The 115343-nt window shown below is 31.8% G+C and carries 116 protein-coding genes (2 of these 116 running past the window's edge); 72 read left to right on the top strand and 44 right to left on the bottom strand.

The annotated features are described in order from the left end of the window. The 3 genes from bamJ to ABD715_RS10345 form a co-directional block, all read left to right on the top strand. On the top strand, positions 1 to 708 hold the 3' portion of the coding sequence (gene bamJ / locus ABD715_RS10355) for a BamJ family beta-barrel-assembly machinery protein (RefSeq protein WP_344788138.1). The gene continues 15 nt to the left of window position 1, outside the view; only the last 708 of its 723 coding nucleotides appear in the window; its start codon lies beyond the left edge, outside the window; it ends in the stop codon at positions 706 to 708. 134 nt (positions 709 to 842) lie between these two features. Further along, positions 843 to 1727 (top strand): GTPase Era, encoded by an 885-nt coding sequence (era, locus tag ABD715_RS10350; RefSeq protein WP_344788137.1) that lies wholly within the window; start codon positions 843 to 845, stop codon positions 1725 to 1727. 83 nt (positions 1728 to 1810) lie between these two features. Then, the gene (locus tag ABD715_RS10345; RefSeq protein WP_344788136.1) at positions 1811 to 3379 is read left to right on the top strand and encodes a choice-of-anchor I family protein; all 1569 of its coding nucleotides are present in this window, start codon (positions 1811 to 1813) and stop codon (positions 3377 to 3379) included. A 146-nt stretch (positions 3380 to 3525) separates the two neighbouring features. Here the strand turns inward: ABD715_RS10345 and ABD715_RS10340 are convergent, their stop codons facing one another. Next, a complete protein-coding gene (locus ABD715_RS10340) occupies positions 3526 to 4023 on the bottom strand; it encodes a GTP-binding protein (RefSeq protein ID WP_344788134.1) in 498 nt (165 codons plus the stop codon). 173 nt (positions 4024 to 4196) lie between these two features. Between ABD715_RS10340 and der the strand changes: the two genes are divergently transcribed. The 3 genes from der (at position 4197) to ABD715_RS10325 (ending at position 9722) form a co-directional block, all read left to right on the top strand. Beyond that, complete coding sequence (gene der, locus ABD715_RS10335; RefSeq protein ID WP_344788133.1) at positions 4197 to 5507, top strand: ribosome biogenesis GTPase Der; 1311 nt, start codon at positions 4197 to 4199, stop codon at positions 5505 to 5507. A 3-nt stretch (positions 5508 to 5510) separates the two neighbouring features. Beyond that, positions 5511 to 6725, top strand: a complete 1215-nt coding sequence (locus tag ABD715_RS10330; RefSeq protein ID WP_344788132.1) for a DUF6786 family protein — start codon at positions 5511 to 5513, stop codon at positions 6723 to 6725. Positions 6726 to 6929: 204 nt separating this feature from the next. Then, complete coding sequence (locus ABD715_RS10325; protein WP_344788131.1) at positions 6930 to 9722, top strand: outer membrane beta-barrel protein; 2793 nt, start codon at positions 6930 to 6932, stop codon at positions 9720 to 9722. Positions 9723 to 10131: 409 nt separating this feature from the next. Here ABD715_RS10325 and ABD715_RS10320 read toward each other — a convergent pair whose 3' ends face one another. The 5 genes from ABD715_RS10320 to ABD715_RS10300 all read right to left on the bottom strand — a co-directional run bounded on the left by ABD715_RS10320 (position 10132) and on the right by ABD715_RS10300 (position 13397). Further along, positions 10132 to 10974, bottom strand: coding sequence for a TPM domain-containing protein (locus tag ABD715_RS10320; RefSeq protein ID WP_344788130.1), 843 nt, complete (start codon positions 10972 to 10974; stop codon positions 10132 to 10134). 10 nt (positions 10975 to 10984) lie between these two features. Further along, the gene (locus ABD715_RS10315; RefSeq protein ID WP_344788128.1) at positions 10985 to 11422 is read right to left on the bottom strand and encodes a TPM domain-containing protein; all 438 of its coding nucleotides are present in this window, start codon (positions 11420 to 11422) and stop codon (positions 10985 to 10987) included. Continuing rightward, a complete protein-coding gene (locus ABD715_RS10310) occupies positions 11422 to 12000 on the bottom strand; it encodes a LemA family protein (RefSeq protein WP_344788127.1) in 579 nt (192 codons plus the stop codon). Before ABD715_RS10310 ends, ABD715_RS10315 begins: the two co-directional genes overlap by 1 nt. Positions 12001 to 12093: 93 nt before the next feature. After that, complete coding sequence (locus ABD715_RS10305) at positions 12094 to 12423, bottom strand: MerR family transcriptional regulator (protein ID WP_344788126.1); 330 nt, start codon at positions 12421 to 12423, stop codon at positions 12094 to 12096. Between the two features lie 2 nt (positions 12424 to 12425). Continuing rightward, entirely contained in the window at positions 12426 to 13397 is a 972-nt protein-coding gene (locus ABD715_RS10300; RefSeq protein WP_344788125.1) for a M23 family metallopeptidase, read from the bottom strand. Between the two features lie 222 nt (positions 13398 to 13619). On the opposite strand from ABD715_RS10300, the gene alaS reads away from it, so the two are divergent. The 8 genes from alaS (at position 13620) to ABD715_RS10260 (ending at position 23463) form a co-directional block, all read left to right on the top strand. Next, positions 13620 to 16232 carry an alanine--tRNA ligase gene (gene alaS / locus ABD715_RS10295; RefSeq protein WP_344788123.1) on the top strand — a complete coding sequence of 871 codons (2613 nt, stop codon included), beginning with the start codon at positions 13620 to 13622 and terminating at the stop codon, positions 16230 to 16232. A 73-nt stretch (positions 16233 to 16305) separates the two neighbouring features. Further along, positions 16306 to 17271 carry a GSCFA domain-containing protein gene (locus ABD715_RS10290; RefSeq protein WP_344788122.1) on the top strand — a complete coding sequence of 322 codons (966 nt, stop codon included), beginning with the start codon at positions 16306 to 16308 and terminating at the stop codon, positions 17269 to 17271. A 147-nt stretch (positions 17272 to 17418) separates the two neighbouring features. Beyond that, complete coding sequence (locus ABD715_RS10285; RefSeq protein ID WP_344788121.1) at positions 17419 to 17931, top strand: DUF6252 domain-containing protein; 513 nt, start codon at positions 17419 to 17421, stop codon at positions 17929 to 17931. 24 nt (positions 17932 to 17955) lie between these two features. Beyond that, a complete protein-coding gene (locus ABD715_RS10280; protein ID WP_344788120.1) occupies positions 17956 to 19008 on the top strand; it encodes a hypothetical protein in 1053 nt (350 codons plus the stop codon). A 340-nt stretch (positions 19009 to 19348) separates the two neighbouring features. Continuing rightward, a complete protein-coding gene (locus tag ABD715_RS10275) occupies positions 19349 to 21187 on the top strand; it encodes a sensor histidine kinase (protein WP_344788119.1) in 1839 nt (612 codons plus the stop codon). Between the two features lie 69 nt (positions 21188 to 21256). Next, on the top strand, positions 21257 to 21907 hold the full coding sequence (locus ABD715_RS10270) for a response regulator (RefSeq protein ID WP_344788118.1): 651 nt from the start codon (positions 21257 to 21259) through the stop codon (positions 21905 to 21907). Between the two features lie 142 nt (positions 21908 to 22049). Beyond that, positions 22050 to 22664 (top strand): DUF4230 domain-containing protein, encoded by a 615-nt coding sequence (locus tag ABD715_RS10265; RefSeq protein WP_344788117.1) that lies wholly within the window; start codon positions 22050 to 22052, stop codon positions 22662 to 22664. Between the two features lie 46 nt (positions 22665 to 22710). After that, positions 22711 to 23463: an enoyl-CoA hydratase/isomerase family protein gene (locus ABD715_RS10260; protein WP_344788116.1), complete on the top strand. Its 753-nt coding sequence runs from the start codon at positions 22711 to 22713 to the stop codon at positions 23461 to 23463. Positions 23464 to 23697: 234 nt separating this feature from the next. On the opposite strand, the gene ABD715_RS10255 is transcribed toward ABD715_RS10260, so the two are convergent. The 4 genes from ABD715_RS10255 to ABD715_RS10240 all read right to left on the bottom strand — a co-directional run bounded on the left by ABD715_RS10255 (position 23698) and on the right by ABD715_RS10240 (position 27172). Then, positions 23698 to 24333, bottom strand: coding sequence for a SanA/YdcF family protein (locus tag ABD715_RS10255; protein WP_344788115.1), 636 nt, complete (start codon positions 24331 to 24333; stop codon positions 23698 to 23700). A 34-nt stretch (positions 24334 to 24367) separates the two neighbouring features. Then, positions 24368 to 26128: an aromatic amino acid hydroxylase gene (locus tag ABD715_RS10250; protein WP_344788114.1), complete on the bottom strand. Its 1761-nt coding sequence runs from the start codon at positions 26126 to 26128 to the stop codon at positions 24368 to 24370. Positions 26129 to 26322: 194 nt separating this feature from the next. Continuing rightward, positions 26323 to 26871 (bottom strand): DUF4136 domain-containing protein, encoded by a 549-nt coding sequence (locus ABD715_RS10245; protein WP_344788113.1) that lies wholly within the window; start codon positions 26869 to 26871, stop codon positions 26323 to 26325. A 136-nt stretch (positions 26872 to 27007) separates the two neighbouring features. Further along, the gene (locus tag ABD715_RS10240; RefSeq protein ID WP_344788112.1) at positions 27008 to 27172 is read right to left on the bottom strand and encodes a C1orf53 family protein; all 165 of its coding nucleotides are present in this window, start codon (positions 27170 to 27172) and stop codon (positions 27008 to 27010) included. Positions 27173 to 27221: 49 nt separating this feature from the next. Between ABD715_RS10240 and ABD715_RS10235 the strand changes: the two genes are divergently transcribed. Genes ABD715_RS10235 through hemL form a run of 4 tightly spaced genes read left to right on the top strand, consistent with a single transcriptional unit; the run spans position 27222 to position 30560 of the window. Then, positions 27222 to 27590: a hypothetical protein gene (locus ABD715_RS10235; protein WP_344788110.1), complete on the top strand. Its 369-nt coding sequence runs from the start codon at positions 27222 to 27224 to the stop codon at positions 27588 to 27590. After that, positions 27550 to 28473, top strand: a complete 924-nt coding sequence (locus ABD715_RS10230) for a 1-aminocyclopropane-1-carboxylate deaminase/D-cysteine desulfhydrase (protein WP_344788109.1) — start codon at positions 27550 to 27552, stop codon at positions 28471 to 28473. Before ABD715_RS10235 ends, ABD715_RS10230 begins: the two co-directional genes overlap by 41 nt. Next, positions 28466 to 29266, top strand: a complete 801-nt coding sequence (locus ABD715_RS10225; RefSeq protein WP_344788108.1) for a glucosaminidase domain-containing protein — start codon at positions 28466 to 28468, stop codon at positions 29264 to 29266. The genes ABD715_RS10230 and ABD715_RS10225 overlap by 8 nt, the downstream gene beginning before the upstream one ends. 7 nt (positions 29267 to 29273) lie before the next feature. Next, positions 29274 to 30560: a glutamate-1-semialdehyde 2,1-aminomutase gene (hemL, locus tag ABD715_RS10220; RefSeq protein ID WP_344788107.1), complete on the top strand. Its 1287-nt coding sequence runs from the start codon at positions 29274 to 29276 to the stop codon at positions 30558 to 30560. A gap of 101 nt (positions 30561 to 30661) precedes the next feature. Here hemL and ABD715_RS10215 read toward each other — a convergent pair whose 3' ends face one another. The 3 genes from ABD715_RS10215 to ABD715_RS10205 form a co-directional block, all read right to left on the bottom strand. Beyond that, positions 30662 to 31111, bottom strand: a complete 450-nt coding sequence (locus ABD715_RS10215) for a hypothetical protein (protein WP_344788106.1) — start codon at positions 31109 to 31111, stop codon at positions 30662 to 30664. A 117-nt stretch (positions 31112 to 31228) separates the two neighbouring features. Continuing rightward, positions 31229 to 32455 carry a hypothetical protein gene (locus tag ABD715_RS10210; RefSeq protein ID WP_344788105.1) on the bottom strand — a complete coding sequence of 409 codons (1227 nt, stop codon included), beginning with the start codon at positions 32453 to 32455 and terminating at the stop codon, positions 31229 to 31231. Between the two features lie 20 nt (positions 32456 to 32475). Further along, positions 32476 to 33987, bottom strand: a complete 1512-nt coding sequence (locus tag ABD715_RS10205) for a hypothetical protein (RefSeq protein ID WP_344788104.1) — start codon at positions 33985 to 33987, stop codon at positions 32476 to 32478. A gap of 150 nt (positions 33988 to 34137) precedes the next feature. On the opposite strand from ABD715_RS10205, the gene yiaA reads away from it, so the two are divergent. From yiaA to ABD715_RS10185, 4 genes are all read left to right on the top strand, one after another. Beyond that, entirely contained in the window at positions 34138 to 34620 is a 483-nt protein-coding gene (gene yiaA / locus ABD715_RS10200) for an inner membrane protein YiaA (protein WP_344788103.1), read from the top strand. A 107-nt stretch (positions 34621 to 34727) separates the two neighbouring features. Continuing rightward, positions 34728 to 35489, top strand: a complete 762-nt coding sequence (locus tag ABD715_RS10195) for a ceramidase domain-containing protein (protein WP_344788102.1) — start codon at positions 34728 to 34730, stop codon at positions 35487 to 35489. A gap of 13 nt (positions 35490 to 35502) precedes the next feature. After that, on the top strand, positions 35503 to 36792 hold the full coding sequence (locus ABD715_RS10190; protein WP_344788101.1) for a DUF2157 domain-containing protein: 1290 nt from the start codon (positions 35503 to 35505) through the stop codon (positions 36790 to 36792). Positions 36793 to 36806: 14 nt separating this feature from the next. Further along, positions 36807 to 37376: a GDYXXLXY domain-containing protein gene (locus ABD715_RS10185; RefSeq protein ID WP_344788099.1), complete on the top strand. Its 570-nt coding sequence runs from the start codon at positions 36807 to 36809 to the stop codon at positions 37374 to 37376. Between the two features lie 362 nt (positions 37377 to 37738). On the opposite strand, the gene lysS is transcribed toward ABD715_RS10185, so the two are convergent. After that, positions 37739 to 39430: a lysine--tRNA ligase gene (gene lysS / locus ABD715_RS10180; protein WP_344788098.1), complete on the bottom strand. Its 1692-nt coding sequence runs from the start codon at positions 39428 to 39430 to the stop codon at positions 37739 to 37741. A 244-nt stretch (positions 39431 to 39674) separates the two neighbouring features. On the opposite strand from lysS, the gene ABD715_RS10175 reads away from it, so the two are divergent. The 3 genes from ABD715_RS10175 to lipB are packed head-to-tail and all read left to right on the top strand — an operon-like array spanning position 39675 to position 41354. After that, complete coding sequence (locus tag ABD715_RS10175) at positions 39675 to 39833, top strand: YqaE/Pmp3 family membrane protein (protein ID WP_344788097.1); 159 nt, start codon at positions 39675 to 39677, stop codon at positions 39831 to 39833. A gap of 35 nt (positions 39834 to 39868) precedes the next feature. Beyond that, positions 39869 to 40663 carry a hypothetical protein gene (locus ABD715_RS10170; protein WP_344788096.1) on the top strand — a complete coding sequence of 265 codons (795 nt, stop codon included), beginning with the start codon at positions 39869 to 39871 and terminating at the stop codon, positions 40661 to 40663. Further along, positions 40656 to 41354 carry a lipoyl(octanoyl) transferase LipB gene (lipB, locus tag ABD715_RS10165; RefSeq protein ID WP_344788095.1) on the top strand — a complete coding sequence of 233 codons (699 nt, stop codon included), beginning with the start codon at positions 40656 to 40658 and terminating at the stop codon, positions 41352 to 41354. The genes ABD715_RS10170 and lipB overlap by 8 nt, the downstream gene beginning before the upstream one ends. An 86-nt stretch (positions 41355 to 41440) precedes the next feature. Here lipB and ABD715_RS10160 read toward each other — a convergent pair whose 3' ends face one another. The 5 genes from ABD715_RS10160 to ABD715_RS10140 form a co-directional block, all read right to left on the bottom strand. Further along, entirely contained in the window at positions 41441 to 41974 is a 534-nt protein-coding gene (locus tag ABD715_RS10160) for a lipid-binding protein (RefSeq protein WP_344788094.1), read from the bottom strand. 18 nt (positions 41975 to 41992) lie between these two features. Next, positions 41993 to 42745: a hypothetical protein gene (locus ABD715_RS10155; RefSeq protein ID WP_344788092.1), complete on the bottom strand. Its 753-nt coding sequence runs from the start codon at positions 42743 to 42745 to the stop codon at positions 41993 to 41995. A gap of 12 nt (positions 42746 to 42757) precedes the next feature. Beyond that, complete coding sequence (locus ABD715_RS10150; RefSeq protein ID WP_344788091.1) at positions 42758 to 44218, bottom strand: SusD/RagB family nutrient-binding outer membrane lipoprotein; 1461 nt, start codon at positions 44216 to 44218, stop codon at positions 42758 to 42760. Positions 44219 to 44233: 15 nt separating this feature from the next. Then, positions 44234 to 47458, bottom strand: a complete 3225-nt coding sequence (locus ABD715_RS10145) for a SusC/RagA family TonB-linked outer membrane protein (protein WP_344788090.1) — start codon at positions 47456 to 47458, stop codon at positions 44234 to 44236. A 310-nt stretch (positions 47459 to 47768) separates the two neighbouring features. Beyond that, entirely contained in the window at positions 47769 to 49283 is a 1515-nt protein-coding gene (locus tag ABD715_RS10140; RefSeq protein WP_344788089.1) for a POTRA domain-containing protein, read from the bottom strand. A gap of 357 nt (positions 49284 to 49640) precedes the next feature. On the opposite strand from ABD715_RS10140, the gene rpsL reads away from it, so the two are divergent. The 37 genes from rpsL (at position 49641) to ctlX (ending at position 74367) form a co-directional block, all read left to right on the top strand. After that, a complete protein-coding gene (gene rpsL, locus ABD715_RS10135) occupies positions 49641 to 50015 on the top strand; it encodes a 30S ribosomal protein S12 (RefSeq protein ID WP_034043278.1) in 375 nt (124 codons plus the stop codon). 21 nt (positions 50016 to 50036) lie between these two features. Next, positions 50037 to 50513, top strand: coding sequence for a 30S ribosomal protein S7 (gene rpsG, locus ABD715_RS10130; protein WP_344788088.1), 477 nt, complete (start codon positions 50037 to 50039; stop codon positions 50511 to 50513). 6 nt (positions 50514 to 50519) lie between these two features. Beyond that, positions 50520 to 52646 carry an elongation factor G gene (fusA, locus tag ABD715_RS10125; RefSeq protein WP_344788087.1) on the top strand — a complete coding sequence of 709 codons (2127 nt, stop codon included), beginning with the start codon at positions 50520 to 50522 and terminating at the stop codon, positions 52644 to 52646. Positions 52647 to 52657: 11 nt separating this feature from the next. Further along, positions 52658 to 52963 carry a 30S ribosomal protein S10 gene (rpsJ, locus tag ABD715_RS10120; RefSeq protein WP_007650482.1) on the top strand — a complete coding sequence of 102 codons (306 nt, stop codon included), beginning with the start codon at positions 52658 to 52660 and terminating at the stop codon, positions 52961 to 52963. A gap of 773 nt (positions 52964 to 53736) precedes the next feature. Continuing rightward, on the top strand, positions 53737 to 54354 hold the full coding sequence (gene rplC, locus ABD715_RS10115; RefSeq protein WP_344788086.1) for a 50S ribosomal protein L3: 618 nt from the start codon (positions 53737 to 53739) through the stop codon (positions 54352 to 54354). Further along, positions 54354 to 54983 (top strand): 50S ribosomal protein L4, encoded by a 630-nt coding sequence (gene rplD / locus ABD715_RS10110; RefSeq protein ID WP_344788085.1) that lies wholly within the window; start codon positions 54354 to 54356, stop codon positions 54981 to 54983. Before rplC ends, rplD begins: the two co-directional genes overlap by 1 nt. 5 nt (positions 54984 to 54988) lie before the next feature. Then, positions 54989 to 55279: a 50S ribosomal protein L23 gene (gene rplW / locus ABD715_RS10105; RefSeq protein WP_303305315.1), complete on the top strand. Its 291-nt coding sequence runs from the start codon at positions 54989 to 54991 to the stop codon at positions 55277 to 55279. 10 nt (positions 55280 to 55289) lie between these two features. Next, a complete protein-coding gene (rplB, locus tag ABD715_RS10100) occupies positions 55290 to 56117 on the top strand; it encodes a 50S ribosomal protein L2 (RefSeq protein WP_344788082.1) in 828 nt (275 codons plus the stop codon). 3 nt (positions 56118 to 56120) lie between these two features. Further along, positions 56121 to 56399, top strand: coding sequence for a 30S ribosomal protein S19 (gene rpsS, locus ABD715_RS10095; protein WP_042499126.1), 279 nt, complete (start codon positions 56121 to 56123; stop codon positions 56397 to 56399). A 6-nt stretch (positions 56400 to 56405) separates the two neighbouring features. Further along, on the top strand, positions 56406 to 56813 hold the full coding sequence (gene rplV, locus ABD715_RS10090) for a 50S ribosomal protein L22 (RefSeq protein ID WP_344788081.1): 408 nt from the start codon (positions 56406 to 56408) through the stop codon (positions 56811 to 56813). Between the two features lie 8 nt (positions 56814 to 56821). Further along, positions 56822 to 57544: a 30S ribosomal protein S3 gene (rpsC, locus tag ABD715_RS10085; RefSeq protein ID WP_034043304.1), complete on the top strand. Its 723-nt coding sequence runs from the start codon at positions 56822 to 56824 to the stop codon at positions 57542 to 57544. 21 nt (positions 57545 to 57565) lie between these two features. Beyond that, positions 57566 to 57985, top strand: a complete 420-nt coding sequence (gene rplP, locus ABD715_RS10080) for a 50S ribosomal protein L16 (RefSeq protein ID WP_344788080.1) — start codon at positions 57566 to 57568, stop codon at positions 57983 to 57985. A 13-nt stretch (positions 57986 to 57998) separates the two neighbouring features. After that, positions 57999 to 58190, top strand: a complete 192-nt coding sequence (gene rpmC, locus ABD715_RS10075) for a 50S ribosomal protein L29 (protein ID WP_298532135.1) — start codon at positions 57999 to 58001, stop codon at positions 58188 to 58190. A 12-nt stretch (positions 58191 to 58202) separates the two neighbouring features. After that, positions 58203 to 58460: a 30S ribosomal protein S17 gene (gene rpsQ, locus ABD715_RS10070; protein ID WP_344788079.1), complete on the top strand. Its 258-nt coding sequence runs from the start codon at positions 58203 to 58205 to the stop codon at positions 58458 to 58460. Positions 58461 to 58462: 2 nt separating this feature from the next. Then, positions 58463 to 58831 (top strand): 50S ribosomal protein L14, encoded by a 369-nt coding sequence (gene rplN, locus ABD715_RS10065; RefSeq protein WP_344788078.1) that lies wholly within the window; start codon positions 58463 to 58465, stop codon positions 58829 to 58831. 16 nt (positions 58832 to 58847) lie between these two features. Continuing rightward, entirely contained in the window at positions 58848 to 59159 is a 312-nt protein-coding gene (gene rplX / locus ABD715_RS10060; RefSeq protein WP_344788077.1) for a 50S ribosomal protein L24, read from the top strand. Between the two features lie 2 nt (positions 59160 to 59161). Continuing rightward, positions 59162 to 59713 (top strand): 50S ribosomal protein L5, encoded by a 552-nt coding sequence (gene rplE, locus ABD715_RS10055; protein WP_344788075.1) that lies wholly within the window; start codon positions 59162 to 59164, stop codon positions 59711 to 59713. A gap of 3 nt (positions 59714 to 59716) precedes the next feature. Beyond that, on the top strand, positions 59717 to 59986 hold the full coding sequence (gene rpsN, locus ABD715_RS10050; protein WP_344788074.1) for a 30S ribosomal protein S14: 270 nt from the start codon (positions 59717 to 59719) through the stop codon (positions 59984 to 59986). A 73-nt stretch (positions 59987 to 60059) separates the two neighbouring features. Continuing rightward, positions 60060 to 60458: a 30S ribosomal protein S8 gene (gene rpsH / locus ABD715_RS10045; protein WP_344788073.1), complete on the top strand. Its 399-nt coding sequence runs from the start codon at positions 60060 to 60062 to the stop codon at positions 60456 to 60458. Between the two features lie 18 nt (positions 60459 to 60476). Then, entirely contained in the window at positions 60477 to 61019 is a 543-nt protein-coding gene (rplF, locus tag ABD715_RS10040; RefSeq protein ID WP_344788072.1) for a 50S ribosomal protein L6, read from the top strand. 10 nt (positions 61020 to 61029) lie between these two features. Then, a complete protein-coding gene (gene rplR / locus ABD715_RS10035; RefSeq protein WP_344788071.1) occupies positions 61030 to 61386 on the top strand; it encodes a 50S ribosomal protein L18 in 357 nt (118 codons plus the stop codon). Positions 61387 to 61392: 6 nt separating this feature from the next. Beyond that, entirely contained in the window at positions 61393 to 61917 is a 525-nt protein-coding gene (gene rpsE / locus ABD715_RS10030) for a 30S ribosomal protein S5 (RefSeq protein ID WP_344788070.1), read from the top strand. Positions 61918 to 61928: 11 nt separating this feature from the next. After that, complete coding sequence (gene rpmD / locus ABD715_RS10025) at positions 61929 to 62108, top strand: 50S ribosomal protein L30 (protein ID WP_069831945.1); 180 nt, start codon at positions 61929 to 61931, stop codon at positions 62106 to 62108. A 14-nt stretch (positions 62109 to 62122) separates the two neighbouring features. Further along, complete coding sequence (rplO, locus tag ABD715_RS10020) at positions 62123 to 62575, top strand: 50S ribosomal protein L15 (RefSeq protein WP_344788069.1); 453 nt, start codon at positions 62123 to 62125, stop codon at positions 62573 to 62575. Between the two features lie 16 nt (positions 62576 to 62591). Next, on the top strand, positions 62592 to 63947 hold the full coding sequence (gene secY / locus ABD715_RS10015; RefSeq protein WP_344788068.1) for a preprotein translocase subunit SecY: 1356 nt from the start codon (positions 62592 to 62594) through the stop codon (positions 63945 to 63947). A gap of 10 nt (positions 63948 to 63957) precedes the next feature. Continuing rightward, positions 63958 to 64173, top strand: coding sequence for a translation initiation factor IF-1 (infA, locus tag ABD715_RS10010; RefSeq protein ID WP_028289261.1), 216 nt, complete (start codon positions 63958 to 63960; stop codon positions 64171 to 64173). A 4-nt stretch (positions 64174 to 64177) separates the two neighbouring features. After that, the gene (ykgO, locus tag ABD715_RS10005; RefSeq protein WP_013305171.1) at positions 64178 to 64294 is read left to right on the top strand and encodes a type B 50S ribosomal protein L36; all 117 of its coding nucleotides are present in this window, start codon (positions 64178 to 64180) and stop codon (positions 64292 to 64294) included. Between the two features lie 3 nt (positions 64295 to 64297). After that, complete coding sequence (gene rpsM, locus ABD715_RS10000; protein ID WP_344788066.1) at positions 64298 to 64672, top strand: 30S ribosomal protein S13; 375 nt, start codon at positions 64298 to 64300, stop codon at positions 64670 to 64672. 98 nt (positions 64673 to 64770) lie between these two features. After that, positions 64771 to 65154 (top strand): 30S ribosomal protein S11, encoded by a 384-nt coding sequence (gene rpsK, locus ABD715_RS09995; RefSeq protein WP_298495317.1) that lies wholly within the window; start codon positions 64771 to 64773, stop codon positions 65152 to 65154. Between the two features lie 189 nt (positions 65155 to 65343). Beyond that, positions 65344 to 65949 carry a 30S ribosomal protein S4 gene (gene rpsD, locus ABD715_RS09990; RefSeq protein ID WP_344788065.1) on the top strand — a complete coding sequence of 202 codons (606 nt, stop codon included), beginning with the start codon at positions 65344 to 65346 and terminating at the stop codon, positions 65947 to 65949. A gap of 96 nt (positions 65950 to 66045) precedes the next feature. After that, on the top strand, positions 66046 to 67038 hold the full coding sequence (locus ABD715_RS09985) for a DNA-directed RNA polymerase subunit alpha (protein ID WP_344788064.1): 993 nt from the start codon (positions 66046 to 66048) through the stop codon (positions 67036 to 67038). A 59-nt stretch (positions 67039 to 67097) separates the two neighbouring features. Then, positions 67098 to 67571: a 50S ribosomal protein L17 gene (gene rplQ / locus ABD715_RS09980; protein WP_344788063.1), complete on the top strand. Its 474-nt coding sequence runs from the start codon at positions 67098 to 67100 to the stop codon at positions 67569 to 67571. Between the two features lie 136 nt (positions 67572 to 67707). Then, entirely contained in the window at positions 67708 to 68811 is a 1104-nt protein-coding gene (gene carA, locus ABD715_RS09975; protein WP_344788425.1) for a glutamine-hydrolyzing carbamoyl-phosphate synthase small subunit, read from the top strand. A 154-nt stretch (positions 68812 to 68965) separates the two neighbouring features. Next, positions 68966 to 70258 carry a phosphopyruvate hydratase gene (gene eno / locus ABD715_RS09970; protein WP_344788062.1) on the top strand — a complete coding sequence of 431 codons (1293 nt, stop codon included), beginning with the start codon at positions 68966 to 68968 and terminating at the stop codon, positions 70256 to 70258. Between the two features lie 172 nt (positions 70259 to 70430). Continuing rightward, positions 70431 to 71717 carry a citrate synthase gene (locus tag ABD715_RS09965; protein WP_344788061.1) on the top strand — a complete coding sequence of 429 codons (1287 nt, stop codon included), beginning with the start codon at positions 70431 to 70433 and terminating at the stop codon, positions 71715 to 71717. Positions 71718 to 71909: 192 nt separating this feature from the next. Further along, complete coding sequence (locus ABD715_RS09960; RefSeq protein ID WP_344788060.1) at positions 71910 to 72824, top strand: dimethylarginine dimethylaminohydrolase family protein; 915 nt, start codon at positions 71910 to 71912, stop codon at positions 72822 to 72824. Between the two features lie 607 nt (positions 72825 to 73431). Beyond that, positions 73432 to 74367 (top strand): citrulline utilization hydrolase CtlX, encoded by a 936-nt coding sequence (gene ctlX, locus ABD715_RS09955; RefSeq protein ID WP_344788059.1) that lies wholly within the window; start codon positions 73432 to 73434, stop codon positions 74365 to 74367. Positions 74368 to 74408: 41 nt separating this feature from the next. Here ctlX and ABD715_RS09950 read toward each other — a convergent pair whose 3' ends face one another. Then, on the bottom strand, positions 74409 to 76493 hold the full coding sequence (locus ABD715_RS09950; RefSeq protein ID WP_344788057.1) for a tetratricopeptide repeat-containing sensor histidine kinase: 2085 nt from the start codon (positions 76491 to 76493) through the stop codon (positions 74409 to 74411). Between the two features lie 425 nt (positions 76494 to 76918). Here ABD715_RS09950 and argS point away from each other — a divergent pair, with 425 nt between their 5' ends. Continuing rightward, the gene (argS, locus tag ABD715_RS09945; protein WP_344788056.1) at positions 76919 to 78703 is read left to right on the top strand and encodes an arginine--tRNA ligase; all 1785 of its coding nucleotides are present in this window, start codon (positions 76919 to 76921) and stop codon (positions 78701 to 78703) included. 75 nt (positions 78704 to 78778) lie between these two features. Here argS and ABD715_RS09940 read toward each other — a convergent pair whose 3' ends face one another. From ABD715_RS09940 to ABD715_RS09920, 5 genes are all read right to left on the bottom strand, one after another. Beyond that, on the bottom strand, positions 78779 to 80404 hold the full coding sequence (locus ABD715_RS09940) for a DUF1501 domain-containing protein (RefSeq protein WP_344788055.1): 1626 nt from the start codon (positions 80402 to 80404) through the stop codon (positions 78779 to 78781). Between the two features lie 11 nt (positions 80405 to 80415). Continuing rightward, positions 80416 to 82074 carry a DUF1800 domain-containing protein gene (locus ABD715_RS09935; protein WP_344788054.1) on the bottom strand — a complete coding sequence of 553 codons (1659 nt, stop codon included), beginning with the start codon at positions 82072 to 82074 and terminating at the stop codon, positions 80416 to 80418. Positions 82075 to 82173: 99 nt separating this feature from the next. After that, entirely contained in the window at positions 82174 to 84498 is a 2325-nt protein-coding gene (locus ABD715_RS09930; RefSeq protein WP_344788053.1) for a TonB-dependent receptor plug domain-containing protein, read from the bottom strand. Then, the gene (locus tag ABD715_RS09925) at positions 84491 to 85387 is read right to left on the bottom strand and encodes a FecR family protein (RefSeq protein WP_344788052.1); all 897 of its coding nucleotides are present in this window, start codon (positions 85385 to 85387) and stop codon (positions 84491 to 84493) included. The genes ABD715_RS09930 and ABD715_RS09925 overlap by 8 nt, the downstream gene beginning before the upstream one ends. Before the next feature lie 63 nt (positions 85388 to 85450). After that, a complete protein-coding gene (locus ABD715_RS09920; protein WP_344788051.1) occupies positions 85451 to 85966 on the bottom strand; it encodes an RNA polymerase sigma factor in 516 nt (171 codons plus the stop codon). A 150-nt stretch (positions 85967 to 86116) separates the two neighbouring features. Here ABD715_RS09920 and ABD715_RS09915 point away from each other — a divergent pair, with 150 nt between their 5' ends. The 3 genes from ABD715_RS09915 (at position 86117) to folD (ending at position 90364) form a co-directional block, all read left to right on the top strand. Continuing rightward, a complete protein-coding gene (locus tag ABD715_RS09915; RefSeq protein ID WP_344788050.1) occupies positions 86117 to 87901 on the top strand; it encodes a hypothetical protein in 1785 nt (594 codons plus the stop codon). A gap of 190 nt (positions 87902 to 88091) precedes the next feature. Continuing rightward, complete coding sequence (gene ffh, locus ABD715_RS09910; RefSeq protein WP_344788048.1) at positions 88092 to 89420, top strand: signal recognition particle protein; 1329 nt, start codon at positions 88092 to 88094, stop codon at positions 89418 to 89420. A 62-nt stretch (positions 89421 to 89482) separates the two neighbouring features. Then, the gene (gene folD, locus ABD715_RS09905) at positions 89483 to 90364 is read left to right on the top strand and encodes a bifunctional methylenetetrahydrofolate dehydrogenase/methenyltetrahydrofolate cyclohydrolase FolD (RefSeq protein ID WP_344788047.1); all 882 of its coding nucleotides are present in this window, start codon (positions 89483 to 89485) and stop codon (positions 90362 to 90364) included. Positions 90365 to 90432: 68 nt separating this feature from the next. Here the strand turns inward: folD and ABD715_RS09900 are convergent, their stop codons facing one another. From ABD715_RS09900 to ABD715_RS09870, 7 genes are all read right to left on the bottom strand, one after another. Further along, entirely contained in the window at positions 90433 to 91821 is a 1389-nt protein-coding gene (locus tag ABD715_RS09900; protein WP_344788046.1) for a glycoside hydrolase family 99 protein, read from the bottom strand. Positions 91822 to 92006: 185 nt separating this feature from the next. Further along, positions 92007 to 92780: a 23S rRNA pseudouridine(2604) synthase RluF gene (rluF, locus tag ABD715_RS09895; RefSeq protein ID WP_344788044.1), complete on the bottom strand. Its 774-nt coding sequence runs from the start codon at positions 92778 to 92780 to the stop codon at positions 92007 to 92009. A gap of 18 nt (positions 92781 to 92798) precedes the next feature. Continuing rightward, positions 92799 to 93626, bottom strand: coding sequence for an alpha/beta fold hydrolase (locus tag ABD715_RS09890; protein WP_344788043.1), 828 nt, complete (start codon positions 93624 to 93626; stop codon positions 92799 to 92801). A 2-nt stretch (positions 93627 to 93628) separates the two neighbouring features. Next, positions 93629 to 93997 carry a cupin domain-containing protein gene (locus ABD715_RS09885; RefSeq protein WP_344788042.1) on the bottom strand — a complete coding sequence of 123 codons (369 nt, stop codon included), beginning with the start codon at positions 93995 to 93997 and terminating at the stop codon, positions 93629 to 93631. A gap of 8 nt (positions 93998 to 94005) precedes the next feature. After that, positions 94006 to 94989, bottom strand: a complete 984-nt coding sequence (locus ABD715_RS09880; RefSeq protein WP_344788041.1) for a YitT family protein — start codon at positions 94987 to 94989, stop codon at positions 94006 to 94008. 2 nt (positions 94990 to 94991) lie between these two features. Further along, entirely contained in the window at positions 94992 to 95552 is a 561-nt protein-coding gene (locus tag ABD715_RS09875) for a hypothetical protein (RefSeq protein WP_344788040.1), read from the bottom strand. A 25-nt stretch (positions 95553 to 95577) separates the two neighbouring features. After that, complete coding sequence (locus ABD715_RS09870; protein ID WP_344788039.1) at positions 95578 to 97134, bottom strand: helicase HerA-like domain-containing protein; 1557 nt, start codon at positions 97132 to 97134, stop codon at positions 95578 to 95580. A gap of 104 nt (positions 97135 to 97238) precedes the next feature. On the opposite strand from ABD715_RS09870, the gene ABD715_RS09865 reads away from it, so the two are divergent. Then, entirely contained in the window at positions 97239 to 97868 is a 630-nt protein-coding gene (locus tag ABD715_RS09865; RefSeq protein WP_344788038.1) for a 7-carboxy-7-deazaguanine synthase QueE, read from the top strand. Positions 97869 to 97945: 77 nt separating this feature from the next. Here ABD715_RS09865 and ABD715_RS09860 read toward each other — a convergent pair whose 3' ends face one another. After that, positions 97946 to 98491 carry a DUF2911 domain-containing protein gene (locus ABD715_RS09860; protein ID WP_344788037.1) on the bottom strand — a complete coding sequence of 182 codons (546 nt, stop codon included), beginning with the start codon at positions 98489 to 98491 and terminating at the stop codon, positions 97946 to 97948. A 182-nt stretch (positions 98492 to 98673) separates the two neighbouring features. On the opposite strand from ABD715_RS09860, the gene ABD715_RS09855 reads away from it, so the two are divergent. Then, entirely contained in the window at positions 98674 to 98985 is a 312-nt protein-coding gene (locus ABD715_RS09855) for a DUF202 domain-containing protein (protein WP_344788036.1), read from the top strand. A gap of 149 nt (positions 98986 to 99134) precedes the next feature. Here ABD715_RS09855 and arsB read toward each other — a convergent pair whose 3' ends face one another. From arsB to ABD715_RS09800, 11 genes are all read right to left on the bottom strand, one after another. Continuing rightward, positions 99135 to 100181 carry an ACR3 family arsenite efflux transporter gene (gene arsB / locus ABD715_RS09850; protein ID WP_344788035.1) on the bottom strand — a complete coding sequence of 349 codons (1047 nt, stop codon included), beginning with the start codon at positions 100179 to 100181 and terminating at the stop codon, positions 99135 to 99137. A gap of 4 nt (positions 100182 to 100185) precedes the next feature. Next, positions 100186 to 100815, bottom strand: a complete 630-nt coding sequence (locus ABD715_RS09845) for an arsenate-mycothiol transferase ArsC (protein WP_344788034.1) — start codon at positions 100813 to 100815, stop codon at positions 100186 to 100188. Positions 100816 to 100844: 29 nt separating this feature from the next. Beyond that, the gene (locus ABD715_RS09840; protein ID WP_344788033.1) at positions 100845 to 101315 is read right to left on the bottom strand and encodes a DUF6428 family protein; all 471 of its coding nucleotides are present in this window, start codon (positions 101313 to 101315) and stop codon (positions 100845 to 100847) included. A gap of 47 nt (positions 101316 to 101362) precedes the next feature. After that, entirely contained in the window at positions 101363 to 101695 is a 333-nt protein-coding gene (locus ABD715_RS09835) for an ArsR/SmtB family transcription factor (protein ID WP_344788031.1), read from the bottom strand. A gap of 97 nt (positions 101696 to 101792) precedes the next feature. After that, a complete protein-coding gene (locus ABD715_RS09830; RefSeq protein WP_344788030.1) occupies positions 101793 to 102485 on the bottom strand; it encodes a hypothetical protein in 693 nt (230 codons plus the stop codon). Between the two features lie 18 nt (positions 102486 to 102503). Then, a complete protein-coding gene (locus ABD715_RS09825; RefSeq protein WP_344788028.1) occupies positions 102504 to 102896 on the bottom strand; it encodes a hypothetical protein in 393 nt (130 codons plus the stop codon). Positions 102897 to 103262: 366 nt separating this feature from the next. Continuing rightward, positions 103263 to 106619: a preprotein translocase subunit SecA gene (gene secA / locus ABD715_RS09820; RefSeq protein ID WP_344788027.1), complete on the bottom strand. Its 3357-nt coding sequence runs from the start codon at positions 106617 to 106619 to the stop codon at positions 103263 to 103265. 168 nt (positions 106620 to 106787) lie between these two features. Next, the gene (locus tag ABD715_RS09815) at positions 106788 to 107009 is read right to left on the bottom strand and encodes a DUF2795 domain-containing protein (protein WP_019387375.1); all 222 of its coding nucleotides are present in this window, start codon (positions 107007 to 107009) and stop codon (positions 106788 to 106790) included. Positions 107010 to 107344: 335 nt separating this feature from the next. Continuing rightward, positions 107345 to 107917 carry a cob(I)yrinic acid a,c-diamide adenosyltransferase gene (locus ABD715_RS09810; protein WP_344788025.1) on the bottom strand — a complete coding sequence of 191 codons (573 nt, stop codon included), beginning with the start codon at positions 107915 to 107917 and terminating at the stop codon, positions 107345 to 107347. Positions 107918 to 107981: 64 nt separating this feature from the next. Next, a complete protein-coding gene (locus tag ABD715_RS09805; protein ID WP_344788024.1) occupies positions 107982 to 108695 on the bottom strand; it encodes an O-methyltransferase in 714 nt (237 codons plus the stop codon). A gap of 65 nt (positions 108696 to 108760) precedes the next feature. Then, a complete protein-coding gene (locus ABD715_RS09800; RefSeq protein ID WP_344788023.1) occupies positions 108761 to 110623 on the bottom strand; it encodes an ABC-F family ATP-binding cassette domain-containing protein in 1863 nt (620 codons plus the stop codon). 104 nt (positions 110624 to 110727) lie between these two features. Here ABD715_RS09800 and ABD715_RS09795 point away from each other — a divergent pair, with 104 nt between their 5' ends. The 4 genes in view from ABD715_RS09795 to ABD715_RS09780 are tightly spaced (at most 36 nt apart) and all read left to right on the top strand, a layout consistent with a single transcriptional unit that may run on beyond the window. Continuing rightward, on the top strand, positions 110728 to 111528 hold the full coding sequence (locus ABD715_RS09795) for a polysaccharide biosynthesis/export family protein (protein ID WP_344788022.1): 801 nt from the start codon (positions 110728 to 110730) through the stop codon (positions 111526 to 111528). 4 nt (positions 111529 to 111532) lie between these two features. After that, on the top strand, positions 111533 to 113983 hold the full coding sequence (locus ABD715_RS09790) for an exopolysaccharide transport family protein (protein ID WP_344788021.1): 2451 nt from the start codon (positions 111533 to 111535) through the stop codon (positions 113981 to 113983). A gap of 36 nt (positions 113984 to 114019) precedes the next feature. After that, positions 114020 to 114898 (top strand): ABC transporter permease, encoded by an 879-nt coding sequence (locus ABD715_RS09785; protein WP_344788020.1) that lies wholly within the window; start codon positions 114020 to 114022, stop codon positions 114896 to 114898. Between the two features lies 1 nt (position 114899). Beyond that, positions 114900 to 115343, top strand: the 5' portion of a protein-coding gene (locus ABD715_RS09780) for an ABC transporter ATP-binding protein (protein ID WP_344788019.1). It continues 804 nt past the right edge of the window; the window shows 444 of its 1248 coding nt (coding positions 1-444); the start codon lies at positions 114900 to 114902; the stop codon falls past the right edge of the window.

The following is a 115343-nucleotide window of genomic DNA, read 5'->3' as shown; positions in this document are numbered from 1 at the left end:
GTTTTAGGAGCAGTTGTATTGTCTTCAGTAGTATTTTCTTGTGGAAAGCAAGGCGTTTCAAATAAGCCATTAACTACAGAAATAGATTCTGTTAGTTATGCAATAGGTGTAGATGTAGCAAATAGCGTTGGTACTAATTTTGATGATATTGACAATGAGTTATTTATTCAAGGTTATATGAATACTCTTGATTCTTCTAATGTAAAATTAGATAGAGCTACAGCTCAAAAAGTAGTGCAAGGATATTTTCAAAAAAATCAAGCAAAAATACAAGCTAAGCAACAAGCAGCAGCAGCAAAAGCAGCTGAGGCACAGTATGCAGAAGGTAAAGCAGCTAGCGAAAAGTTTTTAGAAGAAAACAAAACTAAAGAAGGCGTACAAGTTACAGATAGCGGTTTACAATATATTGTACTTAAAGAAGGTACTGGCGAAAAACCAACAGCAGCTTCTACGGTAAAAGTACACTACCACGGAACTTTGATTGACGGAACAGTTTTTGATAGCTCTGTAGATAGAGGTACACCTGCAGAATTTGGCGTTGGTCAAGTTATAAAAGGATGGACAGAAGGATTACAATTAATGAGTGTAGGTTCTAAATACAAATTCTTTATTCCTCAAGAATTAGGATACGGAGCAACACCAAGAGGAGGTGCTATTAAGCCTTTTGATGCTTTAGTATTCGAGGTAGAATTATTGGAGGTAAAATAGTCGCTTTTAAAATATAACTCTGCTTTTGCAGACATTTAAAAACAGGAAGTTATGCTTCCTGTTTTTTTGTTTAAAATTTTGTTGAACGATCTATTAATAAAGGTTGTAACTTTGCAACAATAAAAAAAGAGAAAATGAAGCATAAAGCAGGATTTGTTAATATTATTGGTAACCCAAATGTGGGTAAGTCTACATTAATGAATGCTTTTATAGGTGAAAAATTATCTATAATTACATCTAAAGCACAAACAACACGACATAGAATTTTGGGTATTGTAAACGGAGACGATTTTCAAATCGTGTTAAGTGACACTCCAGGAATAATAAAACCAGCATACGAGTTGCAAGAATCTATGATGAGTTTTGTAAAATCTGCCTTCGAAGATGCCGATATATTAGTTTATATGGTAGAAATAGGAGAGCAAGAATTAAAAGATGAAGCTTTTTTTAAAAAAATAACAAGTTCTAAAATACCGGTTTTGTTGCTTTTAAATAAAATTGATAAATCAGACCAAGGGCAGTTAGAAACACAAGTACAACTTTGGGCTAGCAAAGTACCAAATGCCGAAATTATACCTATATCTGCTCTAGAAGGCTTTCAAGTAAAAGAAGTTTTAGACCGCATTATAGAATTACTACCAGAATCTCCTGCATTTTATCCTAAAGACCAATTAACAGATAAGCCAGAGCGCTTTTTTATAAACGAAAACATTCGAGAAAAAATCTTGATACATTATAAAAAAGAAATTCCTTACGCAGTAGAGGTCGATACCGAAGAGTTTTTTGAAGAAGAAAAAATTATAAGAATCCGTTCTGTTATTATGGTAGAGCGCGAAACCCAAAAAGGTATTATAATTGGGCACAAGGGTAGTGCTTTAAAACGTGTAGGTGTAGAAGCTAGAAAAGATTTAGAGGCATTTTTTGGCAAACAAATTCACTTAGAGCTGTATGTTAAAGTGAATAAAAATTGGAGAAGTAATCAAAATATGCTGAAACGTTTTGGTTACAATCAGAAGTAATAACTAACGGTATCTTTTTATTTCCATAACATTAAAGTAAAGTTTGGGTTTCATTTTTGCTAATTAATTTAGCAATTAACAATATGAAACTTAAACAATTATTTAAAGTATTTTGCCTTGTACTTATAGGCGCTTTTACAGTATTAACTTCTTGTGCCGATGATGGTATAAATGGAACCGACGGTCTTGATGGTACTAACGGACAAGATGGTGCAGACGGAGCAGATGGTGCCAATGGCGAAAACGGAAAAGATGTTACTTATTTCTCTACAATAGCCATGGTTGCTCTAGGCGATGGTGTAGCAGAGATTTCTGCTTACGATGCTGTTACTAAAACAGTTTTTTCTACCAATGCCGAAGCTAAAGAAGTAGAGGTTATAGACATTTCTACCGTAAGTACTCCAGAAATTAAAGCAGCTATAGATGTTACCGCTTATGGAGGAAACGTAAATAGTGTAGCTTCTAAAAATGGTTTTTTAGCTATAGCTATTGAAGCAGATGTAAAACAAGATAATGGTAAAGTTGTCGTTTTTAAAACAGATAATTTAACAACGCCTTATGCTAATATTACTGCTGGTGCTTTGCCAGATATGGTAACTTTTACTCCAGATGGTAAGTATATTTTATGTGCTAACGAAGGCGAACCTAATGATGATTACGACGTAGACCCTAAAGGCTCTATTACTGTAATTAATGTAGAAACTAAAGTTGCTACCCAAATTTATTTTGATAGCTTTAATTCTAAAGAAGCAGAATTAGAAGAAAAAGGATTTAGAGTATTTGGTCCAGGAGCAGATTTAAGTAAAGATGTAGAGCCAGAATATATCACGGTTTCTTCAGATTCTAAAACAGCATTTATTGCATTACAAGAAAATAACGGTATAGCAAAATTAGATATAGAGACCAAAACTATAACAGATATTTATCCTTTAGGAACTAAGGATTATTCTCAGGTGTCTTTCGATTTAAGCGATAAAGATGATTGGGCAGGTAACTTAATGACATGGCCTGTAAAAAGTTTTTATCAGCCAGATGCCATAGATTATTTTGAAATAGGTGGTGCAGGCTATATTATTACAGCTAACGAAGGAGACGCTAGAGATTACGATGGATATTCTGAAGAAGATAGAGTAGGGGATTTAGTATTAGATGCTACTGCTTATCCAGATGCAGATGAGCTGCAAGAAAAAGAAAACTTAGGAAGGTTAAAAATAACAACTGCAAATGGAGATACAGATGGCGATGGAGATATCGATCAAATTTACGGTTATGGAGCGCGTTCTTTTTCTATTTGGAATACATCTGGAGTGTTAATGTATGATTCTGGTAACGAGTTAAGCTTGAAATCACTTTACGATTTTGGATCTTACCCAGAAAGCAGATCTGATGATAAAGGTGTAGAGCCTGAAGCTGTAACAACTTATACAGATGGAATGAATACCTATGCAATAATTGGATTAGAGAGAAGCGGAGACGTTTTAGTTTATAATATTACAGATATTTACAATCCTATCTTTGTTCAAAGACTAAGAAATACATCGCCAGAAGGCTTATTAGTAATTAATGCAAACGAAAGCCCAAATGGGAAAACATTATTAGTGGTATCTAATGAGTTTCCAGAGGATGCTAATCTAAATATTTATTCAAAATAAAAATAAATACTAATGCTAACTTCTTGTTTAGGTAACATTTAAATAAAGTATAAATATAATATTTGTCTCAGAATTCAATCAAGTAGTTAGTTTGGTTAAGTTTGAGTTAGTTAGTTTTAAAAAAAGCTTTGATTGGTCTTCTGCAATTAAAGCTTTTTCTTTTTTAAAACAGCATCTATAAACTCCTTTAGTTTTATCATCTCAGTTTTACTTGACGCTTTGCCAAGACGTGCTGCAAAGTAAAGACATATCCAAACTATTATCATAAAGAGTATTAAACTTACTTGTAAAGCATAGCTAACTTTTAAAGCCCAATTTGTATACGCCCAAATAGAAAAGGCAATAAATAAACTAGCTACTATAAAGTGAAAAAACATAAACATGGTCCAAACTGTAGGGTTGGGGCCATAAAGCCCGTGAAGTAAACACGAATTTTTAGTTATCTCGTTAATTTCTAAATGCAGTTGTGGTGACCAAAAATGTTGATCTTTTTTGGGTAGTTTAATAAACACATGGTCGTCTAGTCTATTTACTATAAATTTAGTTTGAGTTTTTTTTGTTTCATCAAAAGCTAATAAAAGATCTAGCTTATTCTTGTTCAGTTTTACTTTAAATCGCGGTCTTAAAACAATATCATTACTCATATGTATTAGTAAATATATTAGGCTTAGTAAAATACTATTTTTTATCCGATTTTTAAACTTTATCAATCTTTGACAAAAAAAGATTGCGCGTTGAGTATATTTCCTATTTTTGCAAAATATTTCGGATAGAAATAAAAGGCATCAGATAAGGTGTAACATATAAAATAAAGATTATGAGTAATATAGTAGCCATTGTAGGAAGACCAAATGTTGGAAAATCAACGTTTTTTAATCGCTTAATTCAACGTAGAGAAGCTATTGTTGATGCTGTTAGTGGCGTAACAAGAGACCGCCATTATGGTAAAAGTGATTGGAATGGTAAAGAGTTTTCTTTAATAGATACAGGAGGTTACGTATTAGGAAGTGACGATATTTTTGAAGCAGAAATAGATAAACAAGTTGAGTTAGCTATTGATGAAGCAGATGCTATTATTTTTATGGTAGATGTAGAAACTGGAGTAACAGGCATGGACGAAGATGTTGCAAAGCTTTTACGAAAAGTAAACAAACCTGTTTTTTTAGTTGTTAATAAAGTAGATAATGGTAAACGTGCCGAAGATGCTGTAGAGTTTTATTCTTTAGGTTTAGGCGAATATTATACCATTGCTAGTATTAACGGTAGTGGTACAGGAGAGTTGCTTGATGCTTTAGTAGATAAATTACCAGAAATAGAAGAAGTCGAGAAAGAGGTAGAAGCCTTACCGCGTTTTGCTGTTGTTGGAAGACCTAATGCAGGTAAATCATCTTTTATAAATGCATTAATAGGAGAAGATAGGTATATTGTAACAGATATTGCAGGAACTACTAGAGACTCTATCGATACAAAGTATAACCGCTTTGGTTTCGAATTTAATTTAGTTGATACAGCGGGAATTAGAAGAAAATCTAAAGTAAAAGAAGATTTAGAATTCTATTCTGTAATGCGAAGTGTACGTGCCATAGAGCATTGCGATGTATGTTTACTTGTTTTAGATGCTACACGTGGTTTTGATGGGCAAGTTCAAAATATATTTTGGTTAGCAGAGCGTAACCGAAAAGGTATAGTTGTTTTAGTAAACAAGTGGGATTTGGTAGAGAAAGACCATAAGTCTGTTAAAGAGTTTGAAAAAGCTATAAAATTACAAATGGAACCTTTTACAGATGTGCCAGTAGTTTTTATTTCTGTTTTAACAAAACAACGTATTTTTAAAGCCATAGAAACAGCTGTAGAGGTTTATAAAAACCGATCTAAAAAAATTAAAACAAGCGAACTAAACGAGGTTTTATTACCAATAATAGAAAACTATCCTCCGCCAGCATACAAAGCCAAATTTGTAAAAATAAAATACATTATGCAGTTGCCAACACCGCAACCACAGTTTGCATTTTTTTGTAATTTGCCACAGTATGTAAAAGAACCTTATAAGCGTTTTCTAGAAAATAAATTAAGACAACGTTTTGGTTTTAATGGTGTCCCTATTAGTGTTTATATGCGTAAAAAATAAAAAATGAAATTTATTCCAGTAATAAAGCAAAGTGCTAACAAATTAATAGGTTTGTTTGGTTGTATAGCCTTATTACTTGGATGCAATAAAAGTATAGAGCGACCAACTTTTGCAAAAGATTTAGAGTTTTTAAGTAAAACAATACAACCTATTATTTTAAAAGATTCTGATGCTAGGCAAATAATTGTATCTGCCGAGTTTCAAGGAAAAATTATGACTAGCACATCTAACGGATTAGATGGTGCTAGTTACGGTTGGTTTAATAAGGGAATTATTGCGAGCGATACCGTTTTTAAAAACAGAAGCAAGGTAGGTAGTGCTGGTCGTATTTGGTTTGGTCCAGATCAAGGACCTAATACTGTTTTCTTTAAAAGAAATAAAGTAACTAACAAGGTCGAGCATGCTACACCTAAAGACCTAGATACTTTGCCATTTAAAGTGTACGAGCAAACAAAATCTTCGGTTATTTTAGGAAATACGTTACACCTTGAAAATTTAAAAGGATTTCATTTTTATATCAATGTTAAAAGAAGTATTGAGATTTTATCAAAAGAACATATAGAGCGTAGTTTAAATTTAAACATAGATAAAACTATTGGTTTTGTTGGGTTTAAATCGATAACTTCAATGAAGAATATTGGAGAAACGAATTGGTCAAAAAATACAGGTTTATTATCCTTATGGGATTTAGGGTGTTTTTATCCTACTCCAAAAACTACGGTAGTAATTCCGCTAAAAGGTAATAAAGAAAAAGCAACAGTGTATTTTACACCTATAGATAGTACACGTTTAAAAATAAAAGAGAATATTCTTTTTTATAAAGCCGATGCCAATTATTTAAATAAAATAGGCACTTTGCCAGAGCATACAATACCTTATTTTGGTAGCTATTCGCCAGAATTTAATTTATTAACTATTATAAAATTTAGTTTTCAAGGCGGCTTAGATTATGTAAATGCGCATCCAGAACATGTTAGCGAGCAGTACAGAGGCGATGTTATTAATGTTTTTAACGACGGAAAACTTGGAGATATAGGTCCATTTGGTCCGTTTTACGAATTAGAAACCTCTTCTGCTGCAAAAGCGCTTAAAGTAGGAGAAAGTATATATCATACTCACGAAACATACCATTTCGAAGGGTCTAAGCAAGACTTAAATGCTATTTCTAAAAGCTTATTAAACGTAGGTCTAGATACTGTTAATAAGGCTTTGCACTAATACTTGATAAAATAAAGTTGTAGTTTACTTTTACATTTTAAAGCATTATTTTATTTATTATAAATAATGCTGTATAGTATTTGTATAAACTAAAAAGTAAAGATTATGATCATATAGCGTGGTTTATAGTACTCCTGAGTATAATTTTTTAATGGAATGGTATAATATTTGTGCCTTAGAAACCTTTCTAACTAAACCATTAAAATGAATAAATTTTGTTTTTACCTCGCGGTATTTTGTATTACAATAACTTTTTCAAAAGCCTTTTCTCAATCTAAATCTTTTCAAATATCAGGAACTATTATTGCTCAAGATGATAATAATCCGTTAGAATCTGCAACAGTATATTTACAACAAATAGCAGATAGTACGCTGGTAACTTACGATATATCTGATGATCATGGAGAGTTTTATTTAGAAGGTAAAACAAATCAAAAGCAATTAAACCTTTTTATTTCTTATGTGGGTTTTAAGAAGCATGCACAAATAATAAAGATAGACACAGAGAAAATAGATTTACATGCTATAATTTTAGAGCCAGATAATAATGTTTTAGATGCGGTAGTAGTTAAGTCTTCTGCGCCAGTAATGATAAAAAAAGATACTCTAGAGTTTAACGTAAGATCTTTTAAAACAAAGCGAGATGCTAATGTAGAAGATTTACTAAAAGAATTACCAGGTGTAGAGGTTGACGAGGATGGAAAGCTTATAATAAACGGTAAGGAGGTTGATAAAATTCTTGTAAACGGTAAACCTTTTTTTGCAGGAGATCCTACTATAACCACAAGAAACTTAACTAAAGATTTGATAAAGAAAATTCAAATCATGGATACAAGAACTAAAGCAGAGGCTTTTGCAGGCGAGCAAGGCGATAAAACACATAAAACTTTAAATTTAGTAATAGACGAAAAGAAGAATAGAGGTGTTTTTGGAAGACTTTCTGCTGGTTTAGGTACAGACAAGCATTACGAATATGCAGGTATGTTTAATTATTTTGATAACGATCAACGTTTAAGCGTGTTATCTGGAGGAAACGATATTAATTCGCCTGGGTTTAGTTTTGGCGAAATTAGAAAAATGTTTGGAGGCGGTAATGGCATTTCTATAAAAAACGGATCGTTAGGAGGTAGCCAAGGTTATGGAGCAGGAAAAGGTTTAGTAGAGTCAGAAAATATAGGAGCAAATTATGCAGACGAATTAGGTAGTTTGGTAGATATGACTGCAAATTATTTTTATTCTGGAAGTGAATCTGATGATAAGTCTGAAACCCAAAGAGAAAATATTTTAGCAGACGGTACACGTTACTACACAAACTCAAAATCGACATCTTTTAATAATAGTACTAACCATAGCTCTAATCTAGATTTTGATATAGAGATAGATTCTACGTTTTTAATAAATATATCGCCTTCGTTTAAATATGCAAAAAACGAGCAGATTTCTAGAAGCTCTAGTGATGCAAGAAATGCAGATAACGAATTAACTAATCAGTCTCAATCAGAGTCAATTATAGATAATACTACTCAGAGATTGCGAAATAAATTATACGCAACAAAACGCATTGGTAATAAAGGAGCCTTTGTAAAGTTATATATGACGTCGGATATGAATAATTCTAAAACAGATAATTTATTAAATTCTGAAACTAATTTCTTTGAGGAAAATAGCACTTCTGAAGATATTCTTAGAGACCAAACTATTGACTCAGACGATAAAACAGGAAATACATTTATATTTTCATCTTATAGGTTACCAATTTTAGCTAACGAATTATTTTTAGATTTTAGATATAGTTATAGGCGCATTAAAAGAGAAAATACAAAAAGTACTTTCGATTTTGATGACGTAACGGGAGGTTATACAAGTTTTAACGCCGATTTAAGTAAAAATTATGAGCATATAACAGCAACAAGCTCACCATCACTTAGGTTAGAATATAGAAAGAAAAATTGGTCTACAAGTATACAGTCTACATATCTTTCTAGAAATTTGGAAAACAAAGATGCATTAAGGCCTGTTACTAACCTAAAACGCAAACTAGAGGCTTTAGAGGTGCGTTATAGATTTAATTATAGGTTTAGTTCTAAATCGTCAGTTGGGTTTAATTATACTTTGGATAACGAAGCTCCTCAAATTGGTAGATTACAAAATTTTAGAGACGAAACCAATCCATTACATGTCTATACAGGTAATCCAGATTTAAAGGCATCAAACAGTCATAAAATTAATTTGCACTATAAAGTGTTTAACTTTCAGAAAGATACAGATTTCTATACCTATTTTAATGCGAGTATAGACAGAGATAGTCCTATTTCTAAAACAATTATAGATGATAATTTGGCAAGAGAAACAACATATACTAACGTTAATGGTGGTTATAATGTTAATGGACGAATTTCGTTTAGTAAACAAGTAAAAATAGACAGTGTAAAAACAGTTAAGTTTTATGTTGGTGTACGCCCAAGTGTTAGGAAATCTATAAACTTTAATAATGGCGTGCAATATGCTAGTACCGTAAAATCTGTAGGGCCAAGTTTGGGTTTAAGGTTAAGATGGAGAGATGTGTTAGAGTTTAGTCCAAGATATAGATTGTCTTTCACTAAAAACTCTTACGATATAGATAGTTTTAACGATCAAGAGTTTTTGTATCATTCTTTAAATTTAAGGTCTGCAACCTTTTTGCCAAAAGATTTTGAGTGGCGTAATAATGTGTCTTTTAGTTACAACCCAAATATAGCAGCAGGATTTCAAAAAAGTGCTTGGTTCTGGAACTCTACTTTGGCTTATTCTGTGTTAAAAGATCAAGGTACCATGACGTTAAAAGTCTACGACTTGCTTAATCAGAATACAAATGCGCGCAGAATAGCAACTCAAAACTACATACAAGACTCGCAAAGTACCGTATTACAGCAGTATTTTATGCTAAGTTTTAGTTGGAAGTTTAATAGCCTAGGTAAGGCAGGTATTATTAATAAGGGTAAATATTCTAGAGGATAAATAATAATAAATGTAAAGTGAGCACCTCAAGACTTATCTTTAAACCACTAATGTGGCTTCATATTTTCTGAAAAAAAATCACATGGTTTTGGAACTCGACTATTACGTATTCTATGTTTCAAAATAGAGGTGTTTTAGCTTTAATGGGTAGAATTTTAGTTTTGTAAAACTATTTTAATAAAAAACGATTTTGTTTTTAAGTTTATTAGAGAGAAATTATACAAATATGTTTTGGTTGTGTTTTAAATATTAACTGGCAACCCCATATATGTTTATTACTGTATTTTATTATAGGCAAAACTTTAGTTGCCAATTAAGGTTTTAGATTAGATAGTATTTTTAGTGGTGTTAAAATAAAAAAATGAATTTATTGTAGTTAGGGTTACAAAGTTTAATAGGTTTTAACGGGTTACCAACCACCAGAAGCACCACCGCCACCGCCAGAACCACCACCAAAGCCTCCTCCAAAACCGCCACCACCAAAGCTACCGCCTCCAGATGACCACCCGCCACCAAAACCACCAGAATTTCTTCTGTAGCTTCCTCGGCCAGAGTTACTTAATATAATGGCTTCTAAAATGTCCATAGAAGTTGATCGATGGCCTCCGCCATTTCTGCCACCACCACGCTTATTTTTAGAAATGGATATAAGAATAACAATAAATATAAAAATAAGAAAAAAGGCAGCTTCAATAGGAAATCCATTGTTATTAGGTCTACTACCTTGGTATTCTCCTTTTAAAACATCAAAAATAGCATCGGTACCATTATTTAGTCCACCGTAAAAATTACCTTGTTTAAAGTAAGGAATAATATCGCGTTCTATAATACGTTTAGACATGGCATCGGTTAAAAGGTGCTCTACGCCATAGCCTGTATTTATTGCTATCTTTTTATCGTTTTTAGCTAAAATAATAAGTATGCCATTGTCTATTTTAGCTTGTCCAATTCCCCATTTTTTTATCCACTCGGCACCCAAGTAATTTATGTTTTCGCCATTGGTAGAGTTTATTATGGCAAGTACTATTTGGGTAGATGTTGTGTCGGAATATTTTACAAGTTTTTGTTCTAAATATTTTTTTTCCTGACTAGATAAAACAGAGCCTGTATAATCGTAAACACTTGTTTGTAATTTAGGTATTTCTGGTATATCAAATTGCGCAAAAGATAGGCTTACAAATAGCAAAGTAAGCATAAAAGATAGTAGTCTAGATTTTGTTTTTTGAGGTATACTGAAGATTGAAAATTGCATACTTGTGTAACTAGCCTTTAGAAATTTCGTTAGTAAGTTCGTTTTCGTCATCATCTGTATATGGAAAAAAATGTTTTAGTTGTTCTCCAGATTTTATAATGCCATCTACAAGTCCTTGTTTAAAATTACCAGATTTAAAATGCTTTTGAATAACATTTTTTGTGCTTTCCCAAAAATCATGAGCAACAACATTGTTAATGCCTTTATCGCCATAAATAACAAACGTTTTATCATCTATAGCCACATAAATTAATACAGCATTTTGCAGTTTGGTGTTGTCCATTTTTAAAGTGTGAAAAACTTCTAAAGCGCGCATATTAGCATCGTTTTTAGAAGTTTTTTCTATATGGACACGTATCTCTCCAGATGTATTTAACTCTGCAAGTCTTATAGCTTCAACAATTTCTTGTTCTTCGCTTGCTTTAAGGAAAGCTTCTATGTTAGACATTAAAATTCTATTTTAGGCGCTTTTTCGCTTCCTGTTTCAGATTCGAAGTAAGCCTTTTTCTCAAAACCAAACATACCAGCAAATAAGTTGTTTGGAAATGTTCTAATATGATTATTATATGGTTTTACAGTACCGTTAAAACGATCTCTAGCTACGTTAATTCTGTTTTCTGTACCTTCTAATTGAGATTGAAGCTCTAAAAAGTTTTGATTTGCTTTTAAATCTGGATAACGCTCTACGGTTAATAATAATTTAGATAATGCACCGCTTAAACCTTGTTGTGCTTGCTGAAATTGCGCCATTTTTTCTGGAGTTAAATCGCCAGCATTTATCGTGGTTTTTGTAGCCTCAGATCGAGCTCTAATTACACCTTCTAAAGTTTCTTTTTCGTGCGCAGCATAACCTTTTACTGTGGCTACTAAGTTTGGTATTAAATCTGCTCTTCGTTGGTAAGCACTTTCTACCTTAGCCCAAGATTCTTCAACATTTTCTTCTAAGCCAATTGTAGAGTTATATCCATTAACTCCAAATATTGCTAATAAAGCTACTATAACAATTGGTACAATCCATTTTTTCATAATTTAATATTTTGTGTGGTTTTGGTTATTATTAGTTTAGACTCGTAAAGGCCTTAAAAGTTACATGTTTTAAAGCTTTTTTTAGTTAAAAGGTTATAACTGGTCTTTAATTTTAGATAGTTGGTTTTTAATGTCTTCTAATTTACTAATAATTTGAAAATTACTGAGTGTGTCTTTTTTTTCTTCTTTTAAATGCGTCTTTGCTCCTTCTAAAGTAAAACCACGTTCTTTTACAAGATGAAATATAAGTTTTAAATTTTTAATGTCTTCTGGTGTAAATTTCCTGTTTCCTTTGGCGTTTTTTTTGGGTTTAAGTACAGTAAATTCTTTTTCCCAAAAGCGAATTAAAGAAGTGTTAACTCCAAAGGCTTTGGCTACTTCGCCAATGGCATAATATCTTTTTTCGGGTAAGTCTATATACATGTTTAATCGAGAGATTGGTTTTCTAAAGATGCGCGCTCTAAGAGTTTATTAAATTCTTCGGCGGTTAAACTGCCATAATAAAAGTTAATAGGGTTAATTCTCGTACCGTCTTTAAAAATTTCGTAGTGTAAGTGTGGTGCCTCAGATCGTCCTGTACTGCCTACAAAGCCAATTAAATCGCCTCTTTTTACCTTCTGGTTTTTTCTAACGTTATATTTATATAAATGCGCATATAAACTAGTATAACCAAAACCATGGTCTATACGTATGTGTCTGCCATAACCACTAGAGCCAGAGTCTGCACGCTTTACAACACCATCGCCAGTTGCATAAACAGGTGTGCCTCTGGGAGCTGTAAAATCCATGCCCCAATGCATTTTTCTAGCTTTTGTAAACGGATCCGATCTCATACCGTAACCCGAAGCCATTCTTGTTAAATCTTCGTTGCTAACCGGTTGTATAGCGGGAATAGCTACTAGTAATTTTTCTTTTTCTTTAGCAAGATTAGCAATTTCATCAAGCGATTTAGATTGTATAACAATTTGTTTTTGTAAAATATCGATACGCTTATTACTTTCTATAATTAATTTAGAATTATCAAAACCTTCTAAACTTTTATATCTGTTTACACCGCCAAATCCAGCTTTTCGTTGTTCGTCTGGTATAGGGTTAGCTTCAAAAAATACGCGATAAATATTATTATCTCTATCTGCAACGTTTTCTAAAACAGCTTCAGCTTCATCCATTTTTTTATTTAGCAATTCAAATTGCAGTTGTACATTTTGTAGTTCTCTTTTTAATGCCTTTTCCTTAGGCGATTCTAAGTAATGTCCAGCAATAAAAACAAATAAAAAACCAAATAAACCAGATGCTAGAATAAACATTAATGCATATGTAAATGTTGTTCTTTTTTTACGCTCTATTTTGCGGTAAGAAAGCGATTCTGGATCGTAATAATATTTAACCTTACTCATGTCTTAAAATATACTATTTTTGCAACTTAAATTTAGTAGTGTAGCATTGTGTATTGTAAGTATAAAAACAAACGTACAAAAAAAATATTGTATGTTTTGTAATAATAATTGAATACATAGCTTTATGTACTGCTAAAATTAAAATAAATTTGCAGTATAAAATATAAGTTAATTGCTACTAAAAGATAATTTTTAAGGCATTAAGATTTACAAAATAAGTACATGAAATCACAAGATATCCGATCGAAGTTTTTGAGTTTTTTTGAAGAGAAAAAGCATAGTATTGTGCCATCTGCACCAATGGTTTTAAAAGATGACCCAACGTTAATGTTCGTTAACTCGGGTATGGCGCCATTTAAAGAGTATTTTTTGGGTAATGCAGATCCTAAAAACAAGCGTATAACAGATTCTCAAAAGTGTTTACGTGTTTCTGGTAAGCATAACGACTTAGAAGAAGTGGGTTACGATACTTACCACCATACATTATTTGAAATGTTAGGAAATTGGAGTTTTGGCGATTACTTTAAAAAAGAAGCGATTGCTTGGGCATGGGAGCTTTTAGTGGATGTTTATGGTGTAGACAAAGATATTCTTTATGTAACTATTTTTGAAGGTAGCCAAGAAGATGGTATTGGTATGGATACCGAAGCTTACGATATTTGGAAAGAATTTATAGCTGAAGATAGAATTTTAAAAGGCAATAAAAAGGATAACTTCTGGGAAATGGGAGAGCAAGGTCCTTGCGGACCATGTAGCGAAATACATGTAGATATTCGTTCTGCCGAAGAGAAAGCTAAAGTAAATGGTAAAGATTTAGTAAATATGGACCATCCGCAGGTTGTAGAAATCTGGAATTTGGTATTTATGCAATACAACCGTAAAGCAAACGGTGCTTTAGAAACCTTGCCTAATAAACACATAGATACAGGAATGGGGTTTGAGCGTTTATGTATGGTTTTACAAGGCGTACAATCTAATTACGATACCGATGTCTTTACACCAATTATTCGCGAAATAGAAGCAATAACAAGTAAAGTTTACGGTAAAGACGAAAAAACAGATATAGCTATTCGCGTTATATCTGACCACGTTCGTGCTGTTGCATTTTCTATAGCAGATGGGCAATTGCCTAGTAATACAGGTGCAGGTTACGTAATTAGAAGAATTTTGCGTAGAGCTGTACGTTACGGATTTACATTTTTAGATAAAAAAGAACCTTTTATTTATAGGTTGGTAGATGTTTTGAGCAAAAAAATGGGAGATGCCTTTCCAGAAATGAAAGCTCAAAAACAGCTTGTAGAAAATGTTATTAAAGAAGAAGAGCAATCTTTTTTAAGAACTTTAGATCAAGGTTTAATATTGTTAAATAGAATTGTAGAAGAAACAAAAGGCGATATTGTTTCTGGGGCGAAAGCTTTCGAATTGTATGATACCTATGGGTTTCCTATAGATTTAACCGCATTAATTCTTTCTGAAAAAGGATTGAAGTTAGACGAAAAAGGCTTTACAGAAGAGCTAGAGAAACAAAAGAAACGCTCTAGAGCTGCAAGTGAAATGTCGACTGACGATTGGACTATTTTAAATGATGATGCCAATGAAGAATTTGTTGGTTACGATACGCTTGAAGCTAATGTAAAACTAACTCGTTACAGAAAAGTGGTTTCTAAAAAAGATGGAGAAATGTATCAAATGGTGTTTAATTTAACACCTTTTTATCCAGAAGGAGGTGGGCAAGTAGGCGATAAAGGCTATTTGGAAGATGTACATGGCGATGTTGTTTATATATTAGATACCAAAAAAGAAAACAACGTTATTATTCACTTTACTAAAAATTTACCAAAGCATATTAACGAGAGTTTTAAAGCTGTTGTAGATGCTAAACAAAGACATAGAACAGAGTGTAACCATACTGCAACACACTTGTTACATCAAGCACTAAGAGAAATTTTAGGCGAGCATGTAGAGCAAAAAGGATCTTCGGTACATTCTAAATATTTACGTTTCGATTTTTCTCATTTTTCTAAATTGACATTGGACGAATTACGAGATGTAGAGACGTTTGTAAATAACAGAATAGAAGGGAAGTTACCTTTAATAGAAAAACGTAATGTACCCAAAGAAGAAGCTATTGCCGATGGCGCTATGAGTTTGTTTGGCGAAAAGTATGGCGATACCGTTCGTGCTATTCGTTTTGGGCAGTCTATAGAACTTTGTGGTGGCACGCATGTAGATAATACTGCAGATATTTGGCATTTTAAAATCGTATCAGAAGGAGCAGTTGCAGCTGGTATTCGTCGTATAGAAGCTATTACAAATGATGCTGTAAAAGATTTTTATTCTGAAAATAACAAAGCTTATTTCGAAATGAAAGATTTGCTTAATAATGCAAAAGAGCCTGTTAAAGCTTTGCAAAACTTGCAAGACGAAAACACTAATCTTAAAAAACAAATTGAAGCTTTATTAAAAGATAAGGCTAAAAATATAAAAGGCGAGCTTAAAAGTGAGCTCACAGATGTTAATGGTATTCAGTTTTTAGCTAAGAAATTAGATTTAGATGCAGGCGGAATTAAAGATGTAGCTTTCGAGCTTGGTAGCCAATTTGATAATCTATTTTTATTATTTGCAACAGAGCAAAAAGGTAAAGCACTATTGTCTTGCTATATCTCTAAAGAATTAGTGGCTAGTAAAGGATTAAATGCTGGTCAAGTGGTTAGAGAGTTAGGTAAATACATTCAAGGTGGTGGCGGTGGCCAACCATTCTTTGCTACTGCTGGAGGTAAAAACCCAGAGGGTATTAAAGAGGCTTTAGCTCAGGCTAAGCGCTTTTTAGAGTAGATATTACATTCAATAACACGCAGTATATTATAACATAATGTGCTGTGTGTCTTTGCGAAAATTATATTTAAAAATGAACCTTCAAACCAAAATACCATTAAAAAAAGCGTCTGGTCCTGTAATAGATTATAGTGCTAATGTGTTTTTGTTGGGGTCTTGTTTTTCTGAAAACATTGGTGGTAAATTAGATTATTTTAAGTTTAAGAATACTCAAAATCCATTTGGTATTTTATTTCACCCTAAAGCTATTGAGACTTTAATATTTAGAGCGGTAAATAGTAAATTATATTTAGACGAAGATGTTTTTTTTAATAACGAGCAATGGCATTGTTTTGATGCACACTCCAAGTTAAGTAATGCCTCTAAGTCTAGTTTGCTAACAGGTTTAAACAAGCAAATTAGTTTAACAAATACTCAAATTAGGCAGGCATCACATATTATTATTACTTTTGGTACTGCATGGGTTTATCGTTTTAATAGCTCTAAAAATGTGGTAGCTAATTGCCATAAAATAACTCAAAGTCATTTTAAAAAAGAATTATTATCTGTAGATACTATAACGCAATCGCTACATAATATTGTTAATTTAATTAGCACTGTAAACCCTCATGCTTCAGTAATATTTACGGTATCTCCAGTGCGCCATATAAAAGATGGTTTTATAGAAAATACAAGAAGTAAATCGCATTTAATAGCTGCCATTCATCAACTGTTAAATAAAGAATTTAAAACCATCAATAAATCATCTTCTTATTTTCCGTCTTATGAAATTATGATGGACGAGCTTAGAGATTATCGTTTTTATAATGAAGACATGATTCATCCAAATGCAACAGCCATAAAATATATCTGGGAGCGCTTTATAAGTGTTTGGGTATCCCAGGATGCTTTAAAAACAATGGAAGAAGTTGATGCTATTCAAAAAGGACTTTTACATAAACCTTTTAATTCAAAATCTGAAGCACATCAAAAATTTCTTAAAAAACTAGAAGATAAAAAAGCGCAACTTCAAATTAAACATGCACACTTAACGTTTTAGTAAAATCACCTCTTATATTACTTCAAATCATTATTTAGTTTTTTTATAATACAAGCTTGCGTATTAAAATATACGTCATTCGTCGTATTGATTTCATTCTCATTTAAATGCAATTTTGTGATGCTATTAATCATAAAATAATTTAAGATGAGAAAATTAAAACAATTTGCATTATTACTAACAACATTGTGTCTAGTAACTTTTAATTCATGTTCTTCAAGCGATGATGGACCAAACAAAAATTCTGGAGAAGAATATTTAACAGCAAAAATTGAAAACTCTGGCTTCGAGGCTGCACAGAGTCCTGTTGTTATAGTTGGAGCACAGTTGGCAAACGGTATTTTAGCTGTTCAAGGTGGCGACAATAACGGAAATACTTTTAGTTTAGCCATACAAAATTATGCAGGCGTGGGCGTATACAAAACAGGAGATAATTTAACTAACGGTAATTTAGCGCAGTATCTCCAAATTAATCCGTTAGAAACTTGGGCATCTAATTTAGCAACTGCAGCTGTAGGCACTTTAACAGCGGGTACCATAGAAATTACTTTAGACGATGGAGAAATGGTAGAAGGTACTTTTTCTTTTGAAGGTTATAATGCTACAACAAAATCTACAAAAAACATTACAGAAGGTAAGTTTAAGGCGCTTTTCGATTAATATAAACTAAAACAAAAATCAACAATGAGAAAATTACAATTATTACTTAGTACGGTATTAGCTTTTTTATTAATCGGAGCTGTTTATGCCCAAGATATAGCAGAATTTAAACCAAGTCTGCAAAAATATGGATTAGGAAAATTAAAAAAAGGACCTAAAAAAATATATATTGCTAGTTTCAATATTAATTTCGAGACCTACAAAGAAGCCATATCTTATAAAGCAGCAGGAGGTTTTAGAAACTCAGCTAGAGGTGAAGCAACAGCACAAGCAGCAATAGGTATTAACGGTTTACAAGAAGCAGATATTCAAGAAAAAACAAACAAGCTTTATAATGATTTTGTAGCCGATTTAAAAGCGAAAGGATTCGAAATTATAACTCCAGATGTAGCTGCTAAAACAAAAACATACGCAGGTTGGGAAAAATCTTCAGGTCCTTATGTTATAGAGTCTGGTTTACCAGGAGTTATGACATCTGTACCTAATGGATATTCCTTTTTTTATAAAAAAGAGACAAAAGAAGGTAAGAAAAAGAAAGGTTTTTTAAGTGGGGCTTTAGTGCCACAAAAATTATCTAACGAGCTGGATGATGCTGTAATAGCAAACATAAATTTATATTTTATGTACTCTGAAGCGGGTAACGATTTTTTTAAGAATGCTGGCGGAGCAAAAGTAAAAATGTTTACTAATTATAGGTTAATAGGCGATTACACTGTTGCTGCACCAAAAACAAAAGGCTTTGTGAGGTTAAAAGGCGCGCAAACATTAGATAGAATTACTAGTAATGTGTCTTTTGCAAAAGGAAAAGTAGGTTTGGGAGCAGAAACCCAATATGATGGTGGATTAAAAAAAGATTTAGAAATTAATGGTGTTATTAAAAAGGATAAAGTTGTAGCATACTCTAAGCAAAATACAGAAACAGCAACCTCGTTTAAGCCAATAGTTATTGTTGGGCCTAGCTACAGTAAACTTACCAAGTGGATTGAGGTAGATTCTAAAAAGTATACAGCAGGTATGTTTAATGCAGGAAATAAGTTCTTGTCTTACCATGTTAAAACATTTTTAAGCAACTATTAGAATGATAAAAGGTGAACGTGTTAAAAAATAAATCTTGTTGTTGAGATTTGTTTGATTGGGCGCGATATTTATTTTATTGCGCTTAATCTTTTTTAATTACGTTTAATCGATAAATTGTCTGGTTTTTAATATATTAGCTTAAATTTAGTATGCTATTAATCAGTTCACAGAGAAGACATCAATTGCGTATATTGTTAAATCAATTGCCAGTTGATGTTTTTTTATAGCTGCTTTTTGTAATTAAAAGCATTATATCTACCATAAATATAGGCACATCGATTATTCTTTTAGAATAATCATTTTTTTATATCTTCATCGAGCTATTAACTAAAACCTAAATATGAAATTTTTTATTTTTTCATGTTTTTTGTTGTGCCTTACTTTTTCCTATGCTCAAAGGGCAACAGATATAAATATACTTGAACCAAATTTTAAGGAAGCCACGCTTACAAAGCAGTATATTTATAGTGATGCCCATGTAGCAAAGGGAATAGAAGCTGTTTTAAAAAACGATACTTTGTTTCACTATGAAGAAAAAAAGTTTTTAAACTCTGGAGTATTTACACATTACAATTGGGTAAAAATTAAAATTAAAAATAAATCTGAGGTAACTAAATTTGTTTTCGAAGTCAATCAAACATATTTAGATTCGCTTCAATTTTATGTGGTTAAAGGAGCAGGTAAAGTACATTCATATCCTAAAAAAGGACTTCATTTTAAAGATCCGGACGATACTAACTTTTTAAGTAATAAGTATGCTTATGTCTATCCAATTACTATAGCGCAAAACGAAGCTTTAACAGTATATATGCGAGCCATAGTTAACGATGGTGCTTTTAGGGTAACTAATAAAATATGGACAGAGAAGCATTACGAAACTAGAAAGCTAGATATAAAAATAAGAACAAGTTATCTTATCTTTTTTGGAGGTTTTACAGTGCTTGTGGTGCTTATTTCTATAGCAATGTTCATTTTTTCTAAAAAGAGAATCTATTTATATTATACTTTTTTTGTAGCAGTTGTTTTTATTAATTTACTAGGCTTACGTCACTTTGTATCTCCTTTATATATTGAGAAATATTTGTTCTTTGGTAATAGCTTTACAGAAATGTTTGCCTTGTTACAAGTTACCTTTATTCTTTTATATTTAAATAAGTTTTTGCCTATAAAGGTTTATTATCCAAAAGTTTATATTGTTTTAAAATATACAGCAATATTTACATTTGTATTTTTTATTAGTGGTTTGTTTTTAAGGCGGTTCGATTGGTTTTATGGCTTTTCATTTTACTTTACAAAAGCTATTTTACTAGTGGTAACTGTTTTTATGTATGCTATTGCTTTAAAATTAGCCTTTAAAAAAGAACTAATGGCGTACTACTTTCTATTGGCTTATTTTCCGTTAATGTCTTTTGTGGCTTATTATATTTTAACTGCTTTTAAGCTAACAAATGGGTTTAACCCATTACAATGGGAAATTGTTATTTTTGTAGAGATTTTTGTGTTAACTATTGCCATGTCTCACAAGTATTATTTGCTTATTCAAGAAAACAGAGTTTACGAAAGAAAAATATACGAGCAACGATTAAAAATATCGAGAGATTTACACGATAATATAGGGGCACAACTTACGTTTATAATTTCGTCTATAGATAATTTGCAATATGGATTTAATATTAAAAATGATAAGTTAACTGGTAAATTAAATAGTATAAGTGCTTTTACAAAAGATACTATTTACGAACTTAGAGATACCATTTGGGCTATGAATAAAGACGGTATTTCTCTTGAAGATTTACAAGTTAGAATTTCAAATTTTATAGATAAAGCGCACCTAGCTTCAAGATCAACTCAATTTAGTTTTAACATCGATAAATTATTAGCTTCTAGCTTAGAGTTTACTTCTGTGCAAGGCATGAATATGTATCGCATTATCCAGGAAGCTGTTAATAACGCAATAAAATACGCAGGAGCAACCCATGTAAATGTTGATATAAAAAAAGAGAATAATTCCATTTTGTTCTCAATAATAGATAACGGTAAAGGGTTTAATGCACAAACGATAATAAGAGGTAATGGGCTAAATAACATAAAAAAAAGAGCCAGCGATATTAATGCTTCTTTAAAAATAGAGTCAAAAATAGATAAAGGGACTCAAATAACCTTTAGTGTTAAGGTGTAAAATATACGTTGTTTTGCGTATACCAAAATGGTTAAGATAATTGTAACTTTTAAGTCTAAATAAATAAAAATGAATATTAAAATAGCTATAGCAGACGATAATTCTTTTTTAATAAAAATGGTAGAAGAAAAAATATCGTTTTTCGAAGATTTAAAAGTAAGTTTTAAAGCTTTAAATGGCGAAGAGTTATTAAATAAACTAGAGCTTAATTGTAACCTAGATATTATTTTAATGGATATAGAAATGCCTGTTTTAAATGGCATACAAACAACCGAAATAGTAAAGCAAAAATACCCACATATTAAAATAATAATGTTAACTGTTTTTGATAATGACGAGAATATTTTTAATGCCATAAAAGCAGGTGCAGATGGGTATTTACTAAAAGAAGTAAATCCAAAAGATTTATATGCAGGTATAAAAGAAACATTAAATGGAGGTGCTGCCATGAATCCTTCTATAGCATTAAAAACCCTTAAGTTATTAAGAAACCCTATAGCTATAAATAACTTAGGAGCCCAAGAAAATATTAAACTAACAAAAAGGGAAACAGAGGTTTTAGAGCATTTAAGTAAGGGGTTAAGCTATAATTTAATAGCAAATAACTTAATACTTTCTAAGGGTACAGTAAGAAAACATATAGAAAATATTTATAAAAAACTACAAGTACATAATAAGCTAGAGGCAGTACAAAAAGCAAAAAAAAATAATTTAATATAAAGTTTTATTGTAACGTTTGTTTAACCTTGAGATAATGTTTTTACTTTAAAAAGCTTATATCTTTGTAGTGCTATTAATGGATGGCTTACATTAGTTTGGACCTTATATGTCGAGGGAAACTAATGTTTTTTTATTTTAGCATATGCGTAAAATTCTACTAGGTGTATTTATCACCCTTATTATTCTGTTTGCATTTAAATACTGTGAGCAAAAAAGAGCAGACAATATAGTACTTCAAGAAAGTTCTACCTTGATTCAAAAACAAATTAATAACGTTGGTAAATTAATTGTAACAGAAGGGCATTTTAGCGAAGTGTTCAACTATAAAAATTCAAAAGAAATATTAGGAAATTACTTAACATCTAATAAAAAAGCATTAGTTGTGGTTAATGCAGATGTTACAATTGCATACGATTTAAGTAAAATTGAATTTGATGTAAATAAGGCAACCAAAACACTTACAATTATAAATATTCCTGAGGAAGAAATTAAAATTCATCCAGATTTGGAGTACTACGATATGCAATCAGATTTTTTTAATCCATTTGAAGCCAAAGATTATAACGAAATTAAAAAAGCAGTTACCCTTTCTCTAAATAAAAAGATTGGAGATTCAAATTTAAAACATAATGCTAAAAATAGATTAATTAGCGAACTCTCTAAGTTTTTTATATTAACAAATTCTTTAGGGTGGACTTTACAATATAATAATACCGTAATAAGTAAAAACGACCAATTTCAGAATATTAAATTGTAGTTTTTACGTATCTTGAAACCTGAATTTAAAAGAATCAATTTAGCACATGGATAGTCCCTACGTTAATTTAAACATAGAAAATAAAGTTGGATATATTGAGTTTTTTCATCCCAACAGAAATTCAATGCCAAGCGAAGTTTTAAAAAAAATAGAAAAAACTATTATCGATGCTGGCACAAACAAAGCAATAAAGGTTATTGTTTTAAAAAGTGGAGGAGATAGAACGTTTTGTGCAGGCGCAAGTTTTAACGAAGTCATTTCTATAGAAAACGAAGAAGCTGGTTTACAGTTTTTTTCTGGTTTTGCTAATGTTATTAATGCCATGCGTAAATGTCCTAAATTAATTATAGGTAGGGTTCAAGGTAAAACAGTAGGAGGCGGTGTAGGTATAGTAGCTGCAACAGATTATTGTTTGGCCACTAAATATGCGTCTATAAAGTTAAGCGAATTAAGTATTGGTATTGGACCTTTTGTAATAGAGCCGGCTGTATCTAGAAGAATAGGTAAAACAGCCATGTCGCAAATGACTATTGATGCAGAAACTTTTTTTTCTTCGGAATTTGCAAAAGATAAAGGACTTTATGCAGAGGTATTCGAAACACAGGAAGAGCTGGATGAAGCAGTTAAAATATTAGCAGAAAAGTTAACGACTTACAACCCTGAAGCTTTAACCGAAATGAAAAAAGTTTTTTGGGAAAATACTGCACATTGGGACGCATTACTTATAGAGCGTGCTAAAATTAGCGGAGAATTAGTGTTAAGTAAATTTACTAAGAAAACTTTAAAACGATTTAGATAAGTTTTAAAGAATATAAATATGCAAGAACAAACTATAAAACTTTCTGTTGATGCAGTTGTATTTGGTTATGAACAAGGTGATATATTTGTCTTAACTTATTAAGCGAAAGTAGAATTAAAAGAAACAATTAATCATGTTTACTGCACCAATAGTTATCGAGATATAGAAGATGAATTTGTAACTTAATTTAAAGTGATTTAAATAAAAAACACTCCAATAGTTTAGGATAATTTTTTATTTAATCTCAACCTGTTTACCTAAAAACTTGGGTTTAACCCCTAGTAAAATATCTATAAAAACTTTTGTTCTAGCTAAATACTCTCTGGCTCTAACTTTAAAGCCAGAGCTAGCAGAAACATCTTTTGCATTAAAACCTATGGCGTTTATATTGTGGTGTTTGGCAAGGTAAATGGCTCTTTGGTTATGAAATTGTTGAGATATAATAGTAATATTTTCTTGACCAAATATTTTTTTAGCTCTAACAATAGAATCCAATGTCCTAAAGCCTGCATAATCTAAAAATATTTTTTCTTCAGGAATCCCTTTGCTTATAAGCTCTTCTTTAAAATCTGTAGGTTCATCGTAAGTCTTGTTACCATTATCTCCACTTATTAAAATAAAATCTATTTTTTTGCTTTTATATAATTTTAACGTGGCGTCAATACGATATTTAAAATATAAATTTATAGAGCCATTATTTAATAACTTAGAGGTTCCTAATACCAAACCTACTTTGTTTTTTTTTATTTCTGTAGTGCTAAAAAAAGTTAGTTTTTCGGTTTGCTTTTCTATTATGTAATTAGAAATAACAACTAGCAATAATGGGAAAACTATGCAAACTACTATAAGTGGTTTTATTTTCTTTTTCATGAATTAAATATCGTGTATTTCTCTTAGAAACACGTTATTTAATAACCGTTTTTTGTTTAATAATTTCTAATCCATCATCAATTAACCTGCCAACTTTTGGTCTATTTTGTTTAATGGTTTCCAAATGATTTAAAATATTTTCGCAAAGCTCTTTTTCTTCACTTTTAAAAGCCAGTTCATATAATTCTACAGCAAGTAGCCAATCGTTATTATGTTTTTCTATAAGTTGCTCAAGTACTTTGCTTCTAGAAATGGTTTGGTTTTTATTTTCTCTATAGTCTCTTACTTGTTGATAAAGGGATTCTAGCTCTATTTTTTCGGTAGATTTTTTTGTTTTAATAGTTTCAGAAGACGTTTTGTGTGTTATTAAATTAAAACTTTGTAAATCTGCAGAACCAGAAAAAGCAGATACTACAGATTTGCCAACTGCCATATCGTAATTGCCCCATTCGGGTTTAAAGAGAATAGTGTCGTTATGTGTAACTGTACAGTTTTTAAAGCTTATTAGTATAATTTTACCTTGAAGGTTTCGTTTTCCAGTAATAATTTCTCCAGATACGGTTATGTTGCCTTCAAATTCAAGGGTTACTACTTGTTCTTCAAAAATAGCATAAGCTCTTAAATCTCGCGGACTCATGTCTTCTATAGCTAAATTAATACCTTTTAGTTTCCCTACAGGAGATCCAAAACCTTTGCTATGTGTTGCTGTACCATGGCCAACCAATTCTTTTTCTCGGTAAGCTAAAGCCGATTTTCCTGTAGTTTGGATGTAAATTGGGTTGTTTTTATGCGTTATTACGTTTGTAAATACACCAGAAACCTGGATACCTGTACTTAATTCTATTGTGCCTAAAGCTTTAGATTCTATTAGCTTGTTTATTCCTGATAATCCACCTGTTCGTAGGGCCATAGTATTGGCAAATTCTTCTAAAACAAGACTTAAATGCGCAAAATTTGGAGTAACAAAAAGTTGAGGTTGCGGTTTTGTTATATCAAAGTTTTTGTAAGTGGTCTCTATGTTGTATGGTAGCTTTTCAACTTCGTTGGTCATACACCAAGCGCTTTCTCCTATAGATGATAATAAGCCTGCACCATATATTTTTGGGTTGTCAATAGAGCCAATTAAACCATATTCTACAGTCCACCAATGCAAATTTCTTATAAGGGCCATTTCGCTAGGCTCCCCCATTTCTAGTTGTAAATCTTCTACCTTTTTTTCTGCAGAAGCGATATCATTTATATTAGAATTAGGAGCTTCTTTTATAATAGATAAATGCCTTATCGCTTCGTAAAGTTCGTAATCTTTAGCAGATGAAATAGCTTTGCTTCCTATTTCTCCAAATCGGCGTAAGTATTCTGCATACTCCGGATTTGCAATAATAGGTGCATGTCCAGCACCTTCGTGAATAATATCTGGAGCAGGTGTATATTCAATATGGTCTAATTGCCTAATATCGCTAGCAATTACGAGTATGTTGTAAGCTTGAAATTCCATAAAAGCATTTGGCGGAATAAAACCATCTACAGCTACTGCTGCCCAGCCAATATCTTTTAAAATTCGGTTCATACCGTACATGTTAGGTATATTATCTATAGAAATACCTGTTTGTTTTAAACCATCTAAATATGATTTATGAGCCACTTTGCTTAAAAAATCAACGTTTTTACGCATAACATAACGCCAAACAGCTTGGTCTATAGCAGAATAATTATTGTAATTCTGTGGTTTTATAAACTGTTTAAGGTGTTTAGGTAAACGACTTAATATAGCATTTTGTTCGATTGCGGTATTCATTGAAATCTCGTTATTTTAGAGTTTAAAAATACGAAATATTCATTTAATTGCGTCTTTTTGTTGTTATTTTATAATTTTTAGTGGTGTTTTATTTAAAGAAGAAGAAGTGTTTAGCGTTTTCTATTTAGAAATAAGTAAAGCTTAATTATATTAATAAAAAAAGCGACCAAATTGGTCGCTTTTAAATTTTTAGTTTATTGTATTGCTGGTGGATATTTCATCATGATTTCAGAAACGAACTCCTTGATTCTTTCTTCTTTTTTCTCCATATTTCTAGTTAAGTAACCGGTTCCCATGCCTTGCCAAACCAATTCTTTCTTTTTAGCATCTATTAGGTCTACAAACAAAACACCTTCGGTACTAGTAGACACTGCTGGTTGTTGGTTCCATCCCCAACCCCAGCCAGGCCCGAAACCACCCCAACCCCAGTTGTTATAGCCCCAAGAGTTATTGTAAACATCCACTCGTTGGTTAGATTTTGTAAAAAGACTAACTAGTACATCTGGTTTTTCCGATTTTGTAAAGCCTTTTGCTAATAATTCAGCTTCAATCGCTCTTAAAATTCTTCGTTTATCAAGGTCGCTAATTTCAGCTTTATCAATGCCATTTTTAAAAAAGGCAAAGGTTTTATACTCACCAAAGTTGGCATTTTTGTCATAATCTGCAGCTACTTTAACAGACGAGCACGATGTAACCACAAATAGTATTGCTAGAAGCGGTAACGTTTTTAATACATTTTTCATAAGCATTTTTCTTTTTTTAGTTCTTATAAGATAACAATTTTTACAATATAAAATTGAATAAAGAAGCTTTCAATTTATATATAAGTATCAATAATCGTACCATACACTTGCTGTTAAAGCCTTGAAAGTATTGGTATTATCTAGATATGGAGTTGGTTTTTTTATTATATCCATAAGGGCAATGTCTACATCCACTTTCGCAACAGTAACCTCTTTTTAAATGATATTGCTCTGTAAAACAGCGATAACCTTCTGGCGTTAAATAAAAATCGCCTTCTTCAATTGGAATAATTTTTTTCATATATAGCAAAGGTAATATAAAATGGTTTGATTTTTGAAGTTGGTTTGATATGATAATAGTTTCAAAATACTTAGTGCCTAGAGGTTATTTGGGCTTAACTATTTTTCCTTTTGTGTTTTTAAAGCGAAAAGCATTAAGGCATAATGCTGTTTTAATAAACCACGAACGTATTCATTTAAAACAGCAATTAGAACTTTTTATATTGCCTTTTTATGTGTTTTATAGCGTTGAGTTTTTTGTAAAGTTTATGGTGTATAGGCATTGGCATTTGGCTTATAAAAATATTTCTTTTGAACGCGAAGCTTATGCAAACGAATCTAACTTTCATTATTTAAAACAAAGACGATTTTGGAATTTTTTAAAGTATATTCGCATTAATGATTTTTCAGTTAAACAAGAGCATAAACGAACGCATTAAATTACCGCAAAAGTATAACGTAGAATTATATTTAAAGCGAGAAGATTGTATCCATAATTTTGTTTCGGGTAATAAGTATAGAAAGCTAAAGTATAATTTGGAAGAGGCTAAATACAATGGCTTTAAAACGCTTTTAACCTTTGGAGGTGCTTACTCAAACCATATTGCTGCAGTTGCTTTTGCAGGTAAAACATTTGGTTTTAATACTATTGGTGTAATTCGAGGAGAGGAATTAGAAGGTAAGATTGATACTAACCCAACATTGCAATTTGCTAAGGCGTGTGGTATGCAGTTTAAATTTATAACTAGAGATGCTTTTAGACTTAAAAATACAAACCGCTTTCTTAATGTTTTAAAAAAAGAATTTGGTGGCTTTTATTTAATTCCAGAAGGCGGAACAAATACACTAGCAGTAAAAGGTTGTCAAGAAATTTTAAATAATACCGATGCCGATTTTAATTTTATTTGTGTATCTGTAGGAACAGGAGGTACTATTTCTGGGCTTATTAATAGCTCTGAAGCTAATCAGGAAATTTTGGGTTTTCCTGCTCTAAAAGGTTCTTTTTTACAAGAAGATATTATTAAATTTGTAACCAAGAAAAATTGGAGTTTAACTACCAATTATCATTTTGGAGGTTATGCCAAAATAAATGCCGATTTAGTACATTTTATAAATCAATTTAAAGAAAATCAAAATATTCAATTAGATCCTATATACACAGGTAAAATGATGTTTGGAATTTTCGATTTAATTAAAAAAGGATATTTTCCAGAAGGCTCAAAAATATTAGCTATTCATACAGGAGGAATTCAAGGTATAAAAGGAATGAATGGCATATTAAAAAAGAAAAAATTACCATTAATTGCGTATGAAAATGAATAAAAATATACTGGTCTTAATTATAAGTGTTTTGGTTTTTAGTTGCGGAACTAAAAAAACAGTGATAACTAAAAAGCCTAAAACAAAAACAGTAAGGGTTACTAAAAAAGGAGAAAATAAAGAGGCGAGTACACCAAAAGTACCTGCAAAAATTTATGCAAGTGCCACAGAGCAATATATAGATACCTATAAAGAAATAGCGCAAGAAGAAATGCGGTTGTATAACATACCAGCAAGTATAACTATTGCTCAGGGTATTTTAGAGTCTGGATCTGGTAAAGGAAGATTATCTATAGAAGCCAATAACCATTTTGGAATTAAATGCCATAATTGGTCTGGAGCAAAAATATACCACGACGATGATGAGGCGCAAGAATGTTTCAGGAAATACAATAACGCGAAGTATTCGTTTAGAGATCATTCGTTGTTTTTAACAGGTAGAAAACGCTACGAAGGCTTGTTTAAACTTAAACAAACCAATTATAAAGGTTGGGCAAAAGGTTTAAGAGCTGCTGGTTATGCTACAGATAAAAGGTATCCAGAAAAATTAATTAGTTTAATAGAACGTTATCGCCTTTACGAACTTGATGGTGGTAAAAAGCTAAAAACAGATATCGATATTGTAAAAAGTTCTAGAGTTATCCCTAAAAAAATTACTCATATTGTGGTAAAAGGCGATACGCTATATTACATTTCTAAAATGCATAATTTAACGGTAGAAGAGCTTAAAGAAATTAATAATTTGAAAAATAATAATATTTCAATAGGTCAAGAATTACAAGTAAATAAAAATTAAAATATTAATGATTTACAAAAGAAGTAGCGCATTATTTGCCGAAGCAGAAAAAGTTATTCCAGGAGGTGTAAACTCTCCTGTTCGTGCTTTTAAAGGGGTTGGAGGAACACCCATTTTTGTTAAAGAAGCTAAAGGACCTTATTTGTTTGATGAGGATGGTAACCGTTTAATAGATTATATTAATTCTTGGGGACCAATGATTTTAGGTCATGCTTTTGAGCCAGTTGTAAATGCTGTTATAGAAAAGGCAAAAAAAGGAACATCGTTTGGAATGCCAACAGAAATTGAAACAGAAATTGCAGAATTAGCGGTTTCTATGGTGCCCAATATCGATAAAATTAGATTTGTAAACTCTGGAACAGAAGCTTGTATGAGCGCAGTTAGACTTGCTAGAGGTTTTACAGGTAAAGACAAAATTATAAAGTTTGCAGGTTGCTATCATGGACATTCTGATTCTTTTTTAATTCAAGCAGGAAGTGGTGCAAGTACATTTGGTACACCTAACAGTCCGGGTGTAACTACAGGTACAGCAAAAGATACCTTGTTGGCTCGTTATAATGACTTAGCTAATGTTGAAGCGTTAATTGAGGCTAATAAAGGAGAAATAGCTTGTATTATTATTGAGCCAGTTGCTGGTAACATGGGGTGCATTCCTCCAAAGGAAGGGTTTTTACAAGGGTTAAGAGTTCTATGTGATGCCAATAATATTTTGTTGATTTTTGATGAGGTAATGACAGGTTTTAGATTAGCAAAAGGGGGAGCGCAGCAATTATTTAATATTAAAGCAGATATTGTTTGTTTTGGTAAAGTAATTGGAGGCGGATTGCCGGTTGGTGCTTTTGCAGCAAGAAATGAAATTATGAATTATTTAGCACCACTAGGTCCTGTTTATCAAGCAGGAACTTTAAGTGGAAACCCATTAGCTATGGCTGCAGGTTTGGCTATGTTAACTGAATTGAATAGTGATAAAGACGTTTTTAATCGTTTAGCAGAAAAAACTGCTTATTTACATAAAGGTATTGCTAAGGTTTTAGATGAAAATAATGTAGAATATACTATAAACAGGCAAGGATCTATGATATCTGTTCATTTTGCAAAAGATGAGGTTGTAGATTTTGACTCGTCTGCAAAAGGAAATAACGAAACCTTTAAAACCTTTTTTCATGGTATGCTAAATGCTGGAGTTTACATTGCGCCAAGTGCTTTCGAAACTTGGTTTATAACCGATGCTTTATCTTATCAAGATTTAGATTTTACAATAGAGGCTGTAAATACGGTTGCCAAAACGTTATAAAATAGATTTAATAAAAAAAGCATTTCCAAGATTGGAAATGCTTTTTTTCTAACTAAATAAAATTTACCAACTAAATAAATTTTGCTTTTAAGGTTTTTATTTTAACCTCTCTTTTTTTTATGCTTTCCTTTAGGTCCCATTTTGGCATGCATTTTTTGCCATTTTTCGTATTGGTCCGAGTTAAGTATTTTTTTCATTTCTGCTTTTGTAGCAATTTTTTTGTCTAGCATTTTATTTTGCATATCAAAACGCTCTTCAGCAGTTGGCTTTTGCATTGTTCCTGCTTCTTTTTTAGCTTTACGTTCTGCCATATGTGCTTTACGCTCTGCTGCATTTTTTAAATTTATTTTCTGAATGTCTTTTTGTTGAGATTCGTTTAAATCTAAAATTAGAGTCATTTTTTTAGTTTGAAGAGTAGCTATTTCGTTGGCACTTAATTCTGCCATAGCCATTCTTTTATGATGCTCTCCTTTTTTATGAGATTTTTTGTGTTCTTGAGCTGTTGCTTGTAATGCTACAAATGCTAATGCAATTAATATTAATTTTTTCATAATCTGAGTTTTTAATGTTATTTGTATTTAGGACTCAGAGAAAATAAAAAGGTTTAAAAAGAATTAATATTTAACTGTTTATTAACACATTAGTAGCTAGTTGTCTTAGTGTTTGCGCTATTTTATTTTTTTTGATATAGGAAACATTAAGCTTATACCAGTTTGGAAATCTGGAGCATTAGTAACCTTTAAATCTTCTTTAAAATAAATAGAAACTTTGTATTTGTTATGTGCGTAAGTGTAAATAACATTCCAATCTGTAAGTGTTGCATATAAAGTAGTAACACCATTTTGCCAACCGCCATTTATTTCTTGCCATTTACCAAGCAGCCTAAAGTAGTCTGTTTCTTTTAACTTGTTATAACGTGTTTGTAGGCGATAGTTAATGCCAAAAGCATGATAGTGTTTCTTTTTGGTATATTTAGTATACTCTATGTGGCCTTCAAAAGTGCCTAGATACGGGTTGTTTCCTAAATCTATAACATCTTTAAAGTTTATTACGTTTTTTCTTAAAGCACTAATTCCTGCTCCAAAATTAAATTCATTTTTATTTTTTAATATAATTTTTTTAACAGCATTTAGCGATAAACCTAAATCTATAGATTTATTATATTTTGAAGTGTTAACGCCAACATGACTGCCAAAATTAAAATATATATGCTTTGCTTTATTAGTTAAAAAAGACGGATAGTAAAAATGATTAAACTCTAAACCTCCAACAAAAAAGTCTCCATTATTTAAAGTTAAGTTATTTCCGTTTCTATCGTTATATTCAAAGTGTACTTGGTTTAATCCGTAGTATCTTCTTCCGTAAGGGTCTTCTCCTCCAGCTATATTACTATGAAACCATTCTATAGTTTCATCACTTGTAAAAACAGAAAAAGGGTATTTTCCTTTGGTAATTAAATAAGTTCTTAGTGTAATACCTAGTTCTTGATTTTTAGATATGGGTATGTTTACATCTGCTCTAAATTCTTTTATAACAGCATCTATAATAATATTAAAATAATCTGCTGGTGTTTGCTCTTGATCTATAAAATTAAATCTTCTATCGTGCCAAATAACCTTACTTAAATCTTCTCTTACTTGTGCATTTTTAGGTAAATGAGTTTCTACAAAAGGATGAAAATTATTACCATTAATATTACTAATGGTTAACATTGTTTTTTGAGGAGGAGCGATTTTAAAATTCTGATTAATTCTAGAGCTAAAAATACCAAAGTGATGGGTAGATATAAGACTAGGTTTGTCTATACCGTTTTTTAGTAGAATACTGTCTTTTTCTTGAGCTGTTATATATACAGACCAAGTTAAAATAAGTAGAATCAGGGTGTTTTTAAACATCGTACAAATATAAAATAATTTTAATTTTGATAGTTGTATTTGTGTATTAACTCTAGAGTAGTTTTAAAAATATGTTGCTTTTCTATTTTACTTTTTAGCCAGGCGTAAAAACTCATTACAAATATGTCTTCTTGGTCTGGGTGTATCCATTCAAACGATGTGTCTACGGTGTTTTTAAAAGTTGGAGTTATTATTTTTTCAGGTTTTTTATAATAAGTTTCTACTAGAGTTAAGAATGTTAATACGCGTTGTTGGTTTATAGCCTTTAAATATTTAGAGAAACTTCGTTTAAAACTTAAAATTCTAGAGTCTACTAAATCTATGTTTTTAAGTTCTATATGTAAAAGTATTTCCATCAGGTTTTTCTTTATTACCCATGCTTTTCCTGCTTTTTCGCTATACCATTTATCGCTATGGTTTAATTGTGAAAGTAATTTAAGAGTATTATTAAAATCATTTTTCTGAAAATAAAACATGCTTAAACTTAAATGTATATCTAAAAGCGATTCTATGTCTACATGTTTCTTGTTTACAATTGGAACTAGTAGCTCTATGGCTTGTTTTTGCTTATTTGTGTAATTTAAATTTAAACCTAGAAGTAAATGGTATTTTAATTTAAAAGTATAAAAGTGCTTTTTTTGTTGATCTTGCATCTGGTTATGCATGAGTTTTAAATACCGCAACGACTCTTCAAATTTCTTATTTCTAAAAAGTGTATTTGCTATTAAATATAGAATTTGAATATGGTAATAGGTTTGAGAATCTGTACTATCATCATGCAATCTTTTTTTGTAAGCGTTTATTAAAAACGATTCAATTTTTAAATAATCTTTAGTTACAAAAGCAGATAGACTAACAATAGCTATTAATTGATACAGAGATTTAAAAGATAAATTTTCTTGAAGTGTAATATTATAATCTTTAAGCGTGTTTTTAAATAGGGTTTCAAAATCTGTAATTTCACTTTTAAAATTTATATTATTAAGTGTTTGTCTAATTTTTGTATAAACAATATTAAGGTTGTCTTCTTGTTGATGAAGTAGTTTGTTTTTTTTGAATTTAAGAATAACATCATTAATATTTATAGATGGGTTTGCGTGTGCATATTGTATTTGCGTACTGTATATTTCGTTTAAATAAGGATATAAATGATGCTCTAAAGCCAATTTTTCTGCTTTAGCTAAAATTTTATAAGCAGCTTTATGGTTTTTTAACTCAAGAAAAGTGCGAGCAGCTAGTAAGTATTTAATAATAGACATGTTTACAGTGTTTTCTTCTTGTAAACTTATGTTGGCTGTAAAATCTATTAAAGCATCGTATAAACGTTTTCTAAGCCCGTGGTAAGCATCTTTTTTATTATTACCATATAGAGTTTTACATATAGAGGTAGAGTTTAACTCGTTTTTTGCTAATAGTTTAAATAGTTGAATGTTTTTGATGTCTTTTCTTTTATTCTTTTTTTCTAAAAATATAACAAAACGTTGTTTGTTTTCTTGAGATAAAGTAGAAATTATATAATTTAAATCATTCATTAAATCGTTAGTAATATATTGTTTTTAACAGTAAATATAGGTAAAAATGATTTTTTAATATGTTTTATATCGTCAGTTTTTTGTTTTATATGTTTTTTCTAAATCTTTAAATTGTCTCAGTTTTGCTTCATAATCATTAAAACAAAAATTATGAATTATCAAACATCAGTTTCTGTAGACGAAACATCAAAAAAAATGGAAAATATAAAAGAGAAAAAACGATTTGATTATAAACCAACAAGTGCTTTTATTGGTGCGTCTTGGTCTGCGTTATTAATAGGTATGGCGTCTTATTGTATTGGCTTATGGAATGCCGATATGTTGCTAAACGAAAAAGGATATTATTTTACCATTTTACTTTTTGGATTATTCTCGGTTATTTCTGTACAAAAAGCAGTACGAGATAAAATGGAAGACATTCCTGTTACCGATATTTATTACAGTATAAGTTGGTTTACAACTGTTGTTTCTATTGTATTACTTGTTATTGGGCTTTGGAATGCCGATTTACTTTTAAGTGAAAAAGGGTTTTATGGTATGTCTTTTTTACTTAGTCTATTTTCTGCAATTGCAGTACAGAAAAACACAAGAGATGTACAATATGTAGAAAACGAAAAGAAACGAGATAAATAAATATTTTAGTGTCAAAACAAAAAAGCATAAAGGGTTGTTTTGATGGTTGGTTAGTAAAACCCTAAACCTCGTAGCTTAAATAGTTGCGAGGTTTAAAAAAAAAGAGAATGAATTTACTTAGAGATATAAAAAACGATAAAACAGGATTTGGAGTTTTAATAGCTCTTGGAGTAGTTGCAATAGTAATAATATTATTAACGCCTTCAATTCCTCAAAATCAATCGTATCATCAGTTTAGCGATACAGCTGTGCTATTTGGTATTCCAAATTTTTGGAATGTATTTTCTAATTTGCCTTTTGCCATAGTTGGCATTTTAGGGTTAGTTAACATTAAGGTTATATCTCAAAATAAAGGGGTGTACCGGGTGTTTTTCTATGGTGTTATATTTGTTTCAATTGGTTCTGGCTATTACCACATTCATCCAAAAGATACTACTCTTATATGGGACCGGTTACCAATGACTATAGTGTTTATGTCGTTTGTTACAATTATTATAACCGAGTTTATAAGTGTTAAAATAGGGCGTTTAATTTTAATACCATTATTGCTTTTAGGTGTAACATCTGTGCTATATTGGGTTGCTTATGGCGAATTGAAACCTTATGTTTTCATACAGTTTTATCCTATGCTTGCTATTCCTGTTGTTTTACTTTTTTTTAAATCAAATTATAACAAAGTTTATGCATATTGGCTTTTACTATTAGCTTATGTAATGGCTAAATTTTTAGAGTGTTTTGATTATCAAATGTTCGAGTATTTAAAAATTATAAGTGGGCATTCTTTAAAACATTTAATAGCTGCTATTGGTTTATTTGTATTACTTTATAGCTATACTAAAAGAGAAAATATTAATAAAAAGACATCTTAATTGCATATAAATTATGAAATCAAAGTTTCAAAATAATATAAATGAGTTGCTTCAAGAACAGATTATTTCTAAAGAAGTAGCGCAAAATATAGAAAATTATTACAATAATAAACCCAATACATCTACCAGTAAATTGTTTACTGTTTTTTCTGTGTTAGGCTCAACATTAATAGGCCTTGGTATTATTTTAATATTAGCGCACAATTGGGATCATTTTGTAAAAGGAATTAAAACAACTTTAGCTTTTTTACCTTTAGTAATAGCTCAGTTTTTTGTAGGATTTTCAATTTTAAAGAAAAAGAGTAAAACTTGGAAGGAAGCTTCTGGTGTTTTTTTGTTCTTTACCGTTGGGTCTAGTATGGCATTAGTAGCTCAAATTTACAATATACCAGGCGATTTAAGTAGCTATTTATTAACGTGGATAGCGCTTTGTTTGCCTTTAATTTATCTACTTAATTCGCATGTATTGGCTATAGTGTCTCTAGTTTTTACTACGTATTATGCATGTGCATATGGTTACTTTTATAATACTTCACATGGTACGCCATGGTTGTATATAGTTTTGCTAGCAGTAATTATTCCTTATTACATAATGCTTATAAAACAGAAAACAAGTGCTAACATAGTATCGGTTTTAAATTGGTTTTTCCCTCTAAGCTTAACAATTGTTTTAGCAAGTTTTGTGCAAAGCAACGAAAGTTTAGGTTATGTAATGTATGTGTGCTTGTTTGGTTGTTTTTATAATTTAGGAAAGCTTCCTCATTTTAATAATATTCAATTAAGGAGAAATGGATATTTGGTATTAGGGTCTTTAGGTACCGTTTTTATGTTACTCTTATCTAGTTTTGAATGGATTTGGAAAGATGTATTAAAAGATAACATACTTGTAAACGGTCAAGAAACTTATGTCTTATTAGTCTTGTTTATAACCTCTTTCGGCTTGTTGTTTTTTAATTATTTAAAAAAAGGGGTACGAAGCCTTAATTTATATCAATTTATCTTTATTATATTTTCTGGTATTTTTTTTACAGGTTTTTATGGTTTAAATTTTCCTGTAGTTTTTATAAATGTACTAATACTGTTATTAGGTATTATGGCTGTAAAAATAGGAGCAGACAAGTATCACTTTGGCGTTTTAAACTACGGACTATTTATTATTGTTATTTTAATTGTCTGTCGTTTTTTCGATACAAATATGAGCTTTGTAATTAGAGGCTTATTGTTTGTAAGTGTAGGTGTAGGCTTTTTTCTAACAAATTATATTATGCTTAATAAAAAGAAATTAAAAGAGGTTAAACGTTAAAAAAAATAATTAAAATGAAAACCATACATATATTTATAATATTTCTTTTAGTGGTTGTGGTACAATTATTTGTTCCTGCTAAAATGATTTTAAATCAAGAATCTGTTATAGAACATGGAGAAGTATTTAAATTTAAAACACAACCAATAGACCCTAGCGATCCGTTTAAGGGCAAGTACATTAATTTAAATTATACTATAAGTAATATAACAACAACAGATTCTTTATGGAAGCGCAGAGCACCTATTTACGTTTACCTAGAAACAGATAGCTTAGGTTATGCAAAAATACAAACGGTGAGTAGAACAATACTAGCAGAAAATAATAACACTTATGTTAAAGCTTCGGTACAGTGGTACGCAAAATATAATAACCAATTAAATATAAACTTTCCGTTTAACCGTTACTATATGAAGGAGACAAAAGCATACGACGCCGAAATTGCAGTGCGTAACAGACAACGAGATTCTCTTTTAGATAACACCTATGCGCTGGTTTACGTAAAGCAAGGTGATGCGGTATTAACCGATGTTCTTATAGATGATATTCCTATTAAAAATTATGTAGAAAAAAAGGAGGAATAACATAAATGTTGTCTGTTTTATATTAGCGAGTTCAAATTCATTTAAAGCGTTTTTTTCATAAAAAAATTAACAATTATTCGTTTTTGTCTTAAATAAACTATAAAACTGTTATTTAATGTGTTAAACATATCTAAATAAGTATAATTAGGTTGTAAATATTCGCTCTATTTGTACCATAGTTAAGAAAAACATTTAGTTTTCATATAATATAAAATTTAGTTAGTTTAGTTGGTTAGTTAGTTAAAAAACCCAGTAATTTAGAGAGATTACTGGGTTTTTTGTTTTTAAAACTAAAAAAGGAACTACATTTCTGCAATTCCTTTAAATATTATTTGTAGCCAAAACAATTAGTGGCGTAAAATTTAGATAATTTCAACAAACAATCCGTCGTCTGTTTTTTCAACCTTAGCTAAGTTATTTTTTGTTAGCTCTTTAATGGTTTTATCCCATTTTTTATTAGATAAACCAGATTGAGTTTTCAAGTCATTAAGATCTAATTTTTCTGCTTTTTTCAGGAGTTCAAAAACAGCTTTAGCTTCATCACTTACAGCCACAGCTTTTTTCTCGGGGCGCATTTGCGGAAAAAATAAAACTTCTTGTATAGATGGGTTGTTTGTTAAAAACATAATTAATCTATCCATACCAATCCCCATACCAGATGTAGGTGGCATACCGTATTCTAAGGCACGTAAAAAGTCATGATCTATAAACTCGGTAGCTTCATCATCACCCTTTGCAGCAAGTTTTAATTGGTGTTCAAAACGCTCACGTTGGTCTATAGGATCGTTCAATTCAGAATAAGCATTAGCTATTTCCTTACCACAAACCATAAGTTCAAAACGCTCTGTTAATTCGGGATTATCTCTATGTTCTTTACATAACGGACTCATTTCTTTAGGGTAGTCTGTAATATAAGTTGGTTGTATATAGTTGCCTTCACATTTTTCTCCAAAAATTTCATCAATAAGTTTTCCTTTTCCCATTGTAGCATCAACTTCAACACCCAAGTCCTTAGCAGCTTGTCTTATCTCGTTTTCGGTTTTTCCAGTAATATCAAACCCTGTAAAATGTTTAATAGAATCTGCCATGGTAACACGAGCATAAGGTGCTTTAAAATCTATTTCGTGCTCACCAAAAGTAACTTTAGTTGTACCGTTAACAGCCATAGCACAATGTTCTAGCAAACGCTCACAGAAATCCATCATCCAGTTGTAATCTTTATAAGCTACATAAATTTCCATGGCAGTAAACTCTGGGTTATGGGTTCTATCCATACCTTCGTTTCTAAAGTTTTTAGAAAACTCGTAAACGCCATCAAAGCCACCAACAATTAAACGTTTTAAGTATAGCTCGTTGGCAATACGCATGTATAAAGGTACATCTAATGCGTTATGGTGGGTAATAAAAGGTCTAGCAGCAGCTCCTCCAGGAATAGGTTGCAATACAGGAGTTTCAACCTCAAAATATCCAGAATCGTTAAAAAACTGGCGCATGGCATTAAACAATTTAGTTCGTTTAACAAATACCTCTTTTACCTTAGGGTTAACAACTAAATCTGCATAACGTTGTCTATAACGTTGTTCCGGATCTGTAAAAGCATCGTAAATAACGCCATCCTTCTCTTTTGGTAAAGGCAGAGGTTTTAAAGCTTTACTTAATAAAGTAAAATCTTTAACACGTACAGACATTTCACCTACTTGAGTTTTAAATAATTCGCCTTCAACACCTACAAAATCTCCAAAATCTAATAACTTTTTAAAAACATCATTATATTTTACTTTATCCTCATCAGGGCAAATAACATCTCTATTAAAATACACTTGTATCTTTCCTTCGGCATCTTGCAATTGTGCAAAACTAGCTTTTCCTTGCTGTTTTATCATCATTAGCCTTCCAGCAATAATAACCTGTTTACCTTCCTCAAACCCATTCTTTATCTGTTTGGAAGTGTGGTTTACAGGGTATAAATCTGCAGGGTACGGGTTAATCCCTAAATTACGTAATTTTACTAATTTCTCTCTTCTTACAAGTTCTTGCTCTGATAATTGCGACATATTCTAAATGCTATGTGAAAATTTTAATGCCGCAAAGATACTATTAATACCCATCTTTTAAAACAAATTTTTGGGCGTTACCACAAGGGTCGGGCTATTCGTTATATCTTTTTTGAAAAAAACAAAAAAGGATGCCACTACTATCCCTAACGCAAAGTGTAACAAATATTAAGTTTTTGCGTCAAATTAGTATAATTAGTAATATATATTGAGTTTTTTATCAGTATAAAATTAAATCAAGTGTATGAGTATCTGGAGAGTTATACTATCTATTATTTGTCCACCTTTAGCAGTTATAGGTAAAGGGTGTGGTTCTATTCTTATCGTTTTTTTATTATGGCTTTGTGGCTGGGTACCAGGAGTTATTGCTGCCTTAGTTATTTTAAATAATCCTAAAAATTAAATTACCTTTGCCTTTCTTTAATTAATTTAAAGTTTATGCTTAGAGTAAGTAAATGCACCTCAATTTTATTTTTCATTTTTTTATTAATTTTTGTCAGTTGTACCGTAAAGGAAACCATAGTTTTTAATAACGATGGTACAGGTAATTATTTAATTAGTTACAATATGGCAAATGCAATGAAACAAATGCAAGGTGTTTTAAGTCAACCCAATACTAAAGGAAACAATAAAGGTAAGGTTGTAGATACTTTAGTTGTTTTTAAAGAAATTATAGAAACATATAAAGATAGCGTTGCTGCATTACCAGAAGAAAAACGTTTAGCCCTAGAAGCAGTTAAAGATATGTATATGAAAATGAATGTGGATGAAGAAAAGGGGATTCTTGATTTAGGTATTGGTCTAAACTTTAATTCAATAGAAGAGTTAAAAGGTATCGAAAAAAAAATAGAAAAAGTTAGAAGTTTAAACTCCCAAAATAATCAGGTTAGCGCCATCAAATCTGCTTCACCTCTAGGCAAATATATGGGCAACGATGATGGTAATGTTTCATATACTCTTTCCAATAAAACTTTTTCTAGAGAAGCAATTTTTGAAAATTTAGAAAGCGCTCAAGAAGTTGCTTTCGATGAAGGAGATAAAGAGTTTGCAACTTATTTTGAAAATGCATTTTATATTATTGAGTATACTTTTCCAAAAAAAATAAAGTCATATTCTAAAGAAGGTGCTCAATTATCTAACGATAGAAGAACTATAAAGTTTCAGTCTAATTGGTTAGACTTTATTAAAAAGCCTAAAACTTTAGACATTGTAATTAAATTTGAAGATGAATAAAAATATTAAAGTTCAAGACTTAGGGCTTCAAGACTATAAGAAAACTTGGAATTACCAAGAAGAATTATTTAAAGTTATTGTAAATACCAAAATTAAAAATAGGAGAGAAGCCACCAATTTACAAACCAAAAATCATTTTATTTTTGTAGAACACCCTCATGTTTACACACTAGGTAAGAGCGGTGATTTATCAAATTTATTATTAAACGAAACACAATTAAAAGAAAAAGGCGCTACATTCTATAAAATTAATAGAGGAGGCGATATAACATATCACGGTCCAGGGCAAATAGTTGGTTACCCTATTTTAGATTTAGAGAACTTTTTTACAGACATTCACAAGTACTTACGTTTATTAGAAGAAACAATTATTTTAACTCTAAAGGATTATGGCATAACAGCAGAAAGAAGCCCAGGCGAAACTGGTGTTTGGTTGGATGTAGGAACGCCATTTGCACGAAAAATATGTGCTATGGGAGTTAGAGCTAGTAGGTGGGTTACTATGCATGGTTTTGCTCTTAATGTTAATGTGGACCTTGGTTATTTCGATAATATTATACCCTGCGGTATAAAAGGAAAGGCAGTAACAAGCTTAAATGTGGAGTTAGGCGTAGATAAGGTTGATGAGGGAGGTGTTAAAGAAAAAATGTTGAGGCATTTTTCTGATTTGTTTGAAGGTACTTTTTTTTAAAACAAAAAACTAATGTTTTAAAAAATAAAAAGCCATCAAAGATAATATCTTTGATGGCTTTTATTTACTATAACAAAGGTTAAGTACTAATTACTGTAGTGAGGATTTTCATCTTCAGGGAAAGCTGTTCTTTTATGACCTTTGAAAAGATAAGTGGTTCCAGGGTCCCAACTAAACTCTGCTTCAAAATTGATTGCGTCTACAGTAGTACCACTACCAGTAGTTGTAAAACTATTTTTAGTTATAACTCCATTACTAATTGTAACGGTGCCTTCAGAATATAATTCTTCTGTATTAGCTTCACTTGAAAACGTAAGAGAAGAAAGATCTATGGTGGCTTTTGATTTTATTTCAAAAAAATCTCCATGATCATCCATCCAAAAATCTGAATTATTCTCAGAGGTATTGTATATGTCAAATTTAACATAATCTCCGTTATAAGCAGGTGTTTCACCATCAGCTTCTAATCCAATTATATACCAACTACCAGTTATATCTTCTATAAGTATAGGGCTAGAATCAGGTTCAGATTCTACTTGGTCACATGATACAAAAAAAGTAATGAACACCAAACCTAATAATAGGTAGCTTAATTTATTTAATATTATTTTATGCTTCATAATTTTTTAATTTAGAAATTAGTAGTAAATATCAGTTTGAGTAAAAACAGTTACGAACTCATAACCAAAACTCCATTCAACTGTAAGTACAAGTGTTTTTGTTGCGGGATCTACCGTTAAGCTTTTGAAAGTATTTACTCCTCCAAATGTATTTGTTGCAACTGTGCCTTCACTAGTAAAATCATTAGCAGATATATCGTTCGCTTTAAGAACCATACCTGGTGTTGCATAAGCTACACCAATAGCTCTACCATACTCATACCATCCACCTTGCGCATCAGATATTGCATATCTATCATCACCTAAATCTTTTATGATAAAAGGACCGTTATCAGAATAACCATCAGGAGTACTTCCGTCTCTTGCTACAGTAGCAGTGTACATTCCAGCAATACTATTTACAAGATCTCCATTACATTCAGGTAATAAAACATTTCTAAATCCTGTAGCTGGAATACCATCTGTATTAAAGGCGCTATAAGAAACAGAATAACTATCTGCACCATCTACTTCAGTGCCACCAAAGTATTTTCCACTTACTTTTGTTATAAGTTCTATTTCAGAACCTCCTGCAGATGCTACTGCTCCTGGATCTGTGTAAGCAGTCTCATCACAATCAAGAACAATATCACCACCTTCTAATTCAATTAAGGGTAAGAAAGTCACTTCAGAGCTATCATTTGCCCCTGGAGATTCTACGCTAGGGTCGCAACTTGTTAATATCAATCCTAAGATTGAAAACGTACATAATATTAATTTATATTTTTTCATTTTTTTTCTTTTTTAGTTATCCCAAAATATGGCATCTGTAATTGTTCTTTGTGGTAATGCATTTGGATTGAAACTTCTTTCAGATTCAGGGTATAACCATGAAGAAGGAAAAGTTCCACTTGCCAAAACAGAGCTTGGAGGTGTTTGGAAAATGCCATCAGTAAATATTCTACTTGCTGGTCTATCAAATCTTCTAGATTCAATCCATCCTTCATCCTCTTGAGTTCCGTTTAAAGATATCCACTTTTGAATACCAATTAAATCAAGTTGATCGTCTAAAGTAGCTGCTCCAGCAAAATCTAAAGAAGTTACGTAAGTAGCAGCATCAGCAACATCCATGTAATCAAAGTTTAATTCAATAGCTGTATTAAAAGCAGTTTCAGCATCATCACTAGTGCTATATCTAGCATCAGCTTCTGCTCTTAAGAACCAAACTTCCCATGGACTCATTAAAATAACAGGTTTTGTTTCAGAGTAGGCATACTCTGATGCCATACTATAATCTGAAGCTGGCGCTGTGAATGGCTCGTCATCAATTGTTCCTTGATCTATTCCTCTTAGAGATCCTTCAAAAGTACCACTAGTGGCTTTTGTATATAGAACTTCTGCTCTAGGATCGCTTAATGATTCAAGTAAATTTAGTGATGCATTACTAGCAAAGTAAAACATTCCTACTCCAGATTCAGCCCTAGCAAACATAGGGTTTTGATCTCCTGAGTTTCCTGAAAAAGGAATAAATGGCATATCATCTTCTGATTCTATAAATGAACCACTATTAATAAGAGCTTGTATAGCAGGTCCTTGAGGGCTAACTTCTGAGGTTCTCATTAAAATTCTTAATTTTAATGAGTTAGCAAACTTAATCCATTTAGATATATCTCCTTTAAAAATAAAGTCATCTGCTCCTACTGTATTAGCGTTTGCAAGACTTAATTCTGCAAGAGCAGTATCTAGTAAACTAACAAGATCTGGATAAATCACTGTTTCTGCAGAATCATAGTTAGGTGTTAAATTAGAACCATCTTCTATAGCTCCAGAAAGAGCTTCTGTATAAGGTACATCTCCAAAATGGTCAACTAACCCTTGAAATAAATAAGCTTTTAATACACTAGCAATACCTTTGTATGCTGCTGAATTACTGTTTTTAGTAATATAATTTAAATCAGTTAGAGAATTAGCATAAGCACGTTGCCAATATCCGTTATAATCTCCTGGTTGAGCTACATAACGCTCTTCATTTCCAATAGATACTCCAATACCCCATGTGTAGTATTGACTCCAAAGGAAAGATTCACTATAGTTTAAATCGGTTTCAACAATATATCCCATAAAGCCAATAGCAGAGCTTAAAACCTGCGGGTCTCCAGCAGAAGGGAAAGTGTTTGGGTCTACATTAACCTCTTCTAAGCTATCATTACATGAAAAACCTAGGGTTAATAATAGAATAAGAAATATGTTTATTTTGTTCTTCATCGTATTATTTTTTTATTAAAATGACAATTGTAGGTTAACTCCTATACTTCTTGAAGAAGGTGTTTGTGTTGTTTCAATACCTTGGCCATTACCTGTTAAACCAGGACCGTTAACTTCAGGGTCTGCATATTTATTTTCATCCGGTAACCAAAATTTAAGGTTTTTACCATATAAAGATAGCCTAGCATTTGTGAAAAAAGTATCTTTTAAAAGATCTTTTGGGAATGTGTAGCTCAATTCTACTTCTCTTAATTTTAGGTAACTAGCGTCAATTAACTGAGTTGAAACCGGAGCATCATAATTAGTGAAATAATCTTGCTCGGTAATTTGAACAGTATTTTCAGAGAATGTACCATCTTGATTTGATACTACAGAATTTGGAAAGATGAATGGTTCTCTATCGTAAATAGTAGTATTAACATTAGTACCATTAAAATTAGTGTTGTATTTAGTTTGAGAAGCAAATAAACCTCCTTTTTTCATATCGAATAAAACTCTAAATCCAAAACCTTTGTATTTAATGTTTGTACCAAAGTTTAATAAGTAATCAGGTTGGTAAGATCCTAAGTATACATCTTCGCTTGTAGGAACTGGGAATCCTGTATCATCAACTATTACTTGTCCATCATCAGTATATGTAAAATCATTACCTTTGAAAGTACCGAATGGTAACCCTTCTTTTGCAACTAAAGATACTGTTGTACCTGCTGCAAAACCGTAAGTACCAACTGATAGTTCGTCAATATCTTCAGTTATTTTAATAACTTCATTATCATTTTTAGAGTAAGAACCAAACAATTCAAAGTCTAATCCATCAACTACTCCATTAAGAGGTTTTAATGTCAAAGTAAGTTCATGACCTTTGTTTTCCATTCTACCAATATTACTTACTGTTTGAGTGTAACCAGTAGATCTTGGAAGACTTATTTCAACAATTTGATCATCATGAATAGAATGATAGTAAGTATATGCTAAACTAACTTTGTTATTAAAGAAGCCTAAATCTGCTCCAACTTCATAAGTCGTTGTTAATTCTGGTTTAAGAGCTGGGTTTCCAATTCTATTTCCAATAGTAAATCCAGGAACACCATTTTTAGGAAGAGTAAGATCATAATCTCCTAATTCTACAATTTGTGGGTTACCTACAAAATAAGAGTCTATTAAATATATACCAGCATCTTTTCCTGATGTACCATAACTTCCTCTAATTTTACCATAATTTAAAACATTGTTTTTGATATCAAATAACTCCGTAAATACTAAAGATCCACCAACAGCTCCGTATAAGAAAGAATTGTTGTCTGCTGGAAGTGTAGACGACCAGTCATTTCTTGCAGAAACTTCTAAAAATGCTGCGTTTTTATACGATAAAGTTGCATTTCCTAAAAGACCATAAATTCTATACTTGCTTCTGTACATAGAAGAAGTTGGGTTCTGTACACTATTAGATAGGTTGTAAACATCTGGTACAACTAAACCTCCTACTGAAGTTCCAGTTAAACGTTCACTAGATCTTTGAAAGAAGTTATATCCAGCAGAAGCTGTTAAAGTTAAATCTTCAGAGAAATCTGTACTGTAATTAGTCATTATAGTCGCATCAAGATTTTCAACTTTAGTATTAGAGTTGATGTATTCTCCCAAAGAACTGTGTCTTGTATCTCTTGTTGCAATTTCTAAATCATCAGTCCAAACTAATTGCTGAGCTGGTGTAAAAGTTGGAGTCCATATGTCAGTTTGAGTATTAACTATATTTCCACCAAATGTACCTGTTATAGATAAGTTGTCTAAAAAGTTGTAAGTCAAAGAAGCGTTAGCTAAAACGTTATCTATACTTCCTTCGTTACCATATTCATTTAATATATAATATGGGTTTACAGAAGAATAAGATCCCCAATATCCATCTATATCGTGGAAAGGACTATTGTAATCTCTTAATTGGCTTAAAGGAATGTTAACAGGCGATTGAACAGCCATTGCATATGCATTGTTACCTTCAAAAGCACGAGAACCTTCTTGAGCAGTATTTTGCTCTACATTAGCGTAACTAACTTTAAAATTAGATTTAAGTCTATCACTTAGTTTTGCAGATGCATTAAAAGTAATATTATTTCTGTTGTAAGATGTGTTATCAAGTGTACCAGTTTGATCTGTGTTACCATAAGAAACATAATACGTGAAAGCATCATTAGATCCAGATATGTTTATGTTATTTGTTATTGTATAACCTGTATTAAAGAAATCTTGTAGTTGATCTTTTACAGCACTATAAGGTCTTGTTAATGCTTCTAAAGAACCATCACCATCAGAATCTATAGGACTTGTCCATGGTCTTACAACACCATCTAAAGCAGGACCCCAAGACCAGTTTTCACCACTGTCAAGATGTAAGTTATCGTAACCTTGCCCAAATTTACTTTGACGCTGAAGATTAATTATAGCAGTTTCCATAGAAGTAGAACCGTTATAGTTAATTTGCATCTTTTTTCCTTTACCAGATTTAGTTTTTATAAGAACAACACCAGATGCACCACGAGATCCATAAAGTGAAGTTGCAGATGGACCTTTTAAGATGGTAACAGACTCTATATCATCAGGGTTAACATCATTAAACCTGTTTCCAAAATCAGAATAACCAGTTGTAGAAACTCCTGCACCACCAGCAGTAGCTGTATTATCAATGGCAACACCATCAATAACAATTAAAGCATTGTTATTTCCTGTTAAAGATCCTTCACCTCTTAATACAATTCTAGTAGATGCTCCTACCGAACCAGAAGCAGTAGATAATCTAACACCAGCAGTTTTACCTCTTAAACCTTCTAAGGCATTTTTACTAGGAGTAGATAATAAATCTTCAGACTTTACAGTTTGATTGGCATAAACAACTTGCTTAGCATTTCTATTGCTACCAAAAGCAGTAACTACTACCTCATTTAAAGATTCTGCATCTTCTTTCATTGTAACATTAATCGAGTTGGACGATCCAACCACAATTTCTTGAGTAGTATAACCTACAAAACTAAATACAAGTGTTGCTCCTTGTTTAGTTGTTATAGAATAATTACCATCAAAATCTGTTGAGGCACCCGAAGATGTGCCTTTTACTAAGACTGTAGTTCCTGGTAAGGGTAAACCTGTTTCATCGGAAACCGTACCTGAAATTGTCTTCTCTTGTGCAAAACTTACTTGCACAACAAACGCTAGTAGTAGCGTTAGAATTCCACTAAACTTTGTTTTCATTTTATAATTATTTGAATTAGTCGAGTCAAAAATCTTAATAATAAGTTAATAAAACAACAATTTCGAGTTAAATTTTTAAAATGATGAAGAATAATTTTATGAAAATCATAACAAATCAAAGAATATACGTTAAAAAATTTAACGTATTTTGTAATTATGTAAGAATCTTTTTAAGGATGTCGATTTGTATTGTTTATGTGTAATAATATTGTTTACAGTTAGTTAAGATATGGGTGGTTTTATCGTGTTGTATGTGAGTGTATTGTGTTTTTGTTGCTTTTTTGAGAGAAGACTTTGTTGTAATTTCAGATTAAAATCTTGTTTTGAGGCTTATGTGTATTTTAGAGTTTGAAAGTTTAAAGTTTTGTTTTTCGGTTTTACCGTTTACATAGTTTAATTTTAAAAGTCCAGATTTTGTTAAAAGCCCAAAGCCAAAACCGTATCCAAATAGTTTTTCTTTAGAGTCGTTTAATTTATTTTCAAAATAAGCAACGTCAGTTACTGAATGAATATATATGGATTTATTTAATTGGTATCTGTATTCAGAATTTATTACTCCATATTTAGAAGCTAAAATGCTGTTTTCTTCAAAGCCTCTAATTGAGTTTATGCCTCCAAAGCGAAGTAATTCGTTTTCAAAGTAAGTATTAGATTGTAAAATGGAGCCATTTACACGTAGGTATAAACTGTTTTTATTGTTTAAATTAATTATTTTAAAACCCTCTAAATTCATTAAATATTGTTTTTCAGAATTTTGGTTGTTTTCTCTTTTTCCAAAATTAGTATCTAAAAACAAGGAGCTATTAAAGGGGAATAGCAAATTGTCGTATTGAGGTTTTAAGTAATAGTATGAAAAAGAATAGTAGTTTGTGCTGTAATTTTTAATATGAGAGCTACTATTGGCTACTAATAGATTATCAGATTTTGTGTTTGAAACACCAGTATATATTTTGTGTTTTGAATTTATTTGATAATGAATTTTTGCAGATTGTGTGGTGTTAGAAAACGTGGTGTCTCGCCTAAAAATATTTAATTGAAGATCTACTCCAATTGGTGTTTTAAACAAATAAGGTAATGTTAAATTTGCTTCAAAGGTTTTTTGGTTATTTTCGTCACCTTTGTAAAGGAGTTTAAATGTTTCGCCATAATTTAAATTATTTGTAAGGTTTAAGTTTAAATAGCCATTAAAGTCTAATTTGTTAGTTTCTTCATTGGTTCCAAAACCTAAAAAACCATCAAAAGTATTGCTTTGAGATTTGTTTATGTATAAATAGAGCGATGTTGAGTCTTTAGAAAATAAAATTTCCGGAGATTTTATTTGATCTGCAAACCGTAAATCGTCAAGTAATTTTGTCTTTTTATTTATGTTTTTTAAATCAAAAACTTGATGTTTTTTTAGTTTAAGAAAATGTTTTAAATATGACTTTGGGAATTTTTTGTAGCCTTTTACTATTATATCGTCTACTGTTCTATTTTTATGTCGTTTAATTATGGTTAAGTTGGCTTGTAATTTAGTAGGGGATGTTTTTTTTATATTATTTAGTTTTAATTTCGAAAAAGGTAAGCCTAATTCTATCATTTTAGAATTAATATATTCTAAACTGTTTTTAACAGAGTTAATAGGGAGTTCGAAATAATTTTCACTATAATTATTGGAAACGTCTTTTAAGATAGATTTAGAAATCTCATTCTGGCTAAAATATATAAGTATAGAAGTAATTCTTGTATTTAGTTTAATTTTAGAATGCCAAAGCGTATCGTTTATTTTAATTGTTTTGATTAAAGTGTTTTCTATATACCCCATTTTGCTTAATTTCAATTGCATGCTGTCAATCTCTAGTTTTATAGAGTTATAATTCTTATGGTTTTTTAGGTATTTAATCGAATCAATTTTCTTTGTTTCAATGTGGTTGTCTCCGTTAATTTTAAGTTTTAACTTTTGAGAAAAACCTTGAGGCAAAAAAAGCACATATATAAGGACTACTAAAAAAAGTTTTTTTTGCACGTTAAATTTGCTTTGTTAAAGTGTAAATCTAACGGAAATACTAGACTTATAATATGTGTGTGTTAATAAAATTTAAATTCTTCTGAAAATTAATGAATTACGGTTTGAATTATAGATTTTAATTTCTACCTTTGCAGCCCTCTTAGAAGAGGATTATTAAATTTATATATAATATATATGCCAACAATTTCACAATTAGTAAGAATAGGAAGAGCCAAAATAACCAAGAAGAGTAAATCGGCTGCTTTAGATTCTTGTCCGCAAAGACGTGGTGTGTGTACTCGTGTTTACACAACGACACCAAAAAAACCTAACTCAGCAATGCGTAAGGTAGCAAGGGTTCGTTTAACAAACGGTAACGAGGTTAATGCATACATCGGTGGAGAAGGACATAATCTACAAGAGCACTCGATAGTATTGGTTAGAGGAGGAAGGGTAAAAGATTTGCCAGGAGTTAGATATCACATCGTTCGTGGTGCTTTAGATACAGCAGGTGTATCTGGAAGAACACAACGTAGATCTAAGTATGGTGCAAAACGCCCTAAAAAGTAATTAAAACTTTAAGAAGAAGACATGAGAAAAAGAGCAGCAAAAAAAAGACCGCTTTTACCGGATCCTCGTTTTAACGACCAGTTAGTAACTCGTTTCGTTAATATGATGATGTGGGATGGTAAAAAGTCTATCGCTTTTAAAGTATTTTATGATGCAATTGACATTGTAGAATCAAAGAAAACAGACGAAGAAAAAACAGCTTTAGAAATTTGGAAAGATGCTTTATCAAACGTTATGCCTCACGTAGAAGTGCGTAGTCGTAGAGTAGGTGGTGCAACATTTCAAATACCAATGCAAATTCGTCCAGACCGTAAGGTTTCAACAGCAATGAAATGGCTAATTAGTTATTCTCGTAAAAGAAACGAAAAGTCTATGGCTTTACGTTTAGCATCAGAAGTTTTAGCAGCAGCTAAAGAAGAAGGAGCAGCTGTTAAGAAAAGAGTAGATACTCACAAAATGGCAGAAGCAAACAAAGCATTCTCTCACTTTAGATTTTAATAAGAAATGGCAAGAGATTTAAAATTTACTAGAAATATTGGTATTGCTGCGCATATTGATGCAGGTAAAACCACTACTACAGAACGTATTCTTTATTACACAGGTGTTTCGCACAAAATTGGAGAAGTACACGATGGTGCTGCTACTATGGACTGGATGGAGCAAGAGCAAGAAAGAGGTATTACAATTACTTCTGCTGCAACAACTTGTGAATGGAAGTTTCCAATAGAAAATGGTGAGCCAACTGCTGATGCTAAAGATTATCATTTTAATATTATTGACACACCGGGTCACGTTGATTTTACTGTAGAGGTAAATCGTTCTTTACGTGTACTTGATGGATTAGTGTTTTTATTTAGTGCTGTTGATGGTGTAGAGCCTCAGTCAGAAACTAACTGGAGACTAGCTGATAACTATAAAGTGCCTAGAATTGGTTTTGTTAATAAAATGGACCGTCAAGGATCTAACTTTTTAGGTGTTTGTCAACAAGTAAAAGACATGTTAAAGTCTAATGCTGTGCCAATTGTTTTAAACATTGGTGATGAAGCTGACTTTAAAGGAATTATCGATTTAGTAAAAAACCGTGCTATTGTATGGCATGACGAAACTCAAGGGTCTACTTTTGATGTTATTGATATTCCAGAAGACATGAAAGAAGAAGCTCGTAAGTATAGAGCTTTATTAATAGAAGAGGTAGCGAGTTACGATGAGAACTTACTAGAGAAGTTTATGGAAGATGAAGATTCTATTACAGAAGATGAAGTGCACGCTGCACTTAGAGCTGCTGTAATGGATATGGCTATCATTCCAATGATTTGTGGTTCTGCATTTAAAAATAAAGGAGTACAATTTTTATTAGATGCTGTATGTCGTTACTTACCATCTCCAACAGACAAGGAAGGTATTGTAGGTACAGATCCAGCTTCTGGTGAAGATATTTTACGTAAACCAGATGTAAAAGAACCTTTTGCAGCTTTAGCTTTTAAAATAGCAACAGATCCTTTTGTAGGTCGTTTAGCATTCTTTAGAGCATATTCTGGACGTTTAGACGCAGGGTCTTATGTGTTGAATAACCGTTCTGGAAAAAAAGAGCGTATTTCTCGTATTTATCAAATGCACGCTAACAAGCAAAATGCAATTGATTTTATCGAGGCAGGAGATATTGGAGCTGCTGTTGGATTTAAATCTATTAAGACAGGAGATACTTTATCATCTCAAGAGCACCCAATTATATTAGAATCTATGGACTTTCCAGATCCAGTTATTGGTATCGCGGTAGAGCCTAAAACTAAAGCTGATGTAGATAAATTAGGTATAGGTTTAGCTAAATTAGCTGAAGAAGATCCTACATTTACTGTGCGTTCTGATGAAGCTTCAGGACAAACAATTATTTCTGGAATGGGTGAGCTTCACTTAGATGTAATTGTTGATCGTTTAAAGCGTGAGTTTAAAGTAGAGGTAAACCAAGGTCAACCTCAAGTAGAGTATAAAGAAGCTATTACGCAATCTGCTGATCATAGAGAAGTTTATAAAAAGCAATCTGGTGGTCGTGGTAAATTCGCAGATATCGTGTTTACTGTAGAGCCAGCAGAGGAAGGTGCTGTAGGACTTCAATTTGAATCTATAATTAAAGGTGGTAATGTTCCTAAAGAATTTATCCCTTCAATTGAAAAAGGATTTAAAATGGCAATGGTTAACGGGCCTTTAGCAGGTTACGAAATCGATGCGATGAAAGTAACTTTAAAGGATGGATCTTATCATGATGTCGATTCTGATCAATTATCTTTCGAATTAGCTGCAAAATTAGGATTCAAAGCTTGTGCAAAAGCAGCAAAAGCAGTAATCATGGAGCCTATAATGAAACTAGAGGTTATTACTCCTGAAGAAAACATGGGTGATATTGTAGGTGATTTAAATAGAAGAAGAGGTCAAGTAAGTGACATGGGAGATAGAGCTGGTGCAAAAACTGTTAAAGCTACTGTACCATTATCAGAAATGTTTGGGTATGTTACAACATTAAGAACATTATCTTCTGGTCGTGCAACATCAACAATGGAATTTTCACACTATGCTGAAACTCCTTCTAATATTTCAGAAGAGGTAATAAAAGCAGCTAAAGGAGTTGAATCGTAAATCTTAAGAAAATGAGTCAAAAAATTAGAATAAAATTAAAATCTTACGATCACAACTTGGTAGATAAGTCTGCTGATAAGATTGTAAAAACAGTAAAAAGTACTGGTGCTGTTGTAACTGGACCAATTCCTTTACCAACACATAAGAAAATTTTCACTGTATTACGTTCTCCACACGTAAACAAGAAATCAAGAGAACAATTTCAATTAAGCTCTTATAAGAGATTATTAGATATTTACTCTTCGTCATCAAAAACTATTGATGCGTTAATGAAACTTGAATTACCAAGTGGAGTTGAAGTAGAGATTAAAGTTTAAGTATATTACAAGTTTTAACTTGTAATATGAAATATAAAAAGCGTCAAAATAATTACTTGTTTTGACGCTTTTTTGTGTTTTTATTTATCTTGGACTTGTTTATAGACTGTTGTAATAATTTTGGAAGCTAAGTGTGGTTTAAATAATATTTTCCTTATCGTACATATAGATTACATAACGGGGCATTTCATTTAGTTTTGTTAAAATAATAAAGGTAGATAAGCTATTTAATAATAGTGCTCGCGTAGCATCATGATAAGTGTATATCTCATTCATTTACATTAAAAGAAAATAAAACCAACTAAAAAGACTATAATTTGTATTGCAAATCAAGAGTCAATCGACGATATAACCCAATTAGTAGGATTGAGACCTTTCATTAAACATTTTTAATGTTTTGTTTTATACAATAGTCAAGAACAAGTATTTCTAACATGTTTATGTGCATTTTAAGCGCAATAATATTATTATTAATTGTTAGATAGGCTATTTTAACTCATATTCTCACTGGTTAAGTGTTAACAGAACGCTCAACAGTTAATTTAGTTTTTAGGCTTTTGAATTTAAAATCAATTAATTAAATAAAAATTGTTTTGTTAAACAGAAATTAAACACTACATTTGCACTCCTAAAATGTGAAGTGTTGCTTCATATTTACATGTCCCACCAATGCGGTTGCGGGAAAAACGGTAAAAATACACTTCAAGGCTGAAACGTATTTTTCAGCCTTAAATGTTTTTAATAAATAGTAAATAATTAATAAATAATTAAATATGTCTGGGTTAATTGGAAAAAAAATCGGTATGACCAGCATCTTCGATGAAAACGGGAAGAATATTCCTTGTACAGTAATCGAAGCTGGACCATGTATCGTTACCCAAGTCAGAACTGAAGAAGTTGATGGTTATAAAGCTGTTCAACTTGGTTTCGATGACGCGACAGAAAAAAGCGCTACTAAAGCAGACTTAGGTCATGCTAAAAAGGCGGGTACTTCTGTAAAACGCAAGGTTGTTGAGTTTAAAGGTTTTGATGAGGAGTACAAATTAGGTGATGCAATCACAGTAGATCATTTCGCCGAAGGTGAATTTGTAGATGTTGCTGGTACATCAAAAGGTAAAGGATTTCAGGGTGTTGTAAAACGTCATGGTTTCGGTGGTGTAGGTCAAGCTACTCACGGTCAGCATAACCGTTTACGTGCTCCTGGTTCTATTGGAGCTGCATCTTATCCTGCTCGTGTTTTTAAAGGCATGAAAATGGCAGGTAGAATGGGTGGAGACACAGTTAAAGTTCAAAATTTAAGAGTTTTAAAAGTAGTTGCTGAAAAGAACTTGCTTGTGGTAAAAGGATGTGTTCCTGGCCATAAAAACGCTTATGTAATTATTAGAAAGTAATGGAAGTATCGGTTTTAGATATAAACGGAAAAGACACAGGTAGAAAGGCAGACCTTTCTAAAGATGTGTTTGCTATTGAGCCTAATAATCACGCTGTATATTTGGATGTTAAACAATATTTAGCAAACCAAAGACAAGGAACTCACAAGTCTAAAGAGAGAGCTGAGATTTCTGGATCTACACGTAAGATTAAAAAGCAAAAAGGTACAGGTACTGCTCGTGCAGGTTCTATTAAGTCTGGAGTTTTTAAAGGTGGTGGACGTATGTTCGGTCCAAGACCAAGAAATTATAGTTTTAAACTTAATAAGAATTTAAAGCGATTAGCACGTAAATCTGCCTTTAGTATCAAAGCAGGAGAACAATCAATTACAGTATTAGAAGACTTTAATTTTGATACTCCAAAAACTAAAAATTTTACAGCAGTTTTAAAAGCTTTAGAGCTTGAAAATAAAAAGACACTTTTCGTGTTAGGTGGTGCAAATAACAATGTGTATTTATCATCACGTAATTTAAAAGGATCTGAAGTTGTAACTAGTGCAGAATTAAGTACGTATAAAATTCTAAATGCGAACCAAGTGGTTCTTTTAGAAGGTGCTTTAGAAGGAATTGTAACAAATTTAAGTAAATAGAAACAATGAGTATCTTAATTAAACCTATAATCACAGAGAAAGCAACAGCAGATAGCGAGTTAAGAAATTGCTATACTTTTGCAGTGAATACAAAGGCGAACAAGGTAGAAATTAAAAAAGCGGTGGAAGCTGCTTATGGTGTTTCTGTTGAAAAAGTTCGTACTATAAATGTCCGTCCAGATAGAAGAACTCGTCACACAAAGACAGGGATTCAAAATGGTAAAACAAATGCTGTTAAAAAAGCAATTGTACAACTGGCGGAAGGTGAAATGATTGATTTATACAGTAACATGTAATTAAAGACAAATGTCAGTAAGAAAATTAAAACCAATCACACCAGGACAGCGATTTAGAGTAGTAAATGGATTTGACGCCATTACTACTGATAAGCCGGAGAAAAGTTTATTAGCTCCGAATAAAAGGTCTGGTGGTAGAAACAGTCAAGGAAAAATGACCATGCGCTATATTGGTGGTGGTCATAAAAGAAAGTATCGTATTGTTGATTTTAAAAGAGAAAAAGTAGGAGTGCCTGCTGAAGTAGCTTCTATTCAATACGATCCAAACAGAACCGCTTTTATCGCTTTATTGAATTATCAAGATGGCGAAAAAAGATACATTATTGCTCAAAATGGTTTACAAGTTGGTCAAAATGTAGTTTCTGGTTTAGAAGGTGTTGCACCAGAAATTGGAAATGCAATGCCATTAAGTGAAATTCCTTTAGGAACTATTATTTCTTGTGTAGAGTTACGTCCAGGACAAGGAGCTGTAATGGCTCGTAGTGCAGGTGCTTTTGCTCAGCTAATGGCGAGAGATGGTAAGTTTGCAACAGTTAAATTACCTTCTGGTGAAACAAGATTAATTCTTGTTAACTGTATGGCAACTATCGGTGTTGTATCTAACTCAGATCACCAATTATTAGTAGGTGGTAAAGCAGGTAGAACAAGATGGTTAGGTAGAAGACCTCGTACTAGACCAGTAGTGATGAATCCAGTTGATCATCCAATGGGTGGTGGTGAAGGTAAGTCTGCAGGTGGACATCCTCGTTCTAGAAACGGTATTCCAGCTAAAGGTTATAGAACCCGTTCTAAGACAAAAGCAAGTAATAAATATATTGTAGAACGTAGAAAGAAATAAGACATGGCAAGATCATTAAAAAAAGGACCTTACGTTCATTATAAATTAGAGAAAAAAGTGGCTGTAAATGTTGAATCTAACAAAAAAACAGTAATCAAAACTTGGTCTAGAGCAAGTATGATTACTCCAGATTTTGTAGGTCAAACAATAGCAGTACACAATGGCCGACAATTTGTTCCTGTATATGTAACAGAAAACATGGTAGGTCATAAATTAGGAGAATTTTCACCAACACGTTCATTCCGTGGACATGCAGGTGCTAAAAATAAAGGTAAAAAGTAGTAAGCTATGGGAAGTCGTAAAAAACAAATGGCAGACGCTATTAAGGAGGGTAAAAAGCAAGTTGCTTTTGCTAAGCTTAATAACTGTCCTACATCACCGAGAAAAATGCGTTTAGTAGCCGATTTAGTAAGAGGTGAAAAAGTAGAAAATGCACTTAATATCTTAAAATTTAACCAAAAGGAAGCTTCTGGTCGTTTAGAGAAATTGTTATTGTCTGCAATTGCAAACTGGCAAGCTAAAAACGAAGATGCAAGCATTGAAGAGGCTGAATTATTTGTTAAAGAAATTAAAGTGGACAGTGGATCTATGTTAAAAAGATTACGTCCTGCACCTCAGGGTCGTGCACACAGAATAAGAAAGCGTTCTAACCACGTAACAATCGTAGTTGGAGCTAAAAATAACACACAAAGCTAAGATAGACAATGGGACAAAAAACAAATCCAATCGGAAATCGCTTAGGTATTATCAGAGGATGGGAATCTAACTGGTATGGAGGTAATGATTATGGAGATAAGCTTGCCGAAGACGATAAAATTAGAAAATACGTTCACGCGCGTTTATCTAAAGCTAGTGTTAGTAGAGTAATAATCGAAAGAACTTTAAAACTTGTAACCGTTACTATCACTACTGCTAGACCTGGTATAATTATCGGAAAAGGTGGTCAAGAGGTAGACAAGTTAAAAGAAGAGCTTAAGAAAATTACAGGAAAGGAAGTTCAGATTAATATCTTTGAAATTAAAAGACCTGAACTTGATGCGTTTTTAGTAGGATCTAGCATCGCTCGTCAAATTGAAAATAGAATTTCATATAGACGTGCAATTAAAATGGCTATTGCTGCTACTATGCGTATGAATGCTGAAGGAATAAAAATCCAAATTAGTGGACGTTTAAACGGTGCTGAAATGGCACGTTCTGAACACTACAAAGAAGGACGTATTCCTTTATCAACTTTTAGAGCCGATATTGATTATGCTTTAGTTGAGGCACATACTACTTATGGTAGATTAGGTGTTAAAGTATGGATCATGAAAGGTGAAGTATATGGTAAAAGAGAACTTTCTCCGCTTGTTGGATTATCTAAGAAGCAAGGAAAAGGTGGAGCCGGAGGACGTGGTGGAAATAAAGGACCTCGTCGTAGAAAGTAATTTTTTATAAAGTAAAGAAAAATGTTACAGCCTAAAAGAACAAAATTTCGTAAACAACAAAAAGGACGTATGAAAGGTCTTTCTCAAAGAGGAAGCCAACTTTCTAACGGTACTTTTGGAATAAAAGTGTTAGACGCAACTTTTTTGACTTCACGTCAAATTGAAGCAGCTCGTATTGCCGCTACTCGTTACATGAAAAGAGAAGGTCAACTTTGGATTAAAGTATTTCCAGATAAGCCTATTACAAAGAAACCTCTTGAAGTACGTATGGGTAAAGGTAAAGGTGGAGTTGAGTACTGGGTTGCAGTATGTAAACCAGGTAGAGTAGTTTTTGAAATAGGAGGAGTACCTCTAGAAGTTGCTAAAGAAGCGTTACGCTTAGCAGCTCAAAAATTACCAGTTAAGACTAAGTTTTTAATCGCTAGAGATTACGAAGCATAATTTATTTGATATTATGAAACAATCAGAAATTAAAGAATTATCTGTAGCTGAGTTACAAGAGAAACTTGGTGAAACTAAAAAGAGTTATTCAGATCTAAAATTAGCACATGCAATATCTCCTTTAGAAAATCCAATTCAACTACGTTCAGTAAGAAGAACAGTAGCTAGAATTGCGACCGAATTAACTAAAAGAGAATTACAATAATTCTGCTGAAAGATGGAAACAAGAAATTTAAGAAAAGAACGTGTAGGAGTTGTTACTAGTAACAAAATGCAAAAATCAATAGTTGTTGCAGAAGTTAAAAAAGTAAAGCACCCTATGTATGGTAAGTTCGTGTTAAAAACAAAAAAATATGTTGCACACGACGAAACAAACGATTGTAATATTGGAGATACAGTAAAGATCATGGAAACAAGGCCTTTAAGTAAATCTAAATGTTGGAGATTAGTAGAAATCATAGAAAGAGCTAAGTAATTATGGTACAACAAGAATCAAGACTTAGAGTGGCAGATAACACTGGAGCAAAGGAAGTTTTAACTATCCGTGTTCTAGGTGGTACTAAAAGAAGATACGCTTCTGTAGGAGACAAAATAGTTGTTTCTGTTAAAGATGCAACTCCTAATGGAAATATTAAAAAAGGAGCTGTTTCTACTGCAGTAGTTGTACGTACAAAGAAGGAAGTAAGAAGACCAGACGGATCTTATATAAGATTTGACGATAATGCTTGTGTTTTATTAAACCCAACGGGTGAAATGAGAGGAACACGTGTTTTTGGTCCTGTTGCAAGAGAGCTTCGTGATAAATCATTCATGAAGATTGTATCATTAGCACCAGAAGTGCTTTAATACAAAAAATATTAAGATGGGAAAGCTTAAAATAAAAACTGGAGATACTGTAAAAGTAATTGCTGGAGATCACAAAGGATCTGAAGGTAAGGTTCAAAAGGTATTGATAGAAAAGAACAAAGCGATTGTTGAGGGTGTAAACATGGTAAAGAAACATACTAAACCAAGTGCACAAAATCCTCAAGGAGGAATCGTAGAGAAAGAAGCTGCTATTCATATTTCTAACTTATCGTTGTTAACTTCAAAAGGAGAAACAACAAGAGTTGGATATAGAATGGAAGGAGATAAAAAAGTAAGATTTTCAACAAAATCTAATGAAGTAATATAGTTATGGCATATTCACCTAGACTTAAAGAAGAGTATAAAAGCAAAGTAATTGCAGCTCTTACAGACGAATTTGGATATAAGAATGTAATGCAAGTTCCAAAACTAGAAAAGATAGTAATATCTAAAGGCGTTGGAGCAGCAGTTGCGGACAAAAAGTTAATCGACCACGCATTGGAGGAGGTTACTACTATATCTGGACAAAAAGCAATAGCTACATTATCTAAGAAAGATGTTGCAACATTTAAATTACGTAAAGGAATGCCTATTGGTGTTAAAGTAACTTTACGTGGTGATAAAATGTTTGAATTTTTAGATCGCTTAGTAACTTCTGCCTTACCTCGTGTAAGGGATTTTAATGGAATTAAAGCGACTGGATTTGATGGAAGAGGTAACTACAATCTAGGTATTGTAGAGCAAATTATCTTTCCAGAGATAAATATTGATAAAGTTAATAAAATCTCAGGAATGGATATTACATTTGTAACTTCTGCAAATACAGATAAAGAAGCAAAATCATTATTAACAGAATTAGGGTTACCTTTTCAAAAGAACTAAGTTATGGCTAAAGAATCAATGAAAGCCCGTGAGGTAAAAAGAGCGAAAACAGTAGCTAAATATGCAGAAAAACGTAAAGCTTTAAAAGCAGCTGGAGATTATGATGCATTACAAAAGTTACCAAAAAATGCTTCTCCTATACGTCAACATAATAGATGTAAACTAACAGGAAGACCTAAAGGGTATATGAGAACTTTTGGAATTTCTCGTGTAACATTCAGAGAAATGGCTAACCAAGGTTTAATACCTGGTGTTAGAAAAGCAAGCTGGTAAAAATAATTATAAATTGGTTTAAGGTTCAAGCGGAATAGTTCCGCTTGAAAACCAAAACCGCAAATTAATACATATGTATACAGATCCAATATCGGATTATCTTACAAGAGTTAGAAACGCGATTCGTGCTAACCACAGAGTGGTAGAGATTCCTGCATCTAACTTAAAGAAAGACATCACTAAAATATTATTCGAACAAGGATATATTTTAAGCTACAAGTTTGATGACTCTTCTGTACAAGGAACAATTAAAATTGCTCTTAAGTACAATAAAGAGACTAAAGAACCTGTAATTAAGAAAATTCAGAGAATGAGTAAACCAGGTTTACGTCTATATTCTGGTTCTAAAGATCTACCTAGAATTCTTAATGGTCTTGGTATTGCTATTGTTTCTACTTCTCACGGAGTAATGACAGGTAAACAAGCACAAAGAGAAAATGTTGGTGGAGAAGTATTATGTTACGTTTACTAATTTAAAAGCCGAAAAGAAATGTCAAGAATAGGAAATAATCCAGTAGCCATTCCAGAAGGTGTAACAGTTAGCGTTAAAGATAACGTTATTACTGTAAAAGGAAAATTAGGAGAACTAGCACAACCTTACGATTCAGTAGAAATTAAAGTTGAAGACGCTAAAGTTTTAGTAACTCGTTCTTCAGATACTAAAGATCAAAAAGCTAAGCATGGTTTATACAGATCTTTAGTAAATAACATGATTGATGGTGTGTCTCAAGGATGGACTAAACAATTAGAGTTAGTAGGTGTAGGATATAGAGCTAGTAACCAAGGTCAAAAACTTGAATTAGCTTTAGGTTTTTCTCATAACATTGTAATGAGCTTAGCGCAAGAGGTTAAAGTTGAAACAATATCAGAAAAAGGGAAAAATCCAATCATTAAGTTAACATCTCACGATAAGCAACTTGTAGGACAAGTAGCAGCGAAAATCCGTGGATTTAGACCACCAGAGCCTTATAAAGGTAAAGGTATTAAGTTTGTTGGTGAGATATTAAGAAGAAAAGCAGGTAAATCAGCTTAATAATTAAGTTATGGCATTGACAAAAGAACAAAGAAGACAAAGAATTAAAAACAGAATTCGCAAGATAGTTTCTGGTACAGAAGCTAAACCTAGGTTAGCTGTTTTTAGAAGTAATAAAGAAATTTATGCTCAGGTTGTAGATGACGTAACTGGTGTGACAATCAGTGCAGCATCTTCAAGAGATAAGGACATTAGTTCTGCAAAAGGTACTAAAAGTGAAGTAGCTACTTTAGTTGGAAAGACCGTTGCTGAAAGAGCTTTAAAAGCTGGTGTAGAAACTATCACTTTTGATAGAGGAGGGTATTTATACCATGGTAGAGTAAAATCATTAGCTGAAGGAGCTAGAGAAGCAGGACTTAAATTCTAAGAAATTATGTTTAAAAAATATAAAAGTGCAGAATTAGTAAAGCCAGGAGGATTAGATCTTAAAGATCGTCTTGTTGGAGTACAAAGAGTTACAAAAGTAACTAAAGGAGGTAGAGCATTTGGTTTTTCAGCAATTGTAGTAGTTGGTGACGAAGCAGGTGTAGTAGGACAAGGATTAGGAAAATCTAAAGATGTAGCAAGTGCAATTGCTAAAGCTGTAGAGGATGCTAAGAAAAACCTAGTAAGAATTCCTATTATTAAAGGAACTTTACCTCACGAACAAAAGGGTAAATTTGGAGGAGCAAGAGTTAACATTATCCCTGCTGCACCTGGTACAGGTGTTATTGCTGGTGGAGCTGTTAGAACTGTTCTTGAGGCTGTAGGTGTACATGATGTATTATCTAAATCTCAAGGGTCTTCAAATCCTCATAACGTTGTAAAAGCAACATTTGATGCTTTATTACAATTAAGAGATGCTAACGCTATTGCAAAAGATAGAGGAATCACTCTTGAACAAGTTTTTAACGCTTAATAACGACAGAAATGGCAAAGATTAAAGTAAAAAAAGTTAAAAGCGCAATCAATCGTACGCTAAGACAAAAAAGAACTTTAGAAGCTCTTGGTCTTAAAAAGATTGGTCAAGTAAAAGAGCACGAAGCTACACCTAATATTTTAGGTATGGTTGCTAAAGTTTCACATTTAGTTTCTGTAGAAGAAGCTTAAAAATATAAACTGAAATGGATTTAAGTAATTTAAAACCTGCACAAGGTTCAGTAAAAAGCCAAGGTAAAAGAATAGGTAGAGGACAAGGTTCTGGAAAAGGAGGTACCGCAACACGTGGTCACAAAGGAGCTAAATCTCGTTCTGGTTATTCTAAGAAATTAGGATTTGAAGGAGGTCAAATGCCTCTTCAAAGACGAGTTCCTAAATTTGGTTTTACTAACATTAATCGTGTAGAATATCAAGGTATAAATCTTGATACCTTACAACAGTTGGTTGATGATAAGAAAATTAAAGATACGGTAGATTTTGAAACTTTGTTTTCTAACCGTTTAGCTGGAAAAAACGATCTAGTTAAAATTTTAGGTAGAGGAGAGTTAAAAGCTAAATTAAAAGTATCTGCACATAAATTTACTGCTTCAGCAAAAGCTGCTATTGAAGCTGCTGGTGGAGAAGCTGTAACGTTATAAGACCCTAATTAGACGTATGAAATTTATAGAATCGTTAAAAAATGTTTGGAAAATAGAGGAACTAAGAAACAGAATTGTTGTTACAATTGGTTTATTATTAGTTTATCGTTTTGGTGCTCAAGTTGTATTACCAGGAGTTGATGCTTCCCAATTGGGAGGTTTAGCAGATAAAACAGGCGATGGTCTGTTAGGATTGCTTAATGCTTTTACTGGTGGTGCATTTGCAAATGCTTCTGTTTTTGCGTTGGGTATTATGCCTTATATTTCTGCTTCTATTGTAGTACAGTTAATGGGTATTGCTATTCCGTATTTACAGAAATTACAGAAAGAAGGTGCTAGTGGGCAAAAGAAAATAACACAAATAACGCGTTGGTTAACAATTGCTATTTGTTTATTACAAGCGCCAGGTTATTTAGCTAGTTTACCTGCTTTAGGTATTCCGCAAAGTGCATTTTTATTAGGTACAGGGCCTTTGTTTTACTTTTCGTCTGTTTCTATCTTAGTTACTGGTTGTATATTTGCTATGTGGTTAGGAGAAAAAATTACAGACAAGGGTATTGGTAACGGTATATCATTATTAATTATGGTAGGTATTATTGCTAGAATGCCTGCTTCATTTGTACAAAACTACGCTTCTAGAATAGAAGGTGGAGGAAACGGTGGTTTAATGATGGTGTTAATAGAGTTAGTAGTTTGGATGGTTATTATTTTAGGTTCTATCATGTTAGTGATGGGAGTTAGAAAAATTGCTGTGCAATACGCAAGACGAACTGCTACTGGTGGTTACGAAAAAAGTGCTGTTGAAGGTTCTAGACAATACATTCCATTAAAGCTTAATGCTTCGGGTGTTATGCCAATTATATTTGCGCAAGCTATTATGTTTGTACCAAGTTGGATTGGAGGTTCTGCACTTTTAAAAGACTCTGCTGCTGGTGCATGGATGCAAACAAATTATGCAGATATGTTCGGGTTGGCTTACAACATTACTTTCGCTTTATTAATTATAATATTTACATATTTTTATACGGCGATTACTGTACCAACAAATAAAATGGCAGACGATTTAAAACGTAGTGGTGGTTTTATTCCTGGGATTCGTCCTGGGTCGGAAACATCTGAATATTTAGACAAAATTATGTCTCAAATAACATTACCTGGTTCTATCTTTTTAGCACTTATAGCTATTTTCCCAGCTTTTATTGTTAAGCTTATGGGAGTTCAACAAGGATGGGCTTTGTTTTTTGGAGGAACATCATTATTAATTATGGTTGGAGTTGCAATAGATACTATGCAACAAGTTAATTCTTACTTGTTAAATAGACATTATGATGGCTTGATGAAAACAGGTAAAAATAGAAAGGCAGTAGCTTAATATATATACTATGGCAAAACAAGCAGCAATAGAACAAGACGGAACAATTATAGAAGCATTATCAAATGCTATGTTTCGTGTTGAGTTGGAAAATGGTCACATTGTGACAGCACATATCTCTGGTAAAATGCGTATGCATTACATTAAATTACTACCAGGAGATAAAGTAAAATTAGAAATGAGTCCGTATGATTTATCTAAGGCTCGAATAACTTATAGATACTAACAAGATGAAAGTAAGAGCATCAGTTAAAAAGAGAAGTGCAGATTGTAAAATCGTACGTAGAAAAGGTAGACTTTACGTAATTAACAAAAAGAATCCTAGATTCAAACAAAGACAAGGATAAGCTATGGCAAGAATTGCAGGTGTAGACATACCAAAAAACAAGAGAGGAGTTATCTCATTAACTTATATCTATGGAGTAGGTAGAAGTAGAGCAAAAGAAATTTTAGCTGCTGCTAAAGTTGATGAAAGTACTAAAGTACAAGATTGGACCGATGACCAAATTAGTGGTATTCGTGAAGCTGTTGGAACTTTTACTATCGAAGGAGAATTACGTTCTGAAACACAATTAAACATTAAACGTTTAATGGATATTGGTTGTTACAGAGGTATCCGTCATAGATCTGGTCTTCCTTTAAGAGGGCAAAGAACTAAGAATAACTCTAGAACTAGAAAAGGTAGAAGAAAAACTGTTGCTAACAAAAAGAAAGCAACTAAATAATTAAAAGTCATTAGTATTTAGTAGTTAGATGGAATCTGTTTGAAATGTAAAAGTCTAGGATTCTACACTAACAACTAACAACTAGAAACTAAAATAATATGGCAAAGACAAGTACAAAAAAACGTAAAGTTATTGTAGATGCTGTTGGAGAAGCTCACGTTACAGCTTCATTTAACAACATCATTATTTCACTTACTAACAAAAAAGGAGATGTTATTTCATGGTCTTCTGCTGGTAAGATGGGATTTAGAGGTTCTAAGAAAAACACACCTTATGCAGCACAATTAGCTGCAGAAGATGCTGCTGGAGTTGCTTCAGAAGCTGGTTTAAAGAAAGTAAAAGTTTACGTTAAAGGACCAGGAAATGGTAGAGAATCTGCTATTCGTTCTATTCATAATGCAGGAATTGAAGTTACAGAAATTATAGATGTAACTCCATTACCTCATAATGGATGTCGTCCTCCAAAAAGAAGAAGAGTTTAATCACGTTGCAATACAACGCTGTTTAAGTAAGCAAGTTAAAAAATTAATATCATCTAAAACAGATGGTATTAATTTTTTTTATGTAAATTTGCAAACTGAAAAATTAATCAAGTATCAACAAGAGATCAACGATTATCGAAGGATAAGATTAAGACCTTAATTCATAATCACTCTTAAAAAACAATTAAAATGGCAAGATATACTGGTCCTAAAACTAAAATAGCTCGTAAATTTGGAGAAGCTATATTTGGAGAAGACAAATCTTTCGAGAAAAGAAATTACCCTCCAGGGCAACACGGAAACGCAAGACGTCGTGGAAAAAAATCTGAATACGCAATTCAGTTAGAAGCTAAACAAAAAGCAAAATATACTTATGGTATATTAGAGCGTCAGTTTAGAGGGTTATTTAAAAAAGCAAGAGCTGCACAAGGTATTACAGGTGAAGTTTTATTACAACTTTGCGAATCTAGATTAGATAATGTTGTTTTTAGAATGGGAATATCTCCTTCTAGAAGTGGAGCTAGACAATTGGTGTCTCATAGACACATTACTGTAAATGGAGAGTTAGTTAACATACCATCTTACCAATTACAAGCAGGAGATGTTGTAGCTGTTAGAGAAAAATCTAAATCTTTAGAAGCTATTAGTAGATCTTTAGCTAATTCAAGTAACGTTTTTGAATGGATTACTTGGAATGATGATACTAAACAAGGTACATATGTTGCTGTTCCTGCTAGAATTCAAATACCAGAAAACATTAACGAGCAGTTAATTGTAGAATTATATTCTAAATAATAAATTAATCATATTGGTATTTAGCCAAAGGGTTTATTAGTCTTCTTCATACCTATAAACCGCGCAACTAAGTAACAATTAAAACGAAGAAAAAACATGGCAGTATTTAATTTTCAAAAGCCCGACAAAGTAATCATGATTGATTCTACTGATTTCGAAGGTAAATTCGAATTCAGACCACTAGAACCAGGTTACGGATTAACAGTAGGAAATGCATTAAGAAGAGTTTTATTATCTTCTTTAGAAGGATTTGCTATAACATCTGTTAGAATAGAAGGGGTAGATCACGAGTTTTCTGCAATAGCAGGGGTGGTAGAAGATGTTACAGAAATTATTTTAAATTTAAAACAAGTACGTTTTAAAAGACAAATAGAAGATATTGATAACGAATCAATTTCTATTTCAATTTCTGGACAAGAACAAATATTAGCTGGAGATTTCCAAAAGTTTATTTCAGGATTTCAAGTTTTAAATTCAGAATTAGTAATCTGTAATTTAGATCCTAAAGTTAACTTTAACATGGAGATTACTATTGAGAAAGGTAGAGGATATGTTCCTGCAGAAGAAAATAAAAAGGCTGCTGCACCAATTGGAACTATTTTTACAGATTCAATTTACACACCAATTAAAAATGTTAAATATAGCATTGAAAATTACCGTGTAGAGCAAAAAACAGATTACGAAAAACTAGTTTTCGAAATCATTACAGATGGTTCTATAACGCCACAAGATGCATTAACAGAGGGAGCGAAAACGTTAATTCACCACTTTATGTTATTCTCTGATGAGCGCATTACATTAGAAGCAGATGAAATTGCACAAACTGAAACATATGATGAAGAATCATTACATATGCGTCAGTTGCTTAAAACAAAGTTAATTGATATGGATTTATCTGTACGTGCACTTAACTGTTTAAAAGCTGCAGAAGTAGATACTTTAGGTGACTTAGTATCTTTTAATAAAAATGACTTAATGAAATTTAGAAACTTTGGTAAAAAGTCTTTAACAGAGCTTGAAGAGCTTGTAAATGTTAAAGGATTAAACTTTGGAATGGATTTAAGTAAATATAAATTAGATAAAGATTAATTAATCATATTTTGCTCCTCCAATAACGAGTATAGTAGCAAGATGATAAAACAAATGTCATGAGACACGGAAAAAAAGTAAACCACTTAGGTAGACAAACTGCTCACAGAAAAGCAATGTTAGCTAATATGGCTTGTTCTTTAATAGAACACAAACGTATTAACACAACAGTTGCAAAAGCAAAAGCTTTAAAACAATTTGTAGAGCCAATGATTACTAAATCAAAAGAAGATACAACTCATAACAGACGTATCGTATTTAGTCGTTTAAGACAAAAAGATGCGGTTACAGAATTATTTAGAGATGTAGCTCCTAAAATTGGTGATAGACCAGGAGGTTATACTAGAATTATTAAACTAGGAAATCGTTTAGGTGATAATGCTGATATGGCGATGATAGAATTAGTTGATTACAACGAAATCTACAATGCTGGTAAGAAAGAGAAGAAAACAACTAGAAGAAGTAGAAGAGGTGGTTCTAAGCCAGCTGCTGCAGCTCCAGTTGAAACTCAAGCATCTAACGAAGAAGAATAAATGTTAATAAGCATTTAAAATATAAGGATAAACTATTTTAGTTTATCCTTTTTTTTGTGCAATTTTGTAAAACTTTTTTTTCTAAGTGATTTCTAAACTCGATTTAGATCATGCAGAAATCTTATTAAAACTAAGGATGAAATATCAAAAAAGACAAAAAGCCATTGTACTTCTAGCAGATGGCACTATTTTTTACGGTAAAGCAGTAGGTAATAAGCAAGGTACTTCTTTTGGAGAAGTTTGTTTTAATACCGGTATGACTGGTTATCAAGAAATTTTTACAGATCCGTCGTACTACGGTCAATTAATGGTAGCTACCAATGCACATATTGGTAACTACGGAGTTAATAATGATGACGTAGAATCTGACTCTATAAAAATTGCTGGACTTATTGTTAAAAATTTTAGTTACGAATTTTCTAGAGATAACTCAGATGGTTCTTTAGAAGATTTTTTAGATAAAAATAATTTGCTAGCCATTTCCGATGTCGATACTAGAGCTTTAGTTAGTTATATTAGAGATCACGGAGCCATGAATGCGGTTATAAGTACTGATGTCGATAATATTGAAGGCTTAAAAAAGCAATTGGCAGAAGTGCCAAAAATGGAAGGTTTAGAGTTAGCATCGAAAGTATCTACAAAAGAGCCTTACTATTATGGAGATGAAAATGCTACTTATAAAGTTTCTGCTTTAGATATTGGTATTAAAACGAATATACTGCGTAATATTGCTAAGAGAGATGTATACATAAAAGTATTTCCTTTTAATTCTAAATTTGAAGATTTAGAAGCCTTTAAACCAGATGGTTACTTTTTATCTAACGGTCCTGGAGATCCAGAACCTTTGGTAGAAGCACAAGCTGTAGCTAAAGAAATAATAAAAAGAAATTTACCTTTATTTGGTATATGCTTAGGCCATCAAGTTATTGCGCTGGCTAATGGTGTATCTACTTATAAAATGCATAATGGGCATAGAGGTATAAACCACCCTGTTAAAAATTTAATTACAGGTAAAGGCGAGGTAACATCTCAAAATCATGGCTTTGCTGTAAATAGAGAAGATGCAGAAGCTCATGACGATTTAGAAATAACGCATCTGCATTTAAATGATAATACCGTTGCTGGGTTAGCAATGAAATCTAAAAATGTATTTTCTGTACAATACCACCCAGAAGCAAGTCCAGGACCACATGATTCATCATATCTTTTTGATCAATTCATAGAAAATATAAAAAAATAAATAACTCTATAACCTCAAAGAAATTCTTTTTTTTTGAGGTTATATTTTACTAAAACGTTATAGATGCAATTTTTAACATTTGTTTAAAAACATCTAAAAAAAGAGAAGATTTAAGCGTAAATTTGAAATATTAAAAGTATAAAACAAACCAATTATGAGTGTAATAATTAATGTCCACGCAAGACAAATTCTAGATTCTAGAGGAAATCCAACTGTAGAAGTTGATGTAGTAACAGAAAATGATGTATTAGGAAGAGCTGCTGTGCCATCTGGTGCTTCAACTGGAGAACACGAAGCTGTAGAGTTACGTGATGGTGGAGATACTTACATGGGTAAAGGTGTTTTAAAAGCAGTAGATAATGTTAATTCTATTATTGCTGACGAATTATTAGGAGTATCTGTTTTCGAACAAAATCTTATAGATAAGATTATGATTGATTTAGATGGAACACCTAATAAATCTAAATTAGGAGCTAATGCTATATTAGGCGTTTCTTTAGCTGTTGCAAAAGCAGCAGCAGGAGAACTTGGTTTACCATTATACCGTTACGTAGGTGGTGTTTCTGCAAACACACTTCCGTTACCAATGATGAATATTATAAATGGAGGATCTCATTCTGATGCTCCAATTGCATTTCAAGAGTTTATGATTATGCCAGTTAAAGCTAAAAACTTTACTCACGCTATGCAAATGGGAACAGAAATTTTCCATAACCTAAAAAAAGTATTACACGACAGAAACTTAAGTACAGCTGTTGGTGATGAAGGTGGTTTTGCTCCAAACCTAGAAGGAGGAACAGAAGATGCTTTAGAAACTATCGCTAAAGCTGTAGAAAATGCAGGTTATAAATTTGGTGATGAAGTTAAAATCGCTTTAGATTGTGCTTCTGCAGAGTTCTACGAAAATGGACAGTATGACTATGCTAAATTTGAAGGTGCTTCTGGAAAAGTAAGAACTAGTAAAGAACAAGCTGAATACTTAGCAGAATTAGTTGCTAAATACCCTATCATTTCTATCGAAGATGGTATGGACGAAAACGATTGGGAAGGTTGGAGTTATTTAACAGAGCTTGTTGGAGATAAAGTGCAGTTAGTAGGAGACGATTTATTTGTTACCAATGTAGAGCGTTTATCTAGAGGTATTAAAGAAGGTATAGCAAACTCTATTTTAATTAAAGTTAACCAAATTGGTACATTAACAGAGACTATCGCTGCTGTAAATATGGCTCATAATGCAGGTTATACATCTGTAATGTCTCACCGTTCTGGCGAAACAGAAGATAATACAATTGCAGACTTAGCAGTTGCATTAAACACTGGACAAATTAAAACAGGTTCTGCTTCTCGTAGTGATCGTATGGCTAAATACAACCAATTATTACGTATAGAAGAAGAATTAGGTGAAGTAGCATATTTTCCTCAAGAAAATGCATTCAAAATAAAATAGGAAATTATTTAATTATAAAAAAAGCGATTATTATTCTTTAATAATCGCTTTTTTTTATACCATCATTTTTACTAATACAATTATTGTTAAATCCTTTATAAAGAAGCTATAAAAATTATGAGATATTTCGTAAATTAGCGAACCGCATAATTAAAAAAACTTTCAAAAAAATATGGCGAATACGGCTACCTTAGAAATTGATGAAAAAAAATATGAGTTCCCTTTAATTACAGGAACCGAAAACGAAGTTGCAATGGACATTAGTAGTCTAAGAGGAGCAACAGGAGGTGTAACAACTTTAGATGCAGGTTTTAAAAATACAGGCTCTTGTAAAAGTAGTGTTACATTTCTAGATGGAGAAAAAGGTATTTTGAGATATAGAGGGTATTCTATAGAAGAATTAGCGGAAAAAGCAGACTTTTTAGAAGTTGCTTTTTTATTAATTTTTGGTGAATTACCAACAGCTTCAGAATTAGAAAAATTTCACTCAGATATAAAGAAAAATTCTATAGTAGACGAGGATGTTAAAAAGATATTAGATGCATTTCCTAAATCAGCTCATCCAATGGGTGTGTTATCATCTTTAACTAGTGCTTTAACAGCATTTAATCCAGACTCTGTAAATGTTGAATCTGAAGAAGATTTATACAATTCTATAGTTAGTATTTTAGGTAAATTTCCTGTTTTAGTAGCATGGTCCATGCGTAAAAAATCTGGGTTACCGTTAGATTATGGAGATAAAAATTTAGGCTACGTAGAGAACATTTTAAAAATGATGTTTAAAGTACCTAATGAAGAGTATACACAAAATAAAATTTTAGTTGATGCTTTAGATAAGTTATTAATTCTTCATGCAGACCACGAGCAAAACTGTTCTACATCTACAGTAAGAATAGTAGGTTCTTCTCATGCAGGACTTTTTGCTTCTATATCTGCAGGTATTTCTGCGCTTTGGGGGCCACTTCACGGTGGGGCTAATCAAGCTGTATTAGAAATGCTTGAAGCTATTAAAGCAGATGGCGGAGATACTAAAAAATATATGGGTAAAGCTAAGGACAAAGAAGATCCATTTCGTTTAATGGGCTTTGGACATAGAGTTTATAAAAATTTCGATCCTAGAGCTAAAATTATTAAAGTTGCAGCAGATGAAGTTTTAGGAGATTTAGGAGTACAAGATCCTATTTTAGATATTGCTAAAGGTTTAGAGCAAGAAGCTTTAAGTGATGATTATTTTGTTAAGCGTAAATTATATCCTAATGTAGATTTCTACTCAGGTATTATTTATAGAGCTATGGGTATACCTACAGAAATGTTTACAGTAATGTTTGCTTTAGGTCGTTTACCAGGTTGGATTGCGCAATGGAGAGAAATGCGTTTAAATAAAGAGCCAATAGGGCGTCCAAGACAACTTTATACAGGAGAAACAGAAAGAGCTTTTACTGCTGTAGAAAACAGATAAATTAAAAGATATTTTTAAATATATTTAGGCTTCATGATTTTTTCATGAAGCTTTTTTATTTTTTATTTAATATTTATAAGAATAATGCAAAATCAAACTAAATATTCTTAGTTTTGTCTTAGTATTAAGTTTTAATAATATTTCTCAAGATTATTAAGCGTTAGTCAATATTCATATATTTTATTTGCTATTATGTTAAAATTAAATGTAAAAAACGAAACATCAAGATTACGAGCTGTAATTCTTGGAACTGCCGAAAGTTGTGGACCAACACCGACGGTAGAAGAATGTTACGATCCTAAAAGCATTGAACATGTTAAAGCGGGTACTTACCCCAAAGAAGCAGACATGATTGCCGAAATGGATGCTGTAGAAGCAGTTTTAAAAAAATATGATGTTGACGTTTATAGGCCTTCTGTGCTTCAAAACTGTAATCAAATATTTTCTAGAGATATTGCCTTTGTTATAGAAGATAAAATTATTAGAGCTAATATTTTACCAGATAGAGAGAAAGAAGTAGAAGCTATTCGTTATGTTTGGGATCAAGTTGCAAAAGAAAATAGAATATTATTACCCGAAGAATGCCATGTTGAAGGAGGTGATGTTATGCCTTGGAACGATTATATTTTTATAGGGACTTATTCTGGTGAAGACTACCCCGATATTATTACAGCGCGTACAAACACAGATGCTGTTATTGCATTACAAGAATTGTTTCCTAATAAAACGGTAAAAACTTTCGAATTAAGAAAATCTAACACCCAAGCAAAAGAAAATGCTTTGCATTTAGATTGTTGTTTTCAGCCTATAGGAAAGGACAAAGCTATTATTCATAAAAACGGATTTTTGATTGAGAAAGAATACCAGTGGTTAGTAGACTTTTTTGGAGAAGACAATATTTTCGAAATAACAAAAGACGAAATGTATAATATGAATAGTAATGTGTTTTCAATATCTGAAGATGTTATTATTTCTGAGCAAAATTTTACACGTTTAAATACTTGGTTAAGAGAACAAGGTTTTACTGTAGAAGAAGTACCTTATGCAGAAATAGCCAAACAAGAAGGCTTATTACGTTGCTCTACAATGCCATTAATTAGAGACTAGTAAAATTTGCTTTAAGGTGTTTTTTGCTTAAAAAAAACATTTACACTTAGGTTTATAGAAAATAAGTGGTAATCCTCTTTTATAATTCCGCTAGTTATTTGGCTTTTATTACTGTAAGAATAACTAAAATTTATTATAGAGTTGTTTCTTAAGTACTAACAATATAGCAATACCAGATTATATTAAGCCATTATTTTACCTAATGCTAATATCGTTTTGTATGCCTAAATCTTAAAAAAAAGTATGGCAAACTAGATAAAGCGTTGGTTCTAAATATTATTTTGTTATTAATAAATAAAAGAGAGTATTATACATAATAAATTTAATCTATCAAAAATAGCATAGGATAATTCTAGTTCTAATTTTAAATCGTTGCTTTTAGCATCTTTGCTCTTAAAATATACCCAATCTACAGATTGATTAAATTCTTGTTCGTTTATAGATAAGTATAAATGGTCTCTATAAGGTTTAAATACGTTATCGTTTAAAAGTCCATAAACTATTTTGCCTTCTACGTTTGTAAGCTCTCAATAATACTTTTCTTTATTTTACAGTTGGTTGTAGTATTATTTAAATAGTCATACTTTTGTAGTATAACATTTTTACTATGCAACAAATTACAAATTCAATATTAATGATTCGCCCTGTAAGCTTCAGGATGAACGAGCAAACAGCTGTAAACAATTATTATCAAACTGTTTTAGACAATGTATTGCCAGAAACGGTAAATGCAAAGGCGCAACAAGAGTTTGATGCTTACGTAGAAAAGCTTAGAGGTATTGGAGTAAATGTAATTGTTGTAAACGATAGTAAAGATACAGATACACCCGATTCTATTTTTCCTAATAACTGGGTGTCGTTTCACGAAAACGGACATGTTGGGCTATACCCCATGTTTGCAGAAAATAGAAGACTAGAACGTAGAGAAGATGTATTAGTTACTCTAGAAGAGCAAGGCTTTGTAATTAATAATATTATAGATTACACAAGTGCTGAAGCAGAACATGTTTTTCTAGAAGGTACAGGAAGTTTAATTTTAGACCGTGTTAACCGTAAGGCATATTGTGCGCTATCTCCTCGAGCAGACGAAGATTTGTTTATAGAATTTTGTGAAGATTTTGAGTTTACACCTGTTGTTTTTACATCTAATCAAACTGTTAGCGGAGTACGCAAAGCCATATATCATACAAATGTAATGATGTGTGTTGGCGAAACCTTTGCGGTTATTTGTTTAGACAGCATAGATGATAAAAAGGAAAGAAAAAGTGTTATTAAGCACTTAAAAGAAGATGGTAAAGAAATTATAGCAATAACTGAAGCACAGGTAAATAACTTTGCTGGTAACATGCTTCAAGTAAAAGGAGCGAATAATGAGCCATATTTAATAATGAGCCAAGCAGCTTACAATACTTTAAATAAGGGGCAGGTTGCGAGTTTAAATAAACATACTAAAATTTTATCAAGCTCTTTAGATACTATTGAAGCTTGCGGTGGAGGTAGTGCACGCTGTATGATGGCTGAAGTGTTTTTACCTAAAGTTTAATTTTTGGTTTTTTATAAATATAACAGGCCTGCAGTATTAAATTATTCTGCAGGTTTAGATTTTGGTAATTGTACATAAAAAGTACTGCCAACATTAACGGTACTTTCTACCCAAATTTTCCCACCATTTAACTCTACAAGTTCTCTGCAAATAGATAGGCCTAAACCTGTACCTTTTTCGTTATTAGTGCCCATGGTTGTAAAAGAATTACCTTTAAAAATTTTTTCAATATTTTTCTTAGATATTCCAACACCAGAGTCTGCAATACTTATAATACAGCTACCATTACTTATATGGTTAGAAATAGTAATAGTATCTCCATTTTTAGAAAATTTTAAAGCATTAGCAAGCAAATTCTGTACTACAATTTCGAACATGCTTCTATCAGCATAAGCAAAATCGCGTAAAGAATGGTCTACCAAATCAATGCCCTTACTTTCTATACGTTGCTCTATTAGTTTTACTTTGTCTTCAAACACCTCTTGTATGTCAAATAAGCTTGGGTTGGGCTTTAAAGACTGCATTTGAGATTTAGACCAATTTAAAAGATTAAATAAAAGTAAAGAGGCATTGTTTGCGTTTTCACTTAATTCTGGAATTAAATTATCAAATTCTTGTCGTGTAAGCGAACCATCTTTCATTAAATCTATAAAACCATTAATAGACGATAGTGAATCTTTTAAATCGTGCGACACTATAGAAAACAATTTGTCTTTTACATTATTAACATTTTCAAGGTGTTTAGTCTGTTCAAGAAAAGCTTCGTTTTGTAATTCAATTTTAATATTTTTTTCTTCCAACTCTTGTGTATATTTCAAGTTGTTGTTTCTTTTAAAATAAATTAAAAACAACGCAGTAATAACTAAAGCAAGTATAGCTAATAATATGTAGGTAAATAATTGAAGTTTTTTATTTTTCTTTTTAAGCTCAAGCAACTCTTCATCATTATTAATGGTAGTTGTAGCAATTGGTTTTTCTGGTTTTTTACGTTTATCAAAATTTAGATCGAGGTTTAAATTTTGTACGGGAGTATTATTTATGCTGTTAACTGGTGCTTTTGCCCGCTCAAGGCTATCTTTTAAACTGTAATATCTGCGTTGCCAAACAAAAGCTCTGTCAAATCTACGGTTGGTAGAGTCTATAGCTTTCATTAATTCATACTGCCTTAATAACTCTTCTTTATTGTTTAGTTTTTTGGCAAGAACACCTGCTTGTAGCAGCTGTTTCTCTGCAATAATAACACGTCTTTGCTGTAAGTTTAAGTCGGCTAGATTAATTAAGGTTGTTAAAAAACCAGCATCGTTATTTGCTCGTTTATTAAGTCCGTAAGCTTGAGTTAAATACTTGGTCGCATTTTTATAGTCATGAAACTTTAAATACTCGGCACCCAATTGCGGGTATATTTTTGCACGAGCAGAATCGCTTTTAGAATTTAAAGACGAAATTACTTTTTCGTAATAATCAATCGCTTTTCTATGTTCTTTAGAGAAAGAATAAAGTTTAGCTAAATGAAGATTAGATGCATTTATTCCTTCTTTATCCTGTAGTTGCGTTTGTATTTGTAAAGCCTTTAAATAAAATGGAGTTGCTTTATCGTAGTTTTTTATTTTATAATAGGCCTCTGCTAAGTTGCTGTATGCTAATTTTAAATCGTTTTTTAAGCCTCTTTTTTCTAATTCTTTAATAGAAGATAGTGAGTATTGAAGTCCTTTATCGTAATTACCGCGTTTAATCTCTATAAGGCCAATACTATTATTAACCATAGCAACACTTAAAGTGTCGTTTAATTGATTAAACAAGTCTTTAGATTTTGAGTAACCACTAACAGCATTTATATAATCATTTTTTTCTGCATAAATTAATGCTTTGTAGTAGGTAATTTCTGCAATGCCTTTATGGTAATTTAACGAGTTAGACAGTTTTTCACTTTCAATAATATACTTTAAAGCTTTATCGTAATTTTTTGCAGCATAAAGATTTTTAATTAAATATAATGAGGTGTCTACCTTTAAAGAATCAGCTTTTTGGTAAGCTAATTCAATAGAGAGGCTGTCTATGATTTTGTTTTGAGACCAAACAAAATTCATAGATAAGCATAGAATAATTAAAACAATTATTTTCCTCATACTCATATTTAAATAAACAACATTTTATAGCTGTCAATAATGAATATCTTAATGAGGGAATTAAAGATAAGCTTTTGAGAGTTTGATAACATTGTTACCCTTTAAAATGGTTAGATTTTAGTGTGACATAGCAATTATTTAACAAAAATTACTAAAAAAGTATATAAAATCTAATTTCTGCGATTTAATGCCAAAAAATTAGTTAAAAGGAGGTGTTAAATTTTACTAAAAAATCGACGAATAGACTAACGGTAAATATCTTAGAATAACAACATGCTTTTAAGTTAATAGCAACTTTTGTTATAGTATTTTGTTATTATATCGCAGTAAAATAGATTGAGGATTAACCCTCTTTATAAAAATCATTTTTTACAAATAAAGCTTAATAAAAATTTTATCTTTGCTCTCTTAAAAAGCGACTATAAATGAGCCTTCAAGAGACTTTATCTAATCAAGTAAAAGAAGCAATAAAAGCTTCGTATAATGTAAATTTAGAAACTGTAGAATTTCAAGCAACAAGAAAAGAATTTGCAGGAGATATAACAGTAGTAATATTTCCTATGTTGCGCCTTGTTAAGGGAAATCCTGTACAAATAGGACAGACAGTTGGTACTTATTTAGTAGATAATGTAGACGAAGTAAAAGCGTTTAATGTTGTAAAAGGATTTTTAAATATAGAAATAGTAGATAGCTATTTTGTTAATTTTTTTAATACCGTAAAAAACGACGATACTTTTGGTTTTGTAACACCTAGTGCCAATAATAAAGCGGTTATGGTAGAGTATTCGTCTCCAAACACTAACAAACCATTACACTTAGGCCATGTTAGAAATAACCTTTTAGGCTACAGTGTAGCAGAGATTTTAAAGGCTTCTGGTAAAAAGGTTTATAAAACTCAAATTATTAACGATCGTGGTATTCATATTTGTAAAAGTATGTTGGCTTGGGAACGTTTTGGAAATGGAGAAACACCAAAAAGTTCGGGGTTAAAAGGCGATAAGTTAGTAGGAAATTACTATGTTAAATTCGATCAAGAATATAAAAAAGAAATTAGCAATTTAATAGCAGAAGGCAAAACAGAAGAAGAGGCAAAAAAGAGTGCCCCAATTTTATTAGATGCACAGCAAATGCTTTTAAAATGGGAAGCAGGAGATGAAAATGTTGTAGCGCTTTGGAAAAAAATGAATGGCTGGGTATATGATGGTTTTAATGTATCTTACAAAAATTTAGGTGTAGATTTTGATACTTTATATTACGAAAGTAATACCTATTTGTTGGGAAAAGAATTTGTAGCCGAAGGTTTAAAATCGGGGGTTTTTATAAAAGAAGAAGATGGGTCGGTTTGGTGTGATTTAACAGATGACGGATTAGATAAAAAAATAGTTCAACGATCTGACGGTACTGCGGTATACATGACTCAAGATATTGGAACTGCAATACAAAGAATTAAAGATTTTCCAGATGTTGGCGGTATGGTTTATACGGTTGGTAACGAGCAAGATTATCATTTTAAAGTCTTGTTTTTAATTCTGAAAAAACTAGGATTCGATTGGGCAGAGAATTTATATCATTTAAGTTATGGTATGGTAGATTTGCCTAGTGGAAAAATGAAGAGTAGAGAAGGTACTGTAGTTGATGCAGACGATTTAATTGACGAAATGGCCAAAACTGCTGGCGAAATTTCGGAAGAATTAGGGAAGCTAGACGGTTATTCTGAAACAGAAAAGCAAGCGCTTTATAAAACAATTGGTTTAGGAGCTTTAAAGTATTATATATTAAAGGTAGATCCAAAAAAACGAATTTTATTCGACCCGAAAGAATCTATAGATTTTCAAGGAAATACAGGTCCATTTATTCAGTATACTTATGCTAGAATTCAATCTATTTTAAGAAAAGCAGATTTAAATGCTTCAATAACATCTGAAGCTTTACAGGTTTCACTTCACGATAAAGAGCGCGAACTAATAAAGCAATTGCAGTTGTTTCCTGAAGTTATACAAAACGCTGCATCTCAGCATAGTCCTGCGCTAATAGCTAACTATACTTACGACTTGGTAAAAGAGTTTAACTCATTTTATCAAAATGTATCTATTTTAGGAGCCGATAACGATACAGAAAAATCTTTTAGAGTTCAGCTTTCTAGAAAAGTAGCTATTACTATAAAAAGTGCATTTAGTGTTTTAGGCATTCATGTTCCAGAACGTATGTAATTAAAAAATTATACTAAATAAAGCCGATAAATGTTCTTGTTTTTTCGAACATTTATCGGCTTTTATTTTTTTAATTTAAACTTTTATGGCTTTATGTATTTCTCGTTTCTCGTTAATTTTTATTTCGAAAATATAGACACCTTTGCTTAAGTTTTTAAAATTAATAGATACAGCTCCATCTATTAAATCTGCACTATTACTTATAATTAAAACACCAGAAGAGTTATATAAATTATAAGCAAGTACAGGTGCTTTTTCTACACTTACAAAATTAATTACATTGTTAAACGGATTAGGGTATAATAACCATTTTTTATCGTCTTTTATGGCTAATTTGTTTGTTAAAGTAAGACATGCGCTAGATAATGGTGCGCTTAAAATTTCGGGAAGCTTTAAGTTTGTAAAGCTATTATTTGTACTATGGTTAAAAAAAGTAGCATCAATAATGGCACTATCTGCACCTAAAAAATCTTGTAATAATGTTCCAAACGTTTGGCGATAATCGTATTGTACGGTTTGAATTTGAAAATTGTTAGAGCTCGTAGCTTCAGTTAAATCTGGATTCGTTCCAGACACACCTCCAGCCACAGGATTACCAAAAACAAACATAGGTGCAATTTCTCCATGATCGGTTCCTAAATTACCATTTTGAGCTGCTTTTCTTCCAAACTCAGAAAAGGTTAGTCCAACAACATCATCAGCCAAATTCTGACTTTTTAAATCATTTAAAAAAGCTTCAACACCACTAGATAATTGGTCTAATAAATTAGAGTGTTTTCCTAGCACATCACCAGAACTTTGTACTTGAGCATTATGGGTATCAAATCCAGAAATACGAACCATATAAATTTTAGAGCCTAAATCTCCACTTATTAATCTAGCTACCGTTTTTAATTGATTAGATAAATCTGTATCAGGATAACTGGCGTCGTTTTGCCCATTATTAAAAGCCGAAGAAATGGCCTGCGCATAGGTGTTAGAAAGGGCATCGGTATTATTTATAAACTCTAATTGTTTACCATAATCAGAATTTGGAATGTTGGTTGGCGGTGCGCCCCCTAAACCATTTAAAACATTATAAAACCCAGAAGGGTCTTGTCCTGTTATGTTTAGAGACATACCGTGCGCTTGTTCGCCATGAAAACCTAAAGAGGTTTTATTAGAGCCTATTTCTACAGCCAAAGGAAAAGTTTCTAATAATAAGTCAGAATAATAAAGCTCCATAAACCTACCAATCCAACCTGTTTCTGCTCCATTTAGTACGCTATTTCCATCGTTTCCTGTTAAATATAAATCGGTAGATTTAAAATGACTTTTATTTTGAGATGGATACCCTACAGATTGCATAACTCTAAGCAAACCTTTATCGTAAATAGATTTAAAACCAGTAAGTATTGGGTTTAAGCCAATTTGTTGGTTGCTAGGTAGTGTGTCATCTAATGTAATATATTTATTGGCTCCGTTTTCGGGTACTTTTATATCTGGCCTTAAATTGGCGTAGGTACTGTATTCACTTATAGGAATAATGGTGTTTAAGCCATCGTTTGCGCCTGCTAAATTTATAAGTACTAATTTTCTGTTAGATATGTTTGGGCAATCTTCAAAAGGCATAAAAGATTTTAAAGCAGCTTGCAATTCAAAAGGTGTTAACCCAATAACAGAAGCTGTAGCCGATAGTTTTATAAAATTTCTTCTTTTCATAATTTAATAGCTTACATTAATTGAAATTCTGCTGCGTTAACCATGGCAATAATAAGTGCATCTAAGCGGGTTTTTACAGTAAGTTTGTCGTCTTCGCTATGAGTGTTAATATATTTTTGCCATGCTCCAGACCAGTAATAATCATTAGAATCTTCAATTAAAAACTGTTTAAAATAATTTGCTCTGTCTGTATCGATACTTTCGGGGTATAGTAACTCTGCTAATTGTACAACTAAAGTATTTGGGTCTTTTGCTATGTCTATAGCTATTTTATCTTCTATAAAAGCAACAGTATCTATACTGGTGTAAATTTTTGCATTCGGATTAATTGTATTACGCCCAATTATTAAACTTTCTATTATTTTATACCTACCAATAATGGTGTTTGATGAAAACCAAATTTGATCGAAATTAGGCTCTTGGTAGTATGGCGGATACCCAGCAACCGAATCTGGATTGTAAAACTCCATGCCAGCAGCTTTAAAATAGGTGCCATGAATAAACCAGAAAAAGAAGTTTTTATAAAATAAAGAAGGCTCTGTTTTAGGATCTGGAAATGATACACTAAATATTGAAAATATTTCTGAAAGTAATTGTAGCGGACTTTTTATTAGTGCTCCAATAATATTATCGGTTTCGTTTCCATCTCCAATATCGTAAAAATGCTCGCTTGTTAACAGCTTTTTTACTACTGGCAAAATTTCGTAATTATTGTCAATAAGTAATTCTGCTAGGGGTTCTATTACATCTGTTTCTATGGTTGCATCCCATTTACTTTTTACAAAATATCGGTATAGTTTTCTGCAATAAGCTTTTGCTGTTTCTGGTTGATTAAAAACCATGTCTACAAAATCATCTAATTCTTCGAATATACCTGTAGTTGTGTTTCTTCCTGTAATAACTTTATTGCCAAAAGCACTGCTAAAAGTTTTATTATTGGTGTCGTGTTGATAAATATTTAGGTATCCTGTAGGTAAGTTAGTGTCTGCATCAATATTACCATTTCTGTCATATTGTTTTTTAAAGCCAGAAAATACTTTAGCAGCTTGCTGTATATCTATTTCTGTATAATTGGTGTAATTGCCTTCTCCTATTTGTTCTCCTTTTAAAATGGTAAAAAGCTCTAAATATTCTCTTGCATAGTTTTCGTTAGGATTGTTTTTATTATTCTGAGTATTATCTAGATAATCTAGCATGGCGTTATCTAGTGTAATTTTTTTTGCTAAGGTTTTTATATTGCCTAAGGCATAAAAATCTAACAGACGAATATGGTCGTAAAAAAACTCGGAATATCCAACACCTAAATCTTTGGCAACTGTAAAGCTTGTATGGAGAAAAAAAGATAATTTATGTTTTAAACTTACTTGGTTTATGGCGTTGTACCACCACCATGCGGTTACATGAGATCTTTTTCTACCAGAACCAGAAAAGGTGTTTGGATGTTGACCTGAAGATGTCCAGAAACCATCTGGAGCGTCTGTGGGTAAAGGGTCGTATGGTTCAGATAATACATTAGTAGGATTTGTTGCTATGCTATTAACAGCCTCTGTAGCTGTCATGTTTGCAAAAATATCTAATTGCTCTTTGGTATAATTAAATGTTGCTCGGCGTAATAGGTGTTTTGCTTTTCGTAATCCTAACTTACCATTTAAAGGATTTATTGATGCCATTCGTTTAGTTTTGTTAGTTACAAATTAGTCTAAACCAGTGTGTTATCAAAATATATTAGTTAATTGGATTATTTGTAGCATAAAAAAGATGTATTTTATCTAAAATCGTAGTCTAAAACTTACGTTTGGTGTGATGCCTAAAGATTGATTTTCTACTTTGGTAATATTATTATTGGCATCTAAGGTGTAATAAGTATTAATTATATTCTTTTTGTCAAGAAGATTCCAAATAGAGGCACCAATAATGGCATCGGTTTTATTAGAAATATCGAACCTATAAGTTGCAGAACAGTCGGTTCTTAAATAATCGTTTAAATTAGATGTATTTGGTTTTTGGTAAGTTATAACTCCATCACTAAAACCGGCTTCATAATCGGGTAATGTTGTAGGTTTTCCAGAATGCCAATTTAAGCCTAATGCTAGCTTAAAGTCGTTATAGGTATAGGCTCCCGAAAGTGATAAGGCATGTCTTATATCAGAATTGTTAGGAAAAATGTCTCCATTATTTAAAGTATTAAAACTATAATTGCTTTTACTGTAAGAATAGCTTAACCATGTGCTAAGTATGTTACTAAACTGTTTGTTTATTAAAAAGTCTATGCCTTTAATTTTATATTGGCCAATGGCTTTTACAAATTGGTACTGATTTTGAAATCCTTGACTTTGTGTAGTTATACCGTCTACATTTTTAAGATAAGTTTCTACGCTTACTAATAAATTGTTTTTTTTATAGCTTATACCTGTAGATATTTGTTTGCTTTTTATAATAGGAATGTAGGATTCTCCTATATCTGGATTAATGGTGTTTTTATTGTTAGATAGTACCCAACGTCTTTTTTCTACACCTAAAAAATCGTTTTGTAAATCTATAATTTGTGATGTTGTCTGACTTTTTAACTCAGCTAATAATTGGAATTTAAAATAATTAAAAAAACGTTGACTAAAGCTTAAACGTGGTTCAACTAGTAAAGCATCTAGTTTTTGTATATAGTTTACTCTAGTACCAAATCTTAAATTTGTATTTGCATTTTTTGGTAAAAAAGAGCCTTCTGCATAAACAGAATGACTTCTTACAACTTGTTTTATAAAGCTTCTAAAAATAGGTCTACTAACGTCTTCTAAGTTACTTATACCTGTTTCTGTAAATTGATAGCCTCCTTCAATTTTTAATGTGTTAGTAGGCGTGTAGTTTATTTCTAGCTTAGCCGAGCCATCATAAACTTCATTTTCTTGAATTAAGCGTTGGTTGTTTGTAATGTCAAAATTTGTGGCGTCTAAGTCGTAGTTAGAAACATAAATTTGAGCTGTAGTAGAGAGTTTTTTGTTCCAATCTCTGGTATAGGTAAAACTTAGCGCAGTATTTTGTTGCGACAATTTACTGTTTAATATTTCTTCTTTATCGTTAACTGTAGATTGTTCTTCAAAGTCTAAATTATTACTAGCATTTATAAAATGAAATCTTAATTTATCTTTTTTTGATAAGTTATATAAAAACTTAAGTGTAATATCATGAAACGAAAAATTTTCGTTTTGATTAAAATTAGTTAATTCGGTGTCTTGAAAAGCGCGTTTAGAATATTGATTGTAAGTAGGTGTTTCAATTAAATCTGTAAGCGATCGACGTAGCGATACTTGTAATTCAGAATTATGATTGAGAGGTATTTTAGCAAAACCATCGGCATTAATTAAGTTAAAACCAGCTCCAGCACTAAATGTATTGTCTATAGCATCTGGTAACCGCATATCGATTATACTAGAAATACCATCGCCATATTTAGAACTAGTTCCGTTTTTATAGATGTTTATGGATTTTGTAACATACGGATTAAAGGCAGATATTAAACCAAAGAAATGCCCAGAATGATACATTTTAATACCATCCCAAAGCAGTAAGTTTTGGTCGTGAGTACCTCCGCGAACATTAATATTAGATACGGTTTCGTCTATACTTAAAACCCCTGGAAGCGCTTGTATGGTTTGTAGCACATCTGGCTCTATTAAACCAGGTAAAATACCAAAAGACTCTGGTTTAATATTAATGCTACCATCGTTTAATTTAGTTATACCAGAGGTTAAATAATTGGTAACAATAACCTCGTCAAGCCTTTGTGTTAAGTACTTTGTTTTGGCTATTCTTCTTTTTTTTATTACTATATAACGCTCATCTAATACTTCAAAATCTAGCTTGGTTTCCTTCTGTAAAAAAAGAATCGCCTCTTTAACAGGTAAATTACTTTTTGGCGGAGTAATTTCTATGTTTTTAACATTTAAATCGGCATAAGTAAAATTAAGATTATACTTGTTTTCTAAAGTTTTTAAAACAGAAGTAAGTAATTTTTTTTCTTTTTGAAAACTTTGTGCTTTAAGCGTTAAAGTATTTAAAAAAAATAATAAAAAAACAGAAAGAATACCTTTACTACTCACGTTTTAAAATAATAGAATTTTTGTTTTTACTAAATGTTAACTGCGAAGGCAATGTAATTAACTTTAAAGCTTTGTCTATATCGTCGTGAGGGAAAGTCCCCGTAAAAAGTTCTTCTTTATTAACGTTTATAAGGCTAAAAGTTACGTTGTATTGGCGTTCAAATTCTGCTAAAACAGTTTTAAATGGTAAACTTTTAAAGTTACTCTGGTTGTTTAACCACGAAGGTGTTGAAGCATTTTCTTTTTCTAAAGCAATTTTTTTCCCGTCTATAATTAAAAAACTGTCTCCAGGCTTTAATTTAGTTTCTTGAGAATTGTGTGTTACTCCAACTAAACCTTCGTAGCATATAACTTCAAAATAATTTTCTCTTTGTTTTACATTAAACTGTGTGCCATAAACAGTAACTATACCTGCATTTGTAATAACACTAAAGCTAGAGCCTTTTGCTACTTTAAAAAAAGCTTCGCCTTGTAAGGTAACATTACGCTCGTTTTTCCAGTTATTTTTATTAAATGCTAAAATAGATTTTGCATTAAGCAATACACTAGAGGCATCTGGCAATTCTATTTCTGTTTTCTCTGCAATAGCAGTATTTATTGTTGTGTTTAAAGTTGTTGTATAAAAATACAAACCAAAGCAAATAGCTAGAATGGCTGCTATTTTTAATAAAGGTTTTAACCACTGTTTAGGTTGTTTTTTTGTCGATTTAATAGCAGATAAGGTGCTGTTTAATGCTTTGTCTACACTATAGCTATCTGCTTTAAAAGTTTGCAAATAGCTGTTTAATTTTATTAAATCTTCATAGTCTTCAAGGTTTTTAAAAGCCTCAAACTCTTCATTATTTAGATTGTTATCTAACCATTTCGTTATTAATTCTTCTCGTTTCATAATATTATACAACTATATAACAGTTAACTTTTATTTTTTCCTACCCTTAGAGTTTTTTTTTAATTAAAGCTCTTTAATATCGGCTCTTAATTTTTTTAAAGCCCCATAAATTCGTTTTTCAACAGCTTTAGTAGAAATATTTAATAGAGCTGCAATTTCTTTAAAACGTTTTCCTTCAACGCGATTCATCATAAAAGCAGTACGCTGTGCATCTGTTAAATTGGCCAAAGCTTTTTGTAATTTGTCGTTATACTCGCTTTCCTGCATTAAAAATTCAGGGCTTTCGTTGGTATACGTTTTTGGTTTTGTTTTTTGGTGTTTTAAAACCACTTTTTGGTGCGCAGCCTCGTTAAGCATTAAGTTGTTGGCAGCGGTAAAAACAAAACTCTTTGCTTTTTCTGGAGATACCTTTGCACAATTTTGCCATAATTTAATAAAAGCTTCCTGTACTTTATCTTTAGGATTTAGTGAATCACCAAATTTGTAGTATAGAAAATGGTATAAATCTTTAGAATGCTTTTTAAATATGGATGAAAAAATGCGTTCTTCGCAAATATTATTATGCAGTGGTTTACTCATACATCTTGTAATTGGTAGGGCTAAAAGTAAGATTTTTTTATAGCTTAGGTTTTTTTTAATTTAAAAAAAAAGAAAAAGCGGGTAGGTGTTTTTAAGGTTATCATGTTTAATATATAAAACCGCAATAGTAATCTAAAAATATTAAATGTCATGAAAAAGAAATTAAAGTTGGTAATGTTATTACCTTTTTTTGCTTTTATAATATTTTATTCTTGTCAAGAAGAAAAAATAGAAATAACAGAGCCTGTAGAGTCAGAATCTTTAGCTCCCGATGCTATGTTAACAACTCTAATTAGTTCAACTTCAAAAAAAGATGGTTCTAAAGATAATATAATAGATCAAGCGAGTTGTTTGTCTGTAGAGTTACCAGTTACCGTGATAATTAAGGATATTGATATTATTATAAATTCAGAAGAAGACTTTAAACTTATAGAGTCTATTTATGATGAGTTTGAAGATGATGAAGATACTTTGGATATCATTTTTCCTATTACCATTATCTTGTCAAATCACGAAGAGGTTGTAATTTCAAATAGCCAAGCTTTAGACGATTTAGTAGCAGGTTGCCATGATGAAAACGAAGAAGATGATGATATAGAATGTATAGACTTTCAATACCCTATTTCTTTTGCAATATACAATCCCGATTTTCAGGTTATAAATACAATTACGATAGAAAACGACAGAGCATTATATCGTTTTATAAAACGTGTAAGAAATGAAGAAGTTTTTGCAAGTCTTAATTTTCCTGTAACTATGAAGCTTGCAGACGGTTCTTTAGTAGAAGTGAACAACAATAATGCTTTAGAAAATGTAATTAATGAAGCTAAAGATAACTGTGATGAGGATGATGATAACAACTACCACGACGACGATTTTACTAAAGAAAGTTTAGACACCTATTTAAAGTTATGCCCTTGGGTTGTTTATGAATTTAAAAGAAACGAAGAAGATTTAGGAGATACTTATAAGCAATATACTATTAAATTTATAGATAATAATGTGTTGAAAATGAGGTCTAAAGAGGGCGAATTATTAACGGGGAGTTGGTCTACTCGAGTAACAGATAATGGAGCTTTAATAAAGCTAGAGTTTGACAATCTAGCAGATTTTACATTAGAATGGTTTGTATACGATTTAGGGAAAGAATCGATTAAGTTTTTCCAAGTTGGAGGAAATAAAATTTTATTAAAGAAGAATTGTGATGTTGTTGTAGATTATACCAAAGAATATATAGAAAATGTTTTGCAAGAATGCTTGTGGCGTGTTGCAAGATTAACAGTAAATGGTACCGAGAACGATAAGCAATACATTGGAGAGCCATTAAAATTTTTAGAAAATAGCGTTGTTAAATTAAAGGTAAATGGCGATTTAGTAGATGGTACTTACCAAATAGAGTCAATAAATAACAGCTTTATTTTACAAGTAACTATAGACGAAAGACCTAATTTAAAACTAGAATGGGCTATAACATTTTTAGATGATGATTTAATTAAGTTAGCTAACGCTGATAATAAATTGACTTTAGAACGCCACTGCGTAGGAGAAGACCAAGATTTAAACGATATAGAAACTATTCTTACATCTTCTTGGGGAGCAGGTTGGGATGGAGACTGGATAGTCACTTCGTATATAGACGGAGATACCCAACAAAAGGATGAGTTCCAATCTTATACTTTAACTTTTTCTGAAACAGGTAGCGTAAATGTATACCACAACGAGGTGCCAAATAATGTGTCTTACACAGGCTCTTGGCTAGCTTACAGAAGCGCAGATTTGTTTTTAGGGCTTAACTTTAAAAATAACTCACCTTTTAACAACCTTAACCACAGATGGAAAATAAACGCGGTTTCTCAAGACAGAATAGAACTAAGAGATTATAACGATAATGGAACTATAGAACGAATTTTAGTACTCGAAATTAATAATTGGTAGCGTATAAATAAAAGGTGTCTTTATATCTTTTTGGTTTGTTAGGTTAATTATTAAGCAAAGTAGCCTTTATAAGAGCTGTTAAAATAAATGTTTTAACAGCTCTTTTTTTGTTTACATTTTTTATAATGCTATACTTCTATAATACACTTCAAATCACTAAATTTGCATTTCTTAAAATTTCAATAAAACTATGTTTAATAATTTAAGCGATAAGTTAGATAAGGCGTTACACGTTTTAAAAGGGCACGGAAGTATTACAGAAGTAAACGTTGCCGAAACCTTAAAAGAAGTGCGTAGAGCATTACTAGATGCCGATGTTAACTTTAAAATAGCTAAAAGTTTTACAACCCGAGTTAAAGAAAAAGCGCTTGGCCAAGATGTATTAACTACATTACAGCCAGGACAACTTATGGTTAAAATCGTTAAAGACGAATTAACCGAATTAATGGGAGGCGATGTAGAAGGTATAAACCTTTCTGGTGCGCCAAGTGTTATATTAATGTCTGGTTTACAGGGGTCTGGTAAAACCACATTTTCTGGTAAATTAGCTAACTATCTTAAAAACAAAAAAACAAAAAAGCCTTTATTGGTAGCTTGTGATGTTTATCGTCCAGCAGCGGTAGATCAATTACACGTAGTTGGAGAACAAATAGGAGTAGAAGTTTTTAGTGATAGAGGTAACACAGATCCTGTTGCAATATCGCAAGCAGGTATAGCACATGCAAAAGCAAACGGACATAACGTTGTTATTATAGATACCGCTGGTCGTTTAGCAGTAGACGAGGCCATGATGACCGAAATATCGAACATTCATAAAGCCATAAAACCACAAGAAACATTATTTGTTGTAGATTCTATGACAGGGCAAGATGCAGTAAACACAGCTAAAGCCTTTAACGATATTTTAAATTTTGATGGTGTAATTCTTACTAAATTAGATGGAGATACCAGAGGTGGTGCTGCAATATCAATTAAATCTGTAGTAGACAAACCAATTAAATTTATTGGTACTGGCGAGAAAATGGAAGCTATCGATGTTTTCTACCCATCACGTATGGCAGATCGTATTCTTGGAATGGGAGATGTTGTATCTTTAGTAGAACGTGCCCAAGAACAATTTGACGAAGTAGAGGCTAGAAAACTTCAAAAGAAAATAGCTAAAAATCAATTTGGTTTCGACGATTTCTTAAAGCAAATTCAGCAAATTAAGAAAATGGGTAACATGAAGGACCTTATGGGAATGATTCCCGGAGCAGGAAAAATGTTGAAAGATGTAGATATTGATGACGATGCTTTTAAGGGTATTGAAGCTATTATTCACTCAATGACGCCCTTAGAAAGAACAAACCCTTCTGTTATAAATGCAAGTAGAAAAAAACGCATAGGTAAAGGATCTGGAACATCTGTACAGCAAGTTAATCAACTTTTAAAGCAATTTAACCAAATGAGCAAAATGATGAAGATGATGCAAGGCGGTGGAGGTAAAAAGATGATGCAGATGATGAAAGGGATGAGGTAGTTTTAAATTAAAATAAACATTAAATTTTTGCTAAAAACTAATAGCCAAAAAGCTAAAAGAATATGACAATTTTAGACGGTAAAAAAGTAAGTAACGATATTAAAGACGAAATAGCTAAGCATGTAGAGTCTATGGTTGCTAAGGGAGAGAAAGTACCCCATTTAGCTGCTATTTTAGTAGGTACAGATGGTGCGAGTATGACGTATGTAAATGCAAAAGTAAAAGCCTGTGAACGTATTGGTTTTAACTCGACATTAATAGAATTACCAGAGTATACTACTGAAGCAGAATTGCTGGAGAAAATAAATGGATTAAATACCAATGATGATATTGATGGTTTTATAGTACAGTTACCTTTGCCAGATCAAATAGACGAGCAAAAAGTTTTAATGGCTGTAAATCCAGATAAGGATGTCGATGGTTTTCATCCAACAAATGTTGGCCGAATGGCTCTTGATTTGCCAACCTTTTTACCTGCAACACCATATGGTATAATGGAATTGTTAGAGAGGTATCAAGTAGAAACTTCTGGTAAAAACGTAGTAGTTTTAGGTAGAAGCCATATTGTTGGAAGACCAATGAGTATATTAATGAGCCAAAAAAGAAAAGCTGGTGATGCTACAGTTACTGTTGTGCATAGTAGATCTAAAAATCTAGAAAATATAACTAGAGAAGCAGATATAATTGTTGCTGCTATTGGTATTTCTGAGTTTTTAACAGGAGATATGGTTAAAGAAGATGTTGTAATTATTGATGTTGGTATTACACGAGTGCCAGATGCTACAAAAAAGAATGGCTACAGACTTGCAGGCGATGTTCATTTTGAGAGTGTGAGCCAAAAAGCAAGTTATATTACTCCAGTTCCTGGAGGTGTAGGGCCTATGACTATTGCTATGCTATTAAAAAATACGTTATTGGCACGAGAGCGACATATGTCTGTTTAAAAAAAGATTTTAAAAGAAGTTATATAAGTAAAAAGCTCAGAGTTTATTTAAACTCTGAGCTTTTTTATTTAAAAATACCTATTTATTGCTTGTAAAATTTTGTTTACTCGTTTTATTCTTAACTGTTTCATATAACCATAGCTATTATCCAATAAGCTCATAACTCTAGAGTTATTTGCGTATTTTTTTCTAGCTTGATATAAGCGTACCACAGTCGATAAATCGTTTTCGTTATACGATACTCCCGTGTATTCTTGTAATAGTTTTAAATAAGTAAAACCAAACTGTGTTGTAGGTTCTATCATGGTGCCTTCTCCAAAATCGTTCCAAGTTATTATTTGAATAAAATCTGCATCCTCGTAACTAGAGTTGTTTAAAGTTTCTATAAATGTATAGCTGTTATTTCTTGGTAAAACCCAACTGTTTATCCCATCGCTCCAGCCTCCTTCTTCATAAAAACTATGAAACCCAGGGTAAGAAGAGCCAATGGTAATATCGTTGTTTGTGGCATAGGTAGAGTAATAATAATCTTGAGCCAATAAATGATCTGGTGCAACCCATAAAAACTCACCATTAAAATGGTTTCCTAAAGTGTTTTTAAGTCCCCAAAGCGATATTAAAGAGGGTTGATCTTGGTTAGAAAAAACATTGTAAATATCGTTCCAATCAGTTTCGTTTGTTAAATAATGAGGCCCAAATATAGATATCAATTTAGAGTTATTAAATTCTAAGTAATTGGCACTATTAAAATAAACATCTTTTATGTAATTAAAATCTACTTTAGCTCTTGTAACTGGTGTATTTAGGTTTCCTGGTTGGTCCATGTAAGCAACCCTGTCTTCATACATTATACAAAAATCTAAGTCTACATTTTCTAATTTAGAAATAAATGTTTCGGTGGCATTTTTTATTAAACCGTAATCGTGTATGTTTCTGCTGCCATACCAATCAAAAATAACACCATCAACTCCTGCTAATTTCATTAATAAGAAATGGTATTCTTGTAAGTCTGGATCTGATGACGAATAAGGCCCGATTAATGGGTTGTAATAAGAAGCGACTTCATTTACACCATAAGCATCAATATGGTCTGGATTTCGGTTGGTCATTGTCCAATGTTGCCCCCAATATCCATCATATGGTTTCGATTGAAACCAAGGTAAATAATGTACATAAACCTTTTTAGGGTTAGATTTGTCTATTTCCATTCCAGAAATTTCTTTGCTAGATTCAGTTCCTTTTTTACGCCTCAGAATAAGATCAAATTCTTCTTCTAAGACTTGTTTTAAAATAGAGTCGTTAAAGGTTTGGTTTTCTGATGTAACTTGAAACGGTGTGTTGGGAGGGGAGAGAGTAACGTTTTCTTCTAATTCTAAATCTTTTTCACAAGAGACTATTTGGAGAGTACAAAGTAAGATGATTATGCGCCATCTTATTTTTTTTAAGGCTACTTTCATGATGTCAAGGTTTTGGTTTTTAACTAGATGCAAAATTAATATGGATTTATTTTGCAAAATGTTATTCGTCGTGAACGAACCAAAAGCATCGTCGAAATGTTATTTTTAACCCATGAAGAGTATTTTGTGTAAGCGTTAATTCTTACTTGTATGTGTGAGTTAATTACTTAAATATTGTAATACAGTTAGTTATGCCATCTTTTTTTAGCTCTTAAAGGCTTGCTTGGTAGGTGTTCTTTAGACGATTTACTAATTAAATTATTTAGTTCGCTAAACTCATCTTTAGTAAGCTCTCTATATTCTCCAATAGGCATATCGAGTTTAACATTCATTATACGTACACGTTTTAAGGTTTCTACTTCGTACGTTAAATATTCGCACATGCGACGTATTTGCCTGTTTAGTCCTTGAGTTAAAATAATACTAAAGGTATGCGAGTTTATTTTTTTTACCTCACATTTTTTAGTGGTTTTGCCTAACTCTTCCAAAGGTATACCTCCAGACATTCTATTTATAAATGTTTGAGAAATAGGTTTGTCTACAGTAACAATATATTCTTTTTCGTGGTTATTACTAGCACGAAGAATTTTATTTACAATATCTCCATCATCGGTTAAAAGAATTAAACCTTCACTTGGCTTATCTAGTCTACCTATAGGGAATATGCGTTTTGGGTATTTTAAAAAATCGATAATATTATCTTTTTCTACACGTGTGTCTGTAGTACAAACAATACCAACGGGTTTATTAAAAGCTAGATAAACAAAGGCTTCTTTTTTTTCGCCAATTACTTTGCCATCAACAGCAACAACATCATTTGCAGCTACTTTAGTGCCCATTTCTGGTACGGTACCATTTATAGTTACACGACCTTCGTCTATAAGTTTATCGGCAGCACGACGTGAGCAATAACCAGCTTCACTTAAAAATTTGTTGATACGTTTTAATTGTTCTTCCATAATGCAAAAGTACAATAATTAAGACTTTAAAAAATGGATAATATGATTGTAAATAGAATCTGATTTTAAACCATGCCCAAAACCTTTTGTAGAAATAAATGTAGCGTTACTATAGTTTAATTTAAAATCTAAACCATCTTGAAACGGAATAATTTTATCTTCTTCATCATGAATAACCAGTCCTTTTGCCTTTAATTCTTTTGAGAAATTTGATGTTGAAAAATAGTCTGGAAGGTGATTAAAGTTTTTTAATATATATTGATCTAAAGCATAAGAAACTTTTTGGCTATATCCCATCATGTTTTTATATCTAGAAAATACACCCGTAAAGTTTGAAGGAGCGCCAAGTAAAACAATTTTATTTGTAAAAGATAAAGGAGCGTTATACAAAGCAATAACGGTTGCCATACCTCCAACAGAATGCCCAATAATAGTAGAAACTTCAAATTTTTTTGCTACCTTATTTATGCATTCGGCATATATTAGGGCATTAAAAATTTTTCCTGTGCTGTCGCCATGCGCAGGTGCATCCAAAGCAATAACGTTATAATCTAAATCTTTTAAAATATTAATAAGTTTTTTCCATCTATAGGTATTACTTTCCCATCCATGAGCAAGTAAAATGGTTTCTTTATTACCAGTCCAGCGGTATGTTTTTATTGTAATATCATTGCATGCTATGTTTTCGTGAATAGCATCATTTAAATACTCGGCTTCATTAGGTTTTATGTTTCCTTTTTTAGGAGAAGAGAATAAACTTATGGCTAATTGAGCTGCATATTTAGAAGAGAAAACACCAAAAAGGTTTATAAAAAAACCTATAATCTTAGGGATAAATGCTTTCATATTTAATCTTCTCTATTTACTAAATCTATAGAAAAGGCAGGAGTACAAATAGATATATATTCGCAAGCTTCGCTAAAAGGGTTTGAGTATTGTACACGTGTATTTTTTTCAATTTTAATAGATTCGCCAGCTTTTAAAATTACAGTTTCGCCATCAATTATAAATTGCTTTTGTCCCTTAATAATAAAAGTATACTCGTCGAATTCTGGGGTTTGAAAGGGTTCGCTCCAACCAGAAGGTGCTGTCATGTAAGCCAAACTCATATCTGTATTACCAGTTGTTGGTATACCAAAATGTTCTTTAATTACTTTACCATCGTTAGTTGGTACTACAAATGGATTATTTTGGAGGGTGTATTTTTTTTTAGTCATATGTTATTTTAATGCTGATCTTGTAATGGTTTTCTTTTTATCATTCCGCCTTTTAAATCTTTTACAATACCCATGATAATAAAGGCTTTTTTATCAATTTTATCGATTTCGGTTTGTAGTTTGGCAATTTCTAAACGGGTAACAACGGTGTAAATAATATCTTTATCGTAGCTAGCACCGTAGGTACCAAAACCTCCTTTACCTGCGTAAATAGTGCAAGCTCTACGTAATTTTTCTGTAAGCATAACACGTAACTCTTCGTGTTTGTTAGATATAATGGTTACACCTACATACTCTTCTACACCATCTACAACAAAATCGACTGTTTTTGCAGCAGATAAATAGGTGAGTATAGCATAAAGAGCGGTTTCTATAGATAGCATGTAAGCACCAACAGAAAATATTACTATGTTTATAAGTAGTAACACGTCTCCAATGGTTAGCGATAGTTTTCTGCCTAAATAAATAGCAAGTACCTCTGTGCCATCTATAACACTACCGCCACGCATAGACATACCAATGCCAAGACCTAAAAAGAAACCACCAAAAACAGCAATAAGCAATTTGTCTTCTGTTATAGTAGGGTAGTTTACAAAGTGAACTACAATGGCTAAAAGTGTAATGGCTATAATGCTTTTAATAGCAAATTTTTTACCTATAGTTTTAGATCCTAGATATATAAATGGTAAATTGATTAAAAGCAATAAATAGCCTAGGTTTATAGATGTTACGTGTTCCAATAATAACGAAATACCCGTTGCACCACCATCTATAAAATGATTTGGTAAAAGAAAACCTTTTAGGCCAAAACCAGCAGAGAATACGCCAATGGCAATAAAAATATATTCTTTAAGGGCATGAGATAGCTCTACTTGAAAAACTCTTACTAGCGGTACAAGTTGCCTTTTAGTTACAGGTTTGTTATTAACTTGTTTTTTCTCAAGCCTTTTACGCGCAATGTCAACTAAAATTTTTGAGAATAGTGGATTCATTTTTATTTTTTATTCCAATTAATAAAAAAGTATTTAATTTTAGCTGTGTCGGGAATATGAGCAGCTTCAATTTTTAAATTCATATCAAAACGTAAACTTGCAGGCAATTCTTTTTTATCAATAATAAAAGAAGTATTTATTTGGTCTACAGCTACAACAATAGAGTTTATTAAGTTACTAATTCTAGATATTTTATAACTAGCAGCAATATCTTTAAAAGTACTTAGTGTCGATATGTTTTTGTCTGTTTTAAAACGAGGGTCTATAATTTGAACGTCTTTTATATACGATGTAGAATCTAAGGCTTGTTTTGGTGTAAGTGTAAGTAATTTGCTGCCTCCTTTTTCAAAAACTTGTATATCGTTAATATTTCCAGAAAACTCGTCGCCAGCAATAAATTTTACAATAGAGTCGTTTGGGTATATGTTTTTTAGATCTTTTACTTGTGTAGAGTCGGTTAATAAACCAACGTTTTGCTTACTTATTTGAAAAGGATCTTGTGCTTTATTACAGCCAACTAATACTATAGAAGCTATTAAAAGACTGAAAATTGGTTTGTGCATATTTAGAGCGTATAATTATTTGTTACTATCTGTTTTTCATTACTTTGGTTAAAATACCAAAAACACTGCGTATAAAAGTAGCACTGGTAAGTACTTTAACTATAGGATTCATTCTTGTGCTAGAACTAGAGCGACGTTTTTTTGTTGAGGTTGCTTTCTTTTTAGATTCTGCTTTTTTTAGCGCTTCTTGTTCTTTTTTAGCTTTTTCTTTAGCTTCATCTGCTTCGGCTTGCTTTATTTTTTTATTTAGCATTTCGTAAGCACTTTCTCTATCAATTTCTTCATTGTATTTTTTAACAAGTTTAGAGGTTGCTAATAGTTTGCTTAACTCTAAATCTGTAAGTACATCCATTCTACTCATAGGAGCACGCATCATGGTTGCTGCAAGAGGTGTTGGGCGTCCTTTTTCATCTAAAGCAGAAACTAAAGCTTCTCCAATACCTAGAGAGGTTAAAACTTCTGTAGTGTTATAATATTCTGAATCTGGATAGTTTTGTGCTGTTAATTTTATAGCTTTCCTGTCTTTTGCAGTAAATGCTCTTAGGGCATGTTGTACTTTTAACCCCAACTGGCCAAGTACCTCTTCGGGAACATCGGTAGGGTTTTGCGTTACAAAGTATAAACCTACACCTTTACTACGTATTAATTTTACAATACTTTCAATTTGATTTAATAAAGCTTTAGATGCTTCTTTAAATATTAAATGTGCTTCGTCTATAAATATAATTAGTTCAGGTCTGTCGCTATCTCCTTGTTCAGGAAATGTCGAATAAATTTCTGCTAATAAACTTAACATAAATGTAGAGAATAATTTAGGTCTATCTTGTATGTCTGTTAATCTAAGTATATTAATATAACCTCGACCATCATCATCAATTCGTAATAAATCATCTACTTCAAAAGAGGTTTCTCCAAAAAACAAATCAGCACCTTGTTGTTCTAACTCTATTACTTTACGTAAAATAGCACCTGTAGATGCTGTAGATATTCTGCCATAGGCTTCAGTAAATTCGGCTTTGCCTTCTTGAGTAGCATACTGTAAAATTTTCTTAAAATCTTTTAAATCGAGAACAGGCATTTTGTTGTCGTCGCAATATTGAAAAATAACAGCAACAACGCCAGATTGGGTATCGGTTAAATCTAAAATTCTAGATAATAAAACAGGTCCAAATTCACTAACCGTAGCTCTTAGCCTAACGCCATCTTGTTCTGATAGTGTTAAAACCTCTACAGGGAATTTTTTGGCTTCAAACGGAAGTCCAATTTTTTTATGGCGTTCATCAATTTTTACATGTCCAGGACTTGGTTGAGCTAATCCGCTTAAATCACCTTTAATATCCATTAGTAAAACCGGTATACCTTTATCGCTTAAGTTTTCTGCCAAAACTTGTAACGATTTTGTTTTTCCAGTACCTGTAGCTCCAGCAATTAAGCCATGACGATTCATTGTTTTTAAAGGGATTTTAACATGTGCTCCTGTAATGGTTTCTCCATCGAGCATGGCAGCACCAACCGGTATAAAGTCTCCTTTAGTTGTATTCCCTTCTGTTATATCCTTTAAAAATTTGTCCTTAATGCTCATGCCTTATAATTTTTTATAAAAATATGTTTTCTAGCTGAAAGTAAAAAAGAAGCCCACATAAAACTATCAACAATTAGAAAGCAAACGCTTATCTTTGCAAACTTATGAATAAAGAGATACAGGAATTAGTTAATAAAGGTGAAATGCTTCCGTTAATGGAAGAGTTTTATACCATTCAAGGCGAAGGGTTTCATAAAGGAACCGCAGCTTATTTTATTAGAGTAGGAGGATGCGATGTAGGTTGCCATTGGTGCGATGTTAAAGAAAGTTGGAATGCTAATTTACATCCACCAACAGAAACTAAAAAGATAGTAGAAAGTGCAAAAAAATATAGCGATACCATTGTAATAACTGGTGGCGAACCCTTAACTTGGGACATGACAACTATAACTAGTTTGCTAAAAGCCGAAGGTATGCAAGTGCATATTGAAACCTCTGGCGCGTATAAGTTAACCGGTACTTGGGATTGGATTTGTTTATCGCCAAAAAAGCTAAAGCTGCCAACAAAAGAAGTTTACGAAAACGCTAACGAGCTTAAAGTTATAGTTTATAATAATGACGATTTTCGCTTTGCGGAAGAGCAAGCAGAAAAGGTAAATAAGGACTGTATTTTATACTTACAACCAGAGTGGAGTAAACGAGATAAAGTGGTGCCAGAAATTGTAGATTATGTTATGGCAAATCCAAAGTGGAAAGTGTCGTTACAAACTCATAAATATTTAAATATTCCTTAAGTTAAATACTATAATTAACTAAAAAGGGTTTAATAGTAAGCTTACTATCAAACCCTTTTTAGTTATTGTAAGACAAACTATTTTGTAAAAGGCACAACAACTCTAGTTGTTCCCCAAGCTAAATGCATGTTTGCTCCTCCGTTAGCTTCTGTAAAAGCAATAGAAAAGTTTTCTATAGATTCGTCTCCAGCAGTAACAGGGGCTTTAACTCTAACGACATCGTTAGCTTCGTTATAAGAATAAGCACCCCAAACGTTAATATCTGTACTTAAAATAATAGTCCATTCTTTTTCTCCAGGAATAGTAAATAACGAGTAGTTTCCAGCTTTAACGTTTTTACCTCCAATTTTCATATCATTATATAATGTAATGTAAGGAGCCTCGTTAGCACCTGTTCTCCAAACTTTGCCATTTGGTGCTAAATCGTTTAAAGATCTTCCCTTTAAAAAAGGTCTGCCATATACTACTTTTATTTGTTTGTTTGCATCTTTGTAACTCGCAGGAAAACTAGAAGCGTCTAACGGGCTTTTATCTAATTTAGCAAATTTTTGAGCATTTACATTGGTTGCTAAAAGCATTATAAATGTAAAAGCGATAGTTGATAGAAATGTTGATTTTTTCATAATGAATTTTAAATTTAATAAGTTTTAAAGTTAAGATGAATTTGTCTTAAAGTTTTTATAAAAGTCGGAACAGACTGTTAAAGTTTACAGTTTATTTTATTTAGATTTTTTAAATGATGACCCGCAGGTCTTTGTTTTACTTTTAAAAATGTATTTTTATAATGAATTAAAATTGATATAAAATGAAGCTTTTAAGTTTTGGAAGAGATTTTAAACCCGACAAACAAGTTATACTAAGAGATTATTTAGCTATAGAGCGTACACGTTTGGCTAACGAGCGTACATTACTGTCTTATATTAGATCGTCTTTATATTTGCTATTGGGTAGTATTGGCTTCTTTCAATTAAAAGATTTTCCTAATTTTAAATATTTAGCTCTGCTATCTTTAATATTTTGTGTAGTGTTTTTTGTAATTGGTGTGTTTAGATTTAGACTCCTTAAAAAAAGCTTAAAGAAACTGTATTACATGTCTGAAGATGATGGTGATAAGTAGGAGATTAACAGTAGTAGTATAAACTACTAAAAATATTATTTGTAATTAAAGCTAAACAGCGATTTTAGAATGGTTTCTAAATCGCTGTTTTTTTATAGTTTTTTATAAATTACAAAAAACTAAAAGTGTAAATAATATATGATATTATGCTACGTTATGGATGGTTTATAATATTTTTTCTTTAACCAAAAAGATACTCGAACTAGTAAAATTAAAGCAGGAACTTCTACTAACGGACCAATAACACCTGTAAAAGCTTGCCCAGAATTTAAACCGAAAACAGCAATGGCTACAGCAATAGCTAATTCAAAATTATTGCCAGCAGCAGTAAATGCTACAGCAGCAGTTTTATCGTATTCTGCACCTGTTGCTTTAGTAAAAAAGAAACCAATAATAAACATTAAAGAAAAGTAAATAAGTAGTGGTATAGCTATAATTAATACATCCATAGGTATTTCTACAATAAGTTCGCCTTTTAAAGAAAACATCACTACAATTGTAAATAATAATGCAATTAAGGTTAAAGGAGAAATGGCAGGAATAAATTTTTCTGTATACCATTTTTCGCCTTTTAATTTTACTAAAATAAGTCTGCTTAAAATACCAAGAACAAAAGGCAAGCCTAAATAAATAGCAACACTTTCTGCTATTGTGGCAATAGAAATATCTACAATAGCACCTTCAAAACCAAAATATGGAGGAAGTACGGTTATAAAAATCCATGCATAAAAGCTGTATGCAAACACTTGAAAAATACTATTTAAAGCCACAAGTCCTGCGCCATATTCGCTACTGCCTTCTGCTAGATCGTTCCAAACTAAAACCATAGCTATACAACGTGCTAAACCAATTAAAATGAGCCCAACCATATATTCTGGGTAATCGCGTAAAAAGGTAATGGCTAGAATAAACATTAATACTGGGCCAATTATCCAATTTAAAATAAGCGATATAGATAGTATTTTTGTGTTTCTAAATACTTTAGGTAAAAGGGCATAATTAACTTTTGCTAGTGGCGGATACATCATTAAAATTAAACCAATAGCAATAGGTATGTTTGTAGCACCACTGCTAAAAGAGTTTATAGTATCTGGAAATGTTGGTATAAAGTACCCCAAACCTACACCAATAGCCATAGCAACAAAAATCCAAAGGGTAAGGTTTCTATCTAAAAAACTTAATTTTTTTGCAGCCATAACTTTAATTTATCAAAGAAAAAATATAAAACAATTCGGTAGCAATTTGTATGCTTCTTTCGTTATATTTTTCGGCTTGTTGTGGCGTATTATCGAATGCCTTAGGGTCTTCAAAAGTAATAGGTGTACGTTTTTCAGCGCCAGCAATAAATGGGCATCCTCCATCGGCTTGAGAGCATGTCATAACAGCTGCAAATTCAGATTTCGGATTAAAATCATCATCCAATTTTTTAGAAAAACCAATAATTGGGTGCTCGTTATCTGTATATTTAATGCTGTATACAGGGTTGTTACCTTCAGATATCGTTTTAACCAGAAAACCATTATTTTTTAAAGTTTCTGCAACCATAGGGAAAAGAGCAGTAGCTTCTGTGCCTCCAGAATAAGTAAATACATTTTTTATATTAAAATAATTAGCCATGGTTTGCGCCCAAATTTGAGATAAGTGACTTCTTCTCGAATTGTGAGTGCAAATAAAGTTAATTCTAATGCTTTGATTTGTTGATGCTTTACTTTGTATGTAATCTATTAAAGGTTGTAAAATAGCTTTGCGCTCTTCTGTTATAGTTTTTGTGTCTAAACTTTTAATTACGTCTTCTATTTGTGTAAATAACATGGTTTGTGTTGCTTTCATCTTTATTTATTATATAATAAGGGGGTTAGTTAACAACAGCCACCGCCAGGTGTGCAAGAGTTTCCGGTTGCCTGTATTTCAGAAAATTGTAGTTTTTGTTTTTCTTCAGGAATGCCACATTTATCTTTTGCTAAGCAGTCTGTTTGTTTGGAGGTTAATAAAAAGTTTTTACCATCAAAATCAAGGCCGAATTTTCCAATGGTATCTGCTTGGTATTCTACTTCTATCTCTAAATCTTCAATTTTTAAAACGCTTTCTGAAATCTCAATAATGCTAAGTAACTTTTCTGGATGTAATCGGTGATCGTAATCATTAGCATTCCAAAGTTGGAAGTTGGCTACTTCTTCGTTTCTTACTGTACCTCCACAATCAATAAAATGTTTAGTAATTTTACCAACTTCTGTAACGTGAAAATGATTAGGCACTAATTCTCCATTAGGTAATTGAAAACCTATGGTTTCTAATTTGTTTAAAACTAATTTTACTTCTGATAATTTCATAACTACATTTGTTTATTGCAATAATACGATTAATGAATTTAAATTTTTTAACAACAATCTTGTGTTTTTGTTATGTCTTGGTTAAGAAACTCAGACATAATAGTTTTCATTACTATCCAATTTTCTTTATCTATACAGTAGCAAACGCTTGTGCCTTCTACGTTTCCTTTTATTAAACCTAAGTGTTTAAGCTCTTTTAAATGTTGCGAAATGGTGGGCTGAGCCAAGCCTATTTCGTTAACTAAATCGCCACAAACGCAAGAGTCTATTTTAAATAAATGCTGTAAAATAGAAACACGAGCAGGATGACCAAATACTTTTGCAAAAAGTGCAATTTTATTTTGTTGGTCTGTAAACATTTCTGTTTTCGCTAATCCCATAGTTGTTTTAATTATTACATTGCAATATTACGATTAATGTTTTTATCTGCAAAGTCATTTTATTATTTTTTAAGTAATTTTAACTAAAAAAAGTACTTTATTTAAAGTAACCTCTTGCTTTTAGGATGCCTTCTTTTTTAATAGAGAATAAGTCTTCTACATAGTTTCCGTAGTTAGTAACAACTTTGTTGTCTATATGTTTAAAGTATTTTTTAGGAAATAAAAAGTAGCGATGCTTTTTTAAATAGTCGTTTAGTATAATCGTTACATCTGCTTTAAAATCAATTTTTACTGGTTTAATTGTAGTATTCTTGTATTTAATTTTATCGTAAATTCCTGCCCATTTATTATCAGAGGTTTTAAAAACTTCAAAATATTGGTATTTGCAATGGTAGAATTTCTCATTTTCTTTAATAAGAAAAAGTAATGCGTTTTTACCTTTAGAAAAAGGAGGTATACCATGATGATCAAAGGCTATAAATTCAACTTCACTAGCTTTTATTTCATTATTAATATTTTTAATGACTTTATATTTTGCTTTGTATCCATAATCCATTTGTATAAATGTTTTTCTTAGGGTGTCTCCCTCAGATACATTAATTTTATAGTCCTCTATAGCTTGAGGTTTTATATAATTTTCGATATAAATTTTTTCGCCAACAAAAGCGTAGATTTTTTTATTAAAGTTGTTTTGTTTCCAATTGTCTGTAGTTGTAGTAGCGCTGTTTGTTTGAGTAAAAACAACATTCGAAATTAGTATTAATAAAAATGCTATAAGGGTATTTCTCATGGTTTGTACTTTATAAAGCTACAAATTATAGGTTTTTTTTAATTGAGAAATAATTTCGTTTACTGCGTTCTCGTTTGTAGTGTCTTTTTTATAATAATTAATATTTAAAAAAGGATTTTGCCTTAGTGTGGTTTCTTGGTATGGGTATTCTAATTTTTTTAGAATGTCTGTTAGAGACTCGTTATTAAAGCGTATGGTTACATCTCGTAATTCTCCTTTAGATTTTGTAGAATAAGAATAATGCATTCCAGATTTTGTAATCTTAAATTTTGGTTTGGAATTAGTTACTTTATCGGAAGCTATGTTTACCTCTTCAATTATAAATGTTTCTTTACTAAAATTACAACTAAAAAGAGCTAGTATTAAAAAAGTTAAAAAGTATCGTGCTTTTTTTTGTTTTAAGTTTTTCATAGAATGATGCATTATTAATACACTGTAAATGTAATTAGTTTTTCTTACATTTTAAATGGAAAAATCTTAAAATAAATTAATTGTATTTAGTGTATTGCGGTTTTGTTTTGCCTATTATAATTTTTAAAATTAATGTGGTTGTTAGTATTTAAAATCGTTAGCTTTTAATAAGTGTTATCGGCGCATTGTTTATTAGGGTTTGTGCCTCTATAAACAGTTGTAATTTAATTTTCTATACCATTGCTATTGCTACAAGAAAGTAATAGAAATGTTAATAATATATATTGGATACGTGTTTTTAAATAAAAAAATCCTGATATAAATATCAGGATTTTTTAGGTATTTTATTTTAGTAAAAAAACATAATTATTGTTCAACCAAAACCCATTCGCCTTTAGCAATTAGTGGTTCTGCTTGTTTAAACTTTACAGTTTTATTTTCACCGTTTATTACATTTTTAATAGTAACACGATCGTTACGTCCAATTTTTGGTTGGTCGCGAACAATGGTTTCTACTACTTGTTGTTGCTGTTGTGTATTACTAGCAGCTCTGTTTTGAGCAGAACGCTCGTCTAGATTAGGTATTTCGTCTTTTTGCGTTTGAAGATTTTCTTTTTTGCGAACCTCTCGTGCTTCTTGAATAGTGTCTTGAGTTTCTTGAGGTAATTCACCTTTAAATAAAAACGAAATTACATCTTTGTTTACTTGGTCTATTGTGGCTTTAAATAATTCGAAAGCTTCAAATTTATAAATTAATAGCGGGTCTTTTTGTTCGTGTACAGCTAATTGTACAGACTGTTTTAACTCGTCCATTTTACGTAAATGTGTTTTCCAAGCATCATCTATAATGGCAAGTGTAATGTTTTTTTCAAAATCGGTAATCAATTGTTTACCATTAGTTTCGTATGCTTTTTCAAGGTCTGTAACTACATTTAAGCTTTTAACACCATCTGTAAAAGGTACTACTATACGCTTAAATTTATCGCGCTGTGTTTCGTAAACATTTTTAATAACAGGGAATGCTATATCTGCATTCTTAGCCATTTTATCGTTATAGTGAGCAAATGCAGTTTTGTATATTTTTGCAGTAATATCTTGAGCAGAAAGTTTACCAAATTCAGCTTCGGTAATAGGGGCGCTCATAGAGAAGTAGCGAATTAATTCGAACTCTAAGTTTTTATAATCTCCGGCAGCTTTATTTGTTTCTGCAATACCTTCAGAGGTATCGAAAATCATATTAGCTAAATCTACACGAAGGCGTTCTCCAAATAAGGCATGATGGCGACGTTTGTATACAACTTCACGTTGTGCATTCATTACATCATCATATTCTAATAATCGCTTACGCACACCAAAGTTATTTTCTTCCACTTTTTTCTGTGCTCGCTCAATAGATTTAGAAATCATAGAGTGCTGAATTACTTCACCTTCTTTTAATCCCATTCTATCCATCATTTTAGCAATACGCTCAGATCCAAATAATCGCATTAAATTGTCTTCAAGCGATACGTAGAATTGAGAGCTACCAACATCTCCCTGACGTCCAGCACGACCACGTAACTGTCTATCTACACGACGCGAATCGTGACGCTCTGTACCAACAATGGCTAAACCGCCAGCTTTTTTAACCTCGTCGCTTAATTTAATATCGGTACCACGACCAGCCATATTAGTTGCAATAGTTACCTGTCCAGATTTGCCTGCTTGGTCTACAATATCGGCCTCTTTTTTGTGTTGCTTCGCATTTAATACATTGTGAGGTATTTTACGAATACTAAGCATTTTACCAAGCAGCTCAGATATTTCTACAGATGTAGTACCAATAAGTACAGGTCTACCAGCTTGCGATAGTTTGGTAACATCATCTATAACAGCGTTGTATTTTTCGCGTTTAGTTTTATAAACTAAATCTTCTTTATCGTCTCTAGCAATAGGTCTATTTGTTGGAATTTCTACGACATCTAGTTTGTAAATTTCCCAAAATTCACCAGCTTCTGTAACCGCAGTACCTGTCATACCAGATAGTTTTCGGTACATTCTAAAGTAATTTTGAAGAGTTACAGTAGCAAATGTTTGCGTTGCATCTTCAATTTTTACGTTTTCTTTAGCTTCAATGGCTTGGTGTAAACCGTCAGAGTAACGACGCCCGTCCATAATACGCCCCGTTTGCTCGTCTACAATCATTACTTTATTATCCATCACCACATATTGTGTGTCTTTTTCAAATAAAGCATAAGCTTTTAATAATTGGTTTAAAGTATGTATACGTTCAGATTTTACACCAAACTCTTTAAATAATTCTTCTTTTAAATTAGCTTCTTCTTCGCTAGATAAACCTTGCTCTTCTATTTTTGCAACCTCAATACCTATTTCTGGCATAACAAAAAAGTCTGGGTTGTCTTTTCCAGAAATGTATTCTATACCTTTGTCTGTAAGTTCTATTTGGTTATTTTTTTCTTCAATTACATAGTAAAGTTCCGCATCAATTTTTGGCATTTCGCGGTTGTTATCTTGCATGTAAAAGTTTTCGGTTTTTTGAAGTAGCATTTTTACCCCCTCTTCACTTAAAAACTTAATAAGCGCTTTATTTTTAGGAATACCACGATAAACGCGTAATAATTTAAAACCACCTTCTTTAGTATCTCCTTCTTTAATTAATTTTTTAGCTTCGGCTAAAACTCCAGTTAAGTATTTGCGTTGTACAGATACAATATCGTCTACCTTTGGTTTAAGTGCTGTAAACTCGTGATGATCGCCTTGAGGTATAGGTCCAGAAATAATTAACGGTGTACGTGCATCATCAACCAAAACAGAATCGACTTCATCTACAATAGCGTAGTGGTGTGGGCGTTGCACTAAATCGTCTGGCGAGTGCGCCATGTTATCGCGTAAGTAATCAAAACCAAACTCGTTGTTGGTTCCATAAGTAATATCGGCATTGTAAGCTTTTTTACGTGCGTCAGAGTTTGGTTGGTGGTAATCAATACAATCTACACTTAAACCATGAAACTCAAAAATTGGCGCCATCCATGCGCTATCACGTTTTGCCAAATAGTCGTTAACTGTTACAAGGTGTACACCACGACCAGAAAGCGCATTTAAATACACAGGCAAAGTAGCCACTAAGGTTTTACCTTCACCTGTATGCATCTCTGCAATTTTACCTTGGTGCATAGCAATACCACCAATTAACTGTACATCGTAATGTACCATGTCCCAGGTAATAGGTTTTCCTGCTGCATCCCAAGAGTTTGCCCAAGTTGCATTTTCGCCATCAAGCGTTATGTAGTCTTTAGTTCCAGATAATTCTCTATCGTAAGTACTTGCGGTAACTGTAATAGCTGTGTTGTTTGTAAAGCGCTTTGCTGTTTCTTTAACAACAGCAAAAGCTTCAGGTAAAATGTCGTTTAAAACCCCTTCTGTAACAGCATAGGCATCATCTTTTAATTTATCAACTTCAAGGTAAATATCTTCACGTCTGTCAATATCCTCCGTATTATCGGCTTCTTCTAAAAGGTTGGCTATTTGGGCGTCTATGCTTTTGGTAGCTTCAGTAATTTTGGCTTTAAACTCAGTTGTTTTTGCTCTTAATTGGTCATGCGATAGCGCTTCTAAAGCTGCTTCAAAGGTTTTAACTTTCTTAACAAGTGGAGTAATTGCTTTTACGTCTTGTTTCGATTTGTCTCCTACAAATACTTTTAAAACCGAATCTAAAAAACTCATGTGGTATATGTTTATGTTTAGTCTAGACCTAGGCCTAGTATTTTATGTTAAAATTTAATGCATTTTGAAACGCTTTCAAAGATACATTTTGTAATCATGTTTTGTAAAGTTTAGAGCAAAAAAAAAGCCTCAAATCGAGACTTTTTAACTATTCTTTATGCTTTTTTATTAATATTCATCCTCATTCCAGAGGTAATCTTCATCAGTAGGATAATCAGACCAAATTTCTTCGATAGAATCATACGAATCTCCTTCGTCTTCAATCGACTGTAAATTTTCAACAACCTCCAAAGGAGCTCCCGTTCTAATAGCGTAATCTATTAATTCGTCTTTTGTTGCTGGCCATGGCGCATCACTTAAATAAGATGCTAATTCTAAAGTCCAATACATTTTTTTATGCGTTTTAATTTTTGCAAAAATAATTTTTTAGTTTAAACACACAAGGAAAAAATGAATTATTTAATCATTAATTTTTAAGAACGTATTCTTTTGCACTCTAAACAGTTGAAATTTATTATTGCCTTGTTAATAATAATACAATTAAACAACTAGGTCTTTTAAATAAAAACAATAATTGGGGCGTTACCCAAAAAAAGGGTCGGGCTTTTCGCTAAATCTTTTTGAGAAAAACAAAAAGGATACCGCTACAATCCCTAACGCAAAAAACGTTTTTATTACAAAAACAAGTTGTAAATTAAGATGCCTTTATAAAACTTATTAAATAATTAATGCTTCTCAGGAATCCACTTAATTTCATTTGCTTGTAAAGTATAGGTCAACTTTCGTGCCAATACAAAAAGGTAGTCAGAAAGGCGGTTAAGGTAGGTTAAAGCATTCGCTTCAAAAGGTTCTAGCTCGTTAAGTGCCGATGCTAAACGTTCGGCACGTCTGCAAACACAGCGTGCTATATGACAGAATGACACGGTTTGGTGTCCGCCAGGAAGTACAAAGTGCGTCATTTCTGGTAAGCTTTCGTTCATTGCATCCATTTCTTTTTCTAGTAGCTCGATATCGGCATTAGAAATTTTTTCAATATTTAAACGTTCTTTACCGTTTTTTAGCATTGCCTTTTCGGGGTCTGTAGCTAAAATAGCTCCAACAGTAAAGAGTTTGTGTTGTATTATAACAATTATATCTTTATAGGTTTGGTTAATATCTTGGTCTCTAATTAACCCTATGTGCGAGTTTAACTCGTCTACAGTGCCATAACTATCTATGCGAATATGATGTTTTGGTACGCGTGTGCCACCAAATAAAGCTGTTGTGCCTTTGTCTCCTGTTTTAGTGTAGATTTTCATGTGTTAAAGGTAAAAGTTAATAAGGAAAATGGCAAAGGTCGAAAATTTTATTTTGTTAGTTAAACTAGGCTCTAATAACAAAATGTTCTTTATTTTGTTCTTTTCTAAAAAAGACAAAGCCCCAATAAAAAGTATCTATAGTAACTGTAACTTGTGGATGTTGTTTAATTGTGTTCCAAGCTTCGGTCATGTTTTTAGACCAATAAATATCATCAAAAATAAAAACCGAATCGTTATGGCTAGTCTTTAAAAGTGTTTCAAAATAGTGTATTGTGGCTTCCTTTTGATGGTTACCGTCAAAGAAAACAAAATCAAAGGTGTTAGTTTTTAATTTTTCTATTTCATCTTTAAAGTTACCTGTAACTAAGTTAGTGTTTGTAATAGAATAATCCTTTAAAAATAAACTAGCAAATTTTGATGTATTTGGGCAGCCTTCAATAGTTATAATATTAGCATTAGGATTTTCTATAGATATGGCATGCGTGCCAATACCAAGAGAAGTACCAAGTTCTAAAACGTTTTTGGGTTTAAAATATCGTGTTAGTCTAAATAAAAGTTTAGCACGTTTGTTAGTGGTTCCTGCGTTTTTAGCAATTTGATAAACATAGCGTTTTTTATGTTGCATAGAGCGAGAACCAGCCCCTAAATCTGTTACATTAATGCAACTTTTGTTTTTTAAAAGTGCTTTTTTATAGGATGCGATACTCTTATAATCATTATAAAATGATTTGTCATAAAAACATTTGGTAACTAAATTGTACACAAAAGGAGAGTGCACGCCATGTTGGTTGGTCGATTTTATAAGAAACCTTATGTATTGTTTAATTTGATAAAACACGAAATTTAATCTTCTAATTTAGCAGATAACTCGAACCAACGTTCTTCTTTGGCATCCATAAGGTCTATAATTTCTTGAAGCTGGTCCGATAGTTTGTTAATATCGTCTGGAGTAAGGTCTGGATTGTTAAACTTGTTTTCCAGTTCTTTTTTGTCGTAGGTTAAAGATTTTAATTTGCTTTCTATGTTTTTTAGTTCTTTTTCTTCATTGTAAGACAATTTTTTTTCGTCTTGTTTCCAATCGCTTTTTTCTTTTTTATCTTCTGTGTTTGTTTTAGGAATTACAGGTTGGCTATCTTCATAAATGCGATAGTCTGTATAGTTTCCAGGAAAATCTTCTACCACACCTTCGCCTTTAAATACAAAAAGATGATCTACAACCTTGTCCATAAAATAACGGTCGTGAGATACAACTATAACACAACCAGGAAAGTCCATTAAAAAGCTTTCAAGAACATTTAATGTTACAATATCTAAGTCGTTAGTAGGCTCATCAAGAATTAAAAAATTAGGGTTTTGTATTAAAACGGTACATAAATATAATCGTTTACGTTCGCCACCACTTAATTTTTCAACAAAATCGTATTGTTTTTTTCTACTAAATAAAAAACGTTCTAAAAGTTGTTGTGCGCTAATTTGTCTTCCTTTTTTTAACGGTATGTAATCGCCAAACTCACGAATAACATCAATAACCTTTTGTTCTGGTTTTATTTTTATTCCGCCTTGTGTATAGTATCCAAACTTTACAGTTTCACCTTTGGTAACTTTACCAGAATCTGGTTGGGCAGTTTGTGTTAATATGTTTAAAAATGTGGTTTTTCCTGTTCCGTTTTTTCCTATTATACCTGCGCGTTCGCCTTTTTGGAACATGTAATTAAAATTATCAAGAATGGTTTTGTTCTTAAAAGCTTTAGATACTTTATGAAATTCTAATATTTTGCTACCTAAACGTTCCATGTTTAGTTCTAACTGAACCTCGTGGTCGTTTCTGCGTTGGTGTGCACGGTGTTTAATATCTGCAAAATCGTTAATTCTAGATTTAGATTTTGTTGTACGTGCCTTTGGTTGTCTACGCATCCAGGTTAACTCTTTTTTAAAAAGCTGTTTGGCTTTACCTGTTTCTATAGATTCTTGTTCTATTCTAGCAGCTCTTTTTTCTAGGTAATACGAGTAGTTGCCCTTGTAGCTGTATAATTGACCTTCGTCTAATTCTATAATTTCGTTACAAACACGCTCAAGAAAATAACGATCGTGGGTTACCATAAAGAGTGTTATGTTTTCTTTGGCAAAAAAGTCTTCTAGCCATTCAATCATTTCTAAATCTAAATGGTTTGTAGGCTCGTCTAAAATTAATAAATCGGGTTTATTAATTAGTGCGTTAGCTAGTGCTAGTCTTTTTACTTGTCCTCCAGATAGTAAACCTACTTTTTGATTTAAATCTTCTAACTTAAGTTTAAAAAGTATTTGTTTGTAAAGAGTTTCGAAATCCCATGCTTGGTGTAGCTCCATAGCATCAAAAGCTGCTTGGTAGGCTTCGGTGTCTTCAGGGTTTAAAATGGCTTTTTCGTAGTTGTTAATAACTTTTAGTATATCGTTATCACTAGCAAAAATAGTTTCTTCTACAGTTAAATTGGGATCGAATTTAGGATCTTGAGACAAAAAAGAAACAGCAATGCCTTTGCGGTAAGTAATATGTCCAGAATCGGCTTCGTCTTCTCCAGAAATAATTTTTAATATGGATGTTTTTCCTGTACCGTTTTTAGCTACAAAGGCTATTTTTTGGTCTTTGTGTACGCTAAAAGATATGTCTTCGAAAAGTGTATGCTCTCCGTAGGATTTTGATATGTTTTCTACTGTTAAATAATTCAAGGACTCGTGTTTTATGCAAATAACGGATAAAAAACCAAAAATATAGCTATAAGTTTTATTCTTCCTAACGAAAAGTTATATTTGTGATAAATCAATTTGCCTCTATGTTAAAGAAATTTTATTTAATTTTTAGCGTAACTTTTAGCGTTTTATGTTCTTCTTGTATTACTAATAAAGATGTGGTTTATTTACAAGATAAGGGTACTGTGGTTAATGATTCTTTGCAAATACAAGCGCTTTCTAAGCCTTACAGGGTACAGATAAATGATTTGTTAAGCGTTAATGTAAAGGCAGAGAAAAAAGAAATAAATGAGTTGGTTAAAATTTTTAACCCAACCACTAGTGAGTTAGATGATACTACAGAGTCTTTATATTATAATGGGTTTACTGTAGATTTACATGGTAATATTAAATTTCCAATTCTTGGAGAAATTAATGTTTTAGGATTTACAACAGACGAAATAGAAGAAAGAATTAAAGAGGTTATACTCCAAAAGTATTTAAAAGAGACCGCCAAAATTTTTGTAACGGTTAAATTGTCTGGTTTAAAGTATACAACCTTAGGAGAAATAGGGAGTAAGGGGACAGTGGTGCTATATCAAGACCGTGTAAATATTTTAGAAGCTATTGCTAATGCTGGAGATATTTTAGATACTGGAGACCGAAAAGATGTTTTAATTGTAAGGCAATACCCTGATGGACAAAAAATTCATCATATAGATTTGACAGATATTTCTGCAATGAAGTCTGAGTTTTATTTTATTCAGCCTAACGATTTAATTATGGTAAAGCCCCTAAAACGAAAATCTATAGGCGCAGGACAAACTGCAGCGCAAACTTTAACTACAGTAGCAAGTATTTTTTCTGTACTTGTAAGTTCTTACTTTTTAGCACGTAATCTATAAATTTATGGAAGAGCAGTTTGAAGGTAATGATATCCAGGTTTTTGATTTTAAGGCCTTTGTTTATAGAACTATAAGTTATTGGAAATGGTTTGTTTTAGCTTTGGTTGTAGGTGTTTATATTGTTTATCAGCAAAATATAAGAAGAGAATTTCCGTATACTCTATCTGCTTCTTTAACAGTACAAGATGATAAAAACCCCTTATTTACATCAAATACAAGTTTGGTGTTTAACTATGGAGGTATTTCAGGAAAAGTTCAAGAGGTCTTGTTAAATTTAAAATCTAGAAAACACCATGAAAAGGTAGTCGATAGTTTAAACCTATATTTATCTTATTATACACAAGGACGTTTTTATAAAACTGATATTTATGGTGCAAATCCCTTTAAATTTGTAGGCTTAAATAATGCTTATCAGGTTATAGGGCAACCTATTAAAATCGTGTTTTTAAATGATACTTCTTTTGAATTGTCTTATAATTTTGGAGAATTACAACAAGTTACTTTGCAAAATTTTCAAAATAAAAAGATAAAAACAATAGCTGTAACTAACCCTGTTTTTTCTGAGGTTTATAAGTTTGACGACTATATAGACCTTCCTTTTTTTAAAGGAAGTATAGAAAAAAAAGAAGAGATAACTATAAGTAACGGAAATGAGTTTTTTATACAGTATTCAGCTTTTGATGCGACGGTATCCTCGTTTGTAAATAATTATGCAGTAACCAATCAGCAAAATTCCCCGCTTTTAGTTACAAGATTAACTAATAAGAATAAGGCGAAAATTGTTGATTACATAAATACATCAGTTTTTATTTTAGAACGCGATCAATTACAACGTAAAAATCAGTATGCTATTAATACTGTTGCTTTTATAGATAAGCAATTGGCTAGAGTTAAAAGTCAGCTTAATAGAAAAGCAGATTCTTTAAATGATTTTATGCGTAGCAATAAGATATTTGATTTAGAAAACGAAAGCTCTTTATTGTCTACTAAAATTGAAAATTATAATGAGCAAAAGGAAAAGCTAAACCAAGCCTTGATGTCTTATAATTTGCTTAAAAACTATTTATTAACTAGTAATGATTTTACCAATTTTTCTGCTCCAGCTTTACAAGGTATAGATGATGCTAATATTACAGCAGGAATATCTAAAATAGTTAGTTTATCGGTTCAAAAATCTACTTTAGAATCTTCTGTAAGAGATAATGTTTCTGTTTTTAGTGATTTAAATAATCAAATAGAATCACTAAAAAATGTAATGTTAGAAAATATAAATTCTGTTAAGGCCAATATAGTCTATCAAATTCAATCTATAAATTCTAAAATATACAGTTCGGAAAGTGAGTTTTCTACCTTACCAGAAAATCAACAAAAACTCGAGGCTATAGAGCGAGAATATTTATTAAGTCAAAGCACTTATAATTTGTATTTAGCTAAGCGTGGTGAGGCAGATTTAATAAAAGCATCCAATATATCTGATATTATATTGATAGAGCCAGCTAAAGATATAGGGCAAGGAAGAAATACAGTTAATCTTAATATAAGGTATGTTTTTGCCTTGGTAGCAGCCTTAATTCCTATTTTAATAATTGCCTTTATTATTACTTTTTTTGATAATAAAATACACACTCCAAACGATTTAAGTAAACTGGCTAAATTACCATTGTTGGGTGTTGTGGGTAAAAATAATTCAGAAAATAATCTAGCTGTTTTTAATAAGCCAAAATCGGCAGTAGCAGAAGCTTTTAGAGCTGTACGTTCTAGTCTACAGTTTATGTATAAAAAACATGAGTTACAAGGAACAAAAACGGTTATGATTACATCTTCTGTTAGTGGAGAAGGAAAAACCTTTTGTTCTATTAATATAGCTTCGGTTTTTGCTTTAAGCGGAAAAAAAACAGTGCTAGTTGGTTTAGATTTGCGTAAACCAAAGATTTTTGGAGACTTTGATATAGATAATAATATTGGAGCTGTTAATTATTTAATAGGACAGAACCCCTTGGAAGAAGTTGTGCAAAAAACAAAGGTAAACCACCTTGATGTTATTACTTCTGGACCAATACCACCAAATCCTTCTGAATTATTAATAGGGGAGAAAATGGATCGTTTTATAGAAGAATTAAAGGCTAATTATGATTATATTGTTTTAGATACGCCTCCAGTAGGTTTAGTAGCAGATGCTTTAGAGTTAATAGAGTATGCAGATGCCTCTTTGTATGTTGTAAGACAGGATTATACTAAAAAAGAAATGTTATCATTAATAAATGATAAACATAAAAAAGGGGAAATTAGTAATATTAGTTTTTTATACAATTTTTATGACCAAAAAGGTAAGTATGGCTATGGTTACGGGTATGGTTATGGCTACGGTTATGGAGCGTATGGTAATGGATATCATGAAAATTTAGATGATAAACTGTCAATATTTGCCCGATTGAAATCTGTTTTCAAAAAATAATATTCACTTTTAAATAATTTAATTTATAAATAAACATTGAATCCTGTTTCAAAAAATAACGATTGGTTATATACTATTTCGCCTAAACGAAAATTAGTAGATCTTAATTTTAAAGAGATTTGGCGTTATCGCGATTTACTATTTTTATTTGTAAAGCGCGATATCATTACTCAATATAAACAAACTATTTTAGGACCGTTATGGTATTTTATTCAGCCTTTATTTACTTCTGTAATATTTACCCTAATTTTTAATAATCTAGCCTCTATACCAACAGGATCTGGTATCCCTTCGTTTTTATTTAATTTAGCAGGTATTACGTCATGGAATTATTTTAGTGCCTGTTTAACTGGAACGAGTGATACTTTTAAGGCGAATCAGAATATTTTTGGAAAAGTTTATTTTCCAAGAGTTATCACGCCACTATCTGTAGTGTTTTCTAATCTTTTAAAATTTGGAATTCAACTATTAGTATTTACCATATTTTACTTCTATTTTGTGTTTTTTACAGACACAGCTTATAACGCATTACCACAGTTAGAACTATTATTACTTCCCATTTTAATAGCTTTTATGGGTTTATTTGGTTTGGGTTTCGGGATGATTATTTCATCTCTAACTACAAAATACCGTGATTTAACTTTCTTAGTTGGTTTTGGTGTACAGTTGCTTATGTATGGCTCTGCAGTCATGTACCCATTATCTTATTTTAAAGAAAAGGTGCCAGACTATTCATGGTTGGTAGAATATAACCCAATGACCACTATTATAGAATTGTTTAGATATATGACCTTAAGCATTGGCTCGTTTTCTATAACCAAATTTGCTTACGCAGGAACCGTTAGTATTATTGTATTTTTAATTGGGTTGGTAATTTTTAATAAAACAGAGAAAACCTTTATAGACACTGTTTAAAATGAAAAGACCAGACATTATTTTAAAAGCCGAAAACATTTCTAAACAATACCGTTTAGGTCTTGTTGGTACTGGCACGATTTCTCACGATTTAAACCGTTGGTGGCATCGCATACGAGGCAAACAAGACCCGTATTTAAAAGTAGGAGAAAGTAACGACCGTAGTACTAAAGGACAAAGTGAGTATGTATGGGCTTTGCAGGACATTAATTTTGAAGTTAAACGTGGTGAAGTATTAGGAATTATTGGTAAAAACGGAGCAGGAAAATCTACACTACTAAAAATACTTTCAAAAGTAACAGGACCAACCACTGGAGAAATTAAAACTAGAGGACGCATAGCCTCATTACTAGAAGTAGGTACTGGTTTTCATGGCGAAATGACTGGTCGCGAAAATATTTATTTAAATGGAGCTATCTTAGGTATGACCAAAAAAGAAATAGCC

This window comes from Postechiella marina (assembly GCF_039538365.1).
Lineage (GTDB): Bacteria > Bacteroidota > Bacteroidia > Flavobacteriales > Flavobacteriaceae > Postechiella > Postechiella marina.
Note: the sequence above shows the minus strand (reverse complement) of the source record. Positions and strands in the feature narration are given on the sequence as shown.

Coding starts and splice junctions, on each gene's coding strand:
- era (WP_344788137.1), top strand. CDS start 843: ATGAAGCATAAAGCAGGATTTGTTAATATTATTGGTAACCCAAATGTG.
- ABD715_RS10345 (WP_344788136.1), top strand. CDS start 1,811: ATGAAACTTAAACAATTATTTAAAGTATTTTGCCTTGTACTTATAGGC.
- ABD715_RS10340 (WP_344788134.1), bottom strand. CDS start 4,023: ATGAGTAATGATATTGTTTTAAGACCGCGATTTAAAGTAAAACTGAAC.
- der (WP_344788133.1), top strand. CDS start 4,197: ATGAGTAATATAGTAGCCATTGTAGGAAGACCAAATGTTGGAAAATCA.
- ABD715_RS10330 (WP_344788132.1), top strand. CDS start 5,511: ATGAAATTTATTCCAGTAATAAAGCAAAGTGCTAACAAATTAATAGGT.
- ABD715_RS10325 (WP_344788131.1), top strand. CDS start 6,930: ATGAATAAATTTTGTTTTTACCTCGCGGTATTTTGTATTACAATAACT.
- ABD715_RS10320 (WP_344788130.1), bottom strand. CDS start 10,974: ATGCAATTTTCAATCTTCAGTATACCTCAAAAAACAAAATCTAGACTA.
- ABD715_RS10315 (WP_344788128.1), bottom strand. CDS start 11,422: ATGTCTAACATAGAAGCTTTCCTTAAAGCAAGCGAAGAACAAGAAATT.
- ABD715_RS10310 (WP_344788127.1), bottom strand. CDS start 12,000: ATGAAAAAATGGATTGTACCAATTGTTATAGTAGCTTTATTAGCAATA.
- ABD715_RS10305 (WP_344788126.1), bottom strand. CDS start 12,423: ATGTATATAGACTTACCCGAAAAAAGATATTATGCCATTGGCGAAGTA.
- ABD715_RS10300 (WP_344788125.1), bottom strand. CDS start 13,397: ATGAGTAAGGTTAAATATTATTACGATCCAGAATCGCTTTCTTACCGC.
- alaS (WP_344788123.1), top strand. CDS start 13,620: ATGAAATCACAAGATATCCGATCGAAGTTTTTGAGTTTTTTTGAAGAG.
- ABD715_RS10290 (WP_344788122.1), top strand. CDS start 16,306: ATGAACCTTCAAACCAAAATACCATTAAAAAAAGCGTCTGGTCCTGTA.
- ABD715_RS10285 (WP_344788121.1), top strand. CDS start 17,419: ATGAGAAAATTAAAACAATTTGCATTATTACTAACAACATTGTGTCTA.
- ABD715_RS10280 (WP_344788120.1), top strand. CDS start 17,956: ATGAGAAAATTACAATTATTACTTAGTACGGTATTAGCTTTTTTATTA.
- ABD715_RS10275 (WP_344788119.1), top strand. CDS start 19,349: ATGAAATTTTTTATTTTTTCATGTTTTTTGTTGTGCCTTACTTTTTCC.
- ABD715_RS10270 (WP_344788118.1), top strand. CDS start 21,257: ATGAATATTAAAATAGCTATAGCAGACGATAATTCTTTTTTAATAAAA.
- ABD715_RS10265 (WP_344788117.1), top strand. CDS start 22,050: ATGCGTAAAATTCTACTAGGTGTATTTATCACCCTTATTATTCTGTTT.
- ABD715_RS10260 (WP_344788116.1), top strand. CDS start 22,711: ATGGATAGTCCCTACGTTAATTTAAACATAGAAAATAAAGTTGGATAT.
- ABD715_RS10255 (WP_344788115.1), bottom strand. CDS start 24,333: ATGAAAAAGAAAATAAAACCACTTATAGTAGTTTGCATAGTTTTCCCA.
- ABD715_RS10250 (WP_344788114.1), bottom strand. CDS start 26,128: ATGAATACCGCAATCGAACAAAATGCTATATTAAGTCGTTTACCTAAA.
- ABD715_RS10245 (WP_344788113.1), bottom strand. CDS start 26,871: ATGAAAAATGTATTAAAAACGTTACCGCTTCTAGCAATACTATTTGTG.
- ABD715_RS10240 (WP_344788112.1), bottom strand. CDS start 27,172: ATGAAAAAAATTATTCCAATTGAAGAAGGCGATTTTTATTTAACGCCA.
- ABD715_RS10235 (WP_344788110.1), top strand. CDS start 27,222: ATGATAATAGTTTCAAAATACTTAGTGCCTAGAGGTTATTTGGGCTTA.
- ABD715_RS10230 (WP_344788109.1), top strand. CDS start 27,550: ATGATTTTTCAGTTAAACAAGAGCATAAACGAACGCATTAAATTACCG.
- ABD715_RS10225 (WP_344788108.1), top strand. CDS start 28,466: ATGAATAAAAATATACTGGTCTTAATTATAAGTGTTTTGGTTTTTAGT.
- hemL (WP_344788107.1), top strand. CDS start 29,274: ATGATTTACAAAAGAAGTAGCGCATTATTTGCCGAAGCAGAAAAAGTT.
- ABD715_RS10215 (WP_344788106.1), bottom strand. CDS start 31,111: ATGAAAAAATTAATATTAATTGCATTAGCATTTGTAGCATTACAAGCA.
- ABD715_RS10210 (WP_344788105.1), bottom strand. CDS start 32,455: ATGTTTAAAAACACCCTGATTCTACTTATTTTAACTTGGTCTGTATAT.
- ABD715_RS10205 (WP_344788104.1), bottom strand. CDS start 33,987: ATGAATGATTTAAATTATATAATTTCTACTTTATCTCAAGAAAACAAA.
- yiaA (WP_344788103.1), top strand. CDS start 34,138: ATGAATTATCAAACATCAGTTTCTGTAGACGAAACATCAAAAAAAATG.
- ABD715_RS10195 (WP_344788102.1), top strand. CDS start 34,728: ATGAATTTACTTAGAGATATAAAAAACGATAAAACAGGATTTGGAGTT.
- ABD715_RS10190 (WP_344788101.1), top strand. CDS start 35,503: ATGAAATCAAAGTTTCAAAATAATATAAATGAGTTGCTTCAAGAACAG.
- ABD715_RS10185 (WP_344788099.1), top strand. CDS start 36,807: ATGAAAACCATACATATATTTATAATATTTCTTTTAGTGGTTGTGGTA.
- lysS (WP_344788098.1), bottom strand. CDS start 39,430: ATGTCGCAATTATCAGAGCAAGAACTTGTAAGAAGAGAGAAATTAGTA.
- ABD715_RS10175 (WP_344788097.1), top strand. CDS start 39,675: ATGAGTATCTGGAGAGTTATACTATCTATTATTTGTCCACCTTTAGCA.
- ABD715_RS10170 (WP_344788096.1), top strand. CDS start 39,869: ATGCTTAGAGTAAGTAAATGCACCTCAATTTTATTTTTCATTTTTTTA.
- lipB (WP_344788095.1), top strand. CDS start 40,656: ATGAATAAAAATATTAAAGTTCAAGACTTAGGGCTTCAAGACTATAAG.
- ABD715_RS10160 (WP_344788094.1), bottom strand. CDS start 41,974: ATGAAGCATAAAATAATATTAAATAAATTAAGCTACCTATTATTAGGT.
- ABD715_RS10155 (WP_344788092.1), bottom strand. CDS start 42,745: ATGAAAAAATATAAATTAATATTATGTACGTTTTCAATCTTAGGATTG.
- ABD715_RS10150 (WP_344788091.1), bottom strand. CDS start 44,218: ATGAAGAACAAAATAAACATATTTCTTATTCTATTATTAACCCTAGGT.
- ABD715_RS10145 (WP_344788090.1), bottom strand. CDS start 47,458: ATGAAAACAAAGTTTAGTGGAATTCTAACGCTACTACTAGCGTTTGTT.
- ABD715_RS10140 (WP_344788089.1), bottom strand. CDS start 49,283: ATGCAATTGAAATTAAGCAAAATGGGGTATATAGAAAACACTTTAATC.
- rpsL (WP_034043278.1), top strand. CDS start 49,641: ATGCCAACAATTTCACAATTAGTAAGAATAGGAAGAGCCAAAATAACC.
- rpsG (WP_344788088.1), top strand. CDS start 50,037: ATGAGAAAAAGAGCAGCAAAAAAAAGACCGCTTTTACCGGATCCTCGT.
- fusA (WP_344788087.1), top strand. CDS start 50,520: ATGGCAAGAGATTTAAAATTTACTAGAAATATTGGTATTGCTGCGCAT.
- rpsJ (WP_007650482.1), top strand. CDS start 52,658: ATGAGTCAAAAAATTAGAATAAAATTAAAATCTTACGATCACAACTTG.
- rplC (WP_344788086.1), top strand. CDS start 53,737: ATGTCTGGGTTAATTGGAAAAAAAATCGGTATGACCAGCATCTTCGAT.
- rplD (WP_344788085.1), top strand. CDS start 54,354: ATGGAAGTATCGGTTTTAGATATAAACGGAAAAGACACAGGTAGAAAG.
- rplW (WP_303305315.1), top strand. CDS start 54,989: ATGAGTATCTTAATTAAACCTATAATCACAGAGAAAGCAACAGCAGAT.
- rplB (WP_344788082.1), top strand. CDS start 55,290: ATGTCAGTAAGAAAATTAAAACCAATCACACCAGGACAGCGATTTAGA.
- rpsS (WP_042499126.1), top strand. CDS start 56,121: ATGGCAAGATCATTAAAAAAAGGACCTTACGTTCATTATAAATTAGAG.
- rplV (WP_344788081.1), top strand. CDS start 56,406: ATGGGAAGTCGTAAAAAACAAATGGCAGACGCTATTAAGGAGGGTAAA.
- rpsC (WP_034043304.1), top strand. CDS start 56,822: ATGGGACAAAAAACAAATCCAATCGGAAATCGCTTAGGTATTATCAGA.
- rplP (WP_344788080.1), top strand. CDS start 57,566: ATGTTACAGCCTAAAAGAACAAAATTTCGTAAACAACAAAAAGGACGT.
- rpmC (WP_298532135.1), top strand. CDS start 57,999: ATGAAACAATCAGAAATTAAAGAATTATCTGTAGCTGAGTTACAAGAG.
- rpsQ (WP_344788079.1), top strand. CDS start 58,203: ATGGAAACAAGAAATTTAAGAAAAGAACGTGTAGGAGTTGTTACTAGT.
- rplN (WP_344788078.1), top strand. CDS start 58,463: ATGGTACAACAAGAATCAAGACTTAGAGTGGCAGATAACACTGGAGCA.
- rplX (WP_344788077.1), top strand. CDS start 58,848: ATGGGAAAGCTTAAAATAAAAACTGGAGATACTGTAAAAGTAATTGCT.
- rplE (WP_344788075.1), top strand. CDS start 59,162: ATGGCATATTCACCTAGACTTAAAGAAGAGTATAAAAGCAAAGTAATT.
- rpsN (WP_344788074.1), top strand. CDS start 59,717: ATGGCTAAAGAATCAATGAAAGCCCGTGAGGTAAAAAGAGCGAAAACA.
- rpsH (WP_344788073.1), top strand. CDS start 60,060: ATGTATACAGATCCAATATCGGATTATCTTACAAGAGTTAGAAACGCG.
- rplF (WP_344788072.1), top strand. CDS start 60,477: ATGTCAAGAATAGGAAATAATCCAGTAGCCATTCCAGAAGGTGTAACA.
- rplR (WP_344788071.1), top strand. CDS start 61,030: ATGGCATTGACAAAAGAACAAAGAAGACAAAGAATTAAAAACAGAATT.
- rpsE (WP_344788070.1), top strand. CDS start 61,393: ATGTTTAAAAAATATAAAAGTGCAGAATTAGTAAAGCCAGGAGGATTA.
- rpmD (WP_069831945.1), top strand. CDS start 61,929: ATGGCAAAGATTAAAGTAAAAAAAGTTAAAAGCGCAATCAATCGTACG.
- rplO (WP_344788069.1), top strand. CDS start 62,123: ATGGATTTAAGTAATTTAAAACCTGCACAAGGTTCAGTAAAAAGCCAA.
- secY (WP_344788068.1), top strand. CDS start 62,592: ATGAAATTTATAGAATCGTTAAAAAATGTTTGGAAAATAGAGGAACTA.
- infA (WP_028289261.1), top strand. CDS start 63,958: ATGGCAAAACAAGCAGCAATAGAACAAGACGGAACAATTATAGAAGCA.
- ykgO (WP_013305171.1), top strand. CDS start 64,178: ATGAAAGTAAGAGCATCAGTTAAAAAGAGAAGTGCAGATTGTAAAATC.
- rpsM (WP_344788066.1), top strand. CDS start 64,298: ATGGCAAGAATTGCAGGTGTAGACATACCAAAAAACAAGAGAGGAGTT.
- rpsK (WP_298495317.1), top strand. CDS start 64,771: ATGGCAAAGACAAGTACAAAAAAACGTAAAGTTATTGTAGATGCTGTT.
- rpsD (WP_344788065.1), top strand. CDS start 65,344: ATGGCAAGATATACTGGTCCTAAAACTAAAATAGCTCGTAAATTTGGA.
- ABD715_RS09985 (WP_344788064.1), top strand. CDS start 66,046: ATGGCAGTATTTAATTTTCAAAAGCCCGACAAAGTAATCATGATTGAT.
- rplQ (WP_344788063.1), top strand. CDS start 67,098: ATGAGACACGGAAAAAAAGTAAACCACTTAGGTAGACAAACTGCTCAC.
- carA (WP_344788425.1), top strand. CDS start 67,708: ATGAAATATCAAAAAAGACAAAAAGCCATTGTACTTCTAGCAGATGGC.
- eno (WP_344788062.1), top strand. CDS start 68,966: ATGAGTGTAATAATTAATGTCCACGCAAGACAAATTCTAGATTCTAGA.
- ABD715_RS09965 (WP_344788061.1), top strand. CDS start 70,431: ATGGCGAATACGGCTACCTTAGAAATTGATGAAAAAAAATATGAGTTC.
- ABD715_RS09960 (WP_344788060.1), top strand. CDS start 71,910: ATGTTAAAATTAAATGTAAAAAACGAAACATCAAGATTACGAGCTGTA.
- ctlX (WP_344788059.1), top strand. CDS start 73,432: ATGCAACAAATTACAAATTCAATATTAATGATTCGCCCTGTAAGCTTC.
- ABD715_RS09950 (WP_344788057.1), bottom strand. CDS start 76,493: ATGAGGAAAATAATTGTTTTAATTATTCTATGCTTATCTATGAATTTT.
- argS (WP_344788056.1), top strand. CDS start 76,919: ATGAGCCTTCAAGAGACTTTATCTAATCAAGTAAAAGAAGCAATAAAA.
- ABD715_RS09940 (WP_344788055.1), bottom strand. CDS start 80,404: ATGAAAAGAAGAAATTTTATAAAACTATCGGCTACAGCTTCTGTTATT.
- ABD715_RS09935 (WP_344788054.1), bottom strand. CDS start 82,074: ATGGCATCAATAAATCCTTTAAATGGTAAGTTAGGATTACGAAAAGCA.
- ABD715_RS09925 (WP_344788052.1), bottom strand. CDS start 85,387: ATGAAACGAGAAGAATTAATAACGAAATGGTTAGATAACAATCTAAAT.
- ABD715_RS09920 (WP_344788051.1), bottom strand. CDS start 85,966: ATGAGTAAACCACTGCATAATAATATTTGCGAAGAACGCATTTTTTCA.
- ABD715_RS09915 (WP_344788050.1), top strand. CDS start 86,117: ATGAAAAAGAAATTAAAGTTGGTAATGTTATTACCTTTTTTTGCTTTT.
- ffh (WP_344788048.1), top strand. CDS start 88,092: ATGTTTAATAATTTAAGCGATAAGTTAGATAAGGCGTTACACGTTTTA.
- folD (WP_344788047.1), top strand. CDS start 89,483: ATGACAATTTTAGACGGTAAAAAAGTAAGTAACGATATTAAAGACGAA.
- ABD715_RS09900 (WP_344788046.1), bottom strand. CDS start 91,821: ATGAAAGTAGCCTTAAAAAAAATAAGATGGCGCATAATCATCTTACTT.
- rluF (WP_344788044.1), bottom strand. CDS start 92,780: ATGGAAGAACAATTAAAACGTATCAACAAATTTTTAAGTGAAGCTGGT.
- ABD715_RS09890 (WP_344788043.1), bottom strand. CDS start 93,626: ATGAAAGCATTTATCCCTAAGATTATAGGTTTTTTTATAAACCTTTTT.
- ABD715_RS09885 (WP_344788042.1), bottom strand. CDS start 93,997: ATGACTAAAAAAAAATACACCCTCCAAAATAATCCATTTGTAGTACCA.
- ABD715_RS09880 (WP_344788041.1), bottom strand. CDS start 94,989: ATGAATCCACTATTCTCAAAAATTTTAGTTGACATTGCGCGTAAAAGG.
- ABD715_RS09875 (WP_344788040.1), bottom strand. CDS start 95,552: ATGCACAAACCAATTTTCAGTCTTTTAATAGCTTCTATAGTATTAGTT.
- ABD715_RS09870 (WP_344788039.1), bottom strand. CDS start 97,134: ATGAGCATTAAGGACAAATTTTTAAAGGATATAACAGAAGGGAATACA.
- ABD715_RS09865 (WP_344788038.1), top strand. CDS start 97,239: ATGAATAAAGAGATACAGGAATTAGTTAATAAAGGTGAAATGCTTCCG.
- ABD715_RS09860 (WP_344788037.1), bottom strand. CDS start 98,491: ATGAAAAAATCAACATTTCTATCAACTATCGCTTTTACATTTATAATG.
- ABD715_RS09855 (WP_344788036.1), top strand. CDS start 98,674: ATGAAGCTTTTAAGTTTTGGAAGAGATTTTAAACCCGACAAACAAGTT.
- arsB (WP_344788035.1), bottom strand. CDS start 100,181: ATGGCTGCAAAAAAATTAAGTTTTTTAGATAGAAACCTTACCCTTTGG.
- ABD715_RS09845 (WP_344788034.1), bottom strand. CDS start 100,815: ATGAAAGCAACACAAACCATGTTATTTACACAAATAGAAGACGTAATT.
- ABD715_RS09840 (WP_344788033.1), bottom strand. CDS start 101,315: ATGAAATTATCAGAAGTAAAATTAGTTTTAAACAAATTAGAAACCATA.
- ABD715_RS09835 (WP_344788031.1), bottom strand. CDS start 101,695: ATGGGATTAGCGAAAACAGAAATGTTTACAGACCAACAAAATAAAATT.
- ABD715_RS09830 (WP_344788030.1), bottom strand. CDS start 102,485: ATGAGAAATACCCTTATAGCATTTTTATTAATACTAATTTCGAATGTT.
- ABD715_RS09825 (WP_344788028.1), bottom strand. CDS start 102,896: ATGAAAAACTTAAAACAAAAAAAAGCACGATACTTTTTAACTTTTTTA.
- secA (WP_344788027.1), bottom strand. CDS start 106,619: ATGAGTTTTTTAGATTCGGTTTTAAAAGTATTTGTAGGAGACAAATCG.
- ABD715_RS09815 (WP_019387375.1), bottom strand. CDS start 107,009: ATGTATTGGACTTTAGAATTAGCATCTTATTTAAGTGATGCGCCATGG.
- ABD715_RS09810 (WP_344788025.1), bottom strand. CDS start 107,917: ATGAAAATCTACACTAAAACAGGAGACAAAGGCACAACAGCTTTATTT.
- ABD715_RS09795 (WP_344788022.1), top strand. CDS start 110,728: ATGTTAAAGAAATTTTATTTAATTTTTAGCGTAACTTTTAGCGTTTTA.
- ABD715_RS09790 (WP_344788021.1), top strand. CDS start 111,533: ATGGAAGAGCAGTTTGAAGGTAATGATATCCAGGTTTTTGATTTTAAG.